The sequence below is a fragment of the Amycolatopsis azurea DSM 43854 genome (assembly GCF_001995215.1).
Classification (GTDB): Bacteria; Actinomycetota; Actinomycetes; order Mycobacteriales; family Pseudonocardiaceae; genus Amycolatopsis; species Amycolatopsis azurea.
Genome location: NZ_MUXN01000005.1, coordinates 55,192 through 165,527 on the forward strand (window position 1 = coordinate 55,192; position 110,336 = coordinate 165,527).

Below are 110,336 nucleotides of genomic sequence, written 5' to 3' on the forward strand. Positions count from 1 at the left end.
CTCGTCGTACAGCTTCTTGTTCCACATCGGTTCCGGGAGTCCGGAACGCGCCCAAACCCGCCGGGCATCGATCTCCGCGATCGACTCTTGCCCGGAAGCCAGCTCCGTGAGCACCAGCCGGGGCACCGCGCTACCGCGCTGACTGCCATGGGCCAGTTCGCGGGACAACCGCTCGAACGAGCTGTACCTGCGCTGAACCGCTTCGCTCATAAGAGCCCGCACAGGCCTGACCTCGGTCTGTCTGCGACAGACGTCGAGAGTCGCACGAGTGACCTCCGCCAGCGGCCGTCCATCTCGGCGCACCGTTCGGGGCATCCGTTGTGTCCGCTCGACGACCACGAAGCCGTAGTTGTGGAGCTTCCGTTCGTGCGGCACGAGCAGATGGATCTCTTCGCCGGTGTCGGGCGCATTACGCAGGCCGTGGATCCGGCAAGCCTCACCGCCGGTGAGCAGCGCGGTCTCGCCGCCGTACAACATCGCCGCGGCGATCTGTTGCTCGCGGGTGGGCGGTCCGTTGAAGAGGAGGACGATGCCCGGCAAGAGTCTCGTCCATGGGCCGCTGGGTCCGCATCTTCGATAGGTCGTGGTCGAAGAGACGCCCATTTCTTGAAGGCGCATCGCGCGGATGACGCCGTGGTCGCTGGTCTCCATCAGGAGTTCGGGGTCGTCGCCCCATGATCCTTTTTTCATTCTTCGATCGTGGGGCCCGCCACGACGTCTGCCCAGACCCGATTCCCCGACCTGTGGACAACCGGGGTGTTGTGGATAACCGCTGAAGGGGACTTTCCCCACATCCCATGAGACGAAAGCGTCCTTCACCGCGTCGCATGCGGTGAAGGGCCCCTTCAGCCCTCCCTGGTCGCTACGATCTCCTCTAGAGCCCCCAAGATCGCCGCCTCGGTCTTCTCTTTCGTAAGACCGAGCTCGATGAGCAAACCACTCTCGAGTTCGAACAGGGCCAGCAGGATGTGCTCGGTGCCGATGTAGTTGTGCCCGAGCCGCAGCGACTCCCGCATCGTCAGCTCGAGCGCCTTCTTGGCCTGCGCCCCGAAGGCCATCTTCGCCGCTTCCGCCGGTTCGTCGGCGGGTTCCGGTAGTGCCGCCGTCGCGGCCTCGCGGACGGCTTCGAGGGTCACCTTCTGCGCCACGATCGCCCCGGCGGCGAGCGCCGCGGGTTCGGCGAGCAGGCCGAGGACCAGGTGCACGGGCTCGATCTGCGGACTCTTCGCCGTCACGGCCGCGTCCCGCGCAGCGACGACGACGTGCCGCGCGCGATCGGTGTAGCGGCTGAACACCTTCACCAGGTCTTCGAGCGAAGAGCCGCTGGATTCGACGAAGCGTTTCTGGGCGGCCTGCTTGGACACACCCATGTTCTTGCCGATTTCGGTCCAGGAGGCGCCGGAACGCCGCGCCTGGTCGACGAAGTGGCCGATCAGATGGTCGGCCACTTCGCCGAGGTGCTCGCCGAGGAAGACCGCGTCGGACAGCTGGCCGAGCACGTCGCCGTCGGGATGCTGTTGCTTGATGTGGGAGATGAGGTCGTCGAGCCGGACTGGATTCGCCATACCGTCAACTTTAGGTTGACGATCTTCAATCGTCAACCACGGGTTGACGCAAAGGTCGCCTTCAGATCGAAGCCGTTGGCCTCCAGCAGCTCGAACCGCGGCGCCGGATCCGCGGCGAACAGCCGCCGCGCGGCGATGTGGTCCGGCGGCCGGTTCACCGACTCGACCCCGGCCAGCACGCCGTCCCGGAAAGACAGCACCGAGAACTTCCCGCCCTCCCGATCCCCGGTCACGACGGTCTCGCCCGCCCCGGTCAGGATCCCGGCGATCTGCAGTTTCGCGCCGAGCTGGTCGGTCCAGAACCACGGCAGGCTGTCATAGGGCGCCGGTTCGCCGGTGATGACGGCGGCCGCCGCCCGCGCCTGGTCGACGGCGTTCTGCACCGACTCCAGCCGCGTCGCGGTCCCCGCCTGGACACACGGGAAGTTCGCGCAGTCCCCGACCGCCGAGATCTTCGGGTCGCTCGTACGCAGGTGCTCGTCGACGACGACACCGTTGGCCACCGCGAGCCCGGCCTCTTCGGCGAGCCGGGTCCGCGGCTCCACCCCGACCCCGACCAGCACCAGGTCGGCGGGCAGCAGGCTGCCGTCGCTCAGTTCCACCTCGGTCACCCGGCCCTCACCGCGCAGCGCGGCGACACCCTTGCCGAGCAGGATCGTGTGCCCGGCCCCCTCGTGCAGAGCGGCGAAGTACGCGGAGACCTCCGGAGTCGCGACGCGGGCCATCAGCCTGTCCTGCGCTTCGACGATCGTCACGGGCCGCCCGGCGTGCGCGGCGAACTCCAGCCCGATGAACCCGCCCCCGACCACGACCACGTTCTCCGCGCTTTCCAGTGCGGCGCGCAGGACATCGGCTTCGTCCTTGGTGCGTAAGGTGAACACACCGTCCAAAGTGGACCCGGGCACCGGCAGCACCCGGTTCACCGAGCCCGTCGCCAGGACGAGGTGGTCGTACTCGTGAGCGCTCCCGTCCTCGAGCACCACCTTGGCGCCGTCGCGATCCACCGACGCGACGCGGCCCGGGATCAGTTCGATGCTCTTCTCCGCGAAGAAGTCCTCGGGGCGCAAACGCAACTGAGCGTCACCCGCGGTCCCGGCGAGATAGCCCTTCGACAACGGAGGACGTTGATACGGCAGCCCGGGTTCGTCGCCGATGAGCACCACCCGCCCGTCGAACCCCTTGTCCCGCAGCGAGGTCGCCACTCCGAACCCGCTCTGCCCGGCCCCTACGACGAGGACGGTCTCCATCGGCGCTCCTTCCGTTGTACCCGGTGTCCATTCAACACAGCTCCGGGGATTTCGACACGTGATCCTCACGCGGCCGACGCGCTACGGTCATGCCCGACGAGTCCACTGGTGTTCCCGCACGTGAGGAGGGGTGCATGAGCCGGCCCGAGATCCACCCGGTCGACGCCCGCCCGCCGCTGCCGAAGCTGACCCTGCTCGGCCTCCAGCACATGGCGATCATGTACGCGGGCTCGGTGGCCGTCCCGCTCGTCGTGGGCAGCGCGCTGAAACTCGACGCGGCGACGATCGCGTTGCTGGTCAACGCGGATCTGCTGGTCGCGGGAATCGCGACGCTCATTCAGGCGATCGGGATCGGCAAGATCTTCGGTATCCGGCTGCCGGTGGTGGCGGGCGCGACGTTCACCGTGGTCAACCCGATGATCATGATCGCGTCCCAGTACGGCATGCAGGCCGTCTACGGCGCGATGATCGCGTCAGGTGTGTTCGGCCTGCTCATCGCGAAGCCGTTCGCGAAGATGATCCGGTTCTTCCCGCCACTGGTCTCGGGCACGCTGCTCGTCGTCATCGGCATCTCGCTCATCGGCCCCGGCGTCGGCCTGATCGCCGGCCACGACACCACGTCACCGGACTACGCGAAGCCCGCCAACATCGCCCTCGCGTTCGGCGTGATCGCGGTGATCATCCTGTTCACGCGGGTCCTGCGCGGCTTCGCGAACCAGATCGGCCCGCTGCTGGCACTGCTGATCGGCTTGGCCGCGGCCGTCCCGATGGGCCTGGTGAAGTTCGACGGCATCGCCGGAGCCGCCTGGTTCGGCCTCGCGTCGCCGTTCCACTTCGGCCCGCCGACCTTCCCGATCGCGGCCGTCCTCTCGATGTGCGTCGTGATGCTGGTGACCTACACCGAATCCACCGCGGACCTGGTCGCGGTCGGCGAGATCACCGGACGGCCCGCGACCGACTCCGACCTCGCGCGCGGACTCGCCACCGACGGTCTCTCGGCCATCCTCGGCGGCGCGATGAACTCGTTCCCGGACACGGCTTTCGCGCAGAACGTCGGCCTCGTGCAGATGACCGGGGTGCGCAGCCGCTGGGTGGTCGCGATGGCGGGCGGCCTGCTCGTGCTGATGGGCCTGGTGCCGAAGGTCGGCGCGTTCGTCGCGGCCGTGCCGGAACCGGTGATCGGCGCGGTCGCGGTGGTCATGTTCGCGATGGTCGCCGCGGTCGGCGTGCAGAACCTGAAGAAGGTGGAGTTCTCCGGAAACCACAACACGTTCATCGTCGCGGTGTCGTTCGGGGTCGGCCTGCTGCCCGCGTTCTCGACGAACCGGTTCGGGAACTCGATCTTCTTCCAGCACTTCCCGGCGTGGTTGCAGACCATCTGCGGCAGCCCGATCACGGTCGCCGCGATCGTCGCCTTCACCCTCAACCTGCTGTTCAACCACCTCGGCAAAGACCGGGAGCCGGACTTATCGCGGGCGCCCTAGCACCAGAGCCATTTCGGCCACAGGTTGCATTCTTCGGTCGGCGTCGTGGAGGGCGGCGGCGGGGTCGGGTTGGGCGGCTGCGGGGCGCCTGTCGATCCCGTCGGCTTCGGCGGATCGGCGGGCTCATGCGAAGTCGGTGTCGCCGTCGGTTCGTCCGGGGTGTCGGACGTCGACGCGGCCGAACTCGACGTGCGACGGCTCGACGACGTCGATTTGCTGGGCTGCGAGGAAGTCCCGCCTTCGCCGGTTTCGACCGTCTCAGTGGACGGGACAGCCGACGTCGCGCCGGCTCCCCTGTTCTCCGAAGGCCGCTTCGGCATCTCGATGACACTCATGTTGTTCGGCTGCGCATTCTGCTCGGGATCGGAATCGAACCCGACGAGAACGCCGGCCGCGCCGCAGGCGACGACCACGGCGATCACCACCGCGATAACTCTCCAGCGTGACTTTGCCCGTGACTCCTCGTGGTCGTCCCAGCCCTCGCGAATGAGCAGGTCGGCGACCGAAACGTCGTCGTCATCCACCAGCTGAGACCTTTCGCACCCGGGAACGAGCGAACCGTAGTTTTACCGCAACTCACCGCCGAATGGGTGAAGTTAACCAAAAATTATTCACTCGATGGAACACGTTAGCGTATGTCCGTCACACAGTGTGTATTCATATGCTTTCGCGCATATCAGCGGTGGCCCACCTTCGGTTCGCGTATACAGCGCCCTTCGCGGGTGGTGTAATCGACGGTGCCAGCACCGGTAGAGGGGGTACGGACGGATCATGGAGGCTGACGCCCTCGCCGTGCCGGGGGCCGGAAATTCCGGTCATCCGACAGGCAAACCGCTCGGAAACGAGCCGGTCGGCGATCTCGGCCTCGCGGGCGACCACGCCGCCATCTGGTCGTACGACTTCGAGAGCGAGCGGCTGTCCTGGCTGCCCGGCCTGGAGAACCTGCTGGGCGGGGCCGCCCTCACCGAAGCCGACGTCGAGTCCCGGCTGGCCGATCTGGTCGCCCCGCTGACCTCGGGCACCCGCACTTCCCCGCCCTGGCGCGAGTTCGAACTCGAGCAGTCGTTCCGGAACCCCGCGGGCGAGATCCGCTGGGTCCGCCTGCGCGCCCGCACCATCGGTGACGACAACGGCTCGTCGGGACTGCTCGGGATCGCCACCGACGTGACCGACGTCCGCGAGAACCGGCAAGCCCTCGAAGATCTCACTGACCGTTACCGGCTTTTGGTTGAGCTGAGTCCCGACGCGGTCTGCGTCCACGAAGCAGGAATCGTCACGTACGTGAACCGGGCCGCCGTCGCCGCGCTCGGGGCGTCCTCGAGCGCCGAACTGATCGGCCGGCCGATCATGGACTTCGTCGCCGACGAATCACTCCCGGCCCTGCTGGACAGGATCGCGTCGCTGCACCGCCAGGGCGCGTCGACCGATCCCGCCGACACCGTCATGCTCCGCCTCGACGGCACGAAGTACCTGGTCCAGAGCATCTCGGTGCGAACGACCTGGGAAGACCGGCCCGCGTTCCAGGTCATCATGCGCGACATCAGCGCGCAGAAGGCCGCCGAAGCGACGCTGCGCTACCAAGCCGCGCTGATCAGCCACGTCAGCGACGCGATCATCGCGACCAACGGCACGGGCATGGTGACCAGCTGGAACCCAGCCGCGGAGAACGTCTACGGCTGGACGGCGGGCGAGGCGATCGGCGGCACGGTGAGCGACCTCGTCGGCGCCGCGCTCGACCCGGAAACCGTGCTGCGCAAGGGCGGCGTCCTGCGGACGACCCACCGTCACCGCAACGGCTCGACCCTGGCCATCCGCATCTCGGCCGCGGAGATGAACGACGGCTTCGTCCTGGTCTGCGCCGACGAAACGGCCCGGCGGCGCGCCGAACAGCACTACAGCACCGTGGTCGCGTCGCTCGACGAAGGCGTGGTCGTCGTCGGCCCCGGCGGCCTCATCGAATCGGCGAACCCGGCGGCCTGCCGGATCATCGGCATCGAACACGACGACCTCATCGGCGTCCCGTGCGTGACGCTGGAGCTGTACGACGAGCAGGGCCGCATCCCGCCCGCCCGGATCCCGTCCGTGGTGACCAGGCGCACCCGGGTCACGCAGACCGGGCTCGTGCTGCGGCTGCGCAGGCCCGCCGGCGACGACGTCTGGATCTCGCTGACCTCACGGCTGCTCACGCCGGAAGACCCGTCGGCGATGGCGGTGGTCACCTCGTTCACCGACATCACCGAACGCCGCGCCATCGGCGAGCGGCTCGCCCACGAGGCGACGCACGACCCGCTCACCGAACTCGCGAACCGGACGCTGGTCCTGGACAGCCTGGCCGAGGCCCTGTCCGGCGCCGGCCGCGCCGAGCTGACCACGCTGCTGTTCATCGATCTCGACAAGTTCAAGGTGATCAACGATTCCCTCGGGCATTCCGTCGGCGACAAGGTGCTCCGCATCGCGGCGGAACGGCTGCGCCGGTGCATCGGAGAGAGCGATCTCGTCGGCAGGCTCGGCGGCGACGAATTCGTCGTCGTCACCGCGGAGATCACCGAACCGGACGAGATCAAGGCGCTGGCCGAGCATCTGCGCGAGGCGCTGACCGAACCGATCACGGTCAACGGCAGGCAACTGCACATAGACGCCAGCATCGGCATCGTCACCGCGGCCAACGACGACACCCGGACCGCCGAGGATCTGCTGCGGGACGCGGATGTCGCGATGTACCAGGCGAAAACGCTCGGCCGCGCGCGGTACGAGTTCTTCGACGTCGAACTGCGGGAGCGGATGCAGCGGCGGCTCCGCATGGAGCAGGACCTGCGCGACGCCTTGCAGAACGAGGAACTCTGGACCGCCTACCAGCCGGTCGTGGACATCGAATCCGGCGAGATGGTCGCCGTGGAGGCGTTGCTGCGCTGGAAACATCCGGCGCACGGCACGATCTCGCCCGCCGAGTTCATCCCGCTGGCCGAGGAAAGCGACCTGATCAACCTGATCGGCAAGTACGTCCTGCGCACGACCACGCGCGAGATCGCCCGGCGGCGCCGGCAACTCGGCATCGACCTGAATCTCAAGGTCAACCTGTCCGCCCGGCAGCTGGACGACCCGCATCTGGTGGCGGGTGTGCAGGACGCGTTGAAGACGACCGGGCTCCCGCCGCACGCGCTGACCCTGGAGGTCACCGAGAGCGCGCTGATGCGGGACCAGGCCGCGGCCGCCGAAGTCCTGACGTCGTTGCGCGATCTCGGTGTCACGCTGGCGATCGACGACTTCGGCACCGGTTATTCGTCGCTCGCGCAGCTGCAACGGCTCCCGCTGGACACGCTCAAGATCGACCGCACCTTCGTCACCGGCATCGCGGAATCGCGCGACGCGGCCGCGATCGTCAAGAGCATCATCGCGATGGCGCACGCCGTCGACCTGATCGTCGTCGCCGAAGGCGTCGAAGACGAAGAGCAGCTCGCGGTCCTGCGTGAGCTGCGCTGTGACCAGGCGCAGGGCTTCCACCTGGGTCGCCCCGCGCCTCCGGACGAACTTTTCGGAGCCGTTGAATGAGTGTCGAGATCAAAGCCGGGGAAGACCGCTACGACATCGTCGTGGACGGGAAGACCGCGGGGTTCCTGGATACCCGCACCCGCCCGGACGCGGTCCTGTTCCTGCACACCGAGATCTCGGACGACTTCGCGGGCCAGGGCTTGGCGGGCAAGCTCGTGAAAGCCGCGCTCGACGACGTCCGGTCGCAGGGCAAGTCCGTCCTGCCCTACTGCCCGTACGTGCGCTCGTACATCGCGAAGCACCGCGAGTACGAGGATCTCGTCCCCGAGGACAAGCGCGCGGAGTTCGAACTCTGAGCGCTCAGCCCGGGTAGATCTTCAGCAACTTCGCGAGTTCGTCCTCGGTGAGGACGACGTCCAGCTCGCGCAGTGTCGCGTCGAGCCGTTCGGGTGGGACCGGCGTGGTCTCCTTGGTCCCGTCCGGGCGTTCGACGGTGAGCTCGGTGCCGACCAGCTTGCGGCTGAGCCCTTCTTCCAGGCGCATGATCACCAGCTGCCCGGTGAACGGCGAACGCGGATGTGTCGACGTGTAGTGGTGGTAGACCTCGTAGTCGATCCGGTGCATCGGCGTGAGCGTGAAGGCGTGCAAGTCGGTCCAGTCGTCGCCTTCCTGTTTCTGCAAACGCCACCAGTCGCCGTCGGCGACGAGCCGGTGCGGCCAGCCCGCCTGCTCCACCACGGCGCCGTCGACCAGCGGCATCGGTACCAGCATCCCAGCGCCGAAACCGACGTCGACCAGGTGCTGGACGCCGTCGGCCTCGACGGCGAGCGTCATATGCGTGTACGGGCCGTTCCGCTGCGGTTGCACCCGCGCGACCAGGCGGCGCACGGGGTAGCCGAGCTGCTCGGCGGCCGCGGCGAACAGGCTTCCGTGCTCGTAGCAGTAGCCGCCGCGATGACGGTGGACGAGTTTGCCGATCACGTCTTCGAGCGCGATTCCCTTGTGCTGTCCCAAAACCACATCGACGTTCTCGAACGGAACGGCCAGGATGTGCGCCCTCGCCAGCTCACGCAACGCGGCGGCGGAAGGCTTGGCGCGGTCCTGGCCGATGCGGCGGAGGTAAGCGTCGAGATCGAGGGTGTCGACGGTCCATTCGTCGACCTGCTCAGGTGCGAGTGTCATGGCATCAGCCTGACACCTCCACCTAGATCGAGGTCAAGATCAACGACCGGCCTCCTGGGTGATGGACCGCGCGGCCACCGTCCCGTCTTCACCCGCCTGTCCCTGGACGACGACGGTCGAGCCCGGCTTCAGGTCGGAGAGCTTGCCCGCCTGTGTCACGCCGATGGTCGTATCGTCCGTCGTGGACACCGTGACCTCGCCGCCCTGCGCGTTCTTGACGTAGACCTTGGTGCCGTCGACGCGGTCGATCGTGCCCGTGGTGCCGCGTCCCGCCGCGCCGCGGGCCTGTCCTTGGCCCTGGCCGTTCGGCTGTCCTTGGCCGTTCGGCGCCGCGGCCTGACGGGCGGGTGCCGGCGTCGAGGCCGAGCCGAACGCGGCGTGGGTCCAGGCGCCGAGGGCGAACACGGCCGCCAGCGCGACCAGGCCGGCCAGCACCCGCGTGGTCCGGGAGAACGGCCGGGCGGCGCGGCGCATCTCGGTGTGGAGGTCACCGGTCACCGCCGGACCGGCGACGATCTCCTCCGCGGTCGGTTCCGTGGACGGCATCGAGACTCCTATTCGTGACGCAAGGCGTCGATCGGCCGCAGTTTCGCGGCCCGGTTCGCTGGGAAGACCCCGAAGAACAGCCCGATCAGGGCGGAAACCGCGAAGGCGAGGAAGATCGAGGACGGCACCACGACCGGCTGGATCCCGGAGATCGTGAACCGGCTGCCGATCACCCCGATCGCGACGCCGAGCAGCCCACCGAACAGGCTGAGCATGGTCGCTTCGGCGAGGAACTGGCCGAGGATGGCCGAACGCGGTGCCCCGACGGCCTTGCGGATGCCGATCTCGCGGATCCGTTCGGTCACCGTCACCAGCATGATGTTCGTGACGCCGATCCCGCCGACCAGCAGCGAGATGGCCGCGACGGCGGCGAGCAGCACGGTGAACGTCTCGGTGGCCGAAGTGCGGGTCGCGAGCAGTTGTTCGGAGTTCTGGATCTGGTAGTCCGCGGTGCCGCCGGCGCGGATCCCGTGCCGCGCGTTCAGGATCGCGGTGATTTCGGCCTGGGCGAGGGAAACCGAGTCCGCGCCCGTGGCCTGCACGGCGATCTGGCTCAGGCTTCCGTAGCCCGCCAAGGAGTTCTGGACCGCCGAGATCGGCGCGATCGCGACGTCGTCGGCGTTCTGCGGCCCGGTGCTCCCTTGGGCTTTCAGCACCCCGGCGACGGTGAACTGGATGCCGTTGAGCAGCACGTTCCCGCCCACCGGCTCGGCCGTGCCGAAGATCGACTGGGCCGTCGTCGCACCGAGGACGACGACCTTCCGCGCGGCCGTGACGTCCTCGGCGGTGAAGAGCGCACCGTCGGCGATCTCCTTGTTGGTCGTGGTGAAGTACGCGGGTTCGGTGCCCACGACGCTCGGGATGTCGTACGACGTCTGGCCGCGCGTGGCGGTGGCCGTCGTCGTGACCACCGGCGACGCCGCCTTGACGTCCGGCGCGCCGACCGGGTCGACGAGCGCGTGCGCGTCCTGCACCGTCAGCGGACGCGCCGTCGCGCTCTGGCCGCCGCCGCGCACCGGGGAGACGTTGACGACGTTGGTGCCGAGCCCCTGGATGCTCGCCGCGATGGCGGCGGAAGCGCCGTTGCCCACCGCCACGAGCAGGATGACCGCCGCGACACCGATGGTGATGCCGAGCGTCGTGAGCGCCGACCGCAGTTTGTTCGCGGTGAGACCGCGGATCGCGAACCGCAGGATCTCCAGGAAGTTCACGACGCCACCCCCACGGCGCGGGACGGCTCGTCGGAGACGATCAGCCCGTCTTCGACGCGGACCACCCGGCGGGCGTGCGCGGCGACCTCGTCCTCGTGCGTGATCACCACGATGGTGCGGCCGAGCCGGTTCAGCCGGTCGAAGACGCCGAGGACGTCCGCGGTGCTGCGGCTGTCGAGGTTGCCCGTGGGCTCGTCGGCCAGCAGCATGGCGGGCCCGGTGACGAGTGCCCGCGCCACGGCCACGCGCTGGATCTGCCCACCGGACAGCTCGCTCGGCAGATGCCTGGCCCGGTCGGACAGGCCGACCATCTCCAGTGCGGCGAGCGCGCGTTCACGCCGCACCGACCGGCGGAGTCCACTGTAGACAAGCGGAAGTTCCACATTGGACACAGCAGAGGTGCGGGGAACCAGGTTGAAGGACTGGAAGACGAAACCGATCTTGCGGTTGCGCAGCAACGCCAACTGGCGTTCGTTGAGCTCACCGACGCCGAATCCGTCGAGCAGGTACTCGCCCGAGGTCGGCACGTCCAGGCAGCCCAGCATGTTCAGCAGCGTCGACTTGCCCGAACCGGACGCGCCCATGATCGCGACGTACTCGCCGGGCAGGACGGTGAGGTCGACGCCGCGCAACGCGTGCACGGCGGTTTCCCCTTCCCCGTAGGTCTTGCGCAGCCCGGAGACCGCGATCACCGGGTTCATCCCCGACCGCCGAATCCGCCTCCGGTACCGGTGCCGCGCTGGCCGCCGCCCGGGATGCCGCCGGTCCCGCCGCCGGGGAAGCCTCCCGTTCCGCCGGTGCCGCCCGTCCGCCCGGTGCCGGTGGCGGCCGTCGCGGTCAGCACGACGTTCTCCCCTTCGGTGAGCCCCGAAGTGATCTGCACGGTCGACTCGCCGCGGATCCCGACCTGGACCTGGCGCTGGGTTTCCTGGCCGTTCTCCTGCACGGTGACGACATTCGTGGTGCCCGTGGTCCGCACCGCGGCGGCGGGGACGCTCAGCGCGTTCTTCGCCTCGGCGACGGTGACCACGACGCTCGCCGACTGGCCGGGCCGCAGGCCTTCCGGCGGGCCGGTCAACGCCAGCTTCGCCTTGTAGGAGACGACGCTACCGCTGGTCGTCGGCGTCAGGTCGACGCTGGAGACGGTCGCCTGGACCGGCTTGTCCGGCGACGAGTTCAGCGTCACCGTCGCCTTCTGGCCCGCTTTGACCTTGCTGACGTCGATCTCGGCGATCGAGGTGTCGACGACCAGGTCGGTCATGTTCGTGATGGTGATGAACCCGCTGCCGCTACTGGACGAAGACGACGTCGCGGCATTGGAATTCCCCTGGTTCCCGCTCGACGGCTGGGAGCTCGCGGAAGAGCCGCTGGAGGACTGCTGTCCGACGGTGCCGTTGATCGCGGTGACCGTTCCCGCTCCGGGAGCGCTGAGCGTGGTGTTGTCGAGCGCGGTCTGCGCGGTCTGGACGTCGAGCTCGGCCTGGTCCAGCTTGGCCTGCGCCGAAGCGACGGTGTTCTGCGAGTTCTGCGCCGTGTTCTGGCCGGTGGCGGGCGTGTCCGCCGCCGTCTCGGCGGTGTCGAGGTTGTCCCGCGCGACCACGAGGTTCGCCTTCGCGACCTTAAGCTCCTTCGCGGCCTGCGCGCTGTCTATCGTCGCAAGCTTCTGGCCCACCGACACGACGTCGCCGACCTTCACGTCGATCGAGGCGACCTTGCCGCCCGTGGCGAAGTTCGCGGTGCCGGTGTACCCGCTGGCGAGCGTCCCGGCGGCGGAGACGGTCTCGGTGACCGTGGCCCGGCGGACCGGCGTACTACGGGTCTGGGCCTGCGCGGTGTTCTGTTCGGGACTGAATGCCTGATATATCCCGAAACCTGCTCCGGCCAGCAGCACGATCAGGACACCGTTGAGCACCCAGGCCTTGGAGGGGCGAGCTCGCGTCATGCGGTGACACTGCTGCCGCTGTTTGGCAATGACCTGTTGATTGCCTGTGAGCCCGCTGTGTATCCGCGGGCGGACTACGCGAAAAGGTGATTCGAGCTCATCTCGTGCCCCTGTCTCGTGCCTGAACTCGTTCGACTCGAACGATTTCCTCACGGAGGGGAAACGCCATGACAGACGAACCCGCTCGGCTCGCGTACCGCGACCGGAGAGGATCCGCGCCGCTGTGGCACTGCTGCCGGCGGTGCTCGCCATGGCCTGGCCGCTCCTCGGCTCGCCACAGGCTCAGGCCGCGACTGGGCTGCCGGAACGCACCGGGTCGGGTTGGAGCTGGTGTTGTGAAAGCCACTTTCGCAACGTTGAAGGTTGTGAAAGTGGCTTTCACAACGCTGTCCGGCGAGGCCACGTGCCTGACGGGCGGTAGCGGTCACCCTGACAGGGCGTTGTCCTGGCCGTCCGACAGAACAACTTGCCTTTATCTCGCCGTCGGCCGCATACGTCGCCGGCAGGCGGGGCACATCACGCCTGGCGCTCTGGTTCCACAATGCTGGCAAGCGACCACGGGGCCGGTGCGCCTGCTGCCGCTCTTCTTACCTTTTCCCTTGACGGCGCGAACAATCTGATTTTCGAGGACTCCCTTGCCATAACCGACCGGGTTCATCTCGGCACGTACGGCGCGCGGGGTAGCCGCCCGAGTCACGGTACGTACCGGGTGAGCGACTCGGGTCACTTTGCGCCGTACCTTCTTTAAGCCCTTCGGCATGAAGAGCTTGTAGAGCAGCCCCATAGTCGTCTCCCATCCGTCTTCGGTACGGGATGAGGTCGTGGAGCACCCGCCACTCGTTACGTGAGGCACTGTCAGGTCTAGGTCTGCCGCGGTCAGTGACGACCAGACCCCATACGTCGTTTTTGCGGCGCATAGCCGCTATGACGACAAGGACGCCGCAGGCAAGAAACAAGCGGCGGCCCAGAGGGCCAACTGTGGACAGACTCAAGACATGAAAAAACCGCCTCGACGTATCGAGGCGGTTCGTTGAGCGGTGGCCAGGGCCGGGGTCGAACCGGCGACCTTCCGCTTTTCAGGCGGACGCTCGTACCAACTGAGCTACCTGGCCGGGAACGCCGGCAAGGAGCCGAACGATCTTGCGACCCTGACGGGACTCGAACCCGCGACCTTCGCCGTGACAGGGCGACGCGCTAACCAACTGCGCCACAGGGCCTTGCATACTGCTTCACTACTGTACTGCGTACTCCCAACGGGATTCGAACCCGCGTTGCCGCCTTGAAAGGGCGGAGTCCTAGGCCGCTGGACGATGGGAGCCCGGTTCGGTTTCGGCGAACCGACCGACCCGCGCTCTCCGGTGTCCCCGGGAGCGAACATAACTATAGGACACCCCTGTTTTCACTCCCACACAGGGGGTCCCCTAGTTGTTCGCAGGGCTGGGACCTGCGAGAACGCGGAGAGTTCAGGATATCAGGGCCGACGCGTCCCGCAGGGCGCCGAGACGCCGCCGGAGCTCATCCCGCTCGTCGTCCGTAAGAGTGACGGCGAGGAGTTCGGCCACTCGCCGGTCGGTCAGGTCCTCGGCGTGCCGCCACCGCTCGCGCAGATCGCCCTTCGCCTCCGCCGCGGCGATCAGGTCGTCGGCGGCCTCCTCGGACCACGCGGTACGCAGGAGGCGGCCGCGACCGCCTTCCGGGTCCGCGACGACGGCCTCGGGCACCGTCAGGCCGACCGCGCGAAGGGCCGCGAAGTGAACACCACCGCGGAACTCGCGGAAGACCATGAGCGCGAACGCCAGGCGTTCGATGTCGTCTTCCGGGCGTTCGGCGAGTTGCCATCCGGCGAACAACGCGAGACCACCGGCGTCCGCGGCGTCGATGAGACGGAAGAGCAGATCGGCCGAACGGCCGGGATCGTCGGCCCCCGAAAGGCTGACGTGGGCCCACTTCGCCGATGACCGCGAGTAGGCACGGACCGCGGAGGCCGCGTCGAGAGCAGCCATCGCGGGCGGCAGGGCGAACTCGAAGAGCCACGACGGGAAGATCCCGAACAGCTTCGCGACCACCTTCGGCGACGGGTCGCCCAGCACCGCCGAACGCCCTCGCAGGTACAGCGTCCGGGGCGGCAGGCCCGCCTCGGCCTCGACCTCGGCGAGCTCCGGGGAGGTCATGAACTTCCCGCCCAGCACCTGCACTGTCCCCCGGATCTCCCGCGCCGCCGCGATCGCCGCTTCGTCACCCATGTCGACCGCCACCTTCCCGCCAGTTGAATAAAAACAGTGTTACATAACTGGAAGGCCTCTCGTCAAGGACGAAAGAAAGCCCGGCCGAGCGGTGAACACCGCACGACCGGGCTTCGCGAAACGAACTCAGCGCTGAACGGGCGCCTGCCCGTCCTCGTCCAGCGTCAACCCCAGCATGTCCAGCAACTGGACACAGTCATCGACACCCAGCGCCCCGTTGGCCACCGCCAGCCGCGCACGACGCACCTGGTCGTCGGACACCCGCTGGGCATCCCCCTGACCCGTGCGCTGCGCCGGCAGACCACCGGCCAACGTCGTTGAATTTCCCCCATCGGCACCTTCGTACCGAAGGAGGAACTGTCGAACTTCCACAGACCCACCCATGGTTCCTCCAGACGGCCAACGAACAGCTTGGCCGCGAGGCTAGCCAGAGCCGGCCGCGACACACAGCCCCCCGGAGAGTGAACCTGTCGACACGCTCCGCACAACGCAGAGCAATCACGCGCACACCGTCACCACATGAACCACAGGCGAACCACGGGTGGCCGCCCGACCGGAATTCTGCCCGCGCCCACTCGCCCTTCTCAGGAAACCGTGCAACAATCGATTTGCTGACACACCCCCGGTCAGCGCCTGTGGAGATCCCCTCCGACCCCCGCGTTCCTCCCCCTGGCGCGGGGGTCGCTCCGTTATCTGGGGGGCCACCCCCAGGCCCCCAGGGTCCGTGACGTGGCGGTTGGCAGCCCGAACTCGGTCCGGATTCGGACCGACGCATCAGGCTCTGGTGAATCGTTCTCATTGATGGTTTTGGTTGCGGTTCGTGATCACGGGAAATGGTTTTCCTGTCGGGGCTGGGCCGAATGGGACAGAAAATTCGGTGTGTCGTGGCTCACTGTGGTTGGTTTGCCGAGACCGAACCGTTATCGTGGCCCGGTGCCCCTTCCTTCCCTGAGCCGTCGCAGCGGCAGCCGCACGAACCTGAAGCCGGTCAACCCGGGTCGTCACCGCAACTCCCCCACCAAGGAGGCCGAAGCGGTCGTCGAAGACACGGAGCTCACCAGCTACCTTCGTGCCCTCGCCCCGGACAACGACCCGGAGAGCACCGGCACCGGCAAGCGGTTCGGCGAAGCGCAGGTGTTCCAGCTGCGGATGAACCTCATCGCCTGCGAACAACTCAAGGACGCCGCCGCCGAGCGCAACCTGTCGCCGCAGGCGCTGGCGCAGGAATGGATCCTCGAGCGCCTCTCGTGGGAATCGCAGGCCAACTCGGCCCAGCAGCGCCGCCACGAGGAAGCCCACACCGACGAGTTCCACTTCGGCGCCGACGCGTGGGAGCAGCAGCCCGTCCCCCGCTGACCGTCGCCCCGGAACGGAACAGCACGAACGAAGAAGTCTTCAAGGCATAGAAAAAGCCCCCGGCGAGATCGCCGGGGGCTTTTCTGATCAGTCTGAGCAACGCCGAAGGGCGGACTCAGATCGCGCGGACCTTCTGGGCCTGCGGGCCCTTCTGGCCCTGACCGACCTCGAACTCCACTCGCTGGTTCTCCTCGAGGGTGCGGAAACCGCGGCCCTCGATCTCCGAGTAGTGAACGAAGACGTCGCCCTCGCCGCCATCCTGCGCGATGAAGCCGAAGCCCTTCTCCGCGTTGAACCACTTCACAGTGCCTTGCGCCACCGCTTTACTCCTCGTTGCACATCCGCTTCGAGTGCCGCCGAAGCGACACCCAGACCGTCCCGGGCGGTTCCAACGAGTCGAGCGAAGAGCGCGTCACCGGCTCATGGCTCGCGTCAGAAGTTCCGCGAGTGTGAAGCCACGAACACGCAAAACGACGGCCTGATGGCAGCGTACCGGGATCTGGCCATATTTGAAGCCCGTGATCGGACTCTAGGCACCCCCAAGTACCAAGGTCACCGGAACGTCGTATACCGATCCGTCTTCTGTCGGACCCTCTCGCTACCCTGTCGCCGCACGCCGACCTCCGGTCTTCGTCGGACACGGACCGAAGTCGGTCATGCCCCGATCGTGAACTATGATCCACCCGATTGTGACTCGCATCACTCTCGTCGGGATCAACTTACGGGGTGGTCCGGACGTCATGGTCGGTGTACAGGGGAGCAAAGGGGAAGCTTTGAGGTTCACTGAAACCGCGCGCCGCCGGGCGGCGCTCGCGGCACTGGGGCTGGTCGCCGTTCTGACGCTGGGGGCGTGCAGCAGCGAGCCGACCGTGTCGGCCAGCGGGCCGGACAGCGGCGGCCAGATCAGCGGCGAGACCGGCGGCAAGGCGGCCGCGCCCGCCAAACTCACGTACGAGCCCGCCGCGGGTGCGCAGGACGTCGCGCCGGGCCAGCCGATCAAGGTCAGCGTCGCCGACGGCACGCTCGACCAGGTCGTGCTGACCAATCCGGACGGCAAGCAGGTCGCGGGCCAGCCGTCCGAAGACAAGAAGAGCTGGTCCACCACCGAGCAACTCGGCTACGGCAAGGGCTACACGTGGTCCGGCAAGGCCACCGGCACCGACGGCAAGCCCGTCCAGATCGGCGGGGCCTTCACCACGGTCAAGCCGCGCAAGCAGGTGGGCGCGAACATCAACGTCTTCGACGGGCAGACGTACGGCATCGCCATGCCGATCACGCTGACGTTCCCGAGCAAGGTCACGGACAAGGCCTCGGTCGAGAAGGCGCTGTCGGTCGAGACCACGCCGAAGACCGAGGGGTCCTGGGCCTGGGTGCACGACGACACCTCGGTGCACTGGCGGCCGAAGGCCTACTGGCAGCCCGGCACCACGGTGAAGTTCAACGCCAAGATCTACGGCGTCAAGATCGGCGATGGCGTGTACGGCAAGGAAGACCGCTCCGCGAGCTTCACGATCGGCCGCTCGCAGGTCGTCAAGGGCAACACCCAGACGCACCGGCTGCTGGTCATCCGTGACGGTCAGCAGATCGCGGACTACCCGGCCAGCTACGGCCTCGACGCCGACCCGGGCCGGGTCACGCCGAGCGGCACGCACGTCGTGATGTCGAAGCACGACACGTACTCGATGACCAACGAGCGCTACAACTACGAGAACATCGTCGTGCCGTCCGCGGTGCGGTTCTCCACCAACGGCGAGTTCATCCACGGTTATGGGCCGTCGATCTGGGCGCAGGGCAAGAAGAACATCTCGCACGGCTGCGTGAACCTCGCGCCGGCCAACGCCAAGGCGTACATGGACGGCGCCTTGGTCGGTGACCCCGTCGAGATCGAGGGCAGCACCCAGAAGATCAACCGGGCGCGCGACTACAGCGACTGGACCTACGACTGGGCCGAGTGGCAGGGCTTGTCCGCCCTGCGCTGACCGAAGTACCTCCATGGAACCGGGCGGCCGGAGACCCCTGCGGTCTCCGGCCGTTCGTGCCTTGACCGAGAACGCGTCTTCCGGGAGCGCGCCAGCGCGACGGGAAGACTTCACCCCGCGCGCCGCTTTTGGCCGGAGGCCACGGAAAAATTTTGCCGGGCGCCATAGTCGTGAACCGCCGCTGACCTGCGGTGGAGCGCCTGGCGAAATTTTCCGTCAGCGCGCGGAAAAGTCACTGCAACCGAGAGTCGGGTGAGGCGCATGTCTAACGACGTAAGGCGCCGCGGCCAATGAGCGGCGCCCGGATCGAGGAGACACTCTTGCGTACTCGTATCGCTCTCACCCTCGGCGCGCTGCTGCTGGCGGGCGGCGCCGCCTTCGCGACCACGTCGCTGGCGTCGGCCGACCAGAGCGCCCCGTCGTCGACGGTCACCCCGGCGCCCCAGCCGCCGACCAAGGCTCCCACCACTGACAAGCCGGCGCCGGCCCCGACCAGGGTCACCACCGCGCCGCCGCGTGAGGTCCCGAGGACCCCGGCGGTCACCGCTCCGGGCGAGCACCGCGTGCCGAAGGCCGTCCCGGCCGGGCCGACCGGGGACCTGCACCTCCCCGCCATCGTCGAAGGAGCCGGTAACTAGGTGTCGTTGAGCCGCTCGTCGAAGACCGGGACGGGCTCGCCGTGGGACGGCGAGTTCGCCCGGTACTTCGACGAGCGCGCGCACAGCCTGCGTGCCACCGCGTACCTCCTGTGCGGGGACTGGCACCAGGCCGAGGACATCACCCAGGCCGCGCTGCTGAAGCTGTACCTGGCTTGGCCGAGGCTCTCCCGGCACGACGCGCTCGACGGCTACGCGCGCAAGATCGTGCTGCGGACGTTCCTCTCCGAGCATCGGCGCGTCTGGCGCAAACGGGAGAAGCTCACCGACGCCCTTCCCGATGTACCGAGCGAAACGAGCGGCACGGAACAGGAGATGCTGGTCAGGCACGCCCTGTCCGGCATCGCCCCGAAGCAGCGGGCCGTACTGGTGCTGCGCTACTTCGAAGATCTCAGCGTCGAGGAGACGGCCGCGGCGCTGGGGTGCAGTACCGGGAACGTGAAGAGTCAGGGCGCGCGCGGTCTGGCGACCCTGCGCAAGCGGCTCGGGCCGCATTTCAGTGAACTCGCCTTGAGCGGAGCGCACGACGATGGGAGGTGAGGAGATGGACGAGGACATCAGAGGCGTGCTTTCGCACGGTGCGAGCGGTCCCCCGCTGGGCATCCGGGCGGCGGACATCATCGAGCGCGGTGGCCGGATCCGGCGACGGCGCAAACGGCTGGCCGTGGCGGGGAGTTCGCTGGCGACGGTTGCGGTGATCGTGCTCGGCGCGATCGCCGTCGGCGGTCACGGCGGGGAGGGATCCGCGCCGGTGCCGCCCGCCGGACCGGGGCTGTCCACCGTTTCTCCCTCGCCGGTGACGCCTGCTCCCTCCGAGGCGCCCTCGAGTCCGGAGGTCGCCCCGAACGAGCCGCCTCCGGTCACTCCCGAGACTTCCTCGAAGCCGGGTCAGACACGCACGACGCCCAAGACGCCGCCGCCCGGACGCACGACGGTCGTGCCTCCCCGGGCGCCGAGCCCGACGAAGACGTCGAGCGAGACGCCGCCGACAGCGGCCACGACGCGGTGATCTCGCGCCCGGAACGTCCGAATCCCGCGTTGTCACCCAAAGTAATCAGAAATTCCCTGACACTGGGTTCACCTGGTGGTTCATCACCGTTTTGGGGGAACGGCGCTCGCGCTATCGATCCAAAGCGCTGAGCCCGGACGTTTGAACGCCTACGGTCGAGGGAACAAACCCTCGACGATGGGTAGGTAAACGGGTGGGTCGGGAGGTCAAACCCATGGCCGAAGAGGCGCTGAGCGCGTCGCATCAGGAAAAAGGGGAACCCGCGGAGGCCCCGCCTGAACAGATCAGAAAGGCCGTCGCCGGAGCGGCGATGGGTAACTGCATCGAGTGGTACGACTTCGGTGTCTTCGGCTTCATGCCTGCCATCCTGGGGCAGGTCTTCTTCAATGCTTCCAGCACTTCCGAAGGCGCGCTGGCGACCTTCGCGGTCCTGGCGATCACCTTTATCGTGCGGCCGTTCGGCAGCTTCGTGTTCGGTCCGCTGGGGGACAAGATCGGGCGCCAGAAGGTTCTCGCGCTGACGATCATCCTGATGTCCGGGTCGACGTTCATCATCGGCCTGCTGCCGTCCTACGCGACGATCGGCCCGGCCGCGGCGGTCCTGCTGATCCTTTTGCGGACCATCCAAGGCTTCTCGGCGGGCGGTGAGTACGGCGGCGCGGCGACGTTCATCGCCGAGTACGCGCCCGCCCGGCGCCGGGGTTTCTGGGGCAGCTGGCTGGAGTTCGGCACGCTCGTCGGGTTCGCGATGGGCGCCGGCTTCGTCACGATCTTCACCGTCGTCCTCGGCGACGACGCCATGCGCGAATGGGGCTGGCGCCTGCCGTTCCTGATCGCGGGTCCGCTCGGCATCGTCGGTCTCTACCTGCGGAACAAGCTGGAGGACACTCCGCTGTTCCAGGAGATCGAGAAGAAAGACCAGATCGAGAAGTCGCCGCTGAAGGCGCTGCTCAAGAAGCACTGGACGTCGATCCTGCACCTGATCGGCATCGTCGTGATGCTGAACGTGGCCGACTACATCGTGATCACGTACCTGGAGACCTATCTCAAGGACGTGGTCGGCTTCAGCGGGCACGTGCCGTTGCTGATCATCCTGGCGACCATCGCGTTGATGCTGATCTTGATCGTGCCGGTCGGCATCCTGTCCGACAAGATCGGGCGAAAACCCATCCTGATCGCGAGTTGCGCGAGTTTCCTGGTGTTCCCGATCCCGGCGTTCTCGCTGATGGGCGCGGCCGCGGACGACCAGAACGCCGGACAGCTCATGCTAGGCCTGGTGATGATCGCGGTGCCGCTGGTGCTGATCCTCGCCGTGCTCGCGGCGACGCTGCCGGCGATGTTCCCGACGCAGGAGCGCTACGGCGGTTTCTCCATCGGGTACAGCGTTTCCACCGCGCTCTTCGGCGGGACGGCGTCGTACATCATCGGCAGCCTGGTGAAGTCCACCGGCGACGACCTGTGGCCCGCGTACTACCTGATGGGTGCCGCGGCGATCGCGGCCATCCCGATCCTGCTGCTGCCGGAGACGGCCGGGGTTTCGCTGCGCGGCATCGTGAACTCCCGGATCGCACGGCGCCGGAAGCCGGAAACGACCAGTCCCGGCGGCGCCTCGGAGCTAACCGCGAGTTAACGTCTTTCCATGAGCCGTATCTCGCAGCCGTGGCCGCCGGTCGAAGTCGAACCGGCGACCGTCCACCCGGAAGCCCCTGAGCCGGGCAGCCCTCTGGGCATCCACTTCGGTGAATGCTTCGGGTGCGGCGACGAGATCGAGGCCGGGCTCCACCTGCATTCGACGGTGGGCGAAGGGACGACGGTGTACTCCAAGTTCACCGTCACCTCCGCCCACCAGGGTGCGCCTGGCCTCGCCCATGGCGGTCTGCTTGCTTGCGCTTTCGACGAGGCGCTCGGCGCGACCGTCGGCAACCTGCTGCGTCGCCCCGCCGTCACCGGGAAGCTGGAGACGGATTTCCTCCGGCCCGTTCCGGTCGGCTCGACGCTGTACATCGCCGCGAAGCTGGACGGCGTCGCCGGCCGGAAGATCTACGTCAGCGCCGACGGACGGCTGGACGCCGAGGACGGCCCTGTCGCGGTGCGGGCGCGGGCGTTGTTCGTGCGGGTCGAGTTCGAGCACTTCAGCACCCACGGGGACCCCGAGGCGCTGCAGAAGCTCGCCGCCGCGCATGAAAAGGCCCAACGCGCACGCGAGTGGGACATCAACCCCTGAGCTAGGTCAGGGTCCTTGGCCGGATCGCGTTCGCCTTGTCGACGAGTTCGACGCGCTGATCGACCGATCCGGCCAGCCGGGCCAGCGTCCGGTAGCAGCGCTCGAGCCCGAACCGCAGATCCCGTTCCTCCAGATCGCAGCCCAGCACCTTCGCGCCCGGCGTCGGCCGGTTCTGCGCGTTGAGCCAGCCGTGCGCGGCTTCGAGCACCTCCGCCGACAAACGCGTGCGGCGTTCGGCGTCGAGCTGAAGGCGCTCAAGCCGCGTCGAGGCGTCGACGAGATCCCGCTCGGACACCATCACCGGGTCCTTGCCGCCGCCGTTGATCCTGGTCTTGATCTTGATCGCGGCCACCTGCGCGGCGACGTAGTGCGAAGACGACGCCGGGACTGCCTCCAGTACCTCGATCGCGCTGGCCCTGGCGCCCTGCGCGAGGTACACGCGAGCGAGCCCGAAGGCGGCGCTGACGTAGGACCGGTCCGTTCGCCACACGAGCTCGTAGTAGCGCGCGGCGCCGAAGTAGTCCCCGACGCCCTCCGCGCTGACGGCCAAAGCCAGCTTCGGTGCGATCTCGCCGGGCAGGTCGTCGTACACCGCTTCGAACGCGACGTGCGCGACGCGGGACCGGCCGCCCGCGAGTTCGATCAGGCCGCGGTACCAGTCGATCCGCCAGTCGTGCGGGAATCCGGCCTTGATCGCGAGGTACTGCGCGGCCTGGAGCTGCCGCTGCGCCTCGACCAGCTCACCGAGCTCGATCCGGGCGCGGACGATGCGCAACCGGACCTCGATCGACTCGCGCGGCGCCCCGGCCAGCGAGTCGATCGCTCCCTTGGGGTCGAGCGCGACCGTCGACGCGAGCACGCCCGCCGCCGGGTCGTCCGTGTCGACCTGCGGGATCGGCAGGCCCGAGACCACCTCGCCCGGATCCGGCAGCGGAACGCTCCCGCCGTGCTCCGGGACGACCAGGTCGACGCCGAACGTGCGGGTCTCCGGGCCGAAGACGGTCGAAGCGCCCGGACGCGGTTTTCCGGTGCCCAGCGCCATGATCTCGCGCAGCACGCCGGTCAGCTGGTCGCCCATCTCCTCGGCCGCGATGAACCGGCGGTCCGGGTCGGTGTGCGTCGCGCGCTTCAAGAAGCGGTAGTACGAACCGAAAAGCGCGAACAGCGGGACGACGTCCGGACCGGGCAGGGTCGTCTTGTACTTGCTGGTGTAGCCCGAGAATTCGAAACTCAGGACGGCGAGCGTGCGGCCGACCGTGTACAGGTCCGACGCCACCGAAGCGCCGTGGGTCGCCAGCTCGGGCGCGCTGTAGCCGGTGGTGAAGAACAGCGGGCTCTCGTAGTCGTCCGTGCGGCGGACCGCGCCGAGGTCGATCAGCTTGAGCTGTTCGTGCGTCTGGATGACGTTGTCGGGCTTGAGGTCGCAGTACAGCAGGTTCTGGCTGTGCAGGTAGCCCATGGCGGGCAGGATCTCGAGCCCGTAGGCGATCACCTGGCCGATCGGCAGCGGCTCCGGGCGCTTTGTCTCGCGGTGGTGCGCGAGCGCGAGCTGGCGCAGCGACTGGCCGCCGACGTACTCCATGACGATGTAGCCGACGGAGTTGCCGGTGTCGCCGTCCGGATGCTGCACGAAGTTGTGGATCTTGACGATGTTGGGGTGCTCGACCTCGGCGAGGAACCGCTGCTCGTTGGCGGCGGCCGCCATCGCGGTGGCGTCACCGGTGTCGATCAGGCCCTTGAGCACCACCCAGCGGTCGCTGACGTTGTGGTCCTGGGCGAGGTAGATCCAGCCGAGCCCGCCGTACGCGAGGGCTCCGAGCACCTCGTACTGGCCGCCGACGATCTCGTTCGGCCGCAGCTTCGGGACGAAGGAGAACGGGTTCCCGCACTTCTCGCAGTTGCCTTCCGGCGAGCCGGGTTTGCCGTCCTTGCCGCGGCCGACCTTGGCGCTGCAACTGCCGCAGAAGCGTTTCTCCTCCGACACCATCGGGTTGTCGAGGACGGCGGACGCCGGGTCGCGGTACGGCACCTGCGGGACGTCTACGAGCCCGGCGCCGAGACGGCCGCGACGAGAGGTGCGCGACGACGTCCGGCGTGCGGTGCCGGGGAAGGAACCCGTTCCGGTTCCGGTGCCGGTGCCTCGGCTTCCCGATCCGGTACCGGTGCCGGTGCCCCGGCTCTCACTGGACCGTTCGGGGAGGACGCTTTCCGTGCCCGGGTCCGGCAGCGGGCCGGGTCCGTGGTCGACGCGCGGCGTCGGCGGCATGATGCTCTGCGTCTCCGGCGTCGGCGAGGAGAGCACGCTGGTCGGCTGCGGGACGTCCGCGGGTGCCTGCCAGGCGGGGCGGACGATCTGGGTCTGCGGGCTCACGGGGGCCATGTCGCCCGGGGGACGCGTCGGGTCCTCGGCGCCGGGGATCGGCCGCTGCTGCCCGCGCGGCGGAGTCTGCGGACGCTGGACCGGCGCGTGAATGATCGTGCGCTCGGCGTCCTTCTCCGGCGGGGGCGCAGGCCTGGACTCCTGACGGGGCTCTTGCTGGGGTTCTTGCCGGGACCGCGGCGGTTCGGAGAAGTCGAGCCTGCCGGAAATGGACGGTTCGGGCGTTTCCCAGCGGACCGGCGCCGGCGGCGTCCAGGAGGCGGGCTCCGCCTCGCGCTCCGGCGTGGCGTCATCCGGCGCTGCGTGCCGAGGACGGCGCGGCTCTTCCGACACTGGTACCTCCCGAATCCCCGCGACGGCGTCGCCCCTGATCCTAGACGTGAGCAGGCAGGTCCTGCCCGCGCCGGGTCGAACCCGCTACGGTTCGGGAGCGAACCGATTCAGCAGGTGATGAGGGGGAGGGACCGGTGCCTGCGTCATTTTCGATGTCGATGGCCCAGCTCGACGTCGTACTGGAGGAACTCGGGATCGGCAGATTCGTGCTGCCCTTCGAGATCCCGACCGTCGGAACCACCGTCACGGAACGCGAGCGGCACTGCGAGGAGGTCTGGACGGGCCTGGCCGACCGAGGCTTCGCACGCGGCCGCGAACTCCTGCGCGACTACGAAAAGACGCTCCGGCTCTGGGCGACGGGCGACTTCGTCGTCACCCTTGAGGCGCACGAGGTCGAACAGGACTCCGAGTACCTCTATCGGGGTGCGTGGGACCAGCGTCTGGGCGTCGTGAGCCAGCAACGCGGATTCGACATCCTCTTCGAGCCGGTTTACCCCGAACAGGTGGTCGCGACCCTGCTCGGCTATCTGCCGTCACTGCCGCCTTTCCCCGGGCGGGTGATGACGTCCAGCACCCTTCCCCCGGCCAAACGACCGGACGACCCGTTCAACGAGGACCCCGGCAACCTCCGCCTGGGCGCGGCCGGCCGCTTCTTCGAATTCCCGCTCGCGCGACTCGGCACGCTCGGCATCACCCTGCGCGACGATCGGGGCAAACCGCAGCAGAAGAGCGTCCAGTGGTTCGACAGCGTTCAGGGCCGCTTCATGCTCGCCACCGACCGCTTCCCCGACGGCGAAATCCGCCGCACGTTCACCCCGACGAGCGGCTCTCACCTGGCACGATGGATCCACGACCTGGTCGAAGCCGCCCGCGTCGGCAGCGCGTGATCCTCGCCGGAAGGCGGCCTTCGCGACCGTCGAGCGCGAGAACGGGTCGGCCATCAAGACCTTCGACGGGACAGATTCCAGATTATGAAAGCGTCAACACGCCCGGCACTTGCCGCTGCGGCAGTCATGACCGTCGCTGCGCTGGCCGTCTCATGCTCTTCCGAAAAACAGAGCACATCCAGCCCAGCGCCGGTCTCCTCCGTTCCCTTCAGCTCCGAAAAAAATCAAGAGGTCTTCGCAGGAATGGATTCGTGTGAAGTCCTCCGCTCGACCACCTCGGAGTCGACGTTCGAAAGCTACAATCCCGAGACGCTTGAAAGTGACAACGGCTGCCGAGCAGAGAAAGCGCGGTACGGGAACGTCGCTCTCTACTTCGTGGGCAACGAGGGCATCGACGGCCTACAGTCCAACAAGGGGGCAAAGATCAGCACGAAGGTCGCCGGTCGAGAGGCCGTCCGATTAGCCGGAGCCGCCGGTCAAGGTAACTGTTTCATAGGAATTTCCGTGACGTCCAGGTCACGCGCGACAGTGAACCTGACCTTGTCGAACGGGTCGGACGACCAAGCTTGTACAGATGCCGAAGTGATCGCGGAAAAGCTTGCGCCGAAACTTCCCCAGGGCAACTGACCGCGCAGACCGACGAGGGAGCCATGACGAATGATTCGAACAGCCTGCCCACAAGGCTTCGTTTGGGCGCGGCCAAGATCTTGATGTCAGGGCGGCTCTCGGCGATCGCCATGGCCGTCGTCTCTGTCTCAGCTCTCGCGGCGTGCACCGTAGCTGGCAAGGACTCCCCGGTCCGTGCACCGACATCGTCGTTGAACGTGCAAGAGTCAAGAGAATCGGCGAAGGACATTTTCGCCGATTTGAAGGCATGCGACCTTCTTGAGCCGATGACTTCGGCCCAGGGTTTCGACCCTGTCCAAGTCGAAACCTATGAAAGCGAGAACGGTTGCGGCGCGCTCAAACCCCGATACGGAACTGTCGCCGCCTACCTGATACCGAACGCGGGCATCTCCGTGATGAAGCCGGACGGTGGCCAACTCGTACCGACGAAGATCGATGCGCGAGCCGCCATTGAGATTCCCGGGAGCGGCGGCAAAGGCGATGCCCGTGCCATCGCCGAGCAGATCGCGCCCAAGCTGCCAAGAGGGAACTGAACGGATCACGAAGGGTCCCGCGGCGACCGACTCACCGAGAAGGTGATCGAGGACGTGTACTGGGCTCTTCAAGCACCCAGACGAGTGAACCGACCGCCGGAGACGGCGCCCAGCCTCTCGCCCGACCACATCCCCCGGCCCACGGCCGTAGCCACCACCGCGAAGAACTGCTGCCGAAGATCCCCAGCCCAGCGCTACCTCCGGCCGACGTCGTCGAGATCCCAGATTTTGGAAGAAGCACCAGCGTAATGCTTACTGGGGAGACGAACCAGCAAGCCTGTCGCCCAGGTGCGGCCGATCGCCGCACTGCTGCCCAGGAACCAGACAGCGAACGCACCATGGTTACGAGAAATCTAGAACCGGTCACTCACCAAGGTCGATTCCAAGCAACCCACCCTCACCGGGACGCCACAAGCTCCACCCCTGACGACCAGCTCTCACCTGGCACGATGGATCCACGACCTCGTCGAAGCCGCCCTGCATGGGCAGAGCGTGATCCTCACCAGAGGAGGGCCTTCGAGGCCGATTCCGCTGATATCGTGATCTGACGAGCGCTACGAGTAACCAGGACTTGGTACAGGGGAGAGACCATGACTGTCGGAACCGGCGGACCACCGGGCGACTTCTCGAAGATGCTGGGCGACTTCTCGGTGCAGGCTGACGCGATGGTGACGGCTGCGAAGGAGGGGAAATTCAAGGTCAGCGAAGAGGCAGGGGAAGCGTTGAAGACCGCTATCGACGACTACATCGATGACTGGACTTTCAACCAACCGGAGTTTCAGCGGCTCGCCGAAAAGCCGAAGTTGGGGAACGGCCCCTACGCACAGCAGGTCGGCGATCATGCCGTACTCGTCGCAGACGGTGACGAGCTATCCGCCAAAACGCAGCTGGACGCCCTGCGCGACGTTCTCAACCGCGCCAAAGAAGCCATTGAGACCGCGAAAAAGAAATACCGGGAGCAGGACACCGGGGGCGCCGATCAGCTCAAGCAACTTCACGAGGACTGACGAGACATTTGATGGTCATCAAGAAAAGTTTCATCGCCTTGGCTGCCACGCTGCTTATCGCGGCAGCCGGTTGCTCGCCTGAACGCTCGGGTGTGGCGACGCCGGCGCCGAGCCCGCCCGTGAACCCGACCTCGTCGCCCTCTGGTTCTACCTCGGGGAATGTGTTCGGCGATCTCAAAGCTTGCGACCTCCTTGAACCGACGACCTCGGCGAAGGGCTTCGACCCTCCAGCAGCGGAGCAAGCCGAAAGCAACAATGGTTGCGCGACGCGTAAGAAGCGCTACGGCTCCGCACGGCTCTACCTCGTCGCAGAGGCGGGAATCGATCAGCTGTCCGCAGGTCAGGGGACCAAGAACCCGACGAAAATCGGCAATCGGGATGCTGTCGAAATCCCTGGTGATGCCGGTACTCAATCCTGCACCGTGGCTGTCGCAGTTACCTCGGGCTCTCGTCTGACAGCTTCTACCGGCCTGAACGAGGGTACGAACGAAGAAGCTTGCGCGCTCTCCCGGGAGATCGCAGAAGCCGCTGAGCCGAAACTGCCTAGAGGCAACTGACTGCGGAACGGGGAGGGACCATGGTCAATATCGGGCAAGACGACTTCGACAGCAAGTTCTCTGCGCTGGGCAAGACCGGCCGCACCTACGAAGGAAAGCGCTACTCCGAAACCTACGACGAGGTCAACGCCGGTCCCGGTGGCAACTCCCTCACCGCGAGACTGACTGCCGAACAGCAGGCGGGCCAGTACTCCGCAGAGCAAGCCGCGTCACTCTCGCAGGGACAGCAGTTCCGAACCGGCCTTTCGCCGTCTGAGCAACGTTATGAAGCTGTCGCACATGGTGATCTCAGGCGGATGGTGACGGACAATCTCGAAGCCGAAGACGTCGACCGTAAAGGTGAGCTCTGGAACAACCAGGGCAATTCCCTGAACACCTTCAGCAACGCCGTCAAAGCCGCGATCGGCAAGGAAGGCGAACACTGGGAGGGAGACGGCGCCAAAGCCGTCACGGACTTCTTCTCCAACGTCAGCAAGTGGGCCGACACCGCGGGCGACGGCGCCTACCTCGCGTCCAACCGCTTCTCCCAGTCGGCGGCCGCGGCCACCGCGGCGAAGAACTCCATGCCCGAAGAGGTCCCCTTCGATCGCAACGCCGAGTACAAGAACGCGCTGCAGCAGCTCGGGAGCGGGAACTTCGCGGGCGCGGTGGAGACGGTCGGCAACATCTCGGCCAAGCAGGAGCAGTCGTTCCAGGCGCACCAGCAGGCCGCGCAGGTGATGCACACCTACGACCAGTCGCTCTTCGACGTCAATTCCAAGCAGCCCACCTTCGCCCCGCCGCCGGAAATGGGCGATTCGACCACGGCGTCCGGGTTTTCCGGGGGTACCGAGGCGAAGGGCTTCAGTGGCGGACCAGGACCGGGCCAGACGGGCGGGCCGGGTTACACAGGCGGGCCGGGCTACACAGGCGGGCCTGGGCCGACGTCGGGGCCTGGGCCCGGGATCACCACGGGCGGCGGGCACACCGGGGTGCCGAATCCGGGGCAGCCGCTCAGCGGGCCGCCGGGGTCGTTCCGGCCCGGGCCGACGCCGGGGCTGGCGGCCATGAACGGTCCCGGTCCTTCCGGTCTCGGACGGCTGGGCAGCGAGCAGTACCGCGGCAAGCCCGGCCGGACGCCGAGCGGGCCGGGCGGTAGTGCGGCGAGCCGTCTGACGAGCGGTGGAGGCGGCGGGTTCGGGCGCAACGGCGGATCGGGCAACGTCGCCGAGCGGCTCGCGGGCGGCAAGGTTTCGGCCGGTGAGGCCGAGAAGCTGGCGGGCAAGGGCGGCGGGTCCGGGTCGGGCAAGCTGCCCGAGGAGCGGATCACCCGGGGCGGCGCGGCGGCCGCGGGCAAGAGCGGTGGCCAGGGCCCGATGGGGGCCGGCGGTCCGGGTGGCAAGGGGCAGAAGGAAGAGGACAAGGAAAAGAAGGCCCCGAACTACCTGCAGGAGGAAGACGCCGACGTCTTGTTCGGCGGCTACGACGGCGAAATGAAGCCGGTGCCGCCGGTGATCGGCGAGAAGTCCTGAAAGACGGGCCGTTCGGGAGCGAATCCCGAACGGCCCGTTCTCACTTGTACTGAGGCGAAGGCGGCGTCCCGCCTTCGAGCTTGTTCCCGATCCATTTCGCGTAGCTCGTCTGCCACGCGCCACCGCGCACGTTCTCCAGCACGGCGTTCACGTACCGCACCATGTCCTCGTTCCCCTTCGGGACACCGATGCCGTAGTTCTCCTCGCTGAACCGGTCCCCCACGATCTTCAGCGTCGGGTCCTGCGCGAGCATCCCGGCGAGGATGACGTCGTCCGTCGACACGGCCTCGACCTGCTTCTGCTGCAACATCACCAGGCAGTCCGACCAGTTGTCCACCGAGACCGGCACCGGCTTCGAGGGATCCGCCGCGATCTTCGTCAGCGAAGTCGACGTCTTGGTCGCGCACACCCGCCGGCCGCCGAGATCCGAGAGCTGGGTGACCTTCGATCCGGATTCGACCAGGATCCGTTGCCCCGCCTGGTAATACGCCGTCGAGAAAGCGACCTTCTTCAGCCGGCTGCACGTGATGCTGTAGGTCCGGACCACGATGTCGACCTGCTTCTTCTCCAGCACGTCTTCCCGCAGTTTCGACGGGATGGCCCGGAACTGCACGCGGCCTTCCGCGCTGCCGAAGATCGCCTTCGCGATCTCGTTGACCATGTCGATGTCGAAACCTTCGAGCTGGCCCGACGTCGGATTCCGGAAACCGAACAGGAACGTCGTCTGGTCGACGCCCGCGACGAGTTTGCCGTTCTCCTTGATCTTCGCCATCGTCGAGCCACTGGTGATCGACGTGCCGTTGGTCGGCCGCAGGCTGGCCAACGGGTTGCAGCTCGTGTCCGCCGTCCCGCCACCGCCCGCGTTGTCGGCACCGCCGACGTTGGCGGGCTGCGGCGGCGCGACGTCGCCGGCGGGAGCCGGGTCGACCGGCGCTCCCGCGCTGCCGCAAGCCGTCGCCAGCACCAAGACCGCGCCGAGCACGGCCGTTCGCAGACCGTTCCGCATCACCGGTACTCCCTCAGCCGTTCACGGATTCCCAAGGCGGCCCCCGCCGCCGCGATCAGCGCCAGCACCGCGATCCCCGGCGCGAGCAGGGTCAGCGCGCGTTCGCCGCCGCGGGTGTCGTCGAGGAATTCCTGTCGTCCCACGTTGATCGCGGCCACCAGGTTCTCGTCGAGCCGCAGGAACGCCCCGGCCGCGCCGTCCTTCTTGTCGTCGCGGATGGCCGTGTCGACGGCGTCCTGGTAGAAGCCGTCGTCGTCGAGGCGCCGCACTTCGCGGTGCGCCTTGAACCACGCCGACGCCGCCTGGATCGACGCGTCCACCTTGTCCGCGGCCGCACCACCCGCCGCGAGGCCGCGGACCTCGCCCAGCAGGCCACCCTGACCGTCCGTACCGCCGAGTTGCGCGGCGAGATCGCCGAAGTCCTTTTCGTACGCCGCGCCGTCGCCGCGGGCGACGAGGGTCAGCGTTTCGTCGGCTCGTGCCTGGAGCGCCGCGATCCGGGCGCGGACGAGGACGTCGACCTGGTGCGAACCGTCTTCCTCGCCACTGCCGACGAGACTGCTCTGCACGACCAGCGCCACCGCGCCCCACAGCAGGGCGACCACCACCGACACCGTCGCGACGACGAGCCCGACGTTCAGCAGCCGGTTGGTCTTCCGGGTCAGGTGCACCTGCGTGACGATCAGCGCGGCGAGCAGGGCGAGCAGCAAAGCCGTTGCCAGCCAAGGGAATCCGGTCGCATCGTCCTGTTCGGCGGCGAGCCGGTCGGTGTCGATGCGGTACAGATCCTGTGCGGCGGGAAGGATTTTCGCCCGCATCAGTTCGGACGCTTCACGCAGATACGAGGCACCGACGGGAAAACCCTGCCGGTTGTAGGTGCGCGCCGTCTCGATCAGTCCTGTGTAGACAGGGATCTCACGACCGAGGGTGTTGATCTGCTCGGCCGCTTCGTCGACGCCGGAAGAGTCCGACGCCGCCTTGGCCAGCGCTGCACCGGCCTCCGCGACGTCGCGTTCGTACCGCTGGCGCATCGGGAGCGGCTCGGTGCCGATCGAGAGGAACGAACTGGCCGCTGTCGCGTCCGCGTCCGAAAGCGCGCGATAGACCTGCTGCGCGGCGGCCGCGAGGGGTTCGCGGTGGTCGATCAGGCCGTTGATCGTGTCCTTCTTGTCCTGCGCCGCCAGCGCGCCGAACAGGCCCGCGACCAGCGACAGCAGGACGAGCCCGATCGCGATGACCGACAGTCTGCCCGGCGTGGTCGCCGCGGACCGGATGATCGCGCGGATCCCGTTCCCCGGCAGTTCGAGCAGCCCTGCGATCCCGCTGCGGCCTTCCGGCGCAGGGGGCGGCGCGGGGTTGCCCGGTGGCCCCGGCCGGGTCACAGTGCTCGTCATCGCCGATCCTCCCCATTGGCTCTACCCGCACAGAAGGTATCCGAGTCGGGATCGGCGCAGCCAGTGACACCGGCGTGTGTCATCGGCACGTGATCTCCGGGCAGGGTCAAAGGCCTTTTTCCAGGCCGTACCGCACGGCCTCCGCACGATTGCGCACACCGATCTTGGCGAAAGTGTGGTTGATGTGGCTTTTCACGGTGGCCTCGCCGATGAACAGCTCGGCGGCGATTTCCGGATTGGACAGGCCGCGCGCGATGAGGCCGAGCACTTCCGCTTCGCGCGCGGTGAGGCCGTCCGGGAACTCGGCCTTCGCCCGGGTGACCGTTCTCGATTCGAGCGCGGCGACGAGCCTGTCGGACACTTCGGCGGCGAAGATCGCTTGCCCGTTGGCGGCGGAGCGGACGGCGGCGCCGATCTCGGCGCGGCCGGCGTCCTTGGTCAGGTAGCCGCGGGCTCCGGCTCGCAACGCGTCGGCGATCGAAGCGTCGTCCGCGTAAGTCGTGAGGACGACGACCGCGACCTCCGGGTGATCGCGTTTGAGCAGCCTGGTCGCGGCCACCCCGTCCAGGACGGGCATGCGCAGGTCCATCAGCACGACGTCGGCCGCGGTGTGCCGGAGCAGGTCGAGCGCCTGCCGCCCGTCGCCCGCAGAGCCGGCGACCTCGACCCCGTCGATCAGCCCGAGCAACGCGACGAGCCCTTCGCGCATGACCTGCTGGTCATCGACCACGACCACCCTGATCACGCCCGCACCACCGCCTCCACCGTCCAGCTCCCGTCGTCCGGGCCCGCGGTCAGCGTGCCACCGGCGAGCGCGAGCCGCTCCCTCATCCCGGTGAGCCCGAACCCGCCGGACTCCTCCATTCGGACGGTGTCGCCGAGTTCGTTCCACACCCGCAAGCGGACCTCCGACGGCGTGAAGAGCAGCCGGAGCGACACCGCTCGCCCGGAGGCGTGCTTGGCCGCGTTGGTCAACGCCTCCCGCGCGACCCCCACGAGCGAGACCACCTGGGCGGACGGCAGCGGCCGCTGCTCCCCCGAGACCTCGTAGGACACCTCGTCGTGGTGCGCCTCCGCCAGCAGGCGCAAGGCTTCGGCCAGCGACGGGACGTCACTGCGCAGGGCCGCGACGGCGTCCCGCGCCTCGGCGAGCCCGTCCGCCGCCAACCGGCGGGACAGCCGGATCCTGCCGAGCGCACCGTCCACATCGGACTTCTCGGCCAGCAGCGCCTCGGCGACCTCCAGGTGGATCCCCAGCGCCCCCAGCGAATGCGCGAGGACGTCGTGGATCTCCCTGGCGATGCGGGTGCGCTCGTCGAGCGCGGCGGCCCGCGCGTGTTCGCTCTGCGCCAGCTTGGTCTGCTCCAGCAGCGCGGCCGCCTGTGACGCCTGCACCTCGTACTGCCGCCGGTTCAGCCCCAGCAGCATCAGCACGAGCAGGACGCCGACGTTGCCGAACACCAGCGGTTCGGACGCGCCCGCGACCAGGCCGGTGACCGCCGCGAGGCTCGCGTCGAGCCCCACCACCCCCAGAATGGCGGCCACCGACGGCTCGGTCAGGGTGGCGAACCGGCTGACCGTGACCACCGCCAGCACGATGGCGGAGGAGTCCTCCGCCCAGCCGAGCGCGATCGACGGCGCGACGCTCGCCACCGCGAGCAGGACGGTCGCCACCCGGGGGAAACGCGGAGAGGCCGCCACGAAGCCCAGCCAGCAGGCCCCGCAGACGCCGTACGCCGCCCAGATCCAGGCACTGGACTCGCGTGCGGTCAGCAGCACCACCACGACCGCGGCCGTGCCGAGCAGTTGGACGACCAGCCAGCTCGGCGCGATCGTGTCCGGCAGCAGCGGCCTTTCCCGCTTCCCCATGTGCCCCCTCAGTGATCGCTCAGCCGCGTGATCATCTCGACCAGGATCAGGCGGTACGCCAGGAACCCCAGCAGGACGACGACACCTACCACTACCAGCCCCAACAGGCCTTTCGCGTTCATTTTTCCCATGGCTCGAACGTTAGGCACGCCGAGGGGTGGACCGGGACCGTCGCCGGGTTGAGCCGGGGGGTGGAGGTTTCAGGCGCGGACGGCGGGCGCGACGGAGTACGGGAGGACCTCGCCCCCGTCGGCGGGCCGTTCGACGACGACCTCGACGCCGTCGTCGAACCGGTACGGCCTGGCCAGCAGGATCCCGCCGAAATGCCGCCTCATCCTGGACATCTCCGCGCGGACGGTGACGGTGCGGCCGGCGTCGCCGAAGAGGTCGAGCGACAGTTCCGACGCCGACCTTCCTTCCCTGTGGAGAGCGAGGACGTACAGCATCTCCGCGTGCCGCGGGCTGAGCCGATGCGCCCAGGTGCCCGCCGCGCCGGAGACGCGCAGCGTGCTTTCCCGCGACGACTTGAGGTCGAGGACGACGCGGGTCGGCGGCGCGTCCTCCTCGTCCGCGACCCGGACGAGCCAGCCGCCGGGCAACGGCTCCAGCAGGCAGTTCCCGTACGTCGGCAGCCAGGTCCGGCCCGGGGTCGCGTCGTTCGGCAGCGCGATCCGGCCGACCGGGACGAAGCCCGCCGAGGCCGCGACCCAGCCGTGCGGGTCGGCGATGACCGCCCGGCCCTTCAGCTTGGTGAGCAGCGGCGAAGCCAGGCCGCGCAGCCGTTCGAGTTCCGAGAGATGAGTGGTGCGCAGATGCGCTTCGGCGAGCTTCGCGACCGCGTCGACCAGGGCCAGCGTCGTCGGATGCACGGTGGAGGCCGGGCCGGAGAGGTCGACGGCGCCGAGCAGCCTGCCGTCCCTCGGATCGTGGAGCGGAGCGGCGGCGCAGGTCCAGTCGTGCTGGTTACGGACGTAGTGCTCGGCGGAGTAGACCTGGACGGGATGTCTGGCGACCAGCGCCGTCCCGATGGCGTTGGTGCCGGCGGAGTTCTCGTGCCAGTCGACGCCCTCGACGAACCCGAGCGCGTCGGCGCGGCGGCGGACCGCGGTGCTGCCGTCGCGCCAGAGGACGCGGCCGTCGGCGTCGACGACGGCCATGATGTGCGCGGCCTGCTCGGCGAGGCTGATCAGGCCGCCGCGCAGGGCGGGCAGGACGGCGGCGAGGCCGCTCTGGCGACGGCGGGCCTCCAGCTGTTCCGGGGCGAGCGCGGGCACGGGGGCACCGCGTTCCGGGTCCAGGCCGAGACGGCGCATGCGCCGCCAGGACGCGCCGATGACCGCGCGCGGGTGACCCGGGAGAGTGGTCCCGGCGAGCGCGGCCGCGTGCACCTTGGCGAGGGCGAGCGCGTGCCGCCGCGGATCCGCGCCGACCGGCAACGCCGCCTCCAGCTGCACCTGGCCTACTCCTCTGGTCCGTTTCGGCCAGTGTGCCCGGCGATCCCGGCGTTCGGAAGGCCTCTGTGACCTGGGCGCGGTTTACCCGGTGAAGGGCGCGTCCGCCAGGTGGGACGCGGGAAAGGCGCCCTTCGGCCGTCGTCCCAGCAGCAGACCGGTCCGGGTGGCCTCGGCCATCACGGCGCGGACGTCCACGCACCACGGACCGTCGGGCTTCAGCTCGACGAAAGCGCTCTCTCCTTGCTTGAGCACGAAGTGCGGCTGTCCGTCCAGCGCGATGGAGCCGCCGACGGCGGCGAGGTCGACGCGGACCCCGGGATGCAGCACGCTCCAGCCCCGGACGCCGACCGACCGGACCTCGCCGGGCGCGATCGGCGCCTGCACGACGTACGGCGTCTCGTCGACCGGTCCGAGCGAGACCGCGACACCGTCCACAGTGGACTTCGGACTCGGGCACAGGCGACCGGGGATGCTCGACAGCCCGACCCCGTCCGGGACGGCGAACGTGCAGTACAGCTCGGTCAGCGACGCGGGATCCCACCGGCTCTCCGAACACACGCTGACGTCGGTCAGCGCGATCTCACGGCGGGCCTTCGTGACGACTTCGAGGATGGTCGCACGGTTCGTGACCAGGTCGGCGTCCACTTGGTGGGTGGCCAGCAGGCCGGCGGCGAGCCCGGCGACAGTGGACTCGTCGGTGGTCCCGACGGGCAGCATGAGCAGCGGGACGTCGCCGCAGGCGGCCGCGGCGGCCCGCATCAGGCCGTCGTCGCCCAGGCAGACGATCACGCTCGCCCCCGCGTCCACCATCCGGCGGACGGTGCCGATGATCTTCCCCGCCTCGGTCCAGACCATCACCCGGCCGACCCCGGCCACGCGGAGTGCCGAGCGCAGGCTCTGGATGTCACGCTCCGAAGCGGGGTTCGCCACGATCCCCGCAACCGCTTCGCCCACATGTCCTCCGCTGCCGCACCAAGTCCCTACAAGGAAACGACGTCCGGGCCGCGAAAGAAAGAGTTGCACGGGGTTGCATCGCGACTCGCTGTGCGAACGCGGCCATTTTGGTCAGTTCGGCGGGCGACGGACCCGGGAAAAGCAGCAGGGCCGCCTCCCCGAGGGGATGGCGGCCCTGCTTGGAAAACCTGGATCAGATCACGGTGACCGAGGTGGCCTGCGGACCCTTCGCGCCCTGCCCGATCTCGAACTCCACGCGGGCGTTCTCCTCGAGGGTACGGAAGCCGTTGCCCTTGATCTCGCTGTAGTGCACGAAGACGTCGCCGCCGCCGTTGTCGGGAGTGATGAAGCCGAACCCCTTCTCGGAGTTGAACCACTTCACAGTGCCCTGAGTCATAAAATCTCCATATGCAACACAAACAAACAGGAAGCCACGTCGGCAGCCCGGGTCATGACCAGACGGTTTGCTTCCCCGGAAACACGAGGAGACACTACGCCCGCTGAGTTCTGCGAGCGTGAACCAACACGAACACAAAAATCGAGACCTGGAGCAGTAAAGCACACCGCACGCAGGCCGACAAGCGCCTTCACCCTGGTGTGCGCGGCCGCACTGTACCCTCTTCCGCCCGACCCTCTTCCGCCCGGCTATTCGCCGCTGGCCGCCCGGAGCGGTACCTCGGCGCCGAACGGCGAACGGCGCAACGCCTCCCGGTTCGTGGCCACGACGGCGATGTCGTGGGTCTCCGCGTCCGCGCTGAACAGCACCGGCACCACGCCGGAAACGGACTTGTCCTGTGGCTTCGTCTCGTCAGCCATGTTTTCTCCCAGTGTCAACACAATGCTCGTAGTAGGACGTGACGCCCTGCGTGCCAACAACCCCACCGGTGATCGTCCGGTCCATATCGGACTCTCGGTGTTGCGGGCGATTGTGCCACGGCCGACCGACAAAATCCGGTCTCCGCGACCGAAAGTCGGCCGAGTCGTCATCGCTTTCCCACCCTTTGGAGCAGGTGACGGCGGCGTCACAAGGGTTTCTGTGTATCCCCTGAGAAAACCGTGTCCCTACTGCTGGCCCTGCTGGGGCCTGGCGGCGCCCAGCAGGCTCGTCAGCCGGATGTCCGGGGTCACCACGTCCGGATCCGTCCTGATGTCGATCACGCAGGGCCGTTGCCGGACCAGCGCGCTCGCGATGATCGGCTCCAGTTCCTCGCGGTCGTCCACGGTGTATCCGGCGGCGCCGAGCCCGCGCGCCCACGACGCGAAGTCGGTGACGGGGACGGTGACGCCCGACAGCCGTCCGTGCTTGCGCGCCTGGCGCACGGCGAGCGGACCGTGGAGCCCGTTCTGGAACACCAGGACGGTCACCGGCACGCGGTAGCGGACGGCGGTCTCGATCTCCTGCCCGGTCATCAGCGCGCCACCGTCGCCGACCATCGCGATCACCGTCCGGCGCGGCTCGGCGAGTTTCGCCGCGACCGCCGCGGGAACCGCGTAGCCCACGGCCGCGTTGCTCGGGCCGAGCTGGCTGCGCGGCGCGGTGAAACACCAGTAGCGGTGCATGAACTGGGCGAAGTTGCCCGCGTCGCTGGTCACGATCGCGTCTTCGGGCGCGAGCTTGCGCACCGCGCGGATGACGTCGGCCGGGTGGACGCGGGTGGCGCCGCTGGTGTCGGGCGGCGTCATGAAGGTGTGCACGGCGGCGTTCGCGGCCGACGCGCGGCGGGTCCGCGGCGAGGCGACGTCCCGCAGCTCCCGCAGGAACGGCTCGACCTCGGAGTCGACCCGGAAGGTCAGGCCGCCGCGCCGGGCGGGCTCGATCCCGGTGCCGACCAGCACCAGCGTCTGCGACGGCGTCGGGTAGCGGAAGGACTGCGTAGTGACCTCGTCGAGCTGCGTGCCCAGCGCGAGTACGAGGTCGGCGCGCTCCAGCGCGTCCAGCTGCCGCGCGGGGATGCCGATGCCGAGGTGGCCGGCGTAGCGCGCGTGGTTCTCGGGGAACGCGTCCTGACGGCGGAACGCGTTGTACACCGGGAGCGCGAGTTCGTCGGCGACGGCGATCAGCTCGTCGCGCGCCGCGCGGGCCCGGCCGCCGACGATCACCACCGGGTAGCGGGCCTCGTCGACGAGTTGCGCGACCGCCTCGGCGGTGCGGCCGAGCGCGCCGGTGACGGGCACCTTGACGGCGGCGACCGGTTTGGCCGAATCGAACGGGACACCCCAGAAGTCGGCGGGGACGGCGACGACGGTGGGCCCCGGCCGCCCTTCGCGGCAGCGGGTCAAGGCTTCGACCAGCAGGCCGGGGACCTCGTCCGGGGATTCCGCGCGGCCGGTCCACTTGGCGATCGGCTCGAACATCGCGGTCAGGTCCGCGGTGGGCAGTTCGCTGGTCGGGCCCGGGCTGGACGGCGGGTTCTCCAGCAGCACGACCATCGGGCTCTCGTCCTGGTACGCCGTGGACACGCCGATCGCGAGGTTCGCCGCGTTCGGACCGCGGCCCGCCAGCAGCACCGCCGGATGCTCGGTGAGTTTGCCTTCGGCCTCGGCCATGAAGGCCGCGCCGGAGTCGTGCCTCGCCGAAACGAAGGTGATCGACCGCTCGCGTTGCAGCGCGTCGAGCAGATCCAGGAAGGATTCACCCACCACCGCGTACACGCGGTGGATCTGCGCCTCGGTCAGGATCCGCACGGCCGTCTGGGCGACGGACGCTCCCGGTTGGTATCTAATGGGATTAGCTTAGGCGGGCGATGATCGGTGCCGTCAAGCGATCTTCCGATTCCGGCAATCCCGGAGCGGTGGAATGTCCGAAATCGGAACGTGTTCGAGCAAGGGAGCACGAAAACGTGACCTCAACCACCGCCGGACGTGAAACAGTTTTCACTTACGGTGCCCCGGCCCTGAAATACGGCACCGGATCGAGTGACGAGATCGGCTACGACCTCACGCAGTACGGCGCCCGCCGGGTACTCGTCCTGACCGACGCGGACGTCGCCGCGACGGGCTGGCCACAGCGGATCGCCGAAGGCATCGAGGGCTACGGCATCGAAGCGGTCGTCTTCGACGGCGTGCACGTCGAGCCGACCGACGTCAGCATGCGCAAAGCCGTCGACTTCGCCCGCGGACAGGGCGAGTGGGACGCCTTCGTCGCCGTCGGTGGCGGATCGGCCATCGACACCGCCAAGGCGGTGAACCTGCTGACCAGCAACGACGGCGATCTGCTGGATTACGTCAACGCGCCGGTCGGCGGCGGCCGCGCCCCGAGCGCGCCGCTGAAACCGCTGGTCGCGGTCCCGACCACCACCGGTACCGGCTCGGAGAGCACCACGGTCTGCGTGCTGGACGTGTTGTCACTGCGGGTGAAGAGCGGCATCAGCCATCTCCGGCTGCGGCCGAGCCTCGCCGTGGTCGACCCGAGGCTGACCGTCTCGCAGCCGCCGGAGGTCACCGCCGCGAGCGGGATGGACATCCTTTGCCACGCCGCGGAAAGCTACACGGCCAAGCCGTACACCGAGTTCGACCGGAAGCGACCGGAGGACCGGGTTCCTTACTGTGGCTCGAATCCGCTTGCGGACATGTTCGCCGAGCAGTCGCTGCGGCTGCTGTCGTGGGCGCTGCCCGCGGCCGTGCGGGACGGCTCGGACCTGAAGGCGCGGGAGGCGATGGCGCTCGCGGCGACGTTCGCCGGGCTCGGCTTCGGCAACGCCGGCGTGCACATCCCGCACGCCAACGCGTACCCGATCGCCGGGCAAGTGCGGGAGTTCCACCCCGCCGGGTATCCGGGCGAGGAGGCGATGGTGCCGCACGGGATGGCCGTCTCGCTGACCGCGCCCGCGGCGTTCCGGTTCACCTTCGACGCCGCTCCGGACAGGCACGAGCGGGTGGCCCGGCTGCTCGCGCCGGACTTCGAATGGCCCGGCGATCTGCGGGACCACCTGCCCGCGGTGCTGCGGCAGATCATGCGAGAGATCGGGATCCCCAACGGGATCGGCGCCGTCGGCTACTCCGAGTCCGATGTGGACTCCTTGGTTTCCGGCACGGTGAAACAACAACGACTGCTGGCGACGGCGCCGCGTGAAGCGTCCGAAGAGGACCTCGCCTCGATCCTCCGGGAATCGGTGACGCTGTGGTGAACGCCGAATACCCGCACTGGCAGACCGTTCCGTTGCGGTGGAAGGACAACGACGTCTACGGGCACGTCAACAACGTCGTCCACTACTCGGTGATGGACACCGTGATCAACACGTGGCTGATCGAACGCGGCGGGCTCGACATCGAGACCGGCGGCGTCATCGGGCTGTGCGTGGAATCGCAGTGCAAGTACCACGCTTCGGTGTCGTTCCCGGGAGAACTCGAGGTCGGCCTGCGGGTGGGACACCTCGGCCGGTCCAGCGTCCGCTACGAGGTCGGGATGTACTCGAAGGAGACGGTGATCGCCGAGGGGCACTTCGTGCACGTCTTCGTGGATCGCGAATCCCGGCGCCCGGTCCCCGTCGAGGGTCTACTCAGGAGCGCGCTCGAAGAACTGCGCGCTGGGCTGGGGTAACCGCGGCGACCACGCGTGCATGAGCTCGGCGTAGCGCGTGGACCGGTCCATGAGTTCGAGATGGGTGCCCAGGGCGGTCTCCTTGCCGTCCATCACCAGGACCCGGTCCGCGCGCAACGCCGACGTCAGCCGGTGCGCGATCACCACCAGTACCCCGCCCCGCTCGGCGAACGCCCGTTCCGCGCGGGCTTCGGCGGGCGGGTCGAGATGCGACGTCGCCTCGTCGAGGACGACGACGCCCGCGTCGCTCGCGTACACCCGCGCGAGCGCGATCAGCTGCGCTTCACCGGCGGACAGCGTGCCGTGCCCGATCTCGCCGTCGAGTCCGCCCAGCCGCGTCACCAGCGGTTCCGCGCCGACGGCCGTCACCGCGGCCAGCAGCTCACCGTCCATCGCGGTCTGCGCGAACAGCCCGACGTTGTCCCGCACGGACCCCGCGAAGACGTAGGCCTCCTGCGGGATCAGCGCGACCATGCGGTGGCGCAGCGCGGCCGGGACCTCGCGGACCGGGACCCCGCCGAGCAGCACCCGGCCCGCCTGCGGTTCGAGCATCCCGGTCAGGAGCCCGGCCAAAGTCGACTTGCCGATCCCGCTCGGCCCCACCACCGCGAGCCGCTCGCCGGGCCGCAGGTGCAGGTCGAGACCGCGGACCACCGGTTGCGCCGCCGCCCCCCAGCTGAAAGTCAGGTCGCGCACGTAGATCGCGGTCCCGTCGGGTTCGGCCGTGCCGTCGGGCTCCGGTTCGGCCTCCGCGGTCTCCGCCAGCCGCCGCAACGCGACGATCAGCCGCAGCACGACGGTGCTCGCCGTCGAAGCCAGGCCCCGCAACGCCGGCTGCATCGTCGTCGCCAGATAGACGAGCGCGCCGAGCGCGGCGCCCGCGGTGAGCACGCCGTCCTTGACCATGCCCGGCGCCACCAGCAACGCCAGGAGCAGCGGCACGAACCCGCCCGTCGCGATCACCACCGCCCGCGCCGCCCCGGACCGCGCCACCCGCACGGCCGCCTTGGCCTGGGTGTCGACCGCGTCGTAGAGATCAAGGGCGGCAAGGGGTTCCGCGCCGCAGGCGACGATGTCGCGCATCCCGGACAGCGACGCGCCCGCGACCTCGGCGGTCCGTTCGTCGGCCAGCGCGAGCGCCCGCTGACGACGGGCCAGCGACGGGAGCAGGCAGGCGAACGCGACGACCGCGACCACCACCGGGATCGCGACGATCAGCGCCAGCGAACCGGCGACGGTGAACAACCCGGCCAGCGCGGCCACCGTCGTCACGACCATCGCGCGCGCTTGCACCAGGAGCCCTGCGGTGGCGTCGCGGACCACCTCGACGTGCTGGGTGATGCGGGCGACGCCGCTGGCGTCCGGCTGGTTCCGCGGCGGTGACGGATCGTGCAGGACCCCGCGCACGACGGCGGTCACCAGCGCGTCGCGCAACGGCTCGACGACCTTGCCGAGCTGATGCCACACCAGCCGGGACCCGAACGCCCCGATCACGGCGACCAGGCCGAAGACCGCGAGCCAACGCAGTCCGGTGCCTGGCCGATCCGCGGCAAACCCCTCGTCAACCGCGAGCTCGACCAGGCGACCGGACAAGAACGCGGGCGCGCTCTCCAGCACGGAGCAGGCCAGCAGGACCAGCCCGCCTCTCCACTGCCCGGCCAGCGCCGAGCGGTAGAGCCCCCAGACGCTCACTGCTCACCCTCGGTGAAAACAGCTTGATACGCCGGTTTTCGCCATAGTTCCGGGTGTGGGCCGACCGCGCGGACCTTGCCGTCTTCCATCCACACCACCGTGTCCGCCCGCGCCGCGGTGGCCGCGCGATGCGTCACCACGACCCGGGTCCGGCCGGGCAGCGTGCGTTCGATCGCCTCCTCGACGGCGGCTTCGGTGACCGTGTCGAGGCTGGCGGTGGCGTCGTCGAGGATGAGCACCCGCGGCGCGTGCGCGATCGCGCGCGCCAGCCCGATCCGCTGCGCCTCCCCGCCGGAGAGCGGCGTCTCCGAAAGCGGCGTCCGGTAGCCGTCCGGCAGCCGGACGATCAGGTCGTCGACCTGCGCGGACCGGCACGCGCCGCGCACGGCGGCCTCCCCCGCCCACGAACCGTAGCCGACGGCGTCGCCGATGGTCGCGCCGAGCAGCGCGGGCCGTTCGAACGCGAACCCGACGACGGCGCGGAGTTCGTACGGCCGCAGTTTCTCCAGTGGACGGCCGTCGAGCGTCGCCGTCCCCTCGTCCGGGGTGAGCAGTCCACCGAGGACGTTGACCAGCGCGGACTTCCCCGAGCCGGACCGCCCGACGACCGCGGTGAACCTGCCGCCGCGCACGAGCAGGTCGACGTCCCGTAGCGCCCCATCGACGGTGACGCCGCGCAGTTCGAGCGTGCCCCGCCCCGGGACGACGCCGAGATCGCCCGGCTCGGGGACCGGCGAGTCCAGTACCTCGTTGATCCGCCGCGCGCACGACCGCGCGCGGGAAAGTGTGGTGAGCAAAGGAATCTGGGTGACCAGGCCCATGCCGAGGGCGACATAGCCGAGCGCCGCGAGGACCTGTCCGACGGTCAGCCTGCCCTCCATCACGCCGAAACCCGCGGCCGCGAGCACCGCGAGTTCCACCGCGGGCAGCAGCAGACCGGACCGCCACACCATCCGCGCCTGCGTCCGCCACATCCCCCGGCCGGCGAGACTCAGTTTCGGCAGCGGCCGCAGCACGCGTTCGGCCTCGCGGTCGGCGGTGCCCGACGCGGCGATCGTGCGGAGCCCGGCGACGGCGTCGACCATCCTCGCCGCCAGTTCGCCGGACACCTCCTGATAGGTCAGGACGTCGTCGGCGGTGTTCTTCAGATGGGTGCGCGCGAGCATCAGGCCGAACGGGATGCTGACGAGGAAGACGAGCGCGAGGCGCCAGTCCATCGAGGCGAGCAGGACGATGGATCCGACGGAGATCACGGTGGTCGACCCGAGCTGGACGACGACCGAGGCGACCAGTCCGGCGCCGGTGCAGTCACCGGTGAGCCTGCTGATCGCGTCGCCGTCGGCGAACTTCGAACGGGTGCCGAGCGCGAGGTACCGGTCCGCCAGCCGACGGCGCAGCCAGGCCGTCGCGGAACTCGTCATCCGCGCGGTCACGATCCCGCCGATCAGGGTGACGGCGATCTGGGTGACGCCGAGGACGATCAACCAGGAGACCTCGGGGAAGCTGGGACGTCCGGCCACGACGGCGTCGACGGCGGCCGCGAGCGCGCCGGGCAGGAGCAGCCCGGACGCCGTCCCGGCGAGCGCGCTCAGGACCAGCGCGATCAAGCGGGGACGATCGAGCGCGATCACCGTGCGCAACAGCCGATCGGCTGAACCCGCCATCCCACTCCTTAATCCGTGATCCCATCGAGACGAAGGAAAAGGCAAAATGAGAGTGCGGGAGCGGCGCACTTGGCCTGTGCCGCTCCCGCACTCTTCATCGATCAGACCTGGATCAGTGGCAGGTCAGCAGGCTGATGGTGCTGTCCGCGCAGGACGCGAGCAGGCTCAGGTTGCTGGTGCCGCCGTGGCTGCCGCCGTGGCCACCGTCGAGAACCTCGGGGGTGTCCAGGGCCTGCAGGTCGAGAACCAGTTCCATGGTGTTCCCTTTCACTAGTTACTTCTTTCGTCCGCCGTCCTCACTGGACGGCAGTTCGGGAGGACAGGAAAGGCAGCGCGGCCTTCCCGTCCAGGGTCGCGGCGAGGGCGAGCAGGACGCCCGCGCCGCCGGTGACGACGTCCATCGACAGCCGCAGCAGCTGGTTGCCGGGGAACGCCAGGCCGCCCTTGTACGGCACCGCGTACCAGGCCAGCCGGGAAAGATGCAGGTCGATGGCGTCACGGACCTTCCGGTCCGGTTCGGCGCCCATCGCCAGCGCGGTCATCAGCCCGCACCGGCCGAACAGCAGGCCGGGGTGGATGACGAACTCGCCGCGGCACGCTTCGCGCAGGCCAGGAAGGCTCTTCAACGCCTTCGCGTCCGGACGGTGCTTCGCCAGTTCCTCGGCGACCATGAGGATCCCGGCGCTGCCGACACCCACGTAGGGCAACGTCCGGGTCTCGCCGTCGCGCACCTGCAGTGAGCCGTCGTTGGAGTCGGCGCACTCTTCGATGTCGCGCTCCAGCGCCTGGTCGGCGAAGGAGAGCCAGCCCTCTTCGCGGGTGCGCTCGAAAAGCCGGACGAACAGCAGCGCCGCGCCGGACCAGCCGTTGAGCAGCCCGGCCCTGGCGAAGTCGCCGGGCGGATCGGCGGTCTCGAGGGCTTCGGCGAGCCGGACGGCGGTGGCGAGTGCCTGCCTGCCGAACTCGTTGTCCTTACGGGTCACCGCGAAATGCAGCTGGGTGAGCCCGATGCCGGACAGACCGCCCTCCAGACCGTGGTCGGTGGTCTGCTCGACCAGCGTCGCCGACGCCGCGAGCAGCTTCGTGGCCTCGTCCCGGTAGCCGAGTTCTTCGAGGACGTACGCGATCCCGTACGAGCCGTCGTAGAACCCCGGCCGTCCCGGCGGGTCACGACGGATCGAGTCCAGCAGCCAGCGTTCGTGTTCGGGGTGGCGCTCGCCACCGACGACGTGCAAGGCATGGAGAACGCCGGCCGCGCCGTAGCCGAAGCACGCTCCGCCGACGCGGAACTGCTCGATGTCGCCGGGGAAGAGCCGATCGGTGCGCTCGGGGGTCGCGCTGGCGAGGATCGCCTCGACGATCTGCTTGCGGACCAGCGCCCAGTCCGGTTCGTCCTGATCCAGCTCGGTCGCGCCGGTCAGCGGCGGGATGTTCCGGGGTGCGAGCTCCGCGACGATCGAGTCGGCGTACCCCTCCGGAACGTCGAAGCGCTTCTGGACGAAGTCCGCGAGCCCGCGCAGCTTCGCCGGGGCGAGCTCCAGGAGCGTGGTGAGCGGCAGGAAGATCCACAACTTCAGGACGGCGAGCGCGTATCGGTCGACCTCGAAACCCTTCCGGTCCCGAGGGGCGCGGAAGCCGGGCGCGCCCAGCGCCGGCCGTTTGCCGCTTTCGACGTCGGACGCCATCTCGAAGTCGATCAGCGAGACCGCGTCCTCCTCCCCGTCGACCAGGATGTTCAGAGAGTGCAGGTCGCCGAAGACGATCCCGCGGTCGTGCACGGCGCCGACCGTCTTCTCCACCCGCCGGACCAGCGCGAGCGCCCGTTCGGTGTACTCGGCGATGTCGGCCTCGGTGGCCTCCCGCCGGGTGAGCGGGTAGTTGCGGGCGAGCCAGTTGCCGAGCGAAATGCCCGGCATGTACTCCATCGCCAGGAAGTGGTGCTCCCAGACGGTGAACCGGTCGTAGGCGACGGGGACGCCTACGACGCCCTTCAGCCGCTCCAGCACCTCGTGCTCACGGCGGAGGCGTTCGACGGCGTCGATCTCGTCGCGGTCCAGGCCGGCGAACGGCCTGGCCTCCTTGAGGACCACCCGCTCGTCGTCGGTGTTCCGGTCGGCGAGGTACACGCCGCCGCCGTTGGAGAAGTGCAGTGAACTTTTCACACGATAGGGGAACTGATCCGCGCCGCCGCCCTTGCGAGCTGCGAGATGAGGCGCGAGGAACTCCGGAATCGTCACCCAGTCGGGTACGGAGAAGGTCGGCTCGCGCTTGTCCGGGACCAGCGTTCCGTCCGGTTTACGCACCGCCAGGACACGTTTTCCGTCGAGTTCGACCCATTGCTCTGCGAATCCGCCATAGCGGACGTAGAGCGGCCCGGCACCATACCGTAGATCACTGAGAATGTACGCCCCGGGCTCCCCGTCCAGCTTCACGGACAACTCAGCGAGAACGCGTTCGAGCTCGTTGTTGTCAGCCGGATAAAGAGTCAGCAACTTTCCGCTTCCGTCACGCGGAGCGTATTTAGAATTTCTCGCCAGCAGTGTGCCCCGCGAACGCAGGTGCTTGTAGGAGACGTCGTGCTCGACACAATGCTCGTGCACCTTCACGAGCACTCGCTCAGCGTTGCCCAACCCGGCCGAAACGTGGATTTTCCAGCCCTGCAAGGGAAGGTTGCGATCAACAGGGTGCATCATCCGCCACACTCCGCGCACCCCGGAGCGCCAACCCGACTCGGGAGCGGGCAGCAGGGAGGCGAAATCATCGGCGGCGTCCCCGGTTTCCCGCTGTTCGTCGAAGAACAGAGGATCGGCGAAGCAATACGCTTCGTACCGGACGTCCATCGAGTGGCCCCCTCCTTCGGCACCAATCGGATGGGCCATGTGCACCATCGCGATGGTGAATATTCCACCCTTCGGATACCGAACGGCCAATCCGCCATACCGGGGGTTCGGATGGGCTGTTCAGGGACGTGAATTCGAAACCTACCGAATGGTAGGGGTACCCAGCGTGAGATCAACTCGAATTTCAACCACCCGGTCGGTGTGTAACAGGAACGAACCTGCGACGTAATCCCAGGTGGCGCCACCGATCGCAATTGGGCGCCCTGGAATTGACGGAGCGCCAATCCGATGCGCTTCGTGATCTATTCACGCGAGGTCTGGACCACTGCCCGCTCCGTGGCCCCCGCCACGCACCCCACCGGTCGCCCGTCGGCGGTGATCGGCCCGGAGGTACGTTGTCGCCGGTGGAGCAGGTAAGGAGGCGGGCGTGATCACTGGCTTCGCGGTGACCGTCGCGATCTGCGCGACGCTGGTCGCGATGTGGAGTTTCGTGCAGTCCGTGCGCAAAAAACTCCCGGACAACGCGCTGCTCGCCGGCCTCGCCGTCGTCGAACTCCTCCTGGTCGCCCAGCTCGTGATCGGCGTCGTCCTGCTGATCGGCGGTGGCCGCCCGGGCAGCATGGCCACCTATCTCGCCTACCTGATCGGCAGCCTGGTCGTGCTCCCGCTCGGGACCTTCTGGGCGCTGGCCGAGCGCACCCGGTCGAGCACCGCGATCCTCGGGATCGCCTGCCTCGCCATCCCGGTGATGGTGCTCCGGCTGCACGAGGTCTGGGCGGGCGCCAGTGCCTGAAGAAACCGAGGAGAAGACGGTGGACACCCACCCGGACAAGACCTCCGGCCCGGGACGGATCCTGGTCGCCGTGTACGCGATCTTCGCGCTGGCGGCGACCTCACGCGCCGCCGTGCAGATCAGCACCAAGTTCGCCGAGGCCCCGCTGGCCTACGTCCTCTCCGCGTTCGCGGCCGTCGTCTATCTCCTGGCCACCGTGGCCCTCGCGCGCCGCGGCGCGGGCTGGTGGCGGATCGCGCTGGTCGCCTGCGGGATCGAACTGCTCGGTGTGCTGACCGTCGGCACGTTCAGCCTCTTCGACCGCGAGGCCTTCCCGCACGCCACCGTGTGGTCGGTGTACGGGCAGGGCTACCTCTTCATCCCGCTGGTGCTGCCGGTGATCGGGCTGTTCTGGCTGCGGCGGACGAAGCCCTGACGGATCTGCGCCGGTCGCGGCCGCTCAGTGTCCCCAATGCCACATTGGAGACGTTCAGCGTCTCCAATGTGGCATTGGGGACATCGTGAAGGCTGGCCGACACCACTCCGGTCACTTCTCGAAGCAACCCTTGTCGTTGAGCGGCCCGAACGTGGGCAGGATCAGTCCGCACAGGTAGCCGTCGATCCAGCGTCCGTTGCCCGCGACGTTGGTGAGCACACGGATCGCCGGAGCGAACGCGGCGATCCCCTTGGCCAGCGAATCCTGGTTGCGCTGGAGCATCGACGTCAGCCGGTCGAGTTGTTCGAGCACCGGCGTGAGCTGCGCGTCGTTGTCGGCGATGATGCCGTCGAGGGCGGTCGCGAGCCGTTTCGAGCCGTCGAGCAGGTCCTTGATCGCCTGCTGCCGCGTGGAGATCGCGTGCAGGAGCGCGTTGCCGTCCTGGATCAGCCGCTGGGCCTCGGTGTCGCGGTCGACGAGGGTCTGCGAGACCTGCCGCGTGTTCGCCACCAGCGTCCGGAGTTGCCGGTCGCGGGAGGCGATGGTGCCGGAGAGCTTCGAGATCCCGTCGAGAGCGGCGCGGACGTCGGCGGGCGTGTCGGCGAAAGTGGTCGAGATCGCGTCGAAGCTCTTCGCGAGCTGGTCGACATCGATGGCGTCGACGGTCTGCGACAGATCCCGAAACGCTTCAAGGACGTCGTATGGCGCGGTGGTCCGCCGCAGCGGGATCGCGTCACCGGGATCGAGGATCGCTTCACCGCGCGGATCGAGCGCCAGATACTTCTGTCCCAGGACGTTCTTGATCTGGATGGACGCGCTCGTGGCGTCGCCGACCCAGGCGTCCTTGACCCGGAACGAGATGAGCACGCGATCGCCTTCGAGGTCGACCTCGGACACCTTGCCGACCTTCACCCCGGCGATCCGCACGTCGTTGTCCACGCGCAGCCCGCCCGCGTCGGAGAATTCGGCCGAATAGGTCGTGCCGCCGCCGATCACCGGCAGGGCGTCGGCGTTGAGCGCGGCCGCCATCCCGAGAGCCATCGTGGTGAGCCCGGCGAGCGCCAGCTTGACCGGATCCACCGCGCCGAAGGATCTCATCGCCTCACCTCGCAGGTCACGAGCGGCAAACTTTAGGGGCCACTCGTGACTGTCGCCAGGCGAAACGTTGCACCGATCGGGTACTGTCGTCTGTCCACTATGGACTGACGTCGAGCCGGACTTCGTAATGGAGCGTCTTGTACTTCTTCAGCCGGTGGAAGAGCGGAACGAGGAATCCGTGCAGGAGCCGGTGTTTCCTGGCCAGGAGATCGGCCGCGTGCCGCGCCTCGTCACCGTCGAGCAGTCGGATACGCCCGGTCACGGGTTCCCCGGTCGGGACGCCGCGGAACGTCGACGGGGCGATTTCGACCCGGGGATCGTTCCGCATCCGCTTGGCCTTCCACGCCGCGTCATACGTGCGGATGTACGCGTGATCGCCTTCGACGGCGATGTTGATCGGCGTCCCGATGGGCGTCCCGTCCCGTTTGAAGGTCTTCAGCAGGATCGTCTTCTGGGTGGTGAACCTGGTGAGCTGTGTCGTCATGTCCCTGGGACGAGACCGCCGCGTGAAACGTGACGACTACCGCCAGAGCGCGTCCGCCGTCCCCCGCGCGACATGCTCCTCGTAGACCTCGACCTTCCTGCTGATCACTTCCAGGCAGTCGGCCAGCTCGGCGATCCGGTCGCGGACGGTGTCCTGATGCGCCCGCAACAGCTCCAGGCGTTTCTCCTCGTTCCCCGGCCCCTGCCGGACGAGTTCGGCGAACTCGCGGATCGTGGCGAGCGGCATCCCGGACGCCCGGAACTTCGTGCAGTTCACCAGCCATTCGACGTCGTGCTCGGTGTACACGCGACGGCCGTTCGCGTCCCGTTTCACGGGCGCGGCGAGCAGTCCTTCCTTCTCGTAGAAGCGAAGCGCGTGCACGCTGAGGCCCGTCCGGTCGGTGACCTGACCGATCGCGAGTTCCGTCACGCGGACGACCCTAGCTGTTGACCTAGAGGGCCCTCTAGCTCCTAGCGTTCGCCGCATGATCACCGCACAGCACAAGATCGGGTCCGGCTTCGACGCGCGCAGTACCGCCGCGGAAGTCCTGGCCGGGATCGACCTTTCGGGCAAGCTCGCCGTCGTCACCGGCGGATATTCGGGGCTGGGCCTGGAAACCACCCGAGCTCTGGCCGACGCGGGCGCGCACGTCGTCGTCCCCGCCCGCCGTCCGGCCGACGCGGAGGCCGCCCTCGCCGGGATCTCCGGCACCGAGGTCGGCGAACTCGACCTCGCCGACCTGACGAGCGTCGAGACCTTCACCCGCCGGTTCCTCGCCACGGGACGCCCGGTCGATCTGCTGATCGCCGGCGCCGGGATCATGGCCGCGCCCGAACGGCGGGTCGGCCGCGGCTGGGAGTCGCATTTCGCGATCTGCCACCTCGGCCACCACGCCCTGGTCGGCCGTCTCTGGCCCGCGCTGACGGCGTCCGGCGGCGCCCGCGTCGTCACGGTGGCCTCCTCCGGTCACCATTCCTCACCGATGCGCTGGGACGACGTCCACTTCGAGCGCGGCTACGACCGGTGGCTCGCCTACGGCCAGGCCAAAACGGCGAACGTGCTGTTCGCGGTGCACCTCGACCGGCTCGGCGCCGAGCACGGGGTCCGCGCGTTCAGCCTGCATCCGGGCGCCATCCTCACTCCCCTGCAACGGCATCTGCGGCAGGAGGAGATGGTCGAGCGCGGCTGGATCGACGAGCACGGGAACCAGGCCGACCCGGCTTTCAAGTCGCCGGAGCAGGGCGCGGCCACCCAGGTCTGGACGGCGACGTCACCGTCACTCGACGGCATGGGCGGGCTCTACTGCGAGGACTGCGACGTCGCCGAGATCGCCCACGAAGAGGGCGAATGGGTCGGCGTGCGCCCCTACGCGATCGACGCCGGTGAGGCCGCGCGGCTCTGGCAGTTGTCCGCCGACCTCACCGGTGTCTCCCCGCGCTAGTTCCAGAACTTGATCTCGGGGTTGGCCGCCACCGGCCCGTCGAGCAGCGGCTGACGTCCACCACGCAGGTGCTTGTCGAAGAAAGCCGAGACATAAGCCCTGGTCAGCTGCATGCCGCGCTCGCCGTCGAGCGCGCCGGGCTCCCTCAGGCCGAGCTGCTCGCCGAGGACGCCGACGTCGGTGAACGACGGATGCACGGCCGCCGCGACGCTGATCCAGCGCTTCCAGCCGGTGAGGCTCGGCCAGTTGGCCGCCCACGTCGTGTCCGGGCCGGCCGGGGTGTACTCGCTTTCGCGGCCGAGCAGCAGGAACGGCCGGTCGATCCCGGACGCGGGGATCGGCGACCACAGCCTGCCGTCCAGGTCGGCGCCCGCCCGGATCCGCTGGTCCGCGACCATCGCCGCCGGCGTGCTGTACCCGCCGATGGAATGCCCGGTCATCCCGATCCGGGTCCGGTCGATCAGCCGGGACCACGGCGAAGAAGCCCTGGTCAGCGTGTCGAGGACGAACGAGACGTCCGCGGCGCGCACCGGCGGGAGCAGCTTCGAGTCCGAACCGCACGCGACGCAGTCGGTGACGTGCCCGTCGGGGAAGCCGGTGCCGAATGCCTCGTAGTTGTGGCCGATCACCGCGACGACGAAACCCTTGCTGGCCAGGTCTTCCGCCAGCCCGGTGAGCGTGGTGCGCGGCTTGTTGAACCCCGGTGACAGGACGACCAGCGCGCGTTTCCCCGGCAAGGGCGGGGTGTCGACGCGAGCGCTGGTCCGGGTCCCGGCGACCCGCGCGGGGTCGATGTCGGGAAGGCCCGATCCGGCCAGGAACATCTTGGCCTCGGCCAGGGTGAGGTAGGGCCGTTTCGGGCCGACCGGCAGCAGCGCCGGGTAGAACATCGACACCATCAGCTCTCGCGGCCCGGTCGGCACCCAGGGGTCCTTGCGCGCCTGGTCGACCAGGTGCAGGTCGGTGGAGCCGACGGGATACGAGCCGGTCGGCGGCGGCAACGTCAGCCGCGGGACCGCCGAAGCCGGGCTCGCGAGGGACACCATGCCGACGAGGGCGGCCACTGCGACGACAAGCCTTCTCATGGGGATTCCGTTCTGTCGAGGATCTTCCGCTCCCCAGCCTGGGACCGTGCGGTGTATTCGCGCGTCTGCCGCAGGTCGTATCCCGATGTCTGCCGCGAGGCGGATCCGCTGCGTCCGTCGCGGGATTACGCTCGGCTGGTGCTGGCCAACCTCAGAAGTCACCCCAGGACCGTCGACCTCGGGCTGGTCGTACTCATCGGACTGTCCACTGTGGTCTCGGCCGATGATCCCGAGGGCGTCGAATGGTGGCTGACCTCCTTGGCGGCCTTGGCTTCCTTGCTGGTCCGGCATCGCAATCCCACGATCACGTTCGCGACCGGTTCGGCGGTCTCACTCCTCCATCTGGCCATGGGCAACGATCTGCGCCCGGTCGACGTCGTGGCGTTGATCGGTCTCTTCTCCGTCGCGGCCTGGGGATCGCGACGGCTTTCCCTGGCGCTGCTGGCGGCGGGACTGCTGGTCGCCGGAGCGTGGTCGTTCCACGCCTCCCAGGCGAATTCGCGAGAACCGGCCCCGCGGCCGCCGCGGATCATCATCATCGACCCGTTGGCGCCCTTCGACGTCGACACCGACCACAGGCAAGTACAGGATTGGGGCGGTTTCCCGGGCATCGGGCTGTCGCTCACGGTGGCGTGGCTGGCGGGACTGAACACACGGCAGCGCCGGATCCGCCTGGCGGTGCTGGAACAACGGGCCGCCGATCTCGAACGCGAGCGGGACACCCAGGCCGCGCTGGCCGTGGTCGCCGAACGCGGCCGGATCAGCCGCGAACTGCACGACGTCGTCGCGCACGCGCTTTCCGTGATGGTGTTGCAGGCCCAAGGCGCCCAAGCGGAACTGGAGAAGCGGCCCGAGCGGTCACGGGAGGCGATGGACGCCGTCGTCGGCACCGGGCGGACCGCGTTGAGCGAGATCCGGCGGCTCCTCGGCGCGCTCGGAGGAGACGAGCCGGACTGGGAGCCTCAGCCCGGCGCGGAACGCCTGCCGCGGCTGGTCGCCGACGTCCGGTCCGCGGGCACGCCGGTCGACTTCCGGGTCGAAGGCGAGCCTCGGCCGCTTCCGTCCACAGTGGACTTGGCGGCCTACCGGATCGTGCAGGAGGCGCTGACGAACGTGCTGAAACACGCCGGATCGGGCGCGTCGGTGACTATCGTGATGCGGTACGACCCGGGAACGCTGGTGATCGAGGTGTCCGACGACGGCGTCTCGGCGGAAGCACCGTCCGGCACCGGGCACGGCCTCGAAGGGATGCGGGAACGGGTGAACGTACTGGGCGGCACCTTCACGGCGGGATCGCGGCCGGAAAGCGGCTTCACCGTCCGCGCGACCCTGCCGTCATGACGATCCGGGTGGTCATCGCCGACGACCAGGCGCTCGTGCGCACCGGCCTGCGGATGATCCTGGACAACGCGGAAGACATCGACGTCGTCGGCGAGGCCGGTGACGGCGCGGAGGCCATCGGGCTGGTCGCGGACCTCGATCCCGACGTCGTGCTCATGGACATCCGGATGCCCGAGATGGACGGCGTCGAAGCCACCGCCGCGATCGCCGCGGCCCACCGCGCCCGCGTCCTGGTGCTGACCACCTTCGACCTGGACGAATACGTCTACGCCGCGCTCCAGGCGGGGGCCAGCGGCTTCCTGCTCAAGGACGCGCTGGCACCGGACCTGCTCTCCGGCGTCCGCGTGGTCGCCGCCGGTGAGGCGACGCTCGCGCCCACCGTCACCCGGCGGCTGCTCGACCGTGTCGTCACCGGCCTGCCCGCGCCCGCTCCGGACGAGAGGCTCGCCCTGCTCACCGGGCGTGAGAACGAGGTGCTGCACCAGCTGGCCCGCGGCCTGTCCAACGCCGAGATCGCCGAGAAGCTGTTCCTGTCGCCGGGAACGGTGAAGACCCACGTCGGCCGCATCCTCACGAAACTCGGCCTCCGCGACCGTGTTCAGGCCGTCGTCTTCGCCTACGAGTCCGGGCTGATCAGCCGGTGACCGCGGCGGGCGCGCGCCAGTGCTTGCCGCGCCGGGGCCGCCGGTGCTGCCCGCGGCGCCCGAAGTCGCCGAGGCCGTCCGAAGGGCGTGCGGCGAACTCCTCCGCCGTGATGCCCATCCGCACCAGGTACTTGATCTCGCCGCGCACCACTTCGGTGTCGCGCAGCCTGCCTTCCTCGCGGAAGCCGAGGCCGGCGTGCAGGGAAAGCGACGCCAGGTTGCCGCCGTAGACGGTGACCTCGCATTTGCGGAAGCCGCGCTGCTCGAACATGTGCGCCAGGAGGACGGTGATCGCGTCCGTGGCGTAGCCGCAGCGCTGGTGCCGCGGGGCGATCCCGATGCCGTAACCGAAGTGACCGGTCACCGGGTCGGCGCCGATGGTGCAGACCGAACCGACCAGCATCCGGCCGCGGACCGTCTCGATGCCGAAGTGGATGTCGTCGCCCGCGGAACCCGAACGGTGCGAGGCCCAATGCCGGTGCCCGCCGCCGATCAGCGTCGACGCCTCGCGGGCCATATCGCGGTCGAAGCCCATCAGGACCCGCCGGTCCCGGAGACCGACCTCGCGCAACCGCACCTTCCGCCCGACCTGCTCGGGCTCCGGGGCGGAGCGGCTCACCGCGTCCGGCCGCACGGCTGCTCACGAACGATCACAAGCATGCATCGACGATATCGGTAGTGGTGGGGCGCGTCGCCGTGGGCCCGAAATGAGCCCGGCCGACCTCCTCACGGGTGCCTTCCGGCTCTACCCCACGAGCGCGAGACCCACGAAGAGTCCCAGCATGAATCCCGCGAACATCAGCTTGGCGACGTACGAGAGCGTGAACCAGACGCGCATGATCTTCCTCCGGCCACCGGTATTGAATCATTTTGAATCAAATTGAATCATCCGTGCTACAGTGTGTCAACGAGCACCAAGATCGCTGCGCCGACTGAGGCATACACGTACCCACGAGTAGTCCAATGGTGGTTGATCTTGGCCTCATGTCGAAGCTTGACACCGCCTGACGGGACTGCTGGAATGACTCGTAACGAATCATTCCGAGTCGCCCCGTCGCCTTACCGACGGGAGATTTCAGAGCGTCATGGACTTCTCTGACGAGTTGGGCCCGGCGCCGACAGGACGAGAGCAGCTGGCGGCCGAGCTGCGGCGATTGCGGGATCTCGCCGGTGTTTCCGGCCGGGATCTGGCACAACGGGTTGGCATCAGCCAGTCCAAGGTGTCACGCATCGAGGCGGGCGCCGTCGTCCCGTCGCTTCCGGAGGTCACGACGTGGGGAAAGGAGTTAGGCGTGCCTGTCGAGACCCAGAAGCGACTGACGGCCTTGACCGAGGCGGCCTACAACGAGGTGCACCCTTGGCATTCAGCACTCGAGCAGCCCGGCGTCCTCCAGGAAGGAGCCGAAGAACACGAGTCCGTGGCGACCCGGCTCCAGATCTTCCAGCCTTCCGTCGTGCCCGGACTGCTGCAGACCGCGGAGTACGCGCGCCGGGTGATCACCTTGTTCCACAGGCAATACGCCGACAACGATCTCCGTGCGGAGGTCGCGAAGCGGGTGCACCGGCAGCTCGCACTCTACGACGAGGGCCGTCACTTCGAGTTCCTCATCACCGAGTCGGCCCTGCGCTGGCGGCCGGGTTCGACCACCTTGCTGCTGGCCCAGCTCGACCGCATCGCGTCACTCAGCACCTTGGGCAACGTGAGGATCGGGCTGATCCCCCTCCACACGACGGCCACCACGCTCACGACCCACGGCTTCGACATCTACGAAGGCGACGGCGGTGAACGTGACTCCTCTGTCCTCGTCGAGATGATCCACGGCGAGATGAGAACGGGCGCGGCGAAACACGTGCAGATCTACCGCGCTCGCTGGAACCTTCTCCAGCAGATGGCGATTTTCGACGACGAGGCGCGGAAATTCCTGGATTCCGTCGCCTCGAACCTTAGAACCGAAACTAATCACTAGAATTCCAACCCGTTCTTTTCGAAAAACGAAACAGGCCTCACCGGGGAGGGAGAGGGAAAAGTGGCCGGGATGGCCCGGATCGGGCCATCCCGCCATCTCTTCCTGCGCTAGAGAATCTGGTCGAAGTCGCCGGCGAGCATTCCGTCGGCGAAGGCGACCCACTCGGCGCGGGTGAAGAACACCAGCGGCCCTTCAGGATCGTTGGAGTTGCGGACACCGATGATCTCGGTCTTGGCCACCTCCACGCAGTTCCCTTCATTGGAACGGCTACTCTTCCGGAAAGTGGCGTTCGCGCGGATCCAATTCTCGATGTGGGCGTTCATGACATCCTCCTGATTTCTCCGGCGACCCGTTGCCGCCGTACGAAGTCAGATTGGCCCGTGGAACTGCACGAACAGCTGCATCACCTACTGCACATCCGGCTGCACGGACGGCTGGATATCCGACCCGATTCGATCCGCTCCCGCGATCGTTCGTGTCGACGGAAGCCGAAGGCGAGAGATGACGAAAGAGCTCGAGATCCGGCAGGGAAACACCGTCATGTTCCACCTCTACGGGCACGTGGAGGCGACCATCGACGGGGAGAGCTTTTCCCTGGGCGGGGAGCGGGAACGTGCCCTGGCGGCCAGACTGCTGCTGGCGAAAGGAAAGCCGGTGCCGCGAGACGTCCTGCTGGACTACTTGTGGGAGGAACTGCCGAAGTCCGGGGTGAACCTCTTCCACCGCGCGATGACGCTTCTTCGCCAGCAACTCACCCAGCTCGACATGGGCGAGGCCCTGGTCAATCGCGACGGTGTCTGCCAACTGAAGGTCCCGGCCGAAGCCGTGGACTCGCGGCAGCTCGAAAAACTGCTCAACGAAGCAAAACACATGGATCCGCGGACCGTCACCGGCCTGCTTCGCGAGCACCTCGTCCGCTGCGGCGGCGACCCCCTGTCCGGTCTGGGAAAGCACCGGCTGGACCCCCATCGACAGTCTCTGATGGAACTGCGCAGGAGGGCGGAACTGATGCTCTTTCGTATCGACACCCAGCTGGGCCGGGCCGAACACCACATCCCGGATCTCATCCGGCTCTTCCAAGAGCAACCGGACGACATCCGGATCGCGAGTCTCACGATGTACGCCCTTCACACGATGGGACGGCAGCAGGACGCGCTGGACACCTTCGACCAGTACCGGAAGAACCTGCAGGAGTCCGGTTTGGACGTACCTCAGCAGATGTGGGACCTGCACGCCAGAATTTTGCGTGACGACAGGGATTTCGTGCCCGAGCCCAAGGAATTCCCTTTCACCGAAGGCGATCCCGAGGTCGACGAGAAGCCTGAGGCGACAGAGCGTCCTGAAGAGACCGAGCAGGCCCGGACCACCCCGGCGCCGCAGGTGGTCAACAACGTCAGCGGATCGATCACAGGCGAGTACGTCCTCTTCGGCGTCGACAACCGGAGGTCCCAGTGACCGACGACCCGGACCCGAAACCCCCTGACCCTGAAGAGGGGCCCGCGGCGACGAGTTTCGACGCCGAGACGGTCAACCACGTCCAGACCTACCTATCGCCGTCGACGATGAAGATCGAGACCGCCCTCTTCGGGGTGGACAACGGGACGTCCTCGAGCCGTGCCCGGGCGACCGGCCGGGTCACCGACCAGGACATCACGGAGGCCATTACGACCTACGTGCCACCAGACTGCTACCCGCTCGCCTCGAAGGCGCTGGAGAACGAGAACGCGGTCGTGCTCCACGGGCCCGCGGACGTCGGGAAACGCGCCAGCGCCATCGTGCTGCTGAGGGAGCGGACCGACGGGCCGCTCATCCTTCTTTCGCCGCAACTGGACCTCACCGAGCTCGGGGAGCGCGACTACGACAAAGGGTCCGGCTACGCCCTCGTCGACCACATCGTCGTGCCCACGACCGCCGAGCAAGAGTTCGAATGGCGGATGGTGCGCGAACGGCTGGTGAAGGCGGGCGCGTACCTGGTGGTCACGACGACCACCCCGCCGTCCCTTCCAATGGTCGCTGTCCAGCACGTCGGCTGGGAACCACCGCGACCGGACGACGTGCTCGTCAGACGGACTTCGGTACCGCTGTCCGAGGACGACCTGGACACGCTCACAAAGTCGCTCGCCGGTTCGATCCGCATGCGGGACGTCGTCCAGCTCGCGAAACGGCTGACCGACGGCGAGTCCATGGCGAACGCCGTCGGACATCTCGACCAGACCGCGCGGAGCAAGGTGTGCGCGTGGTTCGACAAGGAGCCGAGCCGGCGGCAGATCGCCGAAGTGACTGCGTTGTCCTTCGCGCTCGGTTAAGACGACCGGCACTTCGAGTCGGTGCTCGCCTCGCTCGAACAGCAGTTGCTCGTCCACATGCCCGAGCCGGAGAGCACGGAGGACGTGCCGCAGGAGACCAGCCTCCCGCAGCGACGGCATCAGCTCACCGGACCGGACAGCCTCATCGTGCGCCGGACGGTCACCTCGGAACTCGGGCCGCGCACCGAGCTGGCCTTCGCGTCGAACTCACTGCACCGGCACGTGCTCGCCGTGTTGTGGGAGCGGATGGAGGTCGCGTTCTGGGACGCGTTCCGCGAATGGCTCAACCGCATGGCCGTCCTCGACGTCAAGGTCGGGTTCGGGCTCGCGCACCTGGCCGAGGTCGCCTTCGCCGAGGTCCGCACACTCCTTGAACCGTGGTCTCGTGGCGACCGCGGCCTACGAGGCCAGTGGGTAGCCATCCTGGTCCTGTCCACCATGGCCGTCAGCAACGAGCTCGCTCCCGCCGCGCTACAAACCTCGACGCGATGGATCAACAGCGGCAACGCCGCGCAACGCTGGACCGCGGCGGTGGCCTTCAGTGGTGACCTCGGCAGGCGATTCCCGCATGAGGCGATGAATCGGCTGTGGCAGCTCTGCACCCAGCCGCACACGTCCTCCGGTGACCCCTCGTTCGCGCTCGCGAGACTGTTCAGCTCGCTGGCCAGCAACACCCCGGACGCCGGCATCGTGCTGAGCACGCTGGAGGGCAAGCTCAGGCGCTTCCGCAGCCCTGGCGGGAACGTCGTCATGCAGGCGGTCGCGATGAAGGCGACACTCGCCGTGCTGTCGATCAAGGACGACACCGGCGGACGTCGTGCGTTCCTGCGCCACCTCGAGAGATCCCCCGAGCGCATCGGCGTGGTCGCGAAGCTGTGGGTCGCCATCCTGGGCAATTCGCCGACGCGCCGTGACGCGATCCGCTCGCTGCGCGACGCGGTCGAGGACATCTCGGACCATCACGAAGAACCGGCGAAGGAGGCGGCGCGGCTCGGCGGCGCGCTCGCCGCCGAGATGACCGCGGACGACCGGGTCCGCCTCGAAGCGGAGATGCGCCTGCTCACGAAACGGGAGCGCGCCGAGAACAACGAGGTCGTGGCCGTCCTGTTCACCACCCTGCTCGAAGCACTCATCCCTGAAGACACGGTCAGGAAGGAAACCCGATGAACGTCCCCTACCCGGTTGTCGAGCAGCGGACCTTGACGCCGGTGGCACCTCGGCGGCTGTTCGGTCCGAAACGGACCCGGACACTCGAAGAGATCCCGACGGGAAGCGCGAACCATCGCCTGGTCTATCGCATCAGCGGGGAGTACGTGCTGGACAACGCCGCGCTGCCGCTCGACTCACCCGACGTCATCGCCGCTTCGCATGTGAGCCTCGTCGACGTCGCCCAGAACGTCGAAGTGGTGGTGGAACTGGAAATCCCGTCGAAGGACGCGGGGATGTTCACGCTTCGCGTCACCTTCGTCTGTTCCGTCAACGACGCCGCCGCGGTGGTCAGGGAAGGCTCGCCGGACCTCCGATCTGCCCTGCGCGGCTATCTCAAAGGCCATCACCGGCTGTTCGAACTCGGCCTCGACTTCTCCCTTGCCGAGATCAATCAGGCCCGGCTGAAGCTCAACGCCCAGGTGAAGGCGTTCACCACGATCTACCCGCCCGTCTTCGTGGGAGTCGGCGCGAACCTCGCCAGTGTCGAACTGCTGACCCCGGAAGAGGTCTCGGCGCTGCACAAGTCCCTGCGCGAGCAGGAGAACCAGCACACGTTGCAGAACGACGAAACGAAGTACAAGCACTTCGACGAGGTCCGTTCCCAGCGGCACACGCTCGGCCTGGACGCGAACCAGCGCGACTTCGAGCGGTACCAGTACGAGAAGGAACGGGAAACCCTGGAAACCGGGCCCGAAAGCGCGTTGATCTTCGCCTTGTCCCGGGGCGACATCAGCGCGAAGGACTTCGCCGACGAAGTCCTCCGCCGTGACCAGGAGCAGCTCGAAGCGAGCCGGGCCGAGTCCCGGGAAAAGCGGGAATGGGACCGGGAGGACTCCCGTGAGCGCCGGGCATGGGAACAGGAGGCGACCCGGAACAAGTGGGAAGTGGAGCGCGAGGACCAGCGGGAATCCCGGCGTCTTCACACGCAGCGGATGGAACTCAAGCGTGAGGACGAGCGGCGGCTCGAAGAGTGGGCTCGCGAGGACAAGAACCGCCAACTCGAAGCGGAAGTCACCCTTATCAAGGACCTCGTCCAGCGAGGAGCCCTCGACACGGCAAACCTCAAACTCGAGGGGGTCGTCAACAAATACCTCCGCGACAACGGGGCCGACCGCTCGGTGGGCGAGTTGCCGTCGAAGCCCGAGCAGCCGACCGACGAGGACCGCGTCGACGACGTCGAGGTGAGGGAAGAAGATGCCGACTGACCTCGCCGACCCGCCGGTCACGAACGGTGATCCGGCGGCGCGGTCCTCCCTGCCGAACGACTCCGCCGTCGGTCTCTACCGGCCGGTCCGCCCGGATCTCGGCGTCGCCAGGCGGCTGCGGAAGCTCGCCGGGATCCGCGAGGACATCCTCGACTGGGTGCCGGAAGAACGGTCCCGGTACACCAGGCTCGGCGCGATCGTGCTGAACACGGGCCTGCTCGCCGGATTGTCCCTGGTGGTCGCGCTGCACAGCGTCGCGGGTGGCGCTTGGTGGATGCTGCTGCCGTTCGGTGCGCTGTGGGCCTACCTCATCATGACCTTCGACGGCTGGCTGATCTCCAGCACGCACGGCGTGCAGCACGTCTCGAAGCTCCGGCTGTTCCTGCCGCGCATCATCATCTCGCTGCTGCTCGGCGCCGCCATCGCCGAACCCCTCGTGCTGTGGGTCTTCCAGCCGTCGATCCACAACAACATCGACGACCACCGGAAGAAGGTGGTGGAGGACTACGAGGGCGTGCTGCGGCGGTGCAATCCGCCGACCGGCGAACCCACCGGGACTCCGGATTGCGCCGGTTACCTGGTGAACATCCCGAACAGCCCGGCTGCGATCCAGGCCGAACTCGGCGACACGACCCGGCTGAGCAAAGACACACAGGAGACCCTCGGCAAGCTGGACGGCAAGCACGCTGAGCTCGAGCAACTCGCCAGGGACGAATGCGCCGGCAAGTCCGGGCCGGGGTTGACCGGGGACCGCGGCGAAGGCGGGGAATGCCTTCGAAACCGGCAGAAGGCCGATCAGTTCCGGACGGACAACCAGCTCGACAAGCAGCACGCCGATCTGGTCGCGTTGAACGCCAAAGTGACCGCCCTGAACGGACAGCTGTCCACCGCGAGGGCGAGCAGCGAAACCGAGATCAGCCGCGCGATCACCGCGAAGGTAGACGCGAAGAGGGCGAATCTCGACGATCGTGGTCTGCTCGACGAGATCGACGCGCTCGACCGGCTCTCGGCTGAAAGCACGGCCGTGTCCGTCGCCGGCTGGGTGCTACGGCTCCTGCTGATCGCGATCGACTGCATGCCGGTCTTCAGCAAGCTCATGGGCGGCACCACCTGCTACGACATCCTCGTGTCACGGCAATTGGAGTCCGCGAAGCGCCTGCACACGAAGCACGTCTCGCTCTACGAGCGCCGGGACAGCGTCGATCTCGACATCCTGGCGCAGCGTACGGAACAGAAGCTCCGCACCAAGACCGGCGACATGGACAACGAGGAGCGCATGGGCCGGGCCAAGCGCAAGCAGGAACTCACCGCGCAGATCGATCACCTGGCCGAACAGCTGGAAAGGCGGTGACGGGGGCGGGGCATGGGCGGCTGGGACGCCCATGCCCCGCCCTCGTCGTCTAGAACTGGCCGCAGTTCCCCGTCGCCGGCTTCCCCGCGAACCGTTCGGCCAGCCAGTTCGCCGCGTTGCCCTGGGCACCGGTGATGCCGAGGACGTGGGAGAAGACCGGGCTGAACGACGGGATGTCCTGGAAGCGCACGTTCGCGCCCTTGGCGCACCAGTCCTTGCCGAGCTGCTTGCCGATGCTCGACGGGATGACGTCGTCGTTGGGCGTGTGCTCGACCAGCACCGGCGCCGCGGGCTTGAGCGTCCCGATGCGGTTGGCCGCGACGATCCCCCGGAAGGGCTCCTGTTCCAGGTAGGCCGAGACCGGCCGCCCGTCCTTGGTCAGCTGGCTGGAGTTCTTGTACATGTACTTGAAGACGGCGTCCAGCGTGCAGGTGGTGCGCGCCTCGTCGAAAAGCTGCTTACCGGCGTCGTTGGCCAGGTCCAGGATCCCGGCTTCCGGATAGGCCGCGTTCAGGCCGATCAGCGAGTATCCCAGGAATCCGACGTACATCCCGCCGTCGAGGCTTTTCGCGAGCACCGCCTTGTCCGCGGGAGCAGCTCCGACGTAGGCGCCTTTCAGGTCGAGTTCGGGAGCGTACGCGGGCGCCAGTTCGACGGCCGAAGCCGACGCACCGCCGCCTTCCGAATAGCCCGCGACACCCACGGGCGACGCGGCCGAAAGCCCGGTGCCGGGCAGTCGCTGCGCCGCACGCAGGACGTCGAGCACGGCGTGCGCTTCGGCCTCCCGCACCACGTACGTGTGCTCACCCGGCGTCCCGAGTCCCTGGTAGTCGGTCTGGGCGACCGCGAAACCCTTGTCCAGCAAAGAAGTCACGAAGGAACTCTGGAACGACGACACGAAATCGCCGCCCTCGCCCGCCAGCGCCTTCGACGGCGCGCACTGGTCACCCATACCCGCGGTGAACGGCGCGTACGCCACGATCGGCCGTTGCCCGGGCCCGCTCCACGCCTTGTCCGGCACCAGGACCGTGCCCGTGACCGGGATCGCGCGGTTCGCGGTGTCCCGGCTCAGGTACATGACCCTGGTCGACTTGGCGCCGGTGAACGTCGACGGCAGCGTCTTGACCACGTCGCCGTCGGCGCCCTGCGGCAGCGGTGACGGCGGCTCGTAGAAACCCGGATCGGCGCCGGCGGGAGGGGCACCGAAGGACACCAAGGCGGCCGCGAGACCGACGGACACCAGGGCGCGCAGACGGGACGGACGAACGGAAAAAGGCATGCTGAACTCCACTGATGAGTTCGGTTTCCTCTCGCGGAACCGGCGAGAGGAAACCCACAGTGGAGGCAGTCGGGAAGGGCGTCAACCAGCGCTTTCGCGCGTTGTCAGCTCACTGAGCACACGATTTCGCGTTTTTGTGATCCACGGCCGAGTGACCGTGACCCGTCCCGAAAACGCCCGAAGGCCCCCACCCGGAACGGATGGAGGCCTTCGAGGTGGAGAAAAGTCAGATGGCGACGACGCGCTGGGCCTGCGGGCCCTTCTGACCTTGGCCGATCTCGAACTCGACGCGCTGCCCCTCGTCCAGGGACTTGAAGCCGCTGCCCTGGATCTCCGAGTAGTGCACGAAAACGTCCGGTCCGCCGTCGTCCTGAGCGATGAAGCCGAAGCCCTTTTCGCCGTTGAACCACTTAACGCTGCCCTGAGCCATACTTTTATACCTGCTCTTCATAGCGAGTCTGAGCCCATTCGATGCCCCGATCTCGCCGTCCATTGTCGCAGGTCTTGCCCCGTCGCACACCTCCCCGGGCCGAATTCGCACAGATTCCCAGGTCAAGGTCACCCTTGGCGAGTCGGCCGGATGGTCAGATCGCCGATCTCGACGTCGTCGGGCTGGTCGATCGCGAAGGCGATCGCCCTGGCGACCGCCGCGGGGTCGATCCCGAAGCCGGTGTCGCCGATGAGCTCGGTGCGGACATAGCCGGGTGAGATCGACGTCGTCCGCAGCGTCCCGTCGGTGTTCTCCTGCCGCAGGCCCTCCAACAGGGTGCGGACCGCGTTCTTCGTCCCGGCGTACACCGCCTGGGTGGGGACGATCCGCAGGCCGGCGGTCGAGACGACGGTCACGAAGTGGCCGCTGCCCTGCTCACGGAACACGGGGAGGGCGGCCGCGACGCCGTGCAGGATCCCCTTGAGGTTCACGTCGATCATCGCCGCCCAGCTCTCGACGTCCAGCTCGGCGACCGGGCCGAGCTTGGCGATGCCCGCGTTGCCCACGAAGACGTCCAAGCGGCCGAAGCGCTCGAGGGCGACGTCGACCAGGGCCTTGAGGTCGCCGGGGTCGGTGACGTCCACGCGGGTGGCGGCCGCCTGGCCGCCGTCGGCCTGGATCTCGGCGACCAAGCTGTCCAGCCGGTCGGCGCGGCGGGCGCCGAGGACGACGGACGCGCCGTGCGAGGCGAGGTGACGGGCGGTCGCTTCGCCGATCCCGCTGCTGGCGCCGGTGATGCCGACGACCTTGCCGTGAAGGGTCATGAACTTCCTCCGCCTAGAGTGGACACATGTCCGGTTACCCCGACCACCATAGCGGACACGTGTCCGCTTCTGTCGAAAGTGGCGGTTCACGACGTGCCGACGCCCAGCGCAACCGCGAGCGGATCCTTCAAGCTGCCCGCGAGCTCGTGCACGAACCGGGCGAGCTGAAGCTCAACGCGGTCGCGAAGGCCTGCGGTATCGGGCAGGGCACGCTCTACCGGCACTTCCCGACCCGGGAAGACCTCCTCGCCGAGGTGTACCGCCGCGACGTCGAGGACCTGGTCGCCGCGGCTCCGCGACTGTTGGAGCAGCATCGGCCGCCTGCCGCGCTGGCGGCGTGGTTCGACCGGGTGGCCGCCTACGCCAGGGTCAAACGCGACGTGTTCGCGGCCGTCGAGGCGGCGATGTGGCGCGACCTCGCCGCCCACAGCCTCGGCCCGATCGGCGAGGCGGTGGAGCTGCTGCTGGCCGCCGGCCGCTCGGACGGCAGCCTCCGCGCGGACGCGGAAGCACGCGACGTCATCGTGCTGATCAGCTGGCTGACCAGGCTGGACGACGCCGAACTCGACGCGCGTGGCCCGCGGCTGTTCTCGATCCTCGTCGACGGTCTCCGCGCGAGGGCTTGACCTTGACGCTGCGTCAGGGTCGGAGCCTTGCCGCATGACGAACACACCACCCGTCGGAGGGGTCCAGGAGATCGACGGCCGCCGCCTTTTCGCGCACCGGTCGGGCGACGGCGGGCCCTCCGTCGTGTTCCTGCCGGACGCGAGCGCGGGCGGCCTGGACTACTTCGGCGTCCAGCAGGAGGTTTCGCGGTTCACCACCGCCGTGGTGTACGACCGCGGCGGCACGGGCTACAGCGACCCCCTGCCGCTGCCGCGCACCGCCACCGCGGGCGTGACCGTGCGCACCGTCCGCCACTACCACCACGTCGGCCTGCTGGCCGAACCCGGACGCGATGCCTCCGGATACCGCCGGTACAGCGCGCAGGCGGCGGTGGATCTCATCCGGATCAGGACCCTCGCCGACGCCGGGGTCCCGTTGGCCCGCGTCGACACGCTGTTGCACGCGCGACCCGCCGAATTCGCCGCCGCCATCGCCGGATCGACGCCGAGTTGCGACGCAAGATCGACAAGCTCGCCGAAAACCGGCTCCGGATCGCCGAACTGACCGGCGGTGAACGGCTCGTCCTGCCGCCCGACGTGGTCGACCTCCTGGAGCGGATGCGCGGCCTGGGGGTCAGCGAGCAGCGGGTGCTGCTGGAGCGTGAAGCTTGGATCCTGCGGTGGGCGGCCGGGATACCGCGACCTGGTCGCCTCCCGGATCTCCGAGGCGTCACCGGCGTGGCAACGCGTCGTCGACGAACTCACCCACCGCGCCCTGCGGCGTCAGTGCGCTTCCGGGCCGGAGCCGAGCCGGTACTGAACGGGACGGCCGTCCGCGTCCTGGACCGGGACCGGCTTGCCCTCGGCGTCCACGATCTTGCCGTCGACGACCTTGTCCCCGTTTTCGAGCTGGGACAAGGCTTTGAGGTCGGAGTAGTCGATCACCCGGGTCGCCGTCGCGAACACCGAAGGATCGCTGCCCGCCTTGCCCGGCTTCAGATGGTTGAACACCAGGTTCAGCACGACGGCGAGGAGTGCGGCGGAGCTGATCCCCGAATGGAAGATCGTGCCGACCCAGCCCGGGAAATGGTGGTAGAAGTCCGGAATCGCGATCGGGACCATGCCGAGGCCGATCGAAGCGGCGACGATGACCAGGTTCAGATTCCCGTCGTAGTCCACTTTGGACAGTGTCTTGATGCCGGACGCCGCGACCGTGCCGAACAGCACGAGACCGGCGCCACCCAGTACGGGATAAGGGATCGCGGCGACCACCCGGCCGAGGATCGGGAGCATTCCGAGCACCAGCAGGACCACGCCGCCCGCGGTCACCACGAACCGGCTCCTGACCCCGGTGATCGCGACCAGGCCGACGTTCTGGGCGAACGCGCTCTGGGTGAAGCCGTTGAAGACCGGCGCGATCGCCGAGGACGCCATGTCGGCGCGCAGGCCGTCGCCGATCCGGCGCCTGCCGACCCGCGTCCCGACGATCTCCCCCACCGCGAGGAGGTCGGCCGTGGTCTCGGTGAGGGTCACCAGCACGACGATGGACATCGACACGATCGCGGCGATGTCGAAGGTCGGCGCGCCGAAAGCGAACGGTGTCGGCAGCGCGAAGACCGGGCCGTCCGCGACCTTGGAGAAGTCGGCCTTGCCCAGCAAGGCGGCCAGCACGGTGCCGATCACGATCGACAGCAGGATCGAAAGCCGTGAGATCGCCGGGACGGCGACCTTGCTGAGCACCAGGACGATCGTCAGGGTCAGCGCGGCCAGCCCGATGTTGGAGACCGAGCCGAAGTCCGGCGCCTTGTCGTTGTTGCCCATCGCCCACTTGGCCGCGACCGGCATCAGGCTGAGCCCGATCACCGTGATCACCGTCCCGGTGACGACCGGCGGGAAGTACTTCACCAGCCGCGAGAACACCGGCGTGATGAGCAGGCCGAGCACCGAGGAGGCGATCACCGAGCCGAAGACCGCGGGGAGCCCGCCGTCGGCCACGATCGCGGTCATCGTCGCCACGCCGGCGAAGGAAGTGCCCTGGACCAGCGGCAACCGGGAGCCGAAGAAAGGTATGCCGTACGACTGCAGGATCGTCGCCAGGCCACCGATGAACAGGCACGACGCGACGAGCAACCCGATCTCGGCCGGCGAGACGCCCGCGGCGCCGCCGATGATCAACGGTGGCGCGATGATCCCGCCGTACATCGTCAGGACGTGCTGGATGCCGTAAGTGAAACTCTTGCCGATCCCGAGCCGTTCGTCCTCGGGCCCACCCCTCGCGGCCGCTGCGGTCTGCGTCCTCTTCACCATGGATCCGCCTCTCGGTAGAAGCGAGCGATGCCGGGCAATTTCGATCTGCGGAGGTTAACTTCCACATAGCAGAACGGCAAGACCCGATCTCAGCAGGTGATTGCCACCAGGGACCGACTTTGGTATACCAAATAGGGTTCGTCGAGAGAGGTGTGCTCAGTGTTGATCCGGGACGTCCGCCCCTGGGGTGGACAGCGCAGTGACGTCGAAGTGGCCGATGGCCGGATCGCCGCGGTGCGCCCGCACGATCCCGCCGCCGCTCCGGCACCCGACTCCGTCGAAGGACGCGGGCGGCTGCTGTTCCCGTCGTTCAGCGACGTGCACGTCCACCTGGACTCGACCCGGATCGGCCTGCCGTTCCGGCCGCACACCGGCGCGCCGGGCGTGTGGGCGATGATGCTGAACGACCGCGAAAACTGGCGCGACGCTGAGGTCCCACTGCCCGAGCGTGTCGCCGGGACGCTGGAGCGGATGATCGCCAACGGCACCACGCGGGTGCGCACCTACGCGCAGGTGGACGTCGACTGCAAGCTGGAGAAGCTCGACGCCGTAGTCGCCGCGAAGGAGCGCTTCGCCGGGCACGCGGACGTCGAAATCATGGCTTTCCCGCAGGCCGGGATCCTGCGCGAACCCGGCACCGTGGACGTGCTGGAGGCCTCGCTGCGCTCGGGCGCCACGGTCGTCGGCGGGATCGATCCGTGCTCACTGGACAAGGACCCCAAGGGACACCTCGACGTCGTGTTCGGCCTCGCCGAGAAGTACGGCGTGGAAGTGGACATCCACCTGCATGAACCCGGTCACCTGGGCGTTTTCTCGACCGACCTGGTGATCGAACGGGTCCGCGCGCTGGACATGCGCGGCAAGGTGACCCTGTCGCACGCGTACGAACTGGGGTCGATCTCGGAATCGGTGAGCCGCCGCCTGATCGACGCGTTCGCGGAACTGGACATCGCGATGGCGACCGTCGCGCCGTCCGTCGACGGCCAGCTGTCCCTGGCGGACCTCACGACCGCGGGCGTGCGCGTCGGCCTCGGCGAGGACGGCCAGCGGGACTACTGGAGCCCCTACGGCAACTGCGATCTGCTCGACCGCACCTGGCAACTGGCCTTCACCAACGGCTTCCGCCGCGACGACCTGATCGAAATGGCCCTGGCCGTCGCGACGATGGGCGGCGCCTCGATCATGAGCCACGACGTCCCGCGGCTGACGAGCATCGCCGACCGGCCCGGCGTGGCCGTCGGCGACCGCGCCGATCTGCTGCTGGTGGACGGCGAAACCCCGACGAGCGCGGTGATGGACCGCGGCAAGGACCGCACGGTGCTGCACGACGGCGTCGTCGTGGCGGACGGCCTCGCCGTGGTGGAGTTCTGACGGTCAGAGCTCGCCGGCTCGTTCGTACAACTTCCGCACCGGCTCCGTCAAAGCGGCGCCGCTCAGATCCGTGGTCACGCCGTCCTCGGTCATCGTCCCCCGGCTCGTGACACTGAAGATGGTGCCCTTGCCGGTGGCGGGATCGAAGTTCCGCAGCCACGGACCGCCGCTGGAGCCGCCCGCGAGGTCGCAATCGGTGTTCCACGTCTTGTTGACGGAGTTCTCCTTGAACGTGGCGGGCTGCTCGCAAGAGAACAACGCCTCACCCCCGGCCGCCTTCGACACGGGGTAGCCGAGCATGGTCGTGTCCACAGTGGACGGAAGCTTGTCAAACGAGATGTCCTGCGTGCCCGCGACGTCCGCGACATGACGGCCGTCGACCGGATCCAGGGCGAGCACCGCGTCGTCGTCCGCTCCGCTCATCGGGCCCGAATACGTGCTGGACCAAGCGAAGGCGCGAGCGGCGAACACCCCGTGCGGCGCTTCGCCGTGGTCGTAACCCGGGACGAACACGACGTTGACGATCTTGATCGGGTTGTCGAACCGGTCCAGCCCGCCGTTCACGCAGTGCCCGGCGGTGAGGGCCACATCCTTGCTGGAACTGGGAACCACCGTCGCCGTGCAGGATCCGTCCACCCCGGGCTGGGCGGTGAAGAACAGCCGCCCGACCCCCGACGGCACCGACCCCTCCCACTCGCGGCCGATCTTCTCCGCGGGCGGCAAGTCCTCTTCACCCACCCATTGACGCATCCGCTCCGGCGTCCAGTGAGCCAGCGCCGCTGCCCGGTCGGCCTCGCTCACCGTCGTCACCACCTGGTCGTCGGCCGCGGACGCCGGCGTGGCGACCACCACCGTCGCGGCTCCCAGAGCGGCCGACAGGGCAACGACACGGCGAACTGCGCGCTTCAGGTCCATGATCAAGAGACGTCCCGGGCGCCGGGAAGTTGTTCACTGGAGCCCAGCGATGCCTCAGTTCGCCCGTGCCCGCCGGAAGAGGGCAGCGACCTCGTCGGTCATCCAGTAGCGCGCGTTCTCGCCCTCCGGGTATTCCCAAGCCCACGGCCAGGTGCGCCCGACCGCCTGGCAATGCCTGCCGGGCCAGCCGAGCACGCCTGCCACACCGTGCTTGCCGTTGGGCAGCCCGAGCAGCCTGCCCAGTTCGTCACCGCTGAACCTGGCTCCCGGCTTGTCCATCAGCGTCGAGAACAAGGCCTTGGCCTTGTCGCTGAATTTCCCCCACACCACCTTGGCGAGGTCTCCGTCCGAGCGACTCCACTCGACCAGATCGACCTCGGTCTCCTCCGTCGGCAGGACTTCGAACGCAGCGGGGTCGGCCAGCCAGCGCCCGAACATCGAGTAGAACTCGGGGATGCGGTCCTCCGGGACCTTGACAGTGACGTCGATCATGAGGGCTCCTCGCCGTGCGGAAGTTCTTCGACACCGCAAAGTTAGCCCCTCCAGAGATATCTAACAAGACCTCAGAGATATCTAAAGGGCTACGGAGGGTCTAAGGCGCCCTCGGTCAGGCGCCGTCGGCGAAACCGTTCAGCCGATCGGCTTCCAGCTTCTCGATCGTCCCTCGCAGCCAGGTGATCTCGGCGCTCGCCATGGCCCGCTGGTAATCCGCGTCGACGAGGTGGATCGGGTCCACCTCGTCGAATTCGGCCACCCTGGCGTCGATCTCGGTCTCGAATCCGGCGAGGCTCCGCTCGCAGGTCTCGAGCCGTTCACGCAACACGGCCACCGCGTCGGATCTCGAGATCGAGGCGATGAACGCCAGCGCCGCGGGAAACTCCGGGTACTCCACGGCGGGGACACGCAGCATGTCGCGTACCCATTCCTTGGACACCTGGACACCGCGCTCGGTGGTACGGAAGACGGTGCGCTCCGGACGTTTCTCGTGCTTGGCCGTCTCGTGCACGGCGATCAGCCCGTCTCGCTCCAGCCTGCGCATCGTCTGATAGATCGCGTTTCGCTGACTGACGTTGATGACGCGGTCCTTGTCCCATTCGACGATCCGCTGGCGCAGCCCGTACGGATGCTTGGGTTCGACGGCGAGCAGCAGCAGGACGGCCATGGCCAGCGGAGACCGGCGGACGGTCGCCGTGCCCGTCTCCTCGTCGTTCGGGTGTCCGGTCACGAAGTAATCATTTCAGCCTCTCCGCAGGATCGCGCGAAACGCCTCGGCCAGCGCCTCCGACGGCCGTGCGGTCGCCGGACTCAGCCAGGCCACGTAGCCGTCGGGACGGATCAACGCGGCACCACCCGCGCCGACCGGATAGCGCTCGCCCCAGGAGTTCTCCGGATCGGCGAGGTCGGCGGCCGTTCCGATCCGGAACGCCTGGAGCGGAACGGAAAGCCGATCCGAGACCTCGCCCGCGGCCTCAACCCACGCGGTGCCGTCCTCGCCGGCGAACAGGACGAAGCCACGGCCGAACAGGTCGTGCGTCGACAGCCGCGAACCGTCGCGCTCCACCCACAGGTGCGGCGCGCGCATCCCCGGCTCCGCCACCTTGTCCAGCTTGTCGCCGAACACGGTGTCGTGCCCGGCGCCGATGACCGCCGACGACCAGTAGCGCTGCCCCAGCGTCCACAACTGGTCGTCCGTGGTGTCGTCCTCGATCTCGGTGCTGTTGCGCTTCATCTGCCTGTGCACCACGAGGTCCGACAGTTCGACGGCGACGGTGTGCCGCTCGTCGTGGTAGGTGTCGAGCAGCCCCTCGCCCGCCCAGCCGTGCACCACGCCGGCGATCTTCCACGCGAGGTTGTAGCCGTCCTGCACCCCGGTGTTGGCGCCCATCGCACCCGCGGGCGGCCACACGTGCGCGGCGTCGCCCGCGAGGAAGACACGGCCGTCGCGGTACCGGTCGGCGATGCCGATGGCCTGTTCCCAAGGGGCCACGTCTTCGATCTCCACCGCCAGGTCGTCCCGGCCGACCGCGGCCCGGATGTCCGCGACACAGCGCTCGGTGGTGAAGTCGGCGATCGACTCGCCCGCCGCAGGGTCGTAACCGACGCTCATTCCCCAGCGGTTCTTTTCGGCCGTGGTCACCAGGCCGCCGCCGACCTTCTCGTTCACGATGATCCAGAACAGCGCCGGCTTCGGCACGAACTCCGACAGCTCGGCGCGGAAGACGATGCTCACCGAATGCTGGATCACGCCGGGACCGGTGCGGTGGATGCCGAGCCGCTCCCGGATCGGGCTGCGGTGCCCGTCCGCCGCGACGACGTAGTCGGCCCGCACCGTTTGCTCGACGCCGGTCTTCCGGTCGCGGACGACCGCGGTCACGCCGTCGTCTTCGGTGACGAGAGAGACCACTTCGGTGTCGAAGCGATGCCTGGCACCCAGCTCACGAGCGGCGGCGATCAGGATCGGCTCGACCGCGTTCTGGTCGGCCTGGCAGAACTCGCCGGGGCTGAGATCGGGCCAACTCCGCGGCGCGGCGTCACCGAACAGCCAATGCCATTCGCCCGCCAGCGTCTCGCAGCGGGCGACGCCCCAGTCGTCCTCGAAGGGCTTACCGGCCTCCCGGATGGCCTCTTCCAGACCCAGCGCGCGGTAGATCTCCATGGTCCGCTGGTTGATCCCGCGCGCCCGGCCCTGGATCGAAACACCCGGATGCCGGTCGACCAGCAAGGCGCGAACACCCTGTTCGGCCAGGAACAAGGTGATCGCCAATCCGACCAGGCCGCCGCCCACCACCAGAACCGGAACCCGTTCGTCGTCCGCCATACGTCTCCCCCTTCGAAGGATCTTGCGTTGTCGTCGGCCGGAAATCCCGGCAGGCGGACACAGTTCTCCCTGGCCGTATCGACAAGACGACCGGAACGCGTCCGATGGTCATGAAGATACTAGTCACATTATGACTATGTCAACGCGAAGAGTTCCGGGAGAATGGGCGCATGATCGGTGACCGATGGGGCGTACGCGATGACGAGGTCGCGCACCCTTACCTGTGCGACGACTTCGTCACCTCCCCCACGCTTCGGGCGTGGCGGGGCGTGAGTATCGAGGCGCCCGTCGAAGCGGTGTGGCCGTGGGTCACGCAAGTGCGACTCGCGCCTTACTCGTACGACTGGATCGACAACCTCGGCCGCCGCTCGCCTCGCGAGCCGGTTGACCTTCCCGAGCCCCGGGTCGGCGACAAGTTCACCGCAGTCGGTGGGCGTCAACTCGGCCGGATCGTCTCGGTCACCCCGGGAGAACAGCTGACGGGGGTCATCATGGGCGCGTTCATGTCCTAAGCGCTCGCGCCTCAGGATTGCGGCACTTCGCGATTGCTGCTGAAGGTCGTCATGCGCACCAACCGCTTGGTGGCCGCCGGGGTTTCCGTCGGCGACCTGGTCATGGCTCGGCGGCAGTTGCTCAACTTCAAGCGGCTCGCCGAACGACACCATCACCGAACGCGGCGCGAGATGTGAAAAGAGTGGGCCGCCTGGGGCTCGAACCCAGAACCTACGGATTAAAAGTCCGCAGCTCTACCAATTGAGCTAACGGCCCGTGCGGGCGAGTCTAGTAGACCGCCGCCGACCACCAGGATGGCGGGGCCGCCGCCGGAGCGCCACGGAATTGTCGGGGGTCTCTGCCAGGGTCGGGGGCATGGACACGATCCCCGACGAGAACTACTCGGCCGGCTGGGAGGGTGACCGCCCGGAGTCTTCGCGCGTGGCTAGCGAGCGCGAGATCCTGACGTCCACGCTGGACTGGCATCGCCGCACCTTCGAGCTGAAGTGCGAGGGCCTGACGCCGGAGCAGATGGCCATGCGGTCGGTGGAGCCGTCGAGCATGTCGCTGCACGGGCTGCTCAGGCACCTCACCGGCACCGAGCGCTGGTGGTTCCGCGTGCAGTTCCTCGGCGAGGACGTCCCGCTGCTCTACTACTCCGACGATCGGCCCGAGCAGGACTTCGACGACACGGACGGCGACGTCGAGGCCGCGTGGGCGGCGTGGCGCGAGGAGTGCGCGCGGTCCAGGGAGATCGTCGCGGCCGCGTCGCTCGATGACACGGGCACGAGCCGCCGCGACGGCGAGCCGTTCTCCCTGCGGTGGCTGCTGACCCATCACATCGCCGAGTACGCGCGCCACGACGGCCACGCCGACCTGCTGCGCGAGCGCATAGACGGGAGGACAGGCCACTGAAACCTTGTAGTGCGATGCTGGGCCGATGAACGCCGATCCCGATTCCGGCCTCCTCTCCCCGGTCCGCGCCGGCACGCCCGCCGAGGCGGCGACGGGTGATCTCGCCTGGCTGCGGGCCCTGCTCGACACGGAGGCGGCGCTCGCCAGGGCGCAGGCCCGCACCGGGTTGATCCCGCGGGAAGCCGCGGAGGCGATCACTGACGCGGCCGCGAGGGTCGAGATCGACGTGGTCGCGCTGGCGAGGGCTGCCCGTGAGACGGCGAACCCGGTGGTGGGGCTGATCAAGGAGCTGACCGAGGCGGCCGGGACGGAGTACGTCCATCGCGGCTCGACCAGCCAGGACATCTTCGACACCGCGATGATGCTGGTCGCCGCGCGGACAAGGGCGCTCGTCGCGGCCGATCTCGAGACGACGGCGAGCGCGCTGGCGGACCTGGCCCGCGCGTATCGCGACACGACCATGGCCGGGCGCACCCTCACCGCCCACGCGGTCCCGACCACGTTCGGGCTCAAGGCGGCGGGCTGGCGTCAGCTGACGCTCGACGCGCTCGACAGGCTGAACCGCGTGGTCCTGCCGGTCTCGTTGGGTGGCGCGGCGGGCACGCGAGCCGCGTACGCCGAGTACGCGCGCCTCGCCGGGCTGCCCGACGGCTATCCGCAGCGGCTCCAGACGGCCTTCGCCGAGGAGACCGGTCTCGCCGAGACCACGCTCCCCTGGCACACGCTCCGCACCCCGACGGCCGACCTCGCGGCGGCCCTGTCGTTCACCGCCGCCGCGCTCGGGAAGATCGCGGTCGACGTCCAGTTCCTGACCCGCACGGAGGTCGGCGAGGTCGCCGAACCCGCGGGCGAGGGCCGGGGCGGTTCTTCGGCGATGCCGCACAAGCGCAATCCGGTGCTGGCCACGCTGATCCGCTCGGCCGCGCTCCAGGTCCCGGTGATGGCCACTGGCGTCACCCAGGCCCTGATGTCCGAGGACGAACGGTCCGCTGGAGCGTGGCACGCCGAATGGCAGCTGCTGCGCGAGTGTCTGCGGCTGACCGGCGGCGCCGCGCACACGGCGGCCGAGCTCGCCCGCGGTCTGGCCGTCGACGACGGACGCATGCGCGAGAACCTCGGCCTCACGCACGGCCAGATCGTGTCCGAGCGGCTCTCGACCGTGCTCGCCCCGCTGCTCGGCAAGACGCGGGCCAAGGAGGTCCTCGGGCACGCGTCCAAGCTCGCCTTGGAGCAGGACAAGCCCCTTGGCGAAGTGCTTTCCGGCCTGCCCGAGATAACCGGAGTCCTCCCCGCGGATTCCCTGGCCGACCTGCTGGATCCCGCGAGCTACACCGGCTCGGCCGGGGCGCTCACGGACGCCGCGCTGGAGAGCCGCGAAGAAAAACCGAAAACTCCTTGAACCGGTCCCGCACCGGGCCCGTGTAGGGGGTACAAGCTCACCGCGCCGAGCCGCGGAACCCCTACGAACAAGGAGAAATCCCATGCTTCGCAAGCGTTTCGTCGTCGCAGCGGCGTCCGCGGCCGCGGGCCTGGTGGCGCTGTCGGCCTGCTCCGGCGGCACCGAGACGGCGGCACCGGCCGTCGCTCCGGCCGCCGCGGTGGCCGGGGCCGGCGGGAACGCCCCGGCGGCCAAGGGTGAGACCAAGGTGGCCGTGGCCGAAGCCGGGAATCTCGGCCAGATCCTCGTCGACAAGGACGGTTTCACCTTGTACCGCTTCGACAAGGACAGCGCGAAGCCGCCGAAGTCCAATTGCGACGGTGACTGCGCGAAGGCCTGGCCGCCGGTGGTCGCCGAGGGCGAGGTCCGGATCGAGGGTGTGGACCAGTCCCTGGTCGGTGAAGTGACCCGCGCCGACGGCCGCAAGCAGGTCACCGTCGGCGGCTGGGCGCTTTACCGCTACGCCAAGGACGCCAAGGCGGGCGAGACGAAGGGTCAGGGCGTCGGCAGCACCTGGTACGCCGCGAACACCAAGGGCGGCAAGGCGGGCCAGGCGGCCAACCAGGCTCCGGCCGAACAAAAGGACGGCGCCACGAAGCTGGTCGCGAGCAACGTCGACGGCATCGGACCGGCCATTGTGGACAAGGAGGGCTTCACCCTCTACATGTTCACCAAGGACAAGAAGAACAAGCAGCCGACCTGCAACGGTGACTGCGCGAAGGCCTGGCCGCCGGTGCTCGCCGAGGGCGACGTCCAGCTCGAAGGCATCGAGCAGAAGCTGCTCGGCTCGGTGAAGCGCGCGGACGGCACCATACAGGTCACCGTCGGCGGCTGGCCCGTCTACCGCTACGCCAAGGACGCGAACGCCGGTGAGGCGAACGGGCACGGCGTCGGCGGCACCTGGTTCGTCATCGAGCCGGCCGGCTGCAAGAGCAGTGCGCCGGTGAAGAACAAGGCGGCCCAGAGCGGGAACGCCGCCCCCGAGAAGAAGGACGACGCTCCCGCGCAGACCGGCGGTTCGGAATACGGGTACTGAGCCCGGACAGACCTAGTGGGCGAGGCCCGGCGGTCGCTCTTCCCGAGCGATGGCCGGGCTTTTCTCATGCTTCGGCCGTCGCGAGGCGTCCGGAACGGGTTCGACGACAGTGGCGCTGTCGGCGCGGTCCGCCACCACGGTTTCCTCTTCGTCCTCCGGCAGCATCACCTTGTGCCGCGCGGGCAGGAAGGCGATCACCAGCCCGAGTGCGGCGAGGCCGAGGTGCAGCCAGTTGTCCGGCCCGTTGAGGTTGAACGGATTTCCCGCCTGTGAGACCGGGTTCGTCGAAACGGTCCCGGCGATCATGAGCCCCCAGACGAACAGCGCCCCGAAGGCGACGAACGTCAGGAACCCGAAGACCCGGGACCGGCCCGAGCCGAAGGTCAGCAGCAGACCGATCGCGCCCAGCAGGACGAACCCGAGGTTGTAGAGGGGATTCACCGAGATCCCGAGAACGGTCACGTCGCTGCGGCCGATGAAATCGGCGAACCCGGTCCTGGTGAAGCCCACGATCCCGAACACGAGGTAAGCCAGGCTCGCCAGCCCAGCGAGGACCTGGGCGGGCTGAAGTCCCGCCGTTCGGATGCGAGCGCGTTGTGCACGTGCCATTGCTCCGCCTTCCAGAGGTGGCCACCTAAATTCACGCTGGGGGTCACATACCCCGCGGACCTCCCGGACAAACCGGAAAGCGACGCCGCGCGTTCGAGCGGTCACGGATCCCGCTTTCAAACGAGACCTGCGTCACACGAACGGCCTAGTCGCGAACACGAACGGGTGGTTCGGACAACAAGTCGTGTGGGCAAGGTGAGCGGAGTCGTCCTCCTGGTGGGGCTGTGCCTGGGAGCCATCCTCGCGATGCTGCTGGTTCCGTCGTCGCGGTCCGAGCCGTCGGGTGTCGCGGTCGCGGCGTCGAACGCCGAGGCGATGACGATCGAAGCCGACCCGGTCGAATCCTCGACGCCTTCTTCTTCTGCCGCACCGGGTTCGCCGGTGCCCTCGAAGTCCGCCGATCCCGGCAAGCCACCGGCGACCGTCGACGCGGCGGCCCTCGCGGACCTCGTCCCCGGCGGTCAGGTCAGCGTCGTCGTCTACGACCGCACAGCGAAGAAGAGCACGGTTTCCCTTAAATCAGAACGTTCCTACACTTCGGCGTCGCTCGTGAAGCTCCTCATCGCGCTGGAAGCGCTTCAAGCGGGTACGCCGTCGGCCACCGTGCAGCGGATGCTCTCGGTCAGCGACGACGACATCGCCAGCAGGCTGTGGACCGCGCTCGGCGGGCCCACCATCGTCACGAAGTGGGCGACCAGGATCGGTCTCGGCGGCACGCGTCCGCCCGAGGATCCCGGCCGCTGGGGCGACACCCGGATCACCGCCGCGGACATCGCGAAGATCTACCGCTACCTGCTGGAACAGGTGGGCGCGGGCACCCGGGCGACGATCATGCGGGCGCTGAGCGGCGCGACGGAGAACGGCTCCGACGGGATCCGGCAGTACTTCGGCATCCCGGACGGCGTGGGCGATCTTCCCTGGTCGATCAAGCAGGGCTGGGCGTGCTGCCGCGGCTCCCGGATCCTGCACAGTTCCGGTGTGGTCGGGAAAGACGACCGCTACATCGTCGTCGTCCTGACCTCCCAGCCGACGTCGACCACCTATCCCGGCGCCGGACGGCGGGTGACCGAGTTGGTGAAAGCGCTGGTCCCCGCCTTGGATCCGGCTTGACCCACTATTGACGACCTGTAAACAAGGTGGGACAGTGGCCTCACGCCGCTCTTCCGGGAGGTCGTCATGAGCACCGAAGCCCGTCTGCCCGCCGTGACCCCGCTCGGGCCGGATTCCGTTGCCTGGCAAGTGGTCGGCGACCGGAGACTGCTGCTCGGCGCGGGTACCGCGTTGCTGCTGCAGGTCGCGCATCCGGTGATCGGCGCGGGCGTCCACGACCATTCGAACTACACCGAAGACCCGTGGGGCCGTCTCGACCGGACCATCGATTCCTTGCTGTCACAGGTTTTCGGCGGCCCGGAGGCGATCGCGGAGGCCGAGCGGCTCCGCGAGATGCACAAGGCGATCAAGGGCGTCGACCATCACGGCGAGCGCTATCACGCGCTGAATCCCGAAGCCTATTGGTGGGTGCACGGCTCGACGTTCTGGGCGACCGTCCGCATGCACGACGTCTTCGTACATCCCTTGTCCCGCGAGGAAAAGCGCCGCTTCTACGCGGAATGGCGACGCCTCGGCCTGATCCTCGGCCTCCGCGAGCACCACATGCCGGAAGACCTCGAAGGATTCGAGGCGTACTTCGACGACGTCGTCGCGAACCGGCTCGAAGACAACCACACGGTGCGGGAGCTGCTCGACTCGATCACCATGCGCGACACCCCGCCGCCACCGTGGTGGTTCCTGCCGGAAGCCTGGTGGCGCCCCGTCCGGCCGGCGGGCGGGAACGTGCTGACCCTGTGCGCGACCGGCTTGCTGCCGACAGCCCTCCGCGACCGTTTGAGTCTCAAGTGGACGGACGCCGACGAGCGTCGTCTCCGGCGGCTGGGCACGGTCACGAGGGCGGCCGGGAACCGGGTTCCCGACCGGCTTCGCTTGTACCCCAAGGCGTACCGCGCCAAGCGCGGCCAGGAAAGGACCTAGCTACTCGACGACGTCGACCAGCGCGCCCTTGGCTCCGGTGTTGGGCAGGGGCCACGGGGTGACCCCGCCGTTGGAGACGATCTTCTTGTCCTGCGGCGCGCACGGCGCCACCGTCCGCGCGCCGATCCACGCCAGCACGTCGGGGACCTGCGCCTTGAAGGTGTTCATGTTGTGCCCGGCGTCCGGGATCCGCCACGACGAGAACGTCGCGGGCGCGCGGACGGCCGACTGGATCTGGTCGATCGAGAAGCTTTCGAAGCTCTCCTTCTCCCCGGCGATCGCGAGGATGTCGACCGGCGAGGGGTGCTTCTGCAGGTTCAGCGAGACCGTGTTCGCGTCGACGATGTCCTGCCTGCCCTTGAACAGGTTCTCCGTCTCCGCGTCCACCGAAGCCTTGTAGTAGCCGCTGACACTGGCCGCCTGGCCGTACCACTGCGGGTGCCGGGTCACCAGGTTCATCGCGCAATATCCGCCCGAAGACCAGCCCGCCATCGTCCACGCCTTCCGCTGCGGGTTGGCGCCGAGTTTCTCGATCGCCCAGTCGCGGATGTCGGCGGTCAGGTAGGTGTCGTTGGCGGTCCCGTTGACCTCGTCGATGCACTCGGTGTCGTGCCCGATCTTCGGCTTGCCCGTCGGGTCCGGGATGATCACCAGGGTCGGCGGGAGCACGTGCTTCGCGATGGCCGCGTCGAGTTTGGCGGGCAGCTCGTAGGGGCCGGTGACCACTTCGGGGCCGGACGGGTAGTTCGGGATCCATTCGATGACCGGGAACTTGAGCGACCGGTACGCCGGGTCGTAGTACTGGGGCGGGAAGTACACCGTGACGTCGCGGGTGAGGCCGGTGCGCTTGCCCGACACCGTCATGTGCACGACGGAGCCCTTGCCCTCCTTGGCCCGCATCGCCCCGGCGTCACGCAGCTTGTCGAGGTCCGAACCGTTCTCCCCTGCGACGGCGTTGACGTTCTCCCCGGAGTAGACCCCGGTGCCGAACAGGGCGCCGACCGTCGGGAAGAACCCGCCGATCATGTTCCCGCCCATCCCGGTGCTGACCACGATCAGCACCACCGCGACGAGGATCGTGCTGCTGCGGCCCAGCAGCTTGCGGCGCCAGCGCTCCCAGAAGAACGGCACGGCGACGATCGCGAGCAGCGCCAGCACCACGACGATGACGAGGTTCAGCGTGGAATCGAGCCGGATGGCACTCAGTCCCAGTCCCATGGCGATCGTTGTCCTCCCCGGCCGCGGCACGCCCCCGCACCGCACTTCCCACATCTGGATCAAGAGACGTGCGACCACCGGGAAGTGTTGTCCGGGGTGATGCGTGTCACCCTGGACAAACCGTGTTCCCGGCTACTCAGCCCGCGAGGGCGGCGCGCAGCACCCCGACCGCCTGCTTTATCGCCGCGTCCGCGGCGTGCGTTTCGCGCAGCGTGTTGAGCATGACGAAGTCGTGGACGACGCCCTGGTACCGCACGGCCGTCACCGGGACCCCGGCCTGACGCAGCTTCGCGGCGTACGCCTCGCCCTCGTCGCGCAGGACGTCGGCTTCGGCGGTGATCACCAGCGCGGGCGGCAGGCCCGCGAGCTCGTCGAGGCTCGCCCGCAGCGGCGACGCGGTGATCTCCGCGCGCTGCGCCGGGTCGGTCGTGTACTGGTCCCAGAACCACTTCATGCCGTCGAGGGCGAGGAAGTAGCCCTCGACGAACCGCCGGTAGGACTCGGTGTCGAAGTTCGCGTCGGTGACCGGGTAGAAGAGCACCTGCTGGCGGAAGGTGACGTCGCCGCGCTGCTTCGCGAGCAGGGTGAGCGCGGCGGTCATGTTCCCGCCGACGGAGTCACCGGCGATGGCGATCCGCGTGCTGTCGAGCCCGTTCTCGGCGCCGTGCTCGGCGACCCACTTCGCGACCGCGTAGTTCTGCTCGATGGCGACCGGGTAGCGCGCCTCCGGGGAGCGGTCGTACTCGGGGAAGACGACGGCCGCGCCCGCGCCGACGGCGAGCTCGCGGACCAGGCGCTCGTGGGTGTGGAAGTTCCCGAAGACCCAGCCGGCGCCGTGGATGTAGACGATCACGGGCAGCGGACCGGCCACCCCCTGCGGCCGGACGATGCGGACCTCGACGCCGTCGACGTGCGTGGTCTCGACGTCCGCGGCGGGCAGTTCGACGTCGCCGCCCTGGACCTCGTCGACGGCCTTGCGGCCCTCGTCCGGCGGCAACTGGAAGAGGAACGGCGGGGTGGCGGTGGCCTCGACGAAGGCCTGGGCGGCCGGTTCGAGGGCCAAGTCGTGCGGGTTGGCGGTCATTTCTGCCTCCTGGGTGCCGAAGTCGATGAACTGAAGATAGCTCGCAACTCAGTTGTGCACAACTAAAATGCACACGAGGAGATTTACCCCACTCAAGTGGCGCCGTGGGGCATCATCGACAGTGGAGAGCGCGTTGGGCGAGCGAAGGAGGGCTTATGCCATCGAACGAAACCGCGTCGCTGTGCCTGGACGATCAGCTGTGCTTCGGGCTCTACGCGGCATCGCGGGCCGTGACCGCGCTTTACCGGGTGGTACTCGACGATCTGGGCCTGACCTATCCGCAGTACCTGGTGATGCTCGCGCTCTGGGAGGAGGACGAGCGGCTGGTCAAGGAGCTCGGCACCGTGCTGAACCTCGATTCCGGCACGCTGTCGCCCCTGCTCAAACGCTTGGAGAAGGCCGGACTGATCCGGCGCGACCGGCAGGCCGACGACGAGCGTTCCGTGCGCGTCAGCCTGACCGAGGACGGCGCCCGGCTCCGGGACCGCGCGAGCGGGATCCCGAAGATCATCGGTGACGCGATGGGCCTCGACGCGGCCGGGCTCGCCCGCACCCGCGTGGAGCTCGATCGCCTGACCGAATCCGTGAACGCCTACCGCCAGGCCTACGTACCGGCCGGTTAGCATGGGATTTCCGGCGCGGACAAAGGGATGACGATGATCGATCACGACGCGGCGCTCAAGGCCGTCGAGAACAGCTTGGACCGGCCGTCCGCGGCCCGGGTCTACGACTACTTCATCGGCGGCGACACCCACTACGCCATCGACCGCCTCTTCGCCGAGAAGGTACGCCAGCGCCTGCCGCTCATGGGCGACTACTGCAAGACCAGCAGGCAGTTCCTCGGCCGCGCCGTGCGGCACTGCGCGGAACTGGGCATCCGGCAGTTCGTCGACATCGGCTCCGGCCTGCCGACGGCGGGCAACGTGCACGAGGTCGCCGACGCGGCGCGGCCGCAGGAGGACACGCACGTCCTCTACATCGACAACGAGCCGATCGCGCTCGCGCATTCGACGCTGCTGCTCGCCGACACCGCCGACCCGGACCGGCACCACGCGATCGCCGCGGACCTGTTCGACCCCGAGGACCTCTGGGAACGGGTGATCGACTCCGGCATCATCGACGTCGAAGAGCCCATCGCGCTGGTCGTCAACGCGGTCATGCACTTCATCAAGGACGAGCAGGACCCGGACGCGCTGCTGGCCTTCTACCGCGACCGGCTCGCGCCGGGGTCGCTGCTGGTGCTCTCGCAGATGACCAACGAGAACCCGGCCAGCGAAGAGGAGAAGCAGGCGCTGCTCGACATCCTCGAGTACTACGAGACCACGACGAACCCCGGTTTCCTGCGCACGATGGACGAGTTCCGCCGGTTCTTCGGCGGCTGGCCGCTGCTGGAGCCGGGCCTGGTCTACGCGCCGGCGTGGCACCCAGACGAGAGGACGGTCTTCGCCGCCGCGCCCTCGGAGTCCCGCGTCATCGGCGGTATCGCCAGGAAGCCGTAATAGCCCCAGAAGTACATGAAGGCCCCCTTCCTTGCGCCTAGGTACAGGAAGGGGGCCTTCATGTACTTGTGACGCGCGTCGCCTTGCAGTGCAACTGGGTGCATATGAAACTAGGTGCATGGCATTGGAGCACGCGATCCTGGTCTCCCTGTCCGAGCGGTCCGGCTCGGGCTACGAGCTGACGCGCCGCTTCGAGAAGTCCATCGGGCTGTGGTGGAACGCCACCCACCAGCAGATCTACCGCGTCCTCAAGCGGATGGAGGACGCGGGCTGGGTCGCCGTCGACCACGTCGCGCAGTCCGGGAAACCCGACAAGAAGGTCTACACCGTCGGCGACACGGGCCGGGCCGAACTCGCCCGCTGGCTCGCCGAACCCGATCCCGCGGCCACGGCCCGGGAACTCGCCGTCAAGATCCGCGGCGCGACACTCGGCGAACCCGGTGTCGTCGCCGCCGAGATCACCCGGCATCGCGACGCGCACGCGGCCCGCCTCGACGCCTACCTGCTGATCGAGAAGCGCGACTTCCCCGACCCCAGCGTCCTCAGTGGACAGTCGCTGCATCAGTTCCTCGTGCTGCGCGGAGGAATCCGAACAGAACAGGGCCACGTCGAGTGGCTCGAGGAAGTCCTCCAGGCATTCCACCACGATGCGTAAGGACCCTGCGATGAGCCAGTACCCGAACCTGCTTTCCCCACTCGACCTCGGCTTCACCACCCTGCGCAACCGGGTGATCATGGGCTCGATGCACACCGGTCTCGAAGACAAGGAAGCGCATTTCCCGCAACTGGCCGAGTATTACGCCGAACGCGCCCGCGGTGGCGTCGGGCTGATCGTCACCGGCGGGTTCGCGCCGAACCGGACCGGCTGGCTCCTGCCGCTGGCGTCGAAGCTCTCGACGCGCGCGGAAGCCGAGGCGCACAAGCGGCTCACCGCTCCGGTGCACGAGGCCGGCGGCAAGATCGCGCTGCAGATCCTGCACGCGGGCCGGTATTCCTACCATCCGCTGAGCGTTTCGGCGTCGGGGATCAAGGCGCCGATCAACCCCTTCAAACCGCGGGCGCTGTCCGGGTACGGCGTGCTGCGACAGATCCGCGCGTTCGCCGATTGCGCCTTCCTGGCCAAGGAAGCGGGCTACGACGGCGTCGAGATCATGGGCTCCGAGGGCTACTTCATCAACCAGTTCCTCGCCGAGCGGACCAACAAACGCACCGACAAATGGGGCGGCAGTGCGGAGAACCGGCGCCGGATCGCCGTCGAGATCGTGCGCCGCACCCGGGAAGCGGTCGGCGAGGACTTCATCATCATCTATCGACTGTCCATGTTGGACCTCGTCGAAGGCGGCCAGCGCTGGGAGGACGTCGTCGCGCTGGCCAAGGAGGTCGAAGAGGCGGGCGCGACGATCATCAACACCGGTATCGGCTGGCACGAGGCCAGGGTGCCGACGATCGTGACGTCGGTGCCGCGCGCGGCCTTCACCTGGGTGACCGGGAAGCTCAAACCGCACGTCGGGATCCCGGTGGTCACGTCGAACCGGATCAACATGCCCGAGGTCGCCGAGCAGGCGCTGGCCGGCGGCGACGCGGATCTGGTGTCGATGGCGCGGCCGTTCCTCGCCGACCCGGAGTGGATCCGCAAGGCCGAGACCGGGCGCGAGGACGAGATCAACACCTGCATCGCCTGCAACCAGGCCTGCCTCGACCACGCGTTCAAGCGGAAACTGGTGTCCTGCATGGTGAATCCGCGTGCGGGCCACGAGACCACCTTGACCCTGTCGCCCACGCGGAAGACCAAACGCGTCGCCGTCGTCGGTGCGGGTCCCGCCGGGCTCGCGGCCGCGACCGGCCTCGCGGAGCGCGGGCACACCGTCGAGTTGTTCGAGGCGGACGACGAGATCGGCGGCCAGTTCGGGATCGCGCGGAAGATCCCGGGCAAGGAGGAGTTCGCGGAGACCATCCGGTACTACGCGCGACGGCTGGAGGCCACCGGGGTCAAGGTCCACCTCGGCACCCGCGCGACCGCCGAAAGCCTCGCCGACGCGGGGTTCGACGAGGTCGTGCTGGCCACCGGCGTGGCGCCGCGGGTGCCGTCGCTCCCGGGCATCGACCATCCCAAGGTGCTGTCCTATGTGGACGTCGTCCGGCACGGGAAACCGGTGGGCGGCAAGGTCGCCGTGATCGGCGCGGGCGGGATCGGCGTGGACGTCAGCGAGTTCCTGACGCATACCACCTCCCCCGCGCTCGACCTGGACGCGTGGATGGCCGAATGGGGCGTCACCGATCCCGAGCGGGCGGCGGGCGGGCTGACCGAGCGGAAGGTCGAGCCGTCACCCCGGCAGGTCTTCCTGCTGCAGCGCAAGAAGTCCGGTATCGGCGCGGGGCTGGGCAAGACCAGTGGCTGGGTGCACCGGGCCGCGCTGAAGGCCAAGCGCGTCGAGCAGCTCACCGGGGTCACCTACGACCGGATCGACGACGACGGCCTGCACATCACCGTCGGTGACAAGCCGCGTGTGCTCGATGTGGACACCGTCGTCGTCTGCGCGGGTCAGGAGCCGGTGCGCGACCTCGCCGACGGCCTGCGGGCGGCCGGGGTGGCGGTGCATCTGATCGGCGGCGCCGACGTCGCGGCCGAACTGGACGCCAAACGGGCCATCGATCAGGGAACCCGCCTCGCCGCCGTTCTCTGACGAGTGGCGCCCGAGATGGCAGGATGAACCCTTGTGCGGGACGTATGCGTGATCGGGCTCGGGTTGATCGGCGGTTCGCTGCTGCGCGCGGCGCATTCGATCGGCCGCACCACGTTCGGGGCGACGACCTCCGAAGCGGACGCGGACGCCGCCAGCAGAGCGGGTTTCGACGTGACGACGCAGGTCGAAGCGGCGCTGAGCAAGGCGGCGGAGCGGGACGCGATGATCGTGCTCGCGGTGCCGCTGCCCGCGGTCGAAGAGGTGCTCCGCACCGTTTCGCGGGTGGCCGGGCACTGCGTGCTCACCGACGTCACCAGCGTGAAGGGCCCGGTGCTCGACACCGTCCGGCGGCGTGCGCCGTACGCGAAGTTCGTCGGCGGGCATCCGATGGCCGGGACCGCGGAGTCCGGCTGGAAGGCGAGCAACCCGGCGCTGTTCGGCGGCGCCGCGTGGGTGCTGGGCGTCGAGCACGACACGGATCTGACGGCGTGGGCCGAGGTCGCTCAGCTGGTGCTGGACGTCGGCGCACACGTCGTCCCGCTGCCCGCGGACTCGCACGACGAGACGGTCGCGCGGATCTCGCATCTGCCGCACATCTTCGCGGCCATCCTGGCCACGATCGGCGCGCAGGGCGGGCCGCTGGCGATGTCGCTGGCCGCCGGGTCCTACACGGACGGCACGCGGGTGGCCGGGTCGAGCCCGGCGCTGGTGCGGGCGATGACCGAGGGCAACCGGGAAGCGCTGCTGCCGATCGTCGACGAGGCGCTCGGACGGCTGGGTGCCGCGCGGGGTTCGCTGGCTTCGACGGGCGGGCTGGCGGTGACGGTCAACGCCGGTCACGAGGGCGCGCAAGCGTTTGCGGCCAGTAAGGACGCGGAACGCGCGGGGGTTCGGGTCAGTCTCGTGGCCCCGGACGCGCGGGACGGCCTGATCGCGCTCGGCGAGCGCGGTGGCCGGATCACGGCGATCGACGGCGACACCGCGATCGGCGAGGTCTCCTAGCGCGTTTCGTCCTCTCGTTGCGGTAGTTGCACGCGCAACTACCGCATTCAGAGGACGAAACGCGGGGGGGGTTACTGGCCCTGGGGCGGCTGCTGCTGGTTCTGCTGCGGGGTGTCGGGGGTGTCGTCGAACTTGTTGAGGAAGTCCTTCGCCTTGTCGACCCCGGAGTCGATCTGGGAGTCGTGTCCGGAGAACTTCGACTTGGCGAAGTCCGCCGCCTTGTCCAGGCCGCCTTCGATCTTGTCGTTGTGCTCGCGGAGAGCGTCGGTGGCCTTGTTCTTCAATTCATCGAAGTTGATGCCCATGCCCCAATCGTCACACAGGTCCCGGTGAACCCGCCTCGACGATCACCCGTCATGGGGACGCCTCAGAACGGCCGGTCGCCGACGATGGCGACACGCTCGGCCACCCGCGCGTACGGGTGGTAGTCGTTGACCGCGTAGTGCTGCGTGGCGCGGTTGTCCCAGAAGGCCACCGAACCGGGCCGCCAGGCGAAGCGCACCTGGAACTCCGGGACATGCGCCCGGCTGAACAGGTACCTCAGGAGCCTGTCGCTCTCGTCGCGGTCGATGCCGGCGATGTGGGTCGTGAAGGCCTGGTTCACGAAGAGGGTGCGCCGCCCGGTCTCCGGATGCGTGCGGACGACCGGGTGCTCGACCGGCGGGAAGGCGTCCTGGTGGCGCAGCAGCAGTTCCGGGTCGGAGAAGCGGGCGAAGCCGGGGATGAAGTCGTGCACCGCGGTCAGTCCGTCGATGCGTGCACGGACGTCTTCCGGCAGGTTGTCGTAGGCGGCGGCCATGTCGGCCCACATCGTGTCGCCGCCGATCGGCGGGACCTCGATCAGCCGCAGGACCGAGCCGAGCGCCGGCGCGGGCCGGAACGTGACGTCCACGTGCCAGATGTTCTCGAACCCGGGCATGGTCGCCGACCTGGTGAACCGGGTGGTGTCCTCGGTCTCTCCCCGGGGGATGAAGGGGTTCGTCTCCAGCTCGCCCCAGTTGGCGGCGAAGGCGCGCTGGTGCGCCGAAGTGATGTCCTGGTCGCGGAAGAACAGCACCTTCCACTCCAGCAACGCGCGGTTCAGCTCCGCGTGCAGGGCGGGCGTCAGGGGCCGGGCGAGGTCGACGCCGTCGATCTCGGCTCCGATCACCCGTCCCAGCGGGCGCAGCGTGAAAAGCTCGTAAGGACGTTCTTCGACGCCCTCCGGCAGGCGCCGCAGCACGCGAGGTCCTTCGAGGATCCCACCGTCGGGGACGGTCGCGGGGCGGAGGCGGACACGGTCGGGCAGTTCGATGGACATACGTGCTCCCTGGGTTTCACCGTCGGATGGCTTGGCGAGGCGGGGAGCTACGCGGGCGGCGAGCCCAGACGTCCACGGCGCAGGAGCAGTGCGGCGACACCTTCGCTCGCCGAGCGGGTCGGCGAGGACTTCAGGATGGCGGACACCTCTTCATGGTGGCGCCGGGACGAGAACGGGGGCAACCTCGTCCACGGGACGGGATATTCACCGCCGCCGCTCGTAGGGATAGCTTCCCGACCAGGTGTTCCGCTCCTCGCGTGGCCGCAACGCCTCGGCGAGCACCCACTGCGAATGCGTCGTGCCGCCCTGGCCGACCGGGCCGAGCTGGAAGGTCACCCAGCCGACCCAGTGCGCCGTCGTCGTCGCCCGCCACATCCCCAGCAGCCCGGGGACGGTGCCGGTCAGGTCCAGGCCGTCGGGGAGACGGGTCTTCGAGGCGCTGACGGGGTAGACCAGCTTGAGGTCGACCCAGACGGGTTGATGGGGCCGGACCATGTGCAGGTGACGCGGCCCCGGCGGCAGCGTGTCACCAGTGTCGAGCATGCGTCGATTATGCGTGATAACTCGAACATGAGTTCGAGACCATGCTCACCCTCCCCCATCCGGGTGGGTGGTCAATTGTGACGAGAGACGATAGCCGGCATCTCCCAGCGATAGTTGACATGACAACGGCGGGCTGACCCCGCGCCGGAGCGGATAGCTTCGCGACCACCCGCTCCGGTACGGGTCACGAGCAGCAGCCCGCCGACTGGGTGGCCTTGTCGGCCTGCGCGGCGCCGTCGGTGCCGAAGGTCTGGGAGTCGGCCTTGACGGTGTAGACCTCCCAGGGTTCCTGGCCGGGGCCGTGGACCCAGACCTTGTCCTGGACGGCGTAGCAGCAGGTGGTGTCGTCCTCGGTCAGGGTCTCGAGCCCTTCGCCGGTGAGACGCTTGCTGGCCTCGGAAACCTGGTCGGTGGACTCGACTTCGACGCCTAGGTGGTCCATGACCGTGGCCTGGCCAGGCTCGCCTTCCAGGAGCACGAGCTTGAGCGCGGGTTCGGCGATGGCGAAGTTGGCGTAGCCGGGGCGGAGTTTGGCCGGTTCGGCGCCGAAGAGCTTCGAGTAGAAGTCGATCGAGCCTTCGAGGTCTCCGACCCGCAGTGCGAGCTGTACCCGTGACATCCCATCCTCCTTGGATAGACGTTCATCGAAACAGTGGATGCGACCTAGATTGGCTTCTACTTAGAAGTCTGTCAAGATAGATGGATGCCGAAACAGCTGCCGATCGTCGCGATGGACGCCTGCTGCTCACCGCTGGCCCGCGAACCGCTGACCGGGGCCCAGGCCGTCGAGCTGGCCACGCTGTTCAAGGCGATGGCCGACCCCGTCCGGCTGCGGCTGCTGTCGCTGATCGCCTCCCACGACGGCGGCGAGGCGTGCGTGTGCGACCTGACCGACGCGTTCGACCTGACCGGCCCGACCATCTCCCACCACCTCAAGGTGCTGCGTGAGTCGGGGCTGATCACCGGGCAGCGGCGCGGGACCTGGGTCTACTACCGCGTCCACCCCGAGGTGCTGGCCCGCCTGTCGGCTGTGCTCGTCCCGGGCGACGCCACGGTCCCGGCATGATCGACCGGCAGACCGGGGTGGCCGGGAAGCTGTCCACCCTGGACCGGTTCCTGCCCGTGTGGATCGCGGCCGCGATGGTCGCCGGACTCCTCGCGGGCCGCTGGATCCCCGGCCTGAACACCCTGCTGTCCGCGGTGGCCGTGGACGGGATCTCGCTGCCGATCGCGCTCGGGCTGCTGGTGATGATGTACCCGGTCCTGGCGAAGGTCCGCTACGACCGGCTCGGCACGGTCACCGGCGACCGGCGGCTGCTGTGGCCGTCGCTGGTGCTGAACTGGCTGATCGGCCCGGCGCTGATGTTCGCGCTGGCGTGGCTGCTGCTGCCCGACCTCCCAGAGTACCGGACCGGGCTGATCATCGTCGGCCTCGCCCGCTGCATCGCCATGGTCATCATCTGGAACGACCTCGCCTGCGGCGACCGCGAAGCCGCCGCCGTGCTGGTCGCGCTGAACTCGGTGTTCCAGGTGATCGCGTTCGGCCTGCTCGGCTGGTTCTACCTGGCCGTCCTGCCCGGCTGGCTCGGCCTCCCGCAAGCCGACCTCGCGGTGTCCGGCTGGCAGATCGCGAAAAGCGTGCTGATCTTCCTCGGCATCCCGCTCCTCGCGGGCTACCTGACCCGCCGGTTCGGCGAACGCGCGAAAGGCCGCACCTGGTACGAAACCCGGTTCCTGCCGAAAATCGGCCCGGCCGCGCTCTACGGGCTGCTGTTCACCATCGTGGTTCTCTTCGCCCTGCAAGGAGAACAGATCACCGCCCGCCCGCTGGACGTCGTCCGGATCGCGGTACCGCTGCTGATCTACTTCGGACTGATGTGGGCCGGCTCCTACGCCTTCGGCCGCGCCGTCGGCCTCTCCTACGAACGCACCACGACCCTGGCGTTCACCGCCGCGGGCAACAACTTCGAACTCGCCATCGCCGTCGCCATCGCCACGTTCGGCGCGACCAGCGGGCAAGCGCTCGCCGGTGTCGTCGGGCCGCTGATCGAAGTCCCCGTCCTCGTCGCGCTCGTCTACGTCTCCCTGGCGCTGCGCCCCCGCTTCTCCCCCGCCCGTGTGGAGGCCACCTCGTGAACACCCCCGAAGTCCTGTTCGTCTGCGTCCACAACGCCGGACGCTCCCAGATGGCCGCCGCGCTGCTGCACCATCACGCCGCCGGGCGCGTCGCCGTCCGATCCGCAGGATCCGCCCCCGCGAACGAGGTCAACCCCGCCGTCGTCGCGGTCATGTCCGAACTCGGCATCGACGTCTCCCGCGAATTCCCGAAAAGCCTCACCACCGACGCGGTCGAGGCCGCCGACGTCGTCATCACCATGGGCTGCGGCGACGCCTGCCCGATCTTCCCCGGCAAGCGCTACCTCGACTGGAAAGTCGACGACCCCGCAGGCCGACCCGCTGAGCAGATCCGCCCCATCCGCGACGAGATCGACCGCCGCGTCCGCGCCCTGCTCGCCGAACTGATCGCCTGATGACGCCGAACGCAGACGTCGTCCGTCCCTCGGTTCGTCTTGCGCCGATGACCACGGACCACGCCGACCAAGTTCTGGCGATCCACCAGGCCGGACTCGACACCGGGGACGCCGCCTTCGAGACCACCGCACCCGACTGGCCGACCTGGGACACCATCCACCTCCCAGCGCACCGCCTGGTCGCACTCGACCCGGCAGGGACCGTGCTCGGCTGGACCGGTGTCAGTGCCGTGTCCGACCGCTGCGTCGACGCCGGAGTGGTCGAGCACGGCGTCTACGTCCACCCCGACACCCACGGCCACGGTATCGGCCGAGCATTGCTGACCGCGCTCGTCACCTCGACCGAAAACGCCGGGATCTGGACCATCCAAAGCGGGCTCTTCCCCGAAAACACCGCAAGCCGAGCCTTGCACCGCCGCGCCGGATTCCGGGAAATCGGGATCCGCGAGCGCGTCGGCCGCCACCACAACCGCTGGCGCGACGTCGTGATGATCGAACGCCGCAGCACGATCACCGGGACAGGCTAAGCGCACCACGCTGAAGCAATCCGGCACAACGCAACGCCAAGTTCCGCGCCAACCAGCGGCTGTCGTCATATCAAGGCTCCGGCGAGGGCCGAAGCCAGGCGGGCGACGGCGTGATCGTCGTCTTCGGCCAGGTTCCGCAGGGCGCCCCGCGCGAGGGCGGGCGGCATCTCGGCGAGGGCCTGGGTGAGACGGATCCGCGCCGCGGGTTCCGCGGTGGCGAGCTCGCCGGTCAGCTCGTTCATGATCCGGTCCGCGCATCCGGCGTCCCGGGCCAGGGCGCCGAGGACTTCGGCGGCCTCGACGTCGGTGGTGCCCTCGACCACCATGCGGACGAGGGCGGGCACGGCCACGGTCCGGCCGCGCGAACCGACGGCCAGCGCGGCGCGGGCGCGGACCGCCGGGTCCGGGTCGCCGAGTGCCTCCGTCAGTGCCGCGGTCGCCTCGTCACCGGGTATCCCGGCGAGCGCGTGGACGGCGCGCCGCCGGACGTCGACGTCCTCCGACCGCGCGCCGGACGCGAGGCTCGCCACTCCCTCGCCGCCCGCTCGCGCGAGGGCCCACCGCAGGGCTCCGGCGACGTTCGGATCGGTTTCGGCGAGGACCGCCCCGGCCAGCAGTTCGGTGGGCATCGGCACGTCCTCGGCCGGGGCGAGGACGGCCTGCTGCCGTCGCGCGGCGTGGGGCGAGTTGAGGCCGCGCAGGAGCTCGACGATGCGCAGGACCCCTTCCCAGCCGAAGGGCGCCGAGGCGTCGACAGCGCGAAGCCTGTCGAGCAGTTCCTGTTCCCGTTTCAGGCGTTCCTCGGTCCGCCGGATGAGGTCGCCGACCAGATCGGACGGTTCGAAGGCGGGATCCGCCATGGCGCGTCCGATCTGGCGCAGCGACAACCCGAGGGAGCGCAGGCTCTCCACGTGGAAGATCCGGCGGATGTCCTCGTCGGAGTACTCGCGGTAGCCGCCGACGGTGCGGCCCGTCGGCCGCACCAGCCCGAGGGCGTCGTAGTGCCGGAGCATCCGGCTGCTCACCCCCGAGCGGCGCGCCACCTCACCGATCAGCATCGTGTTCCCTCGTTCGTTCCGGGCCGAGCGCGGCGACCCGTTTCGCCTCGTCGACGGCCGGGTCGAAGTCGGCGTCCGGGTCGCGCAGGAGCCGCTCCGTGGCGCGGGCGTGCACGCGCACCTTCGGGTCGGTGCTCGCCATGCCCTCGCGCAGGGCGGGCTCGATCTCGTCGCCGAGCGCGACGAGCGCCCTGCTGAGACTCAGCCGCACCTTCCGGTCACCGCGCCCGAGTTGCGCGGCCAGGTCTCCGGCCAGCTCTTTCCGCTCCCCGTCGGGGACGAGGACGACGGCGGCACGCCACGCGCTCCGGGCGACCTCGTCGTCGGCGTCGTGCAGCAGCGACCGGGTGATCGCGGGCCACGTGGTGGCGTCCCCGATCTTGGACAGCGTGTGCAGCGCCTGGCTCCGGGCCTGGGCGATCTCCGAACCGAGCTCCACGAGAAGCGCCGGCACCGTGCTCTCCGACGGCAGGCGGGTCAACGCCCAGGTCAGCATGTCCCGGACGAAGAAGTCCGGCTCGATCGCGCACCGTGCCACGAGCGTGCCCGCGAATCCGGCGTCCGGGTGCGTCCCGGCCGCCAGCGCCGCCTGGAGCCGCGTCGACGAGCTTTCGGAGCTCAACGCGTCCAGCAGGCGCGTGTCCGTCCTTGGTGTCGTGTTGATGGGGATCACCTCCTGCCATCAGTGAAGACCTTGTCACGATGTCAAGGTCAAGCCCTGCGGTGATACGGCAGGAATCGCCGGACCAGCCGCAGCGGCGCGCGCTCGACGAGGTCGGGGCCGCGGACAGCGTCGAAGGCGGCGCCGATCTGGTCGACGACACCGGACAGTTGCTCGCTGTCGGGCATCGGCATCTCCGCCGGGTCGCGTTCCTCGCGGACGGCGGCCGCGAGTTCGCCGAGCGCGGCCGTGAGCAGGGCGATGTCGTCTTCGTCCGGTGCGGGGGCGCCGCGGCCGAGGGTGACGCCGACCTCGGTGACGGCGTCGGCGACGCGTTCGAGTCCGGCGATCACCGGCCACCAGGCGACGGCCTGCCGTCCGGCGGCGGAGGGTTCGACGACGACCTGCTGGAACGCGGTGCGCAGGTCGGCCAGTGCGCGGTAGGCGCGGCGACGGGCGCGTGAGCGTTCCAGCCGGGCTTCGCCGGACGGCGCGAGAACGAGGCCCTTGTCGACGTATTTCACCAGGCTGTCGAGGCTGTCGGCGAGCCGTCCGCCGACCTGCGGCCGTCGGCTGCCCGGCCAGAGCAGGTAGCCGAAGAGCAGGACGATCGCGCAGCCGAGCACGGTGTCGACGAGCCGGGCGAGCACGACGTTCCAGCTTCCGGTGCTGGCGAGGTCCATCTGCAGGATGATCAACGGCGTCACGAAGGCGCTGAGGATGCCGTAGTTGCGGACCTTGCCGACCGCGACGCCGCCCGCGAACACGGCGATCAGCAGGACCAGCAGCCAGCCTTCGCCGCCCGCGGCGAGCACGGCCGCGCCGATGCCCACGCCGATCACCGTGCCGATGCCGCGCAGGACGGCGCGGCCGAAGACCGAGCCGAAGTCCGGTTTGAGGACGATGCCGACGGTGAGGGTGATCCAGTAGGAGCGTTCGAACGGGACGAGCAGCGCGACGATTTCGGCGATCGCGACGCACAGCGTGAGGCGGAGCGCGGCGAACCAGGTGAGCGGGCCGGAGACGAGCGAGCCCACCCAGCCGCGGAGGCGTTTGTGCCATGGCTGGACCTCGCGCCGTTTCCGGTTGTCGCCCTTGGCTATGCGGGCGAGTCCGGCGTAGAGCGCGGCGAGGACCGGATCCGCGTCTTCGGGCGCTTCGGGAGGGTCCGGTGGTTCCTGGTTCGCGAGGACGGCGGCCGAGGTCGCGATGAAGTGGCCGATCACGTCGTCCGGGGCGCGGCGGCCGGCGTTGACCATCGCGACGGACGCCTCGACGGCGGGGGTGCTGGCCGACAGGAGGTTGAGCAGCTGGCGGTAGGTGGCGTCGCGGCCCGAAAGCCAGGAGCGCGCGGTGAGCAGCCGGTCGTACGCGGTGTTCATCGCGGTCGTGAGCTGGTGCCGCGCGACGCGGGAGGTGGCTTCGTCGGTCGCGGACAGCATCGCGGCGAGTTCGACGTAGACGTGGGCGACGGCGCCGCGTTCGGGGCTGGTGGCGCGGAAGGTCCAGGTGGCGAGCGCGATGAGCAGGCTCCAGGCGGCACCCACGCAGAAGTAGCCGAGGAGGATTTCGACGCGCAGGCCGGTGACGTGCTGGCCGGTGCCGAGCACACAGAAGACGAACATCTGGAGCCCGGCGACGGAGGCGTTGCTGCCCGCCGCGCTGATCAGCGCGGAGATCGCCGCGACCGCGACGACGACCGGGATGGAGGCGGCGGGGATGCCGCCGGTGATCAGCCCGGCGAAGTAGCCGACGGCGGCGGCCGCGGTGGCGCCGCCGAGCCGACGGGCGCGGTAGCGGTACGGGCCGGCGGACTCGGAGAGGACGGTGGGCAGGGCGCCGGTGGAGATGAGCGCGCCGACGCCGATGTCGCCGAGCGCGTAACCGACGGCCAGCGGCACGGCGAGCGCGAGGACGGCGCGGGCGACCATGTTCCACGGGATGGGAACCGGTGTGCTGCGCAGCAGCTGCACCAGCCAATGTGGTGCGGCGATCTCGCGGCGCGTCGTGCTCACGCCTCTATCTTGACTTATCCGTCGCGGCGGGAGCGGTTATCGTCGCCACATGGGCAAGACGTACTCCTTCGAGATCAACCGGACGAGCACCGCCTCGCCGGCTTCCCTGTTCGCGTTGGAGGCCGACGGTTCCCGGTGGTCGGAATGGGCGAAGCCGGTGGTGTTCCACTCGCGCTGGGCGCGGAAGCCGGGCGAGGACGAGGTGGGCGCCGTCCGGGCCGTCGGTCTGTGGCCGGTGTACATCCACGAAGAGACGCTTGAGTACGAAAAGGACCGAAGGCACGTCTACGGCTTCGCGGGTCTCGCGCCGCTGAAGGACTATCGCGCCGAAGTCTCGTTCACGCCGAACGCTTCCGGCGGTACGGATCTGCGCTGGACCGGCCGGTTCACCGAATCGGTGCCCGGCACCGGCGCCGCCGCCTGCGCGGCCCTGCGCACCGTGGTCTCACTCCTGGCCACTCGCCTGGTGAAACACGCCGAACGCCCCTGACCCCACCCCCCACCCGTCCCAGGGGGGCGACCCCGAATCCAGTCTATCGGCAGTGGGCGACGGGGGCGGGCGATCGGCGGGGTTGTCCACAGGTGGCGACGGTTGTGGACAACTCCTGTGGGTAGGTGAAGGACGCCTTAGCCGCGTAGGACGCGGTGAAGGGAGCTTTCGCTGCGTGCCAACCGAACACCGGGACCTCCCCGCGACTATTCGTTCCGGTCCTTGTTCCCAATGTCGCATTCGAGACGCTCAGCGTCTCGAATGCGACATTGGGAACCTCCCTCGCCGACCGGCACCACAACCCAGTGCGCTCCGGTACCGCCTGTCTGGAGGTGCCGTACCGAACATCAGGGCAGTATGTCCCGAGCGCCACGTTCGAGACGGTGAGTGTCCCCAGCGTGGCGCTCGGGACACGCTCGCCCGCCCCACGTGGCGAAAGTCCCCTTCAGCCCGCACCCAGGCACAGGAAGGGGCGCCGCAGCGGATCGGCGGCGGTCGCCTCGGCGAGCGCCAGGGCGGGCGCGGTCCCCGAAGCCAGCCGCCGGTGCAGGTCGGCCATCGCGTCGGCGGCGGCCTTGTCCCCGACCCGCGCGATCGCGCCGATGACCGTCCGCGAGCCGCTGGCGAGCAGCGTCCCGGCGAACCCGAGCGCCTCCTCACCCGGCCGGATGTGACTCATCGCGAGTTCGCACGCGGCCAGCACCACCCGTTCCGGCGGCTTCGCGAGCCGGGCGGTTTCGTGCGCGTACAGCGGGCCGTCGACGAGTTGCAGCCGCGAGAACAGCGCGTTCGCCGGTTCGTGCGCGCCGTGCGCGACCAGGTGCGCCATCCCGGAACCGTCCAAAGCGGACAGTACGGCGTCGCTGGTCGCGTCCTTCCCGTCGACGAGCCTGGCCTGCGGGTACACGGTTCGCAGGTTCCGCACCTCACCGACCGAACCCGGCACACCGGGACCGCCGGCGAGCAGGACCGGGCCGGAGCTCCGCCGCTCGGACGCGGTCACCCAGGCGGTCGCCGACGGCGCGATCGACACCGGATGCCCGTGCAGCGAGGGCAACGCGCCCCACGGCAACGCGTACAGCGAACCGATCGGCACGATGATCAGCTCGCGGTTCTCCAGCGTCTTCGCCAGCGACGCGGAGATCAGCTTGTCCAGCTTGTCCGCCCGGCGCCGTGCGGAACCGGTGACGACCTCGACCAGCGGCGCGGGCAGGTTGTCCGGCGCCAGCGCGTCGAGGTCCGCGTGCAGCTGCCGCGCGGTCTCGACGATCTCCGAGAGCGGCCCCAGTTTCACGAGCCGGAACCGGCCACGGTCGACGACCACCGCGTACAGGATGTCGCGATACCCCATCAGGCTGACCAGCACGCGATCCCCGAGCCGCTCGACGACCTCTTCGGGTGCCGAGACGGGCCGCGGACGACCCCATTGGCTGGTGTACCACCCGAGCCGGGTCGCCTCCTGCTGAAGCCGGTCGTAGCGTTCCTCGAGTTTCCCGACCGGTTCGCCGGACAGCCGCCGCGCCTGGATCGTCCCCTGCACGTGCCGCATTTCGTTGATGTGCCGGGCGAGCGCGGGATCTTCGATGACCGGGAGCGGCTCGTAGCGGTACACCTGCGCGCGCGTGCGTTCCAGCCACGCGAACAGGCTCTTCGCCCCGGCGCCGCTTCGCCGCGCCTTCTTGTGCACCAGCCTCAGCGCGAGTTTGCCCAGCTCCTCGCCATGTGCCGCCGTCCCGCAGACGAGGTCGAGCCCGCCCATGCGGTCGCGGATCTGCCCGAGTTCCGCCAGCCCGGCCCGCGCCTGGGCGAGCGCCGAACGCGGCCGGTGGGACGCCACCGCGAGTTCGGCCCGGCACAACCGCAGCAGCATCCGGTGGTCGATCGGCGTGGTCTGCCGCGGTTTCGGTACCAGGGCGAGGAGTTCCTGCGCGGCGACCGTCTCATCGCGACGGAGCAGCAGCCGCACCGCGAACATCCTGGCCGCGCCCGCCTCGTCGCGCAGGCCGAGTTCGGCCAGCCGGATGGCGAGGTCGGCCAGTTGGTCCGGCAGTTTCACGGACGGCTTCTTCTCCCGGTCCGCCAAGACCTTCACCGCGTCGGCGCGCAGCCTCGTCAACGCGGCGACCTCCGCCCAGCGTCCCTTGCCGCGCCGCAGGAAACTCCGCCGCGCGGACGCCGCGAGCTTCTTCGCCAGCGCGTAGTCGCGCTCCAGGATGGCGGCGCCGGCCCTGGCGACCTGCGCCTCCGCCTCGTGCTGCACCGAACCGTTGTGCCGCAGTTCCGGCAGGGCGTCGTCGAGGTGACGGGCCGCCTCTTCGGCGAGTCCCGCGGTGAGCAGTGCTTTCGCCTGGTCGAGCCGGACCGTCGGCAGCGAGCCCGGCCCATCGGTGACGAAGATCTTCGCCGCTTGCTCGTAGTGCCGCAGCGCCTCGGGGATGTCGCCGAGCAACTGGGCGTGATCCCCGAGGTTGTGCCGGATCTTTCCTTCCAGCAGGCGATGCCCGTGCTCGACGGCGAGGTCGAGCGCGTCGATCAGGTCCTTGTAGGCGGCGTCCGGATTGCTCATCTCCAGGTGCAGCCAGGCCCGGTTGACCAAAGACCTGGTCAACACGAGGCTGTACTTGCCCGCTTCGGCCGCCAGTCCCGGCAGAGCCGCGCTGTTGAGCGCGAGCGACTCCGCCAGCCGTCCCGCGCGCATCAGCACGACGGCGCGCTGCAACACGACCGTGTAGCTCAGCTCGCGGCGGATATCGCCTTCCGGCAGGAGGAGGCGGACACGTTCCGCCTCGTCCAGCGTGGCGAATCCGTCCTCTTCGGACGTGATCTCGGCTTCCGCGGCGGCCAGGCTGATCAGGATCCGGACCCGGATCTCCAACCGCCCCGGCCGACCGGCCTCGAGTGGCCCCAAGAGCGATAAGCCCCGCTGCAACAACCGGATCGCCGCACCGGGACCGTGATCGGAGGCCGAAGCCCTCGCCCGGCGGTGCAGGTCGACTGCCGCGTCGGCGACGGAATCGACGACAGGAGGAGGCGGCGCGGGCACACGCACTATGGGAGCATACCCACGCCTCATAACGGAACAGCCGTCCGGTTAGAGCACCACTGTCGGGGTCACGACGGTACGACGACAGGTCACGTCACCGAGGTGGATCACGATCTGGGTGGTGCCCTGGGGGACGTTGTCCAGCACGAACCGGCCTCCCTCGTCGGCGGTGGTGGAAGTCGTGCCGTGTTCGGCGACGCGGACCTCCACCCCGTACTCGCCGGCGGGCACGAGCCAGCCGTCGATCCGGTGCTTCTTGCCGATCTTGGTGAGGTTGATCATCACGGTCAGATCGCTGACGGTGAAGGTGATCGTGCCGGTGTCGCTGCCGCGGACGCCGGCCGTGGCGTCCATCCGTTCCCAGCGCGCGACTTCGACGTCGAGGTTTTCGAGCGCGAGCGCGAACTGAACCCGCTGCACCAGATCTCCCGGTGGCGGGTCCAATTCGTCCATGAAGCGCCCGATATCGGCGAGCAAGGCCTCATCGCCCGGGGAGGTCATCTCCCCCGGCGTCCCGAGGTCGTTCATCGGCTTCCCCCTTCGTGGGCCAGTAGGTCGCGCATCGATTCGAGGCAACGGCCCCTGGTCGGGCCGACACTGCCGCGCGGCATGCGGAGTGCTTCGGCGACCAGCTGGTATTCGGCCCGCCCGGCGAGCACGGTCAGCCGAAGGAGCTGCTGACAACGGTGCGGCAGGCGCAGGAAGGCGCGCCAGACCCGGCGGTCCCGGTCGGCGCGGACGGCTTCCTCTTCGGGGGCCGGATGGGTGCTCTCCATGCTTTCGGCCAGCTCGTCGGTCAGCGGGACGGGCTGGGCGCGGCGGCCGAAAGGATGTTGGGCTTCACGTCTGGTGGTCGTGATCAACCAGGCGGCGAGCGCCTTGGGATCACGGAGTTTCTCCAGCTGGCTGAACAGGGCGAGCCATACCGTCTGGACCACGTCCTCGGCGGTCAGGCGATCGAGCCCGTTCGCGCGCGCGACATGCCACACGAGCGGGGTCAGCTCGTGCACAAGTCTGTCCATCGCCTGGCGGTCACCGGCCCGCGCCGCGCGCATGCAGGCGGCATGCAGGTCGGCACCGGTCAGTCCTTCCCATGGCGGGTCTACCTCGGTCGTTTGCACGTCGGTCACCGTATCTGCCCCACTTCGGACGTGTCTTCGTGTCGGCGCTGGCAGTATCGCGGGCCCTTCGGGGAGAAGGAGCGTGCAAGAGGCTCTGGGATACATCAAGTCACTAACTTTTTCGTCGAGTTTCGGTAATCCCTCACGGTGTGGGAAGAGGACAAAGGCACCGGCCGGCGCGAGTAGGTGTGGACTGCGCACCGGCCGGTCCTTTTTCCCTCCCCCCGGGCCCGCTCCCCAACGGGCCCGCGTCCAGGTGTCCCCCTCCCCCGAAGGAGCACCCGGAGGTGATGCCCGGAGGCCCCCTCGGCCTCCGGACATCACCTGTCCGTGTCGGTTCAGTTCACGTTCGGATTGGTGCCGTGCGGGTCGTAGTTCCCGTCGGCGCCGGTACCCGGGCCGCCGGGACGGCCCGTGACGGGAACCGTCAGCGGGATCTGCTTCTTGGTCTCGGCGGTCGTCTCTTCGAGGTCTGTGGTGGCCTTGGCCTCGTTGTCGTCCTCGACGGGTGCGGTGTTGGTCTCGGTCGTCATCGGGTTCCCTCATTTCCTCGACTGCTCCATAGGACGCAACGAGGCTGCCACCAGATACACGCAGAGCCAGGTTTTTCGCGGAAATTTCTTAATCTGTGGCGGACGAGTGACCTGATCAGCGCTTTTGCCACCGATTGGTGTCGCTGAGTAGTTGACGGCTCACGTCCGCGAGTTGTTCGGCCCAGCGCCGATAGCCCTCGGGACCGGGGTGGAAACGGTCTTCGGCGAAGGTCGCGGGGTCCAGCATCGCGGCGGGCATCGGTACGTGGACGACTCCGGGCAGTGACGACAGCCGGGCGGCCGAGGCGTCGAGGGCGGCCGATCGCGCGCCGAGGACGTCCCTGAGCGGGCGCGGCAGCGCGGGGAAACGGCCCATCGGCGGTACGCCCGCCAGCACCACCGGGATCCGCCCGATGCGGCGTCGCAGGGAGACGATCAGATCAAGCAGGTCACGCCGGTAGCGCGTGGCCGAATGCAACTCGATCGTGTCGTTGACGCCCAGCGCGATCACCACGAGGTCGGCCGGTTCGAGCAGCGGGAGCAGCTCTTCGCGCACGACCCTGGCGTTGGCGCCGGTCTTGCCGAGGGCCTGCCAGGCGACCGCGCCGCCGTCCCGCGCGAGTTCGTCCGCGAGCCGTCCGGTCAGCGCCTCGGCGTGCGTCGCCGCGCCGACGCCGTCCACAGTGGACTCCCCGAGCACCGCGAGCCGCACCGGGCGGCCTTCGCCCGCGACGAGACCGCTGACCGGCCCTGCCGCGGCGGGCAGCCTGGGCGTCGTACGACGCACTCGGACGGCCTGCGCGAGCAGGATCGGGGCGAGCATCACCGCACGGCTGATCACCCCGCGACTCTACTTCCGCGTTTCGTCCTCTGAACGCGATCGTTGCGCACGCAACAACCTCAACCAGAGGACTGAACGCGGGAAGTCAGCCGCGGGCGATCGAGACGGTTTGGTGGATGAGCGAGTCGTCCGCCGCCGCGCGAAGCAGGTAATCGGCGACATCGGCGCGGTTGATGCTGTAGCTCCCGCGGACGTTGCCGTCGGTGCGGGCGGTGATGACGCCGGTGTGCGACCCGTTCAGCAGGCGGGGCGGGCGCACGATCGTCCAGTCGAGGTCGCTCGCGCGCACGATCCGCTCGGCGGCGATCATGTCCGCGAAGCCGTGCCGGAGGACCCTGCCCAGGATCGGCTTGACGACGTTCCTGGTGAAGAAGGCGTCGCCGTCGACGAACGGGCCGCTGGCGCTCACCAGGAGCAACCGCCCGACACCCGCCGAACCGAGGGCGGCGACGGCGGCGTGCGCACCGTCGGTGACGACTGTCGTCGGATTCCGGTCACGGGTGCCGAGGGCCGAGATCACCACGTCGCGCCCCGAAACGGCTTCGGTCAGGGCGCCGTGTTCGGACAGACCGGCGACGACGACGTCCAGCCGGTCGCCCTCGGCGGTCAGCCGGGACGGGTCGCGGACGACCGCCGTGACGTGGTGTCCCGCGGCCAGCGCCTGCTTGACGACCTCGGAACCGACCCCGCCCGTGGCACCGAAAACGGTGAGTTTCATGGTCACGCCTTTCTGGGTTAGTGAACACTCACCCACTATGGTGAGTGTTCACCCACCACTTGTCGAGCGAACGCTGAGAAGCCCTCAGGAGCGAACATGGGAAGCCGCGAGGAGATCGTCGCCGCGGCGGCGAAGGTGATGCGCGAGCAGGGCTACGCGCACGCCACGACGAAGGCCATCGCGCGGGCGGCGGGCTATTCCGAGGCGTTGCTGTACAAGCACTTCAAGGACAAGACCGAGATCTTCACGAGCGTGCTGACCGAACGGCTGCCCGCGCTCGGGACCACCCTGGACGACCTGATGGCGACGGCGGCGGACACGCCGCTCGCCGCGAACCTCGCCCGGCTGGCGCGGATCACGCTGTCGTTCTACCTGGAGAGCTTCCCGATCGCGGTGTCGCTGTTCTCGTCGCGGGAGCTGCTCGCGACCCATCGGGAGCAGGTCATGAGCAGGCGGCGCGGGCCGGACGTCCCGCTCACGCGCGTCACCGAGTACCTGGGCGAGGAGCTCCGGCTGGGCCGGATTCGCGAGGACGCGGATCTGGAGGCGTCGGCGTCCCTGCTGCTCGGGGCCTGTTTCCAGTACGCGTTCCTGGCTTCGTTCGAGGATCGGGAGCCGTCGGAAGCGGAACTTGACGAGTGGGCGGAGCGGCTCGCGGCAACGCTTGTGCTCGGGTTGGTCGTGAGTGGTAAGTGACGTTAGAACGTCACTTACCACTCACGACCAACCCGCCCCATACGAAACCCGCCCTCTGACTACTTGCCCTTCGCGTCCCGCATCTCGTGCCACTTCGCGTACATGTCGTTGAGTTCGTCGATCATGAAGCTCAGGAAGTCCCGCATCTCGGCGACCCGCTCACCCGCCGGCGTGTCCGCGCCGAGGGCCGAAACGCCCTCGTCGGCGGCGTCGCGCCACAAGGAGATCATGCGGTCGCGTTTCATGAAGGTGGCGTACCAGAGGTCGTCGAAGAGGCGGTAGTGGTCGCGGCGCGAGCCCGGCTCGCGCTCCTTGGCGACCAGTCCGATCTGCTCCAGCCAGCGCACGGCCCCCGAGATCGCGGCGGGACTCACCGAGAGCTGGTCGGCCAGTTCGGCCGCGGTGAGCCGACCGGCGTCGGTGGTCATCAGCGCGGCGAACACCCTGGCCGGCATCCGCTGCATCCCGATCTGGGAGAGCGTGATGCCCAGGTGCTCCACGTAACGGCGGACGGCGTCCTCGTCTCTCTCGGTGCTCGAAGCACTCTCAGGCGTCGTCGTCATGAGCTCATCCTCTCTTACCTCCCCCAGAGTGATCACACCATCCATACGTTTTCTTAACTTCACAACTTCGTGAAATCACTGTACATTCAGTTTCATGGAAAACGCCATCTCCATCTCCGGCCTCCACAAATCCTTCGGCCGGACCAAGGCTTTGGACGGCCTTGACCTGCAGGTACCCGCTGGGGAGGTGCACGGCTTCCTCGGCCCGAACGGCGCGGGGAAGTCGACCACCGTCCGGGTCCTGCTCGGCCTGCTCCACGCAGACTCGGGCGACGTTCGCCTGCTCGGCGGCGACCCCTGGAAGGACGCGGCGAGCCTGCACCGGCGCCTCGCCTACGTCCCCGGCGACGTGAACCTCTGGCCCAACCTCTCCGGCGGCGAGGTGATCGACCTGCTGGGACGGCTGAGGGGCGGCCTCGACCAGCGCCGCCGCAAGGACCTCATCGAACGTTTCGACCTCGACCCCAAGAAGAAGGGGCGCACCTACTCCAAGGGCAACCGGCAGAAGGTCGCGATCGTGGCCGCGCTGGCCTCGCACGTGGACCTGCTGATCCTCGACGAGCCGACCTCCGGGCTCGACCCGCTGATGGAGGCCACCTTCCAGTACGCGATCCAGGAGGAGCGCGAGCAGGGCCGCACGGTGCTGCTGTCGAGCCACATCCTGGCCGAGGTCGAGGCGCTCTGCGACAAGGTCAGCATCATCCGCAACGGGTGCACCGTCGAGACCGGCACACTGGCCGAACTCCGGCACCTGACCAGGACGTCGATCTCCGCCGAACTCGCCGGACCGCCGAACGGGCTGACCGGACTGGCGAACATCCACGACCTGAAGGTCGAGGGCAACCGGGTCCGGTTCGACGTCGAGACCCGCTCGCTCGACGAGGCGCTGCGTCAGCTCACCGAGGTCGGCGTCCGCAGCCTGACCAGCCAGCCGCCGACGCTCGAGGAACTGTTCCTCCGCCACTACACCACCGAGGCGAGCGCGAAATGACCGCGACACTGGACCGCCCGGCGGCCGTCGCCGGTCCGGGACACGGACTGGTCGGCACCTGGCAGCTGACCAGGCTGGCGCTGCGGCGCGACCGGATCGTCCTGCCGATCTGGATCGTGCTGCTCGGGATCATGCCGTCGACGTCCTCGGGGACGTTCGAAACCCTGTACCCGACGGCCGCCGAACGGGCCGGGCTCACCGCGAGCATGGGCGCGAACCCGTCGCTTTCGCTGATCTACGGCCCGGCCTTCGACCTCTCGACCGCGGGCGGGTTCACCGCGTGGCGGCTCGGCGGGTTCCTCGCCCTGATCATCGGGCTGATGGCGGTCTTCACCGTCACCCGGCACACCCGCGCCGAGGAGGACACCGGCCGCGCGGAACTGCTGGCCTCCGCGGTGGTCGGCCGGTACGCCCTGCTGACCTCGGGCGTGCTGGTGTCCGCCGGGGCGAGTGTCCTCATCGGACTCGTCGAGACCGGGTTGATGATCGGCGCGAAGCTGCCCGCCGACGGCGCCTGGGCGCTCGGCGCCGCCACCGCGGCGACCGGGCTGGTCTTCACCGCGGTCACGGCGGTCGCCGTGCAGGTGGCCGAGTACGCGAGGACGGCCAACGGGATCGGCGCCACCGCCGTCGGTGTCGCGTTCCTGCTGCGCGCGGTCGGCGACTCGACCTCGGACGCGACCTGGGTTTCGTGGCTGTCCCCGATCGGCTGGGCGCAGCAGATCCGGTCGTTCGCCGAAGAGCGCTGGTGGGTGTTACTGCTGCCGCTGGCCGCGACCGTGGTCGTCGGCGCCGCCGGTTACGCGCTGCTCCCGCGACGCGACGTCGGCACCGGCATCATCCCGCCGCGTCCCGGGCCCGCCGAAGCGGCGACGTCGCTGCGCAGCCCGTTCGCGCTGGCGTGGCGGCTGCACCGGGGTCCGTTGATCGGCTGGGTGATCGGCACGGCGGTCTGCGCCGCGGTGTTCGGCTCGGTCGCGAGCGGGATCGGCGACGTCGTCGGGCAGAGCGAGCAGGCGAAGGAGATCTTCCAGCGCCTCGGCGGCACGGACGGGCTGATCGACGCCTTCATGGCGGCGATGACCGGGCTGTTCGCCATGGTCATCGCGCTCTACGGGGTGCAGGCCGCGCTGCGGATCCGCGCCGAGGAGACCGCGATCCGCGTCGAGCCGCTGCTCGCGACGGGCGTCGGCAGGCTGCGGTTGCTGGGGAGCCACCTCGTGTTCGCGTTCGGCGGCACGGCCCTGATGATGGTCGTCAGCGGTGTCCTCTTAGGACTGTCGAACGGGATGCGGTCGGGCACCGTCGGCGACGCGACCGGGGACATGGTGCTCGCTTCGCTGGCCCAGCTTCCGGCGATCTGGGTGATCACCGGCCTCGCCGTGACGGTCTTCGGCCTGGCGCCGAAGTTCTCGACGGCGGCGTGGGCGATCGCCGGGCTGGCGTTGCTGCTCAGCCTGTTCGGCGCGGTGCTGAACCTGCCGCAGGTGCTGCTGGACGCCTCGCCGTTCTCGCACGTTCCGAAACTGCCCGCCGCGGAGTTCACCGCGACACCGCTGGTCTGGTTGACCGGGGTCGCCGTGGTCGCGCTCGTGGCCGGGCTCATGGGCTGGCGGCGTCGGGACGTCGGCTAGCCACAGGGGAAACCGTGAAGGCCGCGCACCGGGGGTGGCGGCCTTCACGGTTCCTGCCGTATTTCGCCGCCGGGCGTGACGACCAGTTTCGCGACCGGCACACCGCCACCGCAGGCCTCACCGGCCGGGTAGGCGATCGCCGGTGTCACGACGAGGGAGTGGGACTTCCGGTCGCCGAGGGTCACCGTGGTCTTGACCGGCGTGGTCGGCAGACCCCGGATCGGGATGAAGACGTGCTCGCCGGCGGGCTCGGCCTTGGTCACGCAGTCACCGGCCCAGCACAACTCGATCGACACGCGGCCCAGGCCGGCGGCCACTTCCGGCGCGACGTCGAAGGAGATCCCTTCTTCCAGGGCGATGGCCGGACAGGCCTTGTCGCCGGACTGCCCGCAGGCGGTCAGGGTCGCGAGCAGGAGCACGAAAACGGGGAGCCGCCGCATACCGGGCAGACGCCGCGAGGGGCCGTTCCGGTTGCCTCAGTCGTTCCGGAATCCCGAGGTCGCGGTGGGCGGGAGTTCCGTCGACGTGGTGGACGGCGTCACGGTCCGGGTCACCGTGCGCGGCGCGGGCGTGCTGGTGCGCGTGACGACGAGGGGTTCCGGGACGCTTCCCGGCACGGTCACCGTGACCGGCCCGACCGATCGGGAGGTCGTCGTCGGGGACGGGGTCGTGCCGACTTCGTGGACGCGGGGTGGTGGCTCGCGACCGGCCACCAGGAGGGCGGCGACGAGCAGTCCGGTCGCGAGACCGGCGATGGCCGCGACCGTGACGGAACCGGTGGTGGGACCCTGACCGAACATCCGGCACCCCCTCGCCATGCGAAGCGCAGGTACGAGGACTTCTCGCGTTGATCTTACGTTTTGTTACGCAACGTGCGCAAACCGTCGACAATGATCCGCGTGAGATGACGTTCTTCGAGCGAATACCGCTCGGCGGCGAGGCACCCGGCGATCAGGGCGCGCAGATCGTCGCCGTCGATGTCCTCGCGTACCGCGCCCGCGGCCTGCGCCCTGGTCAGCAGCGCCTGCGTCGCCGCCCGGAAGTCGTTGCCGGCGCTCGCTTTGAAGCCGAGTCCGGTCGTCTCGGCGAGCGCGTCGCACAGCGCCCGGTTGCGGGAGGCCTGCTGGACGACGCGTCTGAAGAAGTCGAAGAACGTCTCACCGGGGTCTTCGGCGGTCAGCAGGTCCCGTGCCTCCTGGGCGAACTGCTCGACGCGGTCCAGGACGACGGCCTGGAACAGCGCCTCCTTACTGGGGAAATGCCGGTAGACCGTGCCCGCGCCGACACCGGCGATACGGGCGATCTCGTCGAGGGGGACGGCGAGGCCGTTGACGGCGAAGGCCTCTTCGGCCGCCGCGAGCACCTTCGCTCGGTTGCGTCGCGCGTCGGCGCGCAGCACGGGCTTGTCCACTGTTCCCCTCCTCAACCGGGTCCGGCGTTCCGATTCAACGCCTCTCCCGGTGAGGACATTCCTCATTGGACGGCGGTCTGCGCGCCTTCCGGCGTGAACAGGCTCTGGACCGTAGTGAACAGGTACTCCCAGACGCCCGGGATCAGCAGCACCGCGGCGACCGCGAACACCGGGAAGATCAGCCGGTTCTCCACCTTCTTGCCGGTGCGGAACCGCAGCGGCTTCGGCGGCCGGATCTCGTACCAGGTCTCGCCCGCGATCGGGATCGGGAACAGGAACGGGCAGCCGGACTCGGTCAGCGCGTCCCCGAGGCAGTGCACGAAACACCCGGCCGCGACGGCGATGCCGAGCCAGCCGGAGATCTCCGCGAGCTGCGCCGCCTTGTCCGGCGGGGCCGTCCACACCCACCACCCGACCGCCGCGCCGCTGACCGGCAGGAGCCAGTCGCCGAGCGCTCCTTCCGCGAGCAGCAGCCCGAGGACGACGACGCCGAACACCGCCCAGGGGCCGCCCTCGGTGGTGCCCCAGGAGGTCAGGAAGCCGAGGCCGACGGCGAACAGCACGGTGTGCGAGAGGTGCCGGTGCTTACCGGTGACCTTCTCGTCGCGAGGCCCCTTGGTCAGCGCGTAGAGGGCCGCCGAAACCCGGCGAAGCAGCCAGGAGATCGCGCCGGTGAACCATCCGAGCAGCCTCGACGCGCGGGCGCCCGGATGGTCGAGGTCGGGCAGGAGGGCGAAGCCGGCCGTGGTCGCGGCGAACACGACCGCCTGGTGCACCGTGCCCGCTCCGACGGCGGGCGCGAGCGCGAGACCCGCGCACCAGCCGGTCAGGGCATGCGTCCGCCCCATCATCGTGCTGCTTCCCCCAGGTGTCGCGGATCACGAGCCCACGACCGTAGCGGGGGATCAGGCGGGGGGCTCTTCCGACACGCTGAGGTGCTCGGCGACGCCGGTGAGCTCGATCACTCGGCTCACCTGCGGGCTGGGCACCAGTTCGAGCTCGACCGCCTTTTCGGCGGCCTGGCGCTGCGCCTGGAGCACGACGTTCAGCGCCGAGGAGTCGAAGAAGGTCACGCCGGTCAGGTCGGCGACGACCCGGCCGGACGGCTTGTCCGTGATCAGGGCCCCGAGGGTCTCCTGGAGCTGCGGGCTCGTCAGCAGGTCGAGCTCACCGGTGACCACCACGCGCGGTACAGACGCGTCGGCGTCCAGCGTGATGCTGAAACCGGGCGGCGTGGTGTTCTGGTCCGCTGCGGGCATGCACATTCTCCTCATCAGGTGAGAACCGACGCTCAGCGCCGGAACGCGCCTGTGGTCTCAAGCGACGGCCGCGCCCAGTCCGGACACGGACGCACGCTCTTCTTCGGCGGGTTGGCTTGGCTGTCCCCGCAACGACAGTCTCAACCCTAACCCAGTCCGGGCGGGGCGCCACGATCGCCGTCACGCGCGTCGCCGACCGGTGGCCGGGGCGCGCTCAATGCGCCGTCAGCGCCTTGCGCCCGGCGCGGCGTTCCCGGAGGAACAGCTCACGGCGCTCGATCTCGCCGAGCCCGCCCCAGATGCCGTACGGCTCCTGGACCGCCAGGGCGTGCTTGCGGCACTGCGCCAGCACGGGGCAGGTCTGGCAGATCGCCTTGGCACGCGTCTCGCGCCGCTCGCGGGCCGAACCGCGCTCGTTGTCCGTGTGGAAGAACAAGCTGCTGTCGGCGCCTCGGCACGACCCACGGAGCTGCCAATCCCACTCTTCCGCCACCACGTTGGGCAGCCGGCTCACGTCAGCCACGTCGGTCCCCGCCTTTCCAGGAGATCGTTTGTCCCCGGTTACATGCCCGCCGCCTGCGAGACTCAAACCTGGGTTTGGTTTGCTCACACTCCGGGCAATCGACGACTCGGCAGCGCAGCTCGAGAGAGGAACACACGTGGTGGACAACACCCCGCCCAGCGGGGAGGGCGCTCAACTCATCGAGGTACGCACGGCCGCGGTACCGCACGTGGTACCGACTCTCCGGACGATCGTCGCGGACATCGCGATGCGCCAGGACTTCGACCTGGACGCGGTCGAGGATCTCCGGATGGCGGTGGACGAGGCCTGCTCCATGCTGCTCCCCTCGGCCGCCGACGGCCACCTGACCTGCGTTTTCTCGTGGAAGGACGGACGGATCGAGGTGACCGTCTCGGTGCTTTCGGACTCTCCGGAACCCGACGACGAGACCGGCCTGTCCTGGCAGCTGCTCACCGCGCTGGCGACGTCGGCGCGGCGGAGTGTCACCCCGGCCGACGGCGGCTACCTGTCCAGGGTGGAGCTCATCCGGGAGAGCGAGGCGGCCCGGCCGTGACGGAACCCGTCGAGCAAGACGGCGCGGATGTTCCGGCCCTGTTCCAGCGCA

At 68.7% G+C, this 110,336-nt stretch carries 119 protein-coding genes and 4 tRNA genes (2 of these 123 only partly in view); 55 read left to right on the forward strand and 68 right to left on the reverse strand.

The window, feature by feature from the left end:
- The 3 genes from B0293_RS08125 to B0293_RS08135 form a co-directional block, all read right to left on the reverse strand.
- Positions 1-690, reverse strand: partial view of a hypothetical protein gene (locus B0293_RS08125; RefSeq protein ID WP_143254532.1) — the 5' portion only. Its footprint begins 270 nt before the window's first position; 690 of the gene's 960 nt are visible here — the first part of the coding sequence; it begins with the start codon at positions 688-690; its stop codon lies off the left edge, out of view.
- 155 nt (positions 691-845) lie between these two features.
- On the reverse strand, positions 846-1,565 hold the full coding sequence (locus B0293_RS08130; RefSeq protein WP_005163440.1) for a Clp protease N-terminal domain-containing protein: 720 nt from the start codon (positions 1,563-1,565) through the stop codon (positions 846-848).
- A gap of 32 nt (positions 1,566-1,597) precedes the next feature.
- On the reverse strand, positions 1,598-2,812 hold the full coding sequence (locus B0293_RS08135) for an NAD(P)/FAD-dependent oxidoreductase (RefSeq protein WP_005163436.1): 1,215 nt from the start codon (positions 2,810-2,812) through the stop codon (positions 1,598-1,600).
- A gap of 134 nt (positions 2,813-2,946) precedes the next feature.
- On the opposite strand from B0293_RS08135, the gene B0293_RS08140 reads away from it, so the two are divergent.
- Complete coding sequence (locus B0293_RS08140) at positions 2,947-4,296, forward strand: nucleobase:cation symporter-2 family protein (RefSeq protein ID WP_005163435.1); 1,350 nt, start codon at positions 2,947-2,949, stop codon at positions 4,294-4,296.
- Here the strand turns inward: B0293_RS08140 and B0293_RS08145 are convergent.
- The gene (locus tag B0293_RS08145) at positions 4,293-4,820 is read right to left on the reverse strand and encodes a hypothetical protein (RefSeq protein ID WP_005163434.1); all 528 of its coding nucleotides are present in this window, start codon (positions 4,818-4,820) and stop codon (positions 4,293-4,295) included. The two genes, B0293_RS08140 and B0293_RS08145, sit on opposite strands and share 4 nt — an antisense overlap.
- A 247-nt stretch (positions 4,821-5,067) precedes the next feature.
- On the opposite strand from B0293_RS08145, the gene B0293_RS08150 reads away from it, so the two are divergent.
- Together B0293_RS08150 and B0293_RS08155 are read left to right on the forward strand one after the other, a co-directional pair.
- Positions 5,068-7,845, forward strand: a complete 2,778-nt coding sequence (locus B0293_RS08150; protein WP_005163433.1) for a sensor domain-containing protein — start codon at positions 5,068-5,070, stop codon at positions 7,843-7,845.
- Positions 7,842-8,141 carry a GNAT family N-acetyltransferase gene (locus B0293_RS08155; RefSeq protein ID WP_005163431.1) on the forward strand — a complete coding sequence of 100 codons (300 nt, stop codon included), beginning with the start codon at positions 7,842-7,844 and terminating at the stop codon, positions 8,139-8,141. The genes B0293_RS08150 and B0293_RS08155 overlap by 4 nt, the downstream gene beginning before the upstream one ends.
- 4 nt (positions 8,142-8,145) lie before the next feature.
- Here the strand turns inward: B0293_RS08155 and B0293_RS08160 are convergent, their stop codons facing one another.
- The 10 genes from B0293_RS08160 to B0293_RS08205 form a co-directional block, all read right to left on the reverse strand.
- Positions 8,146-8,967, reverse strand: coding sequence for an arylamine N-acetyltransferase family protein (locus B0293_RS08160; RefSeq protein WP_005163427.1), 822 nt, complete (start codon positions 8,965-8,967; stop codon positions 8,146-8,148).
- Between the two features lie 39 nt (positions 8,968-9,006).
- The gene (locus B0293_RS08165) at positions 9,007-9,513 is read right to left on the reverse strand and encodes a hypothetical protein (RefSeq protein ID WP_005163425.1); all 507 of its coding nucleotides are present in this window, start codon (positions 9,511-9,513) and stop codon (positions 9,007-9,009) included.
- Between the two features lie 8 nt (positions 9,514-9,521).
- Complete coding sequence (locus B0293_RS08170; RefSeq protein ID WP_005163423.1) at positions 9,522-10,724, reverse strand: ABC transporter permease; 1,203 nt, start codon at positions 10,722-10,724, stop codon at positions 9,522-9,524.
- Entirely contained in the window at positions 10,721-11,425 is a 705-nt protein-coding gene (locus B0293_RS08175; RefSeq protein WP_005163421.1) for an ABC transporter ATP-binding protein, read from the reverse strand. The genes B0293_RS08170 and B0293_RS08175 overlap by 4 nt, the downstream gene beginning before the upstream one ends.
- Positions 11,422-12,666 carry an efflux RND transporter periplasmic adaptor subunit gene (locus tag B0293_RS08180; protein WP_039919160.1) on the reverse strand — a complete coding sequence of 415 codons (1,245 nt, stop codon included), beginning with the start codon at positions 12,664-12,666 and terminating at the stop codon, positions 11,422-11,424. Before B0293_RS08180 ends, B0293_RS08175 begins: the two co-directional genes overlap by 4 nt.
- Before the next feature lie 1,038 nt (positions 12,667-13,704).
- A tRNA-Phe gene (locus B0293_RS08185) sits at positions 13,705-13,778 on the reverse strand.
- A gap of 31 nt (positions 13,779-13,809) precedes the next feature.
- A tRNA-Asp gene (locus tag B0293_RS08190) sits at positions 13,810-13,883 on the reverse strand.
- A gap of 28 nt (positions 13,884-13,911) precedes the next feature.
- A tRNA-Glu gene (locus tag B0293_RS08195) sits at positions 13,912-13,984 on the reverse strand.
- Between the two features lie 145 nt (positions 13,985-14,129).
- Positions 14,130-14,909: an SCO6745 family protein gene (locus B0293_RS08200; protein ID WP_005163418.1), complete on the reverse strand. Its 780-nt coding sequence runs from the start codon at positions 14,907-14,909 to the stop codon at positions 14,130-14,132.
- A gap of 126 nt (positions 14,910-15,035) precedes the next feature.
- A complete protein-coding gene (locus tag B0293_RS08205) occupies positions 15,036-15,293 on the reverse strand; it encodes a hypothetical protein (RefSeq protein ID WP_039919159.1) in 258 nt (85 codons plus the stop codon).
- Between the two features lie 549 nt (positions 15,294-15,842).
- Here B0293_RS08205 and B0293_RS08210 point away from each other — a divergent pair.
- Positions 15,843-16,265 (forward strand): hypothetical protein, encoded by a 423-nt coding sequence (locus B0293_RS08210; protein ID WP_005163416.1) that lies wholly within the window; start codon positions 15,843-15,845, stop codon positions 16,263-16,265.
- 115 nt (positions 16,266-16,380) lie between these two features.
- On the opposite strand, the gene B0293_RS08215 is transcribed toward B0293_RS08210, so the two are convergent.
- Positions 16,381-16,584, reverse strand: coding sequence for a cold-shock protein (locus B0293_RS08215; RefSeq protein WP_003097368.1), 204 nt, complete (start codon positions 16,582-16,584; stop codon positions 16,381-16,383).
- 421 nt (positions 16,585-17,005) lie between these two features.
- Here B0293_RS08215 and B0293_RS08220 point away from each other — a divergent pair, with 421 nt between their 5' ends.
- From B0293_RS08220 to B0293_RS08245, 6 genes are all read left to right on the forward strand, one after another.
- Positions 17,006-18,244 (forward strand): L,D-transpeptidase, encoded by a 1,239-nt coding sequence (locus B0293_RS08220; RefSeq protein ID WP_039919173.1) that lies wholly within the window; start codon positions 17,006-17,008, stop codon positions 18,242-18,244.
- A gap of 290 nt (positions 18,245-18,534) precedes the next feature.
- On the forward strand, positions 18,535-18,882 hold the full coding sequence (locus B0293_RS08225; RefSeq protein ID WP_005163414.1) for a hypothetical protein: 348 nt from the start codon (positions 18,535-18,537) through the stop codon (positions 18,880-18,882).
- On the forward strand, positions 18,883-19,440 hold the full coding sequence (locus B0293_RS08230) for a SigE family RNA polymerase sigma factor (protein ID WP_005163413.1): 558 nt from the start codon (positions 18,883-18,885) through the stop codon (positions 19,438-19,440).
- Between the two features lie 4 nt (positions 19,441-19,444).
- On the forward strand, positions 19,445-19,909 hold the full coding sequence (locus B0293_RS08235; protein ID WP_245192025.1) for a hypothetical protein: 465 nt from the start codon (positions 19,445-19,447) through the stop codon (positions 19,907-19,909).
- 214 nt (positions 19,910-20,123) lie between these two features.
- Positions 20,124-21,539 (forward strand): MFS transporter, encoded by a 1,416-nt coding sequence (locus B0293_RS08240; RefSeq protein WP_005163410.1) that lies wholly within the window; start codon positions 20,124-20,126, stop codon positions 21,537-21,539.
- Positions 21,540-21,548: 9 nt separating this feature from the next.
- Entirely contained in the window at positions 21,549-22,133 is a 585-nt protein-coding gene (locus B0293_RS08245; RefSeq protein WP_005163408.1) for a PaaI family thioesterase, read from the forward strand.
- Between the two features lies 1 nt (position 22,134).
- Here the strand turns inward: B0293_RS08245 and B0293_RS08250 are convergent, their stop codons facing one another.
- Positions 22,135-24,846 (reverse strand): serine/threonine-protein kinase, encoded by a 2,712-nt coding sequence (locus B0293_RS08250; protein ID WP_005163405.1) that lies wholly within the window; start codon positions 24,844-24,846, stop codon positions 22,135-22,137.
- A gap of 134 nt (positions 24,847-24,980) precedes the next feature.
- Here B0293_RS08250 and B0293_RS08255 point away from each other — a divergent pair, with 134 nt between their 5' ends.
- The 6 genes from B0293_RS08255 (at position 24,981) to B0293_RS08280 (ending at position 29,968) form a co-directional block, all read left to right on the forward strand.
- Positions 24,981-25,733 carry an ESX secretion-associated protein EspG gene (locus B0293_RS08255; protein WP_245192024.1) on the forward strand — a complete coding sequence of 251 codons (753 nt, stop codon included), beginning with the start codon at positions 24,981-24,983 and terminating at the stop codon, positions 25,731-25,733.
- Positions 25,734-25,859: 126 nt separating this feature from the next.
- Positions 25,860-26,360, forward strand: coding sequence for a DUF3558 domain-containing protein (locus B0293_RS43000; RefSeq protein ID WP_157376433.1), 501 nt, complete (start codon positions 25,860-25,862; stop codon positions 26,358-26,360).
- 23 nt (positions 26,361-26,383) lie between these two features.
- Positions 26,384-26,893, forward strand: coding sequence for a hypothetical protein (locus B0293_RS08265; protein ID WP_077241272.1), 510 nt, complete (start codon positions 26,384-26,386; stop codon positions 26,891-26,893).
- 590 nt (positions 26,894-27,483) lie between these two features.
- Complete coding sequence (locus B0293_RS08270) at positions 27,484-27,900, forward strand: hypothetical protein (RefSeq protein WP_005163401.1); 417 nt, start codon at positions 27,484-27,486, stop codon at positions 27,898-27,900.
- A gap of 11 nt (positions 27,901-27,911) precedes the next feature.
- Entirely contained in the window at positions 27,912-28,457 is a 546-nt protein-coding gene (locus B0293_RS08275) for a DUF3558 family protein (RefSeq protein ID WP_077241273.1), read from the forward strand.
- 20 nt (positions 28,458-28,477) lie between these two features.
- Positions 28,478-29,968: a PPE domain-containing protein gene (locus tag B0293_RS08280; protein ID WP_005163400.1), complete on the forward strand. Its 1,491-nt coding sequence runs from the start codon at positions 28,478-28,480 to the stop codon at positions 29,966-29,968.
- Between the two features lie 40 nt (positions 29,969-30,008).
- Here B0293_RS08280 and B0293_RS08285 read toward each other — a convergent pair whose 3' ends face one another.
- The 10 genes from B0293_RS08285 to B0293_RS08320 form a co-directional block, all read right to left on the reverse strand.
- A complete protein-coding gene (locus tag B0293_RS08285; protein ID WP_039919156.1) occupies positions 30,009-30,974 on the reverse strand; it encodes a glutamate ABC transporter substrate-binding protein in 966 nt (321 codons plus the stop codon).
- Positions 30,974-32,368, reverse strand: a complete 1,395-nt coding sequence (locus tag B0293_RS08290) for a hypothetical protein (RefSeq protein ID WP_039919155.1) — start codon at positions 32,366-32,368, stop codon at positions 30,974-30,976. The genes B0293_RS08285 and B0293_RS08290 overlap by 1 nt, the downstream gene beginning before the upstream one ends.
- 106 nt (positions 32,369-32,474) lie before the next feature.
- Positions 32,475-33,113, reverse strand: coding sequence for a response regulator (locus tag B0293_RS08295; RefSeq protein WP_005163389.1), 639 nt, complete (start codon positions 33,111-33,113; stop codon positions 32,475-32,477).
- Complete coding sequence (locus B0293_RS08300; RefSeq protein ID WP_005163387.1) at positions 33,110-34,237, reverse strand: sensor histidine kinase; 1,128 nt, start codon at positions 34,235-34,237, stop codon at positions 33,110-33,112. Before B0293_RS08300 ends, B0293_RS08295 begins: the two co-directional genes overlap by 4 nt.
- Positions 34,238-34,245: 8 nt before the next feature.
- Positions 34,246-34,368: a hypothetical protein gene (locus tag B0293_RS44675; protein WP_005163384.1), complete on the reverse strand. Its 123-nt coding sequence runs from the start codon at positions 34,366-34,368 to the stop codon at positions 34,246-34,248.
- A gap of 69 nt (positions 34,369-34,437) precedes the next feature.
- Positions 34,438-35,691: a GAF domain-containing protein gene (locus B0293_RS08305; RefSeq protein ID WP_005163382.1), complete on the reverse strand. Its 1,254-nt coding sequence runs from the start codon at positions 35,689-35,691 to the stop codon at positions 34,438-34,440.
- 81 nt (positions 35,692-35,772) lie between these two features.
- Positions 35,773-36,645, reverse strand: coding sequence for a diacylglycerol kinase family protein (locus B0293_RS08310; RefSeq protein ID WP_005163380.1), 873 nt, complete (start codon positions 36,643-36,645; stop codon positions 35,773-35,775).
- A gap of 193 nt (positions 36,646-36,838) precedes the next feature.
- On the reverse strand, positions 36,839-37,042 hold the full coding sequence (locus B0293_RS08315; RefSeq protein ID WP_005163378.1) for a cold-shock protein: 204 nt from the start codon (positions 37,040-37,042) through the stop codon (positions 36,839-36,841).
- 248 nt (positions 37,043-37,290) lie between these two features.
- Positions 37,291-37,461 (reverse strand): hypothetical protein, encoded by a 171-nt coding sequence (locus B0293_RS43650; RefSeq protein WP_005163371.1) that lies wholly within the window; start codon positions 37,459-37,461, stop codon positions 37,291-37,293.
- A 246-nt stretch (positions 37,462-37,707) separates the two neighbouring features.
- Positions 37,708-39,369 (reverse strand): thiamine pyrophosphate-binding protein, encoded by a 1,662-nt coding sequence (locus B0293_RS08320; protein ID WP_280620911.1) that lies wholly within the window; start codon positions 39,367-39,369, stop codon positions 37,708-37,710.
- Between the two features lie 116 nt (positions 39,370-39,485).
- Here B0293_RS08320 and B0293_RS08325 point away from each other — a divergent pair, with 116 nt between their 5' ends.
- Both B0293_RS08325 and B0293_RS08330 read left to right on the forward strand, forming a co-directional pair.
- Positions 39,486-40,772, forward strand: coding sequence for a hydroxyacid-oxoacid transhydrogenase (locus tag B0293_RS08325; protein WP_209437330.1), 1,287 nt, complete (start codon positions 39,486-39,488; stop codon positions 40,770-40,772).
- Positions 40,766-41,185 carry an acyl-CoA thioesterase gene (locus B0293_RS08330; RefSeq protein WP_005163364.1) on the forward strand — a complete coding sequence of 140 codons (420 nt, stop codon included), beginning with the start codon at positions 40,766-40,768 and terminating at the stop codon, positions 41,183-41,185. The genes B0293_RS08325 and B0293_RS08330 overlap by 7 nt, the downstream gene beginning before the upstream one ends.
- On the opposite strand, the gene B0293_RS08335 is transcribed toward B0293_RS08330, so the two are convergent.
- The 4 genes from B0293_RS08335 to lanKC all read right to left on the reverse strand — a co-directional run bounded on the left by B0293_RS08335 (position 41,141) and on the right by lanKC (position 47,381).
- On the reverse strand, positions 41,141-42,877 hold the full coding sequence (locus tag B0293_RS08335; protein ID WP_005163362.1) for an ABC transporter ATP-binding protein: 1,737 nt from the start codon (positions 42,875-42,877) through the stop codon (positions 41,141-41,143). The genes B0293_RS08330 and B0293_RS08335 overlap by 45 nt on opposite strands.
- Positions 42,874-44,541, reverse strand: a complete 1,668-nt coding sequence (locus B0293_RS08340; protein ID WP_005163360.1) for an ABC transporter ATP-binding protein — start codon at positions 44,539-44,541, stop codon at positions 42,874-42,876. Before B0293_RS08340 ends, B0293_RS08335 begins: the two co-directional genes overlap by 4 nt.
- A 112-nt stretch (positions 44,542-44,653) precedes the next feature.
- The gene (locus B0293_RS43005) at positions 44,654-44,797 is read right to left on the reverse strand and encodes a SapB/AmfS family lanthipeptide (protein WP_005163357.1); all 144 of its coding nucleotides are present in this window, start codon (positions 44,795-44,797) and stop codon (positions 44,654-44,656) included.
- 40 nt (positions 44,798-44,837) lie between these two features.
- Positions 44,838-47,381 carry a class III lanthionine synthetase LanKC gene (gene lanKC, locus B0293_RS08345; RefSeq protein WP_005163355.1) on the reverse strand — a complete coding sequence of 848 codons (2,544 nt, stop codon included), beginning with the start codon at positions 47,379-47,381 and terminating at the stop codon, positions 44,838-44,840.
- 427 nt (positions 47,382-47,808) lie between these two features.
- On the opposite strand from lanKC, the gene B0293_RS08350 reads away from it, so the two are divergent.
- Positions 47,809-48,174 carry a hypothetical protein gene (locus tag B0293_RS08350; protein ID WP_039919153.1) on the forward strand — a complete coding sequence of 122 codons (366 nt, stop codon included), beginning with the start codon at positions 47,809-47,811 and terminating at the stop codon, positions 48,172-48,174.
- Positions 48,167-48,589 (forward strand): hypothetical protein, encoded by a 423-nt coding sequence (locus tag B0293_RS08355; RefSeq protein ID WP_005163353.1) that lies wholly within the window; start codon positions 48,167-48,169, stop codon positions 48,587-48,589. Before B0293_RS08350 ends, B0293_RS08355 begins: the two co-directional genes overlap by 8 nt.
- Positions 48,590-48,700: 111 nt before the next feature.
- On the opposite strand, the gene B0293_RS08360 is transcribed toward B0293_RS08355, so the two are convergent.
- The 3 genes from B0293_RS08360 to B0293_RS08370 all read right to left on the reverse strand — a co-directional run bounded on the left by B0293_RS08360 (position 48,701) and on the right by B0293_RS08370 (position 50,600).
- Positions 48,701-49,687 (reverse strand): MCE family protein, encoded by a 987-nt coding sequence (locus B0293_RS08360; protein ID WP_005163350.1) that lies wholly within the window; start codon positions 49,685-49,687, stop codon positions 48,701-48,703.
- 97 nt (positions 49,688-49,784) lie between these two features.
- Positions 49,785-50,171: a PPOX class F420-dependent oxidoreductase gene (locus B0293_RS08365; RefSeq protein WP_005163349.1), complete on the reverse strand. Its 387-nt coding sequence runs from the start codon at positions 50,169-50,171 to the stop codon at positions 49,785-49,787.
- A gap of 36 nt (positions 50,172-50,207) precedes the next feature.
- The gene (locus B0293_RS08370; protein ID WP_005163347.1) at positions 50,208-50,600 is read right to left on the reverse strand and encodes a MerR family transcriptional regulator; all 393 of its coding nucleotides are present in this window, start codon (positions 50,598-50,600) and stop codon (positions 50,208-50,210) included.
- Positions 50,601-50,655: 55 nt separating this feature from the next.
- Here B0293_RS08370 and B0293_RS08375 point away from each other — a divergent pair, with 55 nt between their 5' ends.
- Positions 50,656-51,612 carry an SDR family NAD(P)-dependent oxidoreductase gene (locus B0293_RS08375; protein ID WP_005163345.1) on the forward strand — a complete coding sequence of 319 codons (957 nt, stop codon included), beginning with the start codon at positions 50,656-50,658 and terminating at the stop codon, positions 51,610-51,612.
- On the opposite strand, the gene B0293_RS08380 is transcribed toward B0293_RS08375, so the two are convergent.
- Entirely contained in the window at positions 51,609-52,697 is a 1,089-nt protein-coding gene (locus B0293_RS08380) for an alpha/beta hydrolase family protein (RefSeq protein ID WP_052014540.1), read from the reverse strand. The two genes, B0293_RS08375 and B0293_RS08380, sit on opposite strands and share 4 nt — an antisense overlap.
- Before the next feature lie 138 nt (positions 52,698-52,835).
- Here B0293_RS08380 and B0293_RS08385 point away from each other — a divergent pair, with 138 nt between their 5' ends.
- Together B0293_RS08385 and B0293_RS08390 are read left to right on the forward strand one after the other, a co-directional pair.
- Entirely contained in the window at positions 52,836-54,038 is a 1,203-nt protein-coding gene (locus tag B0293_RS08385) for a sensor histidine kinase (RefSeq protein ID WP_005163341.1), read from the forward strand.
- Positions 54,035-54,682, forward strand: coding sequence for a response regulator (locus tag B0293_RS08390; RefSeq protein ID WP_005163340.1), 648 nt, complete (start codon positions 54,035-54,037; stop codon positions 54,680-54,682). Before B0293_RS08385 ends, B0293_RS08390 begins: the two co-directional genes overlap by 4 nt.
- On the opposite strand, the gene B0293_RS08395 is transcribed toward B0293_RS08390, so the two are convergent.
- Positions 54,672-55,316 (reverse strand): GNAT family N-acetyltransferase, encoded by a 645-nt coding sequence (locus tag B0293_RS08395; protein ID WP_005163337.1) that lies wholly within the window; start codon positions 55,314-55,316, stop codon positions 54,672-54,674. The genes B0293_RS08390 and B0293_RS08395 overlap by 11 nt on opposite strands.
- A gap of 451 nt (positions 55,317-55,767) precedes the next feature.
- On the opposite strand from B0293_RS08395, the gene B0293_RS08400 reads away from it, so the two are divergent.
- Positions 55,768-56,649, forward strand: coding sequence for a helix-turn-helix domain-containing protein (locus tag B0293_RS08400; protein ID WP_005163335.1), 882 nt, complete (start codon positions 55,768-55,770; stop codon positions 56,647-56,649).
- Positions 56,650-56,756: 107 nt separating this feature from the next.
- On the opposite strand, the gene B0293_RS08405 is transcribed toward B0293_RS08400, so the two are convergent.
- Entirely contained in the window at positions 56,757-56,972 is a 216-nt protein-coding gene (locus B0293_RS08405; RefSeq protein ID WP_052014539.1) for a DUF397 domain-containing protein, read from the reverse strand.
- 178 nt (positions 56,973-57,150) lie between these two features.
- Between B0293_RS08405 and B0293_RS08410 the strand changes: the two genes are divergently transcribed.
- From B0293_RS08410 to B0293_RS08430, 5 genes are read left to right on the forward strand one after another with little or no spacing between them, the layout of a single operon-like run.
- A complete protein-coding gene (locus B0293_RS08410) occupies positions 57,151-58,104 on the forward strand; it encodes an AfsR/SARP family transcriptional regulator (RefSeq protein ID WP_005163327.1) in 954 nt (317 codons plus the stop codon).
- Positions 58,101-58,955, forward strand: coding sequence for a hypothetical protein (locus B0293_RS08415; protein WP_005163325.1), 855 nt, complete (start codon positions 58,101-58,103; stop codon positions 58,953-58,955). Before B0293_RS08410 ends, B0293_RS08415 begins: the two co-directional genes overlap by 4 nt.
- Positions 58,956-58,976: 21 nt before the next feature.
- Positions 58,977-60,122, forward strand: a complete 1,146-nt coding sequence (locus tag B0293_RS08420; protein ID WP_005163323.1) for a hypothetical protein — start codon at positions 58,977-58,979, stop codon at positions 60,120-60,122.
- On the forward strand, positions 60,119-61,369 hold the full coding sequence (locus B0293_RS08425; RefSeq protein ID WP_005163322.1) for a hypothetical protein: 1,251 nt from the start codon (positions 60,119-60,121) through the stop codon (positions 61,367-61,369). Before B0293_RS08420 ends, B0293_RS08425 begins: the two co-directional genes overlap by 4 nt.
- Entirely contained in the window at positions 61,359-62,720 is a 1,362-nt protein-coding gene (locus B0293_RS08430) for a DUF4407 domain-containing protein (protein ID WP_005163319.1), read from the forward strand. The genes B0293_RS08425 and B0293_RS08430 overlap by 11 nt, the downstream gene beginning before the upstream one ends.
- A gap of 49 nt (positions 62,721-62,769) precedes the next feature.
- Here B0293_RS08430 and B0293_RS08435 read toward each other — a convergent pair whose 3' ends face one another.
- The 3 genes from B0293_RS08435 to B0293_RS08445 form a co-directional block, all read right to left on the reverse strand.
- Positions 62,770-63,999: a lipase family protein gene (locus tag B0293_RS08435; RefSeq protein ID WP_052014226.1), complete on the reverse strand. Its 1,230-nt coding sequence runs from the start codon at positions 63,997-63,999 to the stop codon at positions 62,770-62,772.
- Between the two features lie 226 nt (positions 64,000-64,225).
- Complete coding sequence (locus B0293_RS08440; RefSeq protein ID WP_005149851.1) at positions 64,226-64,429, reverse strand: cold-shock protein; 204 nt, start codon at positions 64,427-64,429, stop codon at positions 64,226-64,228.
- 128 nt (positions 64,430-64,557) lie between these two features.
- The gene (locus B0293_RS08445; RefSeq protein WP_005149848.1) at positions 64,558-65,253 is read right to left on the reverse strand and encodes an SDR family oxidoreductase; all 696 of its coding nucleotides are present in this window, start codon (positions 65,251-65,253) and stop codon (positions 64,558-64,560) included.
- 59 nt (positions 65,254-65,312) lie between these two features.
- On the opposite strand from B0293_RS08445, the gene B0293_RS08450 reads away from it, so the two are divergent.
- From B0293_RS08450 to B0293_RS44225, 3 genes are all read left to right on the forward strand, one after another.
- Positions 65,313-65,879 carry a TetR/AcrR family transcriptional regulator gene (locus B0293_RS08450; RefSeq protein ID WP_005149846.1) on the forward strand — a complete coding sequence of 189 codons (567 nt, stop codon included), beginning with the start codon at positions 65,313-65,315 and terminating at the stop codon, positions 65,877-65,879.
- A gap of 34 nt (positions 65,880-65,913) precedes the next feature.
- A complete protein-coding gene (locus B0293_RS44220) occupies positions 65,914-66,423 on the forward strand; it encodes a MerR family transcriptional regulator (protein ID WP_005149843.1) in 510 nt (169 codons plus the stop codon).
- A 96-nt stretch (positions 66,424-66,519) separates the two neighbouring features.
- A complete protein-coding gene (locus B0293_RS44225; protein ID WP_005149840.1) occupies positions 66,520-66,678 on the forward strand; it encodes a hypothetical protein in 159 nt (52 codons plus the stop codon).
- Here B0293_RS44225 and B0293_RS08460 read toward each other — a convergent pair.
- Entirely contained in the window at positions 66,642-68,165 is a 1,524-nt protein-coding gene (locus B0293_RS08460) for a nucleobase:cation symporter-2 family protein (protein ID WP_039914954.1), read from the reverse strand. The genes B0293_RS44225 and B0293_RS08460 overlap by 37 nt on opposite strands.
- Positions 68,166-68,324: 159 nt before the next feature.
- On the opposite strand from B0293_RS08460, the gene B0293_RS08465 reads away from it, so the two are divergent.
- Positions 68,325-69,536: an amidohydrolase family protein gene (locus tag B0293_RS08465; RefSeq protein WP_005149838.1), complete on the forward strand. Its 1,212-nt coding sequence runs from the start codon at positions 68,325-68,327 to the stop codon at positions 69,534-69,536.
- Between the two features lie 3 nt (positions 69,537-69,539).
- Here the strand turns inward: B0293_RS08465 and B0293_RS08470 are convergent, their stop codons facing one another.
- The 4 genes from B0293_RS08470 to B0293_RS08485 all read right to left on the reverse strand — a co-directional run bounded on the left by B0293_RS08470 (position 69,540) and on the right by B0293_RS08485 (position 73,269).
- Positions 69,540-70,388, reverse strand: coding sequence for a trypsin-like serine peptidase (locus B0293_RS08470; RefSeq protein ID WP_005149837.1), 849 nt, complete (start codon positions 70,386-70,388; stop codon positions 69,540-69,542).
- Between the two features lie 117 nt (positions 70,389-70,505).
- Positions 70,506-70,943, reverse strand: a complete 438-nt coding sequence (locus B0293_RS08475; RefSeq protein WP_005149836.1) for a DUF6416 domain-containing protein — start codon at positions 70,941-70,943, stop codon at positions 70,506-70,508.
- 115 nt (positions 70,944-71,058) lie between these two features.
- Positions 71,059-71,676, reverse strand: a complete 618-nt coding sequence (locus B0293_RS08480; protein WP_005149835.1) for a PadR family transcriptional regulator — start codon at positions 71,674-71,676, stop codon at positions 71,059-71,061.
- 12 nt (positions 71,677-71,688) lie between these two features.
- Positions 71,689-73,269, reverse strand: a complete 1,581-nt coding sequence (locus B0293_RS08485; RefSeq protein WP_005149834.1) for an FAD-dependent monooxygenase — start codon at positions 73,267-73,269, stop codon at positions 71,689-71,691.
- A gap of 170 nt (positions 73,270-73,439) precedes the next feature.
- Between B0293_RS08485 and B0293_RS08490 the strand changes: the two genes are divergently transcribed.
- Together B0293_RS08490 and B0293_RS44680 are read left to right on the forward strand one after the other, a co-directional pair.
- The gene (locus B0293_RS08490) at positions 73,440-73,781 is read left to right on the forward strand and encodes a hypothetical protein (protein WP_005149833.1); all 342 of its coding nucleotides are present in this window, start codon (positions 73,440-73,442) and stop codon (positions 73,779-73,781) included.
- 51 nt (positions 73,782-73,832) lie between these two features.
- The gene (locus B0293_RS44680; protein WP_280617120.1) at positions 73,833-73,958 is read left to right on the forward strand and encodes a hypothetical protein; all 126 of its coding nucleotides are present in this window, start codon (positions 73,833-73,835) and stop codon (positions 73,956-73,958) included.
- A gap of 6 nt (positions 73,959-73,964) precedes the next feature.
- Here B0293_RS44680 and B0293_RS08495 read toward each other — a convergent pair.
- Positions 73,965-74,037: transfer RNA gene (locus B0293_RS08495), tRNA-Lys, on the reverse strand.
- A gap of 99 nt (positions 74,038-74,136) precedes the next feature.
- Between B0293_RS08495 and B0293_RS08500 the strand changes: the two genes are divergently transcribed.
- From B0293_RS08500 to B0293_RS08510, 3 genes are all read left to right on the forward strand, one after another.
- On the forward strand, positions 74,137-74,676 hold the full coding sequence (locus tag B0293_RS08500; RefSeq protein ID WP_005149831.1) for a DinB family protein: 540 nt from the start codon (positions 74,137-74,139) through the stop codon (positions 74,674-74,676).
- A gap of 25 nt (positions 74,677-74,701) precedes the next feature.
- Positions 74,702-76,075, forward strand: a complete 1,374-nt coding sequence (locus tag B0293_RS08505; protein ID WP_005149830.1) for a class-II fumarase/aspartase family protein — start codon at positions 74,702-74,704, stop codon at positions 76,073-76,075.
- Between the two features lie 82 nt (positions 76,076-76,157).
- Positions 76,158-77,150, forward strand: a complete 993-nt coding sequence (locus B0293_RS08510; protein ID WP_005149829.1) for a lipoprotein — start codon at positions 76,158-76,160, stop codon at positions 77,148-77,150.
- Between the two features lie 12 nt (positions 77,151-77,162).
- Here the strand turns inward: B0293_RS08510 and B0293_RS08515 are convergent, their stop codons facing one another.
- Complete coding sequence (locus B0293_RS08515; protein ID WP_039914951.1) at positions 77,163-77,759, reverse strand: DUF4383 domain-containing protein; 597 nt, start codon at positions 77,757-77,759, stop codon at positions 77,163-77,165.
- Positions 77,760-77,945: 186 nt separating this feature from the next.
- Between B0293_RS08515 and B0293_RS08520 the strand changes: the two genes are divergently transcribed.
- Both B0293_RS08520 and B0293_RS08525 read left to right on the forward strand, forming a co-directional pair.
- Complete coding sequence (locus B0293_RS08520; protein WP_005149826.1) at positions 77,946-78,869, forward strand: serine hydrolase; 924 nt, start codon at positions 77,946-77,948, stop codon at positions 78,867-78,869.
- A 66-nt stretch (positions 78,870-78,935) separates the two neighbouring features.
- A complete protein-coding gene (locus B0293_RS08525; protein WP_005149819.1) occupies positions 78,936-79,787 on the forward strand; it encodes an oxygenase MpaB family protein in 852 nt (283 codons plus the stop codon).
- Here the strand turns inward: B0293_RS08525 and B0293_RS08530 are convergent, their stop codons facing one another.
- Together B0293_RS08530 and B0293_RS08535 are read right to left on the reverse strand one after the other, a co-directional pair.
- Positions 79,788-81,005, reverse strand: a complete 1,218-nt coding sequence (locus B0293_RS08530; RefSeq protein WP_005149817.1) for an alpha/beta hydrolase — start codon at positions 81,003-81,005, stop codon at positions 79,788-79,790.
- A gap of 136 nt (positions 81,006-81,141) precedes the next feature.
- The gene (locus tag B0293_RS08535; protein ID WP_005149814.1) at positions 81,142-82,089 is read right to left on the reverse strand and encodes an alpha/beta hydrolase; all 948 of its coding nucleotides are present in this window, start codon (positions 82,087-82,089) and stop codon (positions 81,142-81,144) included.
- A 155-nt stretch (positions 82,090-82,244) separates the two neighbouring features.
- On the opposite strand from B0293_RS08535, the gene B0293_RS08540 reads away from it, so the two are divergent.
- The 5 genes from B0293_RS08540 (at position 82,245) to B0293_RS08560 (ending at position 87,274) form a co-directional block, all read left to right on the forward strand.
- The gene (locus B0293_RS08540; RefSeq protein ID WP_005149813.1) at positions 82,245-82,712 is read left to right on the forward strand and encodes a MarR family winged helix-turn-helix transcriptional regulator; all 468 of its coding nucleotides are present in this window, start codon (positions 82,245-82,247) and stop codon (positions 82,710-82,712) included.
- Between the two features lie 27 nt (positions 82,713-82,739).
- On the forward strand, positions 82,740-83,588 hold the full coding sequence (locus tag B0293_RS08545) for an SAM-dependent methyltransferase (protein ID WP_005149812.1): 849 nt from the start codon (positions 82,740-82,742) through the stop codon (positions 83,586-83,588).
- Between the two features lie 118 nt (positions 83,589-83,706).
- Positions 83,707-84,243, forward strand: a complete 537-nt coding sequence (locus B0293_RS08550) for a PadR family transcriptional regulator (RefSeq protein ID WP_039914948.1) — start codon at positions 83,707-83,709, stop codon at positions 84,241-84,243.
- 10 nt (positions 84,244-84,253) lie between these two features.
- Positions 84,254-86,272 carry an NADPH-dependent 2,4-dienoyl-CoA reductase gene (locus tag B0293_RS08555; RefSeq protein ID WP_005149810.1) on the forward strand — a complete coding sequence of 673 codons (2,019 nt, stop codon included), beginning with the start codon at positions 84,254-84,256 and terminating at the stop codon, positions 86,270-86,272.
- Between the two features lie 48 nt (positions 86,273-86,320).
- A complete protein-coding gene (locus B0293_RS08560; protein WP_039914945.1) occupies positions 86,321-87,274 on the forward strand; it encodes a prephenate dehydrogenase in 954 nt (317 codons plus the stop codon).
- Between the two features lie 71 nt (positions 87,275-87,345).
- On the opposite strand, the gene B0293_RS08565 is transcribed toward B0293_RS08560, so the two are convergent.
- The 4 genes from B0293_RS08565 to B0293_RS08580 form a co-directional block, all read right to left on the reverse strand.
- Positions 87,346-87,579: an antitoxin gene (locus tag B0293_RS08565; RefSeq protein ID WP_005149808.1), complete on the reverse strand. Its 234-nt coding sequence runs from the start codon at positions 87,577-87,579 to the stop codon at positions 87,346-87,348.
- A gap of 62 nt (positions 87,580-87,641) precedes the next feature.
- Positions 87,642-88,574, reverse strand: coding sequence for a TauD/TfdA dioxygenase family protein (locus B0293_RS08570; protein ID WP_005149807.1), 933 nt, complete (start codon positions 88,572-88,574; stop codon positions 87,642-87,644).
- A 204-nt stretch (positions 88,575-88,778) separates the two neighbouring features.
- The gene (locus B0293_RS08575; RefSeq protein WP_005149806.1) at positions 88,779-89,117 is read right to left on the reverse strand and encodes a hypothetical protein; all 339 of its coding nucleotides are present in this window, start codon (positions 89,115-89,117) and stop codon (positions 88,779-88,781) included.
- Positions 89,118-89,301: 184 nt separating this feature from the next.
- Positions 89,302-89,736 carry an ArsI/CadI family heavy metal resistance metalloenzyme gene (locus tag B0293_RS08580; protein ID WP_005149803.1) on the reverse strand — a complete coding sequence of 145 codons (435 nt, stop codon included), beginning with the start codon at positions 89,734-89,736 and terminating at the stop codon, positions 89,302-89,304.
- 84 nt (positions 89,737-89,820) lie between these two features.
- Between B0293_RS08580 and B0293_RS08585 the strand changes: the two genes are divergently transcribed.
- From B0293_RS08585 to B0293_RS08600, 4 genes are read left to right on the forward strand one after another with little or no spacing between them, the layout of a single operon-like run.
- Positions 89,821-90,183: an ArsR/SmtB family transcription factor gene (locus B0293_RS08585; protein ID WP_005149801.1), complete on the forward strand. Its 363-nt coding sequence runs from the start codon at positions 89,821-89,823 to the stop codon at positions 90,181-90,183.
- Positions 90,180-91,253: an ACR3 family arsenite efflux transporter gene (gene arsB, locus B0293_RS08590; protein ID WP_039914942.1), complete on the forward strand. Its 1,074-nt coding sequence runs from the start codon at positions 90,180-90,182 to the stop codon at positions 91,251-91,253. Before B0293_RS08585 ends, arsB begins: the two co-directional genes overlap by 4 nt.
- Positions 91,250-91,648: an arsenate reductase ArsC gene (locus B0293_RS08595; RefSeq protein WP_005149800.1), complete on the forward strand. Its 399-nt coding sequence runs from the start codon at positions 91,250-91,252 to the stop codon at positions 91,646-91,648. Before arsB ends, B0293_RS08595 begins: the two co-directional genes overlap by 4 nt.
- Before the next feature lie 47 nt (positions 91,649-91,695).
- Complete coding sequence (locus B0293_RS08600) at positions 91,696-92,175, forward strand: GNAT family N-acetyltransferase (RefSeq protein ID WP_005149797.1); 480 nt, start codon at positions 91,696-91,698, stop codon at positions 92,173-92,175.
- A gap of 65 nt (positions 92,176-92,240) precedes the next feature.
- Here the strand turns inward: B0293_RS08600 and B0293_RS08605 are convergent, their stop codons facing one another.
- Genes B0293_RS08605 through B0293_RS08615 form a run of 3 tightly spaced genes read right to left on the reverse strand, consistent with a single transcriptional unit; the run spans position 92,241 to position 95,909 of the window.
- Positions 92,241-93,233, reverse strand: coding sequence for a HEAT repeat domain-containing protein (locus tag B0293_RS08605; RefSeq protein WP_005149795.1), 993 nt, complete (start codon positions 93,231-93,233; stop codon positions 92,241-92,243).
- On the reverse strand, positions 93,220-93,906 hold the full coding sequence (locus B0293_RS08610; protein WP_005149793.1) for a HEAT repeat domain-containing protein: 687 nt from the start codon (positions 93,904-93,906) through the stop codon (positions 93,220-93,222). The genes B0293_RS08605 and B0293_RS08610 overlap by 14 nt, the downstream gene beginning before the upstream one ends.
- A gap of 38 nt (positions 93,907-93,944) precedes the next feature.
- Positions 93,945-95,909, reverse strand: a complete 1,965-nt coding sequence (locus tag B0293_RS08615; protein WP_005149790.1) for an FUSC family protein — start codon at positions 95,907-95,909, stop codon at positions 93,945-93,947.
- A 49-nt stretch (positions 95,910-95,958) separates the two neighbouring features.
- On the opposite strand from B0293_RS08615, the gene B0293_RS08620 reads away from it, so the two are divergent.
- Positions 95,959-96,399 carry an SRPBCC family protein gene (locus B0293_RS08620; RefSeq protein ID WP_005149789.1) on the forward strand — a complete coding sequence of 147 codons (441 nt, stop codon included), beginning with the start codon at positions 95,959-95,961 and terminating at the stop codon, positions 96,397-96,399.
- Positions 96,400-96,844: 445 nt separating this feature from the next.
- Here the strand turns inward: B0293_RS08620 and B0293_RS08625 are convergent, their stop codons facing one another.
- The 6 genes from B0293_RS08625 to B0293_RS08650 all read right to left on the reverse strand — a co-directional run bounded on the left by B0293_RS08625 (position 96,845) and on the right by B0293_RS08650 (position 102,655).
- Positions 96,845-99,448: a CHAT domain-containing protein gene (locus B0293_RS08625; RefSeq protein WP_077241275.1), complete on the reverse strand. Its 2,604-nt coding sequence runs from the start codon at positions 99,446-99,448 to the stop codon at positions 96,845-96,847.
- Positions 99,449-99,490: 42 nt separating this feature from the next.
- Positions 99,491-99,970, reverse strand: coding sequence for a hypothetical protein (locus B0293_RS08630; RefSeq protein ID WP_005149787.1), 480 nt, complete (start codon positions 99,968-99,970; stop codon positions 99,491-99,493).
- The gene (locus B0293_RS08635) at positions 99,967-100,572 is read right to left on the reverse strand and encodes an RNA polymerase sigma factor (RefSeq protein WP_007030724.1); all 606 of its coding nucleotides are present in this window, start codon (positions 100,570-100,572) and stop codon (positions 99,967-99,969) included. The genes B0293_RS08630 and B0293_RS08635 overlap by 4 nt, the downstream gene beginning before the upstream one ends.
- A gap of 329 nt (positions 100,573-100,901) precedes the next feature.
- Positions 100,902-101,096, reverse strand: a complete 195-nt coding sequence (locus B0293_RS08640; protein ID WP_005149785.1) for a hypothetical protein — start codon at positions 101,094-101,096, stop codon at positions 100,902-100,904.
- A 115-nt stretch (positions 101,097-101,211) separates the two neighbouring features.
- Positions 101,212-101,937, reverse strand: coding sequence for an SGNH/GDSL hydrolase family protein (locus tag B0293_RS08645; protein ID WP_005149784.1), 726 nt, complete (start codon positions 101,935-101,937; stop codon positions 101,212-101,214).
- Between the two features lie 85 nt (positions 101,938-102,022).
- The gene (locus B0293_RS08650; RefSeq protein WP_005149782.1) at positions 102,023-102,655 is read right to left on the reverse strand and encodes an NAD(P)-dependent oxidoreductase; all 633 of its coding nucleotides are present in this window, start codon (positions 102,653-102,655) and stop codon (positions 102,023-102,025) included.
- 96 nt (positions 102,656-102,751) lie between these two features.
- On the opposite strand from B0293_RS08650, the gene B0293_RS08655 reads away from it, so the two are divergent.
- Positions 102,752-103,351, forward strand: coding sequence for a TetR/AcrR family transcriptional regulator (locus B0293_RS08655; RefSeq protein WP_005149779.1), 600 nt, complete (start codon positions 102,752-102,754; stop codon positions 103,349-103,351).
- 59 nt (positions 103,352-103,410) lie between these two features.
- Here B0293_RS08655 and B0293_RS08660 read toward each other — a convergent pair whose 3' ends face one another.
- Entirely contained in the window at positions 103,411-103,914 is a 504-nt protein-coding gene (locus B0293_RS08660) for a GbsR/MarR family transcriptional regulator (RefSeq protein ID WP_005149777.1), read from the reverse strand.
- 94 nt (positions 103,915-104,008) lie between these two features.
- Between B0293_RS08660 and B0293_RS08665 the strand changes: the two genes are divergently transcribed.
- On the forward strand, positions 104,009-104,905 hold the full coding sequence (locus B0293_RS08665; protein ID WP_005149775.1) for an ABC transporter ATP-binding protein: 897 nt from the start codon (positions 104,009-104,011) through the stop codon (positions 104,903-104,905).
- Positions 104,902-106,539, forward strand: a complete 1,638-nt coding sequence (locus B0293_RS08670) for an ABC transporter permease (protein ID WP_005149772.1) — start codon at positions 104,902-104,904, stop codon at positions 106,537-106,539. The genes B0293_RS08665 and B0293_RS08670 overlap by 4 nt, the downstream gene beginning before the upstream one ends.
- 44 nt (positions 106,540-106,583) lie before the next feature.
- Here the strand turns inward: B0293_RS08670 and B0293_RS08675 are convergent, their stop codons facing one another.
- From B0293_RS08675 to B0293_RS08700, 6 genes are all read right to left on the reverse strand, one after another.
- Positions 106,584-106,979, reverse strand: a complete 396-nt coding sequence (locus tag B0293_RS08675; RefSeq protein WP_005149770.1) for a hypothetical protein — start codon at positions 106,977-106,979, stop codon at positions 106,584-106,586.
- A gap of 36 nt (positions 106,980-107,015) precedes the next feature.
- Positions 107,016-107,339 (reverse strand): hypothetical protein, encoded by a 324-nt coding sequence (locus B0293_RS08680; RefSeq protein ID WP_005149767.1) that lies wholly within the window; start codon positions 107,337-107,339, stop codon positions 107,016-107,018.
- A gap of 53 nt (positions 107,340-107,392) precedes the next feature.
- The gene (locus tag B0293_RS08685) at positions 107,393-107,950 is read right to left on the reverse strand and encodes a TetR/AcrR family transcriptional regulator (RefSeq protein ID WP_005149766.1); all 558 of its coding nucleotides are present in this window, start codon (positions 107,948-107,950) and stop codon (positions 107,393-107,395) included.
- 62 nt (positions 107,951-108,012) lie between these two features.
- Positions 108,013-108,798 (reverse strand): metal-dependent hydrolase, encoded by a 786-nt coding sequence (locus B0293_RS08690; protein ID WP_039914995.1) that lies wholly within the window; start codon positions 108,796-108,798, stop codon positions 108,013-108,015.
- Positions 108,799-108,855: 57 nt separating this feature from the next.
- A complete protein-coding gene (locus B0293_RS08695) occupies positions 108,856-109,209 on the reverse strand; it encodes an STAS domain-containing protein (protein ID WP_005149764.1) in 354 nt (117 codons plus the stop codon).
- Between the two features lie 214 nt (positions 109,210-109,423).
- Positions 109,424-109,732 (reverse strand): WhiB family transcriptional regulator, encoded by a 309-nt coding sequence (locus B0293_RS08700; RefSeq protein ID WP_029715500.1) that lies wholly within the window; start codon positions 109,730-109,732, stop codon positions 109,424-109,426.
- 136 nt (positions 109,733-109,868) lie between these two features.
- On the opposite strand from B0293_RS08700, the gene B0293_RS08705 reads away from it, so the two are divergent.
- On the forward strand, positions 109,869-110,285 hold the full coding sequence (locus B0293_RS08705) for an ATP-binding protein (protein WP_005149761.1): 417 nt from the start codon (positions 109,869-109,871) through the stop codon (positions 110,283-110,285).
- A protein-coding gene (locus B0293_RS08710; protein WP_005149757.1) for a SigB/SigF/SigG family RNA polymerase sigma factor crosses the window boundary here: on the forward strand, positions 110,282-110,336 show its beginning. 719 nt of this gene lie beyond the right edge of the window; the window shows 55 of its 774 coding nt (coding positions 1-55); its start codon is at positions 110,282-110,284; its stop codon lies beyond the right edge, outside the window. The genes B0293_RS08705 and B0293_RS08710 overlap by 4 nt, the downstream gene beginning before the upstream one ends.

Excerpts from the sequence above, each read along its gene's own strand:
- B0293_RS08200 (WP_005163418.1), bottom strand. The coding sequence starts at position 14,909 with ATGGGTGACGAAGCGGCGATCGCGGCGGCGCGGGAGATCCGGGGGACA.
- B0293_RS08670 (WP_005149772.1), top strand. The coding sequence starts at position 104,902 with ATGACCGCGACACTGGACCGCCCGGCGGCCGTCGCCGGTCCGGGACAC.
- B0293_RS08490 (WP_005149833.1), top strand. The coding sequence starts at position 73,440 with ATGATCGGTGACCGATGGGGCGTACGCGATGACGAGGTCGCGCACCCT.
- B0293_RS08680 (WP_005149767.1), bottom strand. The coding sequence starts at position 107,339 with ATGTTCGGTCAGGGTCCCACCACCGGTTCCGTCACGGTCGCGGCCATC.
- B0293_RS08390 (WP_005163340.1), top strand. The coding sequence starts at position 54,035 with ATGACGATCCGGGTGGTCATCGCCGACGACCAGGCGCTCGTGCGCACC.
- B0293_RS44680 (WP_280617120.1), top strand. The coding sequence starts at position 73,833 with ATGCGCACCAACCGCTTGGTGGCCGCCGGGGTTTCCGTCGGCGACCTG.
- B0293_RS08315 (WP_005163378.1), bottom strand. The coding sequence starts at position 37,042 with ATGACTCAGGGCACTGTGAAGTGGTTCAACTCCGAGAAGGGGTTCGGC.
- B0293_RS08570 (WP_005149807.1), bottom strand. The coding sequence starts at position 88,574 with ATGTCCATCGAACTGCCCGACCGTGTCCGCCTCCGCCCCGCGACCGTC.
- B0293_RS08620 (WP_005149789.1), top strand. The coding sequence starts at position 95,959 with ATGGGCAAGACGTACTCCTTCGAGATCAACCGGACGAGCACCGCCTCG.
- B0293_RS08475 (WP_005149836.1), bottom strand. The coding sequence starts at position 70,943 with ATGATCGACGTCACTGTCAAGGTCCCGGAGGACCGCATCCCCGAGTTC.
- B0293_RS08650 (WP_005149782.1), bottom strand. The coding sequence starts at position 102,655 with ATGAAACTCACCGTTTTCGGTGCCACGGGCGGGGTCGGTTCCGAGGTC.
- arsB (WP_039914942.1), top strand. The coding sequence starts at position 90,180 with ATGATCGACCGGCAGACCGGGGTGGCCGGGAAGCTGTCCACCCTGGAC.
- B0293_RS08155 (WP_005163431.1), top strand. The coding sequence starts at position 7,842 with ATGAGTGTCGAGATCAAAGCCGGGGAAGACCGCTACGACATCGTCGTG.
- B0293_RS08515 (WP_039914951.1), bottom strand. The coding sequence starts at position 77,759 with ATGGCACGTGCACAACGCGCTCGCATCCGAACGGCGGGACTTCAGCCC.
- B0293_RS08660 (WP_005149777.1), bottom strand. The coding sequence starts at position 103,914 with ATGACGACGACGCCTGAGAGTGCTTCGAGCACCGAGAGAGACGAGGAC.
- B0293_RS08530 (WP_005149817.1), bottom strand. The coding sequence starts at position 81,005 with ATGGGACTGGGACTGAGTGCCATCCGGCTCGATTCCACGCTGAACCTC.
- B0293_RS08160 (WP_005163427.1), bottom strand. The coding sequence starts at position 8,967 with ATGACACTCGCACCTGAGCAGGTCGACGAATGGACCGTCGACACCCTC.
- B0293_RS08340 (WP_005163360.1), bottom strand. The coding sequence starts at position 44,541 with ATGGCGGGTTCAGCCGATCGGCTGTTGCGCACGGTGATCGCGCTCGAT.
- B0293_RS08655 (WP_005149779.1), top strand. The coding sequence starts at position 102,752 with ATGGGAAGCCGCGAGGAGATCGTCGCCGCGGCGGCGAAGGTGATGCGC.
- B0293_RS08400 (WP_005163335.1), top strand. The coding sequence starts at position 55,768 with ATGGACTTCTCTGACGAGTTGGGCCCGGCGCCGACAGGACGAGAGCAG.
- B0293_RS43005 (WP_005163357.1), bottom strand. The coding sequence starts at position 44,797 with ATGGAACTGGTTCTCGACCTGCAGGCCCTGGACACCCCCGAGGTTCTC.
- B0293_RS08150 (WP_005163433.1), top strand. The coding sequence starts at position 5,068 with ATGGAGGCTGACGCCCTCGCCGTGCCGGGGGCCGGAAATTCCGGTCAT.
- B0293_RS08600 (WP_005149797.1), top strand. The coding sequence starts at position 91,696 with ATGACCACGGACCACGCCGACCAAGTTCTGGCGATCCACCAGGCCGGA.
- B0293_RS08265 (WP_077241272.1), top strand. The coding sequence starts at position 26,384 with ATGACGAATGATTCGAACAGCCTGCCCACAAGGCTTCGTTTGGGCGCG.
- B0293_RS08270 (WP_005163401.1), top strand. The coding sequence starts at position 27,484 with ATGACTGTCGGAACCGGCGGACCACCGGGCGACTTCTCGAAGATGCTG.
- B0293_RS08365 (WP_005163349.1), bottom strand. The coding sequence starts at position 50,171 with ATGACGACACAGCTCACCAGGTTCACCACCCAGAAGACGATCCTGCTG.
- B0293_RS08280 (WP_005163400.1), top strand. The coding sequence starts at position 28,478 with ATGGTCAATATCGGGCAAGACGACTTCGACAGCAAGTTCTCTGCGCTG.
- B0293_RS08545 (WP_005149812.1), top strand. The coding sequence starts at position 82,740 with ATGACGATGATCGATCACGACGCGGCGCTCAAGGCCGTCGAGAACAGC.
- B0293_RS08290 (WP_039919155.1), bottom strand. The coding sequence starts at position 32,368 with ATGACGAGCACTGTGACCCGGCCGGGGCCACCGGGCAACCCCGCGCCG.
- B0293_RS08220 (WP_039919173.1), top strand. The coding sequence starts at position 17,006 with ATGGTCGGTGTACAGGGGAGCAAAGGGGAAGCTTTGAGGTTCACTGAA.
- B0293_RS08375 (WP_005163345.1), top strand. The coding sequence starts at position 50,656 with ATGATCACCGCACAGCACAAGATCGGGTCCGGCTTCGACGCGCGCAGT.
- B0293_RS08410 (WP_005163327.1), top strand. The coding sequence starts at position 57,151 with ATGACGAAAGAGCTCGAGATCCGGCAGGGAAACACCGTCATGTTCCAC.
- B0293_RS08245 (WP_005163408.1), top strand. The coding sequence starts at position 21,549 with ATGAGCCGTATCTCGCAGCCGTGGCCGCCGGTCGAAGTCGAACCGGCG.
- B0293_RS08175 (WP_005163421.1), bottom strand. The coding sequence starts at position 11,425 with ATGAACCCGGTGATCGCGGTCTCCGGGCTGCGCAAGACCTACGGGGAA.
- B0293_RS08510 (WP_005149829.1), top strand. The coding sequence starts at position 76,158 with ATGCTTCGCAAGCGTTTCGTCGTCGCAGCGGCGTCCGCGGCCGCGGGC.
- B0293_RS08130 (WP_005163440.1), bottom strand. The coding sequence starts at position 1,565 with ATGGCGAATCCAGTCCGGCTCGACGACCTCATCTCCCACATCAAGCAA.
- B0293_RS08300 (WP_005163387.1), bottom strand. The coding sequence starts at position 34,237 with ATGGGGAAGCGGGAAAGGCCGCTGCTGCCGGACACGATCGCGCCGAGC.
- B0293_RS44675 (WP_005163384.1), bottom strand. The coding sequence starts at position 34,368 with ATGGGAAAAATGAACGCGAAAGGCCTGTTGGGGCTGGTAGTGGTAGGT.
- B0293_RS08550 (WP_039914948.1), top strand. The coding sequence starts at position 83,707 with ATGGCATTGGAGCACGCGATCCTGGTCTCCCTGTCCGAGCGGTCCGGC.
- B0293_RS08380 (WP_052014540.1), bottom strand. The coding sequence starts at position 52,697 with ATGAGAAGGCTTGTCGTCGCAGTGGCCGCCCTCGTCGGCATGGTGTCC.
- B0293_RS08580 (WP_005149803.1), bottom strand. The coding sequence starts at position 89,736 with ATGTCACGGGTACAGCTCGCACTGCGGGTCGGAGACCTCGAAGGCTCG.
- lanKC (WP_005163355.1), bottom strand. The coding sequence starts at position 47,381 with ATGGACGTCCGGTACGAAGCGTATTGCTTCGCCGATCCTCTGTTCTTC.
- B0293_RS08585 (WP_005149801.1), top strand. The coding sequence starts at position 89,821 with ATGCCGAAACAGCTGCCGATCGTCGCGATGGACGCCTGCTGCTCACCG.
- B0293_RS08500 (WP_005149831.1), top strand. The coding sequence starts at position 74,137 with ATGGACACGATCCCCGACGAGAACTACTCGGCCGGCTGGGAGGGTGAC.
- B0293_RS08275 (WP_077241273.1), top strand. The coding sequence starts at position 27,912 with ATGGTCATCAAGAAAAGTTTCATCGCCTTGGCTGCCACGCTGCTTATC.
- B0293_RS08690 (WP_039914995.1), bottom strand. The coding sequence starts at position 108,798 with ATGGGGCGGACGCATGCCCTGACCGGCTGGTGCGCGGGTCTCGCGCTC.
- B0293_RS08540 (WP_005149813.1), top strand. The coding sequence starts at position 82,245 with ATGCCATCGAACGAAACCGCGTCGCTGTGCCTGGACGATCAGCTGTGC.
- B0293_RS08665 (WP_005149775.1), top strand. The coding sequence starts at position 104,009 with ATGGAAAACGCCATCTCCATCTCCGGCCTCCACAAATCCTTCGGCCGG.
- B0293_RS43650 (WP_005163371.1), bottom strand. The coding sequence starts at position 37,461 with ATGGCTGACGAGACGAAGCCACAGGACAAGTCCGTTTCCGGCGTGGTG.
- B0293_RS08535 (WP_005149814.1), bottom strand. The coding sequence starts at position 82,089 with ATGACCGCCAACCCGCACGACTTGGCCCTCGAACCGGCCGCCCAGGCC.
- B0293_RS08285 (WP_039919156.1), bottom strand. The coding sequence starts at position 30,974 with ATGCGGAACGGTCTGCGAACGGCCGTGCTCGGCGCGGTCTTGGTGCTG.
- B0293_RS08505 (WP_005149830.1), top strand. The coding sequence starts at position 74,702 with ATGAACGCCGATCCCGATTCCGGCCTCCTCTCCCCGGTCCGCGCCGGC.
- B0293_RS08235 (WP_245192025.1), top strand. The coding sequence starts at position 19,445 with ATGGACGAGGACATCAGAGGCGTGCTTTCGCACGGTGCGAGCGGTCCC.
- B0293_RS44220 (WP_005149843.1), top strand. The coding sequence starts at position 65,914 with ATGACGAACACACCACCCGTCGGAGGGGTCCAGGAGATCGACGGCCGC.
- B0293_RS08135 (WP_005163436.1), bottom strand. The coding sequence starts at position 2,812 with ATGGAGACCGTCCTCGTCGTAGGGGCCGGGCAGAGCGGGTTCGGAGTG.
- B0293_RS08360 (WP_005163350.1), bottom strand. The coding sequence starts at position 49,687 with ATGAGATCCTTCGGCGCGGTGGATCCGGTCAAGCTGGCGCTCGCCGGG.
- B0293_RS08180 (WP_039919160.1), bottom strand. The coding sequence starts at position 12,666 with ATGACGCGAGCTCGCCCCTCCAAGGCCTGGGTGCTCAACGGTGTCCTG.
- B0293_RS08605 (WP_005149795.1), bottom strand. The coding sequence starts at position 93,233 with ATGCTGATCGGTGAGGTGGCGCGCCGCTCGGGGGTGAGCAGCCGGATG.
- B0293_RS08555 (WP_005149810.1), top strand. The coding sequence starts at position 84,254 with ATGAGCCAGTACCCGAACCTGCTTTCCCCACTCGACCTCGGCTTCACC.
- B0293_RS08440 (WP_005149851.1), bottom strand. The coding sequence starts at position 64,429 with ATGGCTCAGGGCAGCGTTAAGTGGTTCAACGGCGAAAAGGGCTTCGGC.
- B0293_RS08430 (WP_005163319.1), top strand. The coding sequence starts at position 61,359 with ATGCCGACTGACCTCGCCGACCCGCCGGTCACGAACGGTGATCCGGCG.
- B0293_RS08575 (WP_005149806.1), bottom strand. The coding sequence starts at position 89,117 with ATGCTCGACACTGGTGACACGCTGCCGCCGGGGCCGCGTCACCTGCAC.
- B0293_RS08165 (WP_005163425.1), bottom strand. The coding sequence starts at position 9,513 with ATGCCGTCCACGGAACCGACCGCGGAGGAGATCGTCGCCGGTCCGGCG.
- B0293_RS08485 (WP_005149834.1), bottom strand. The coding sequence starts at position 73,269 with ATGGCGGACGACGAACGGGTTCCGGTTCTGGTGGTGGGCGGCGGCCTG.
- B0293_RS08225 (WP_005163414.1), top strand. The coding sequence starts at position 18,535 with ATGAGCGGCGCCCGGATCGAGGAGACACTCTTGCGTACTCGTATCGCT.
- B0293_RS08405 (WP_052014539.1), bottom strand. The coding sequence starts at position 56,972 with ATGAACGCCCACATCGAGAATTGGATCCGCGCGAACGCCACTTTCCGG.
- B0293_RS08445 (WP_005149848.1), bottom strand. The coding sequence starts at position 65,253 with ATGACCCTTCACGGCAAGGTCGTCGGCATCACCGGCGCCAGCAGCGGG.
- B0293_RS08460 (WP_039914954.1), bottom strand. The coding sequence starts at position 68,165 with ATGGTGAAGAGGACGCAGACCGCAGCGGCCGCGAGGGGTGGGCCCGAG.
- B0293_RS08695 (WP_005149764.1), bottom strand. The coding sequence starts at position 109,209 with ATGCCCGCAGCGGACCAGAACACCACGCCGCCCGGTTTCAGCATCACG.
- B0293_RS08675 (WP_005149770.1), bottom strand. The coding sequence starts at position 106,979 with ATGCGGCGGCTCCCCGTTTTCGTGCTCCTGCTCGCGACCCTGACCGCC.
- B0293_RS08630 (WP_005149787.1), bottom strand. The coding sequence starts at position 99,970 with ATGAACGACCTCGGGACGCCGGGGGAGATGACCTCCCCGGGCGATGAG.
- B0293_RS08425 (WP_005163322.1), top strand. The coding sequence starts at position 60,119 with ATGAACGTCCCCTACCCGGTTGTCGAGCAGCGGACCTTGACGCCGGTG.
- B0293_RS43000 (WP_157376433.1), top strand. The coding sequence starts at position 25,860 with ATGACCGTCGCTGCGCTGGCCGTCTCATGCTCTTCCGAAAAACAGAGC.
- B0293_RS08435 (WP_052014226.1), bottom strand. The coding sequence starts at position 63,999 with ATGCCTTTTTCCGTTCGTCCGTCCCGTCTGCGCGCCCTGGTGTCCGTC.
- B0293_RS08205 (WP_039919159.1), bottom strand. The coding sequence starts at position 15,293 with ATGGGTGGGTCTGTGGAAGTTCGACAGTTCCTCCTTCGGTACGAAGGT.
- B0293_RS08640 (WP_005149785.1), bottom strand. The coding sequence starts at position 101,096 with ATGACGACCGAGACCAACACCGCACCCGTCGAGGACGACAACGAGGCC.
- B0293_RS08140 (WP_005163435.1), top strand. The coding sequence starts at position 2,947 with ATGAGCCGGCCCGAGATCCACCCGGTCGACGCCCGCCCGCCGCTGCCG.
- B0293_RS08565 (WP_005149808.1), bottom strand. The coding sequence starts at position 87,579 with ATGGGCATCAACTTCGATGAATTGAAGAACAAGGCCACCGACGCTCTC.
- B0293_RS08525 (WP_005149819.1), top strand. The coding sequence starts at position 78,936 with ATGAGCACCGAAGCCCGTCTGCCCGCCGTGACCCCGCTCGGGCCGGAT.
- B0293_RS08240 (WP_005163410.1), top strand. The coding sequence starts at position 20,124 with ATGGCCGAAGAGGCGCTGAGCGCGTCGCATCAGGAAAAAGGGGAACCC.